The following is a 115052-nucleotide window of genomic DNA, read 5'->3' as shown; positions in this document are numbered from 1 at the left end:
GCGGACGACACGTCGTCGCTGTTGGCGACGGCCTTACCACCCGCGGCGCGGATCTCCTTCGCGACCTGCTCTGCGAGACCGGCCTCGGACCCGGACCCGTCCGACGCCCCGCCGAGGTCGTTCACAACGACCGCGGCGCCTTCGGCAGCCAGCAGCAGCGCGTGCTCGCGGCCGATTCCGCGGCCGGCTCCCGTCACCACAGCGACCAGGTTGTCCAGACTGCCCATGCGCACTCCTCGTACGGTCGTCCCGGCCGGAGGCGAGGAGGCCACCGAGGTAGGCGGCTCTGTCGCTGCCGGACCCGGGTTCGCGCCCCGTGGGGCACGGAAACTCGTTGCCCTGACGTGGCCCCTGGACCTTCCTGCACCGTCCCACACAGGTGTGTGCGGTCGATGCCGCGCGCGGAAGGTGTGCGGACGGTCTTTTCGGAGCCACTTCCCGGAGATACTCTAATCCTCTACCATCCAGCCGTCGAGTGTCAGCCTGCCCACTCCTTGCGAATCGGAAGCGACCAGCTCGAGCTTCTGCTCGACCGGAGCTCGGCCCTTGGCCGCGATCGGTCGACGGCGCGGATCCGGCGCCGCCGAACGCCACGACGCCGGATGTTGAGCCCACTACTCCTCGATCACGTCGTCCGACCCGCCTCGACGCCGGCGATGCACTGCAGCCTGCCGTGACCGTTCTTGGCGACCCCTCCACACAGCGGTGTCGACCATCCAGCATGGGTTCGGCACTGACGACCGGTACCCGCGCTCGACGGCCGGCGGCACATCGTCGGGCCGCCGGATCCGCAGACGAGCCTCGCCGTCGGGACCAGCATCCGGCACCCCTGTCGTCCCGAGCCCGCGCATCGACGTCACCAGGACGAGCGACACACACCCTTTCGGCAAGATACTCTATGCATCTACCATTCAGTCGGCGAGTGTCGTCTCCTGCGGCACTCGAAAGCGAGGCGCCGAACGGGCGTCGCAGGAAGATCGGACGGGCAAGGATGGCGAAACAAGTCCCCGTCGTCGACTATCTCGAGCTCGGCGACACGCCGCACCTGACCAGCCACGAGTGCAAGTCTTGTGGGGCCCTGTACTTCGACCGACGCAACGCCTGTGCGAAGTGCTTCGGCCGCGAGTTCGGCCGGACGAACCTGGCGAATACCGGAACGGTGCGGGCCTTCACGTTCGTCGGCCGGGTCAAGCGGCCCTTCGTCTCCGTGATCGTCGATCTCGACGACGGTGGCGTGGTCAAGTCCAATCTGCTCGGTGTGGACGACCCGGAGAAGGTGACCCCGAGGCTGCCGGTGGTGTTGGACACCTATGTCGCCGGCACGGACGACGAGGGGACCGAGGCCGTCGCGTTCGGCTACCGGCCCCGAGGAGGAGCGTGACCCATGGCAACTGGTGATGTCTGGATCATCGGTACGTCGATGACCCCGTTCGGTCGCTTCGCGGACAAGGACCTTCTGGACCTGGCGGCGGACGCGACCCTGGACGCGCTCGACGACGCGTCGATGACGATGGCCGACATGGGCATCCTGGCCGTGGGCAACGTCTACGAGGCCAACTCGCACAACGGCCAGCGTCTGCAGAAGCAGATCGGACAGACCGGCATCCCGGTCTTCAACGTGGTCAACGCCTGCGCGACCGGTGCCAGCGCGGTGCGCGTCGCGATGATGGCGATCAAGGCGGGCGAGACCGACACCGGGCTCGCCGTCGGCGTCGAGAAGATGGGCAAGATGGGCATGATCGGCGGGGCGGCCAAGCCGCGCGCCGACAAGAAGGTCTTCGAGCCCAAGGGCCGCTACGGTTCCGTTCTCAAGACCGAGGGTGTGCTCGGCACAGGGCTCATGCCCGGCGTGTTCGCCCAGGCCGGCACCGAGTACGCCCTGGCCAACGGAGCAACCGCCACCCAGTTCGCCAAGGTCGCGCAGAAGAACCACGCGCACTCGGTGCTCAACCCGCTCGCCCAGTACCGCAAGGAATTCTCCCTCGAGGAGATCACCGGGGCCGAGATGATCTCCTACCCGAACACGCTTCCGATGTGCTGCCCCACCGGCGACGGCGGGGCAGCTGTGGTCCTGGTCAGCGACGAGAAGCTCAAGACCCTGGATCCTGACGTCCGGCGGCGCGCCGTCAAGATCTCGGCCTCTGTGCTGACCTCGGACCCGTGGACCGATTCCGACCAGGTCCAACCGGACGTCAACACCCTCACCCGGATGGCCGCGGACGAGGCGTACGAGAAGGCTGGCATCGGACCAGACGACCTCGACCTGGTCGAGCTGCACGACTGCTTCGCCACTGCGGAACTCTTACACTACGACAACCTGCGGCTCTGCGAGCCGGGCGGGGCGGGTGACTTCATCGACTCCGGCGCCCCGTGGCGGGACGGCAAACTGCCCGTCAATGTCTCCGGCGGGCTGCTGTCCAAGGGGCACCCGCTCGGTGCTACGGGTGTGGCGAACCTGTTCGAGGTCGTCACCCACCTACGCGGCGAGGCCGGCGACCGACAGGTGGACGGTGCTCGGGTCGGATTGACCCACGTCATCGGCCTGGCCTCGGCCTGCGGAGTGCACATCCTGGAGGCCGCGGCACGTTGAGCGCCTCCTGACCACGGGGAGGGGCGCGGGACCTCCGGCGGCCCTCCCCGGTCTCGAGGCCGGCTCCCCGCACGTACCGGTGCGCCTCGTATTCGGAAGTTCGGTCGGCGGCATCGCCGGCCCGACCTCCCGGGGTTGACGAGCCGAGGCGATTTGCGGCTGCCGGGCCCCCCATCTAGTCTACGGCTCGACTATCGAGGAATGAGCTGCAGCTTGAGCCGATAGGTGACGCCGCGGTAGCGCCGCACGGCGCATCGGAGGGGCGATTGAGACGCGCTGGGCCGGGACCGTGCCGACTCGACGGCTGGAACCAGCTCGCCCGATGACGGCGTTCGTGAAGAACCAGCCGGGAGTCTGGAGCGGACCATGACAGCGCCTGCAAAGGCCCTCACCGAGATCTGGGGCGACGCACCAGTCGAGTCGACCTATGCCGGACACGCGGGCCTGGTGCTGGACCCGCGCCCCGGCTCACTCGGCGAGATGCTGGCCGGCGTCTCGCGCTGGTCCGAACGCACCTATCTCGTGCAGGGCGAGCGCCGCATCTCCTTCGCCCAGTTCGTCGCGGCCGTCCCCCGAGCCGCCCGGATCCTCTCCGAGCAGGGCGTTGCAGCGAGGGACCACGTCCTCGTCGTCGGCTACAACGGCCCGGACTGGGTGTTGGCGCTGTGGGGATCCTGGTACCTCGGCGCCGTCCCGATCCTCGGCAACCGTTGGTGGGGAGACGGGGAGAACCGCCACGCAGCGGAGCTGTCGGCGCCGAGCGTCGTGCTCACCGACTTCCCCGACCCGGCTGCACGCGGGCTACCGGGCGCCGCACCGATCTCCTCTCTGGCGGAGGCCTACGAGGGGAGACCCGCGGCGGATCTCGAGGCCGTGCTTCGTGGGTTCCCTGCGCCTCCCGAGGATGCGCCCGCCGTCGTCATCTTCACCTCGGGGAGCTCCGGCGCGCCCAAGGGCGTCGTGCTCTCCCACCGGTCGGTGATCGCCAACCAGCACAACCTGCTGTCCCGCTCCGGGCGCCTACCGCGCGAGTTCGACGGCGAAGCCCCCAGACCGGTCACGCTGATCTGCACCCCGTTGTTCCACATCGGCGGTTTGTCGAACCTGCTGACGAACTTGATCATTGGCGGTCAACTCGTGTTCAACCAGGGAAGGTTCGACGCGGCGCAGGTCCTGCAGCTGATCCAGACCGAGAAGGTCCAGAGCTTCGGGGGCGTGCCGACGATGGCGATCCGCGTGCTCGAGCACCCGGACTTCGAGGCCTACGACCTCTCGAGCCTGCGTTCGTGGCCGCTCGGCGGGGCGCCGGTGTCGTCGGCGCTCCTGGAGCGGATGAAGCGGCAGCTCCCACAGCTCGAACACCGCGGACTGGGCAACACCTGGGGCATGAGCGAGTCCGGCGGATTCCTCACCGTGGCGGGCAACCGCGACCTGGTCCAACGGCCCGGCACGGTCGGCCGTCCCTATCCGGTCGCCGAGTTGCGGATCGCGAACCCGGACGCGCAGGGTACCGGCGAGATCCTGGTCCGCTCCCCTACCGTGATGCTGGGGTACCTCGGCCTGCCGGAGGACCACACCGTGGACGCGGAGGGCTGGCTGCACACCGGCGACCTCGGTCATGTCGACGAGGACGGGTACCTCTACCTGGACGGGCGCAGCAAGGAGATTGTGATCCGTGGCGGTGAGAACATCTCCGTCGCCCACGTGGAGCTCGCGATCGCCCAACATCCGGAGGTCGTCGAGGTCGCCGCATTCGGAGTGCCGCACGAGGAGCTGGGCGAGGAGCTGGTGGCCGTCGTGGTGCACCGCGAGGCCACCAACCCCACGAGCGAGGAGCTGCGGGACTTCCTCCGGGGCACCCTCGCGTACTTCTCCATCCCGACGCAGTGGTCGATCCGCATCGAGCGCCTCCCCACGCTGGCCGGCGAGAAGATCGACAAGAAGACGCTGAAGGCCGAGTTCGTGGCCGGGTCGTCGCAGAGCCGATGAGATCGTCGAGCCGACCTGCCCGGACACGAGCAAGCGTGCCAGAGATGGCCGCCAGACACCGTATCGACGAACGCGACCCGCCCTGACAACCACCTGCTGGCGCGACCGTCTGCAGATGCGCACGCTGCTGCGACAACGTCCCGTCCCGTCGTCGAGCCGACTCGACGACGGGACGTCGAGAGCCCACAGCGACGCCCGCGAATGCCCGTGCTCTCCTGCGCTGTCCGCCTTCGCGCTCGGCCGGACGATGCCGATCCGACGGTCAGGAGCGCTCCCCGGCCGGTGACGGTTCCTTCGGCAGGCCCAGCACCCGCTCCGCGACGATGTTGCGCTGGATCTCGTCCGTGCCGCCGCCGAGCCGGAAACCGGGGACCCCCAGGATGAACTCCGACCATGCGAAGGTGCCCCACTCGCCCGTGTCCGCCAACAGTTTCGGGCCGAGCACGACCCCGACGAGGTGCGCGAGGGCGGCGAGGTTCTCGGTGAGCGCCAGCTTGGAGAGCGACATCTCGGCACCGACCTGTCCCGCCTTGGCCGCCGCCTCCGCGCGGGCGCGCATCTGCTTGGCTGCCACGACGCCGCAGTGCACCTTGGCGTAGGCCTGGCGCACCTCCGGGTCCTTCGACCGGCCGAGCTGATGCAGCATCGCGACGATCCGCTCCAGCTTGAACAACCCGTTGCCACCGCCCGCCGATCCGCCGATCGCGCCGCGCTCGGCCATCAGGGTGGCGAGGGCGACCTTCCAGCCGCCGTCGACGTCCCCGAGGCGGAACGCGTCGGGCACCCGGACCTCATCCAGGTAGACCTCATTGAAGTCTGCGCCGCCGGTCATCTGCCGTAGCGGCCGGACGTCCACCCCGGGGGAATGCATGTCGATCACGAAAGCGGTCAGGTTGCGGTGTCGTGGTTCCGGCGAGGTACGTGTCATCAGCAGGCCGACGTCTGAGTAGTGTGCTCCCGAGGTCCACACCTTCTGTCCGCTGACCACCCATTCGTCACCGTCCCGCGCCGCCCTAGTACTCACCGCGGCGAGGTCGGAGCCCGCTCCCGGCTCGCTGAAGAGCTGGCACCCCACCGAGTCGCCCCGGTAGAGCGCCTTCAGCCACCGCGTCTTCGCCTCGTCCGAGCCGAACGCGTTCAGCGTCGGCCCGACCATTCCCAGGCTCACTCCGAGCGGCGAGCGCGACGGCACCTCGTAGGCACGCTCGAGCGCCAGGTAGGCCTTCTCGTAGCGACCGGGCAGCCCACGGCCACCCCACTCGACGGGGCCGGTGATCCAGCCGAATCCGGCGTCGAAGGTCTGCCGGCGCCAGGCGCGGGCCTGCTCGGCCTCTGCCGCCGTCGCGCCGCGGAACAGCGAGACGCGGTCATCACCCTCACCCCACGGAGGCACGCCTCCGCCGGCGCGGGGCCGGGCCGTGGCCTCGAGGAAGGCCTTCGCCTCGGTGCAGAACTCCTCCAAGCTGGGGACGCTCGAGCCCTCGGCGCTCGGACGCACCAGAACATCCTCGGTCATGATCGACCTCCCGGTCGGACGGCCGGTCGTCGCCGACTCGATATTTCAGTTCTAGACAATATAGCCGTCCCCGTGGTGCAGTGCAGCGAAGCATCGACGATCTCGACCGAGCGCGGGCACATGGAGCAGTCGAGGGTTCCCGGCAGACGGCGATCCCGGCTGGGCCCGCCGGCGCGACCGACCGGAAGGGTGCATCCGGGCCGCCGTAGCCCTCGAGTCCGCGAGCCACCTCCAAGGGTGTCCGCGCGAACGTCATAGGACCCCCTCATCGACCGTCGACCCTGCCGAACCGACCCTACTACTCTATTCCTAAACTATACAGACCACAACGAGCTGCGGGACATGACCCCGGACGCCGAGCAGGGGAGCCGTCGGACGCAGTCGTCCGGTGAGCCCTTTCCAGCCTGATGGAGAGCGGGCGTGTGCTACTGGGGCGTGGCGTCACCGGCGTGAGTGGTCGGGTGGCCCGGAGGAGTTGCACCTTCGGGCTCCCACAGATCCCGGGGTGACAGTCTCCCGTCACCGGGCTCTTCTCGATCTCGCCGTCAGAACTCCGGGACCCACTGCCAGTGAGGCCTTTCCACTTGGCGTCAGCCGGCGTGAATGAGGACCAGGACGGCCTTGACGAGGTCGGTGACCCGGCGCGGGCAGCAGCGGATCCTGCGCAGGATGCGCCAGGTCTTGAGCTGGGCGTTGGCCCGCTCGCCGGGTCCGCGCTGGCGGGCGTGTGCGGAGTTCACGTCGCGCTGGTTGCGGGAGAGATTCCTTCGCTTGCCGGTCTCCGGGTCCTTCGGCCGTCGTCGTTGGGGGACCTCGAACCCGGAGCCGCAGTAGGCGCTGTCGGCGATCACCTTCACCTGCGCGTCGCGGAGAGCGTCGAGGATTCCGTGATCGCGGCGGCGCCCATGTCGTGTCGAGCGCCGGGCAGCGCGGGCGAGGTCCACACCTCCTCAAGGCACTCCAGCTCGAACCTGGTGGATGCAGTGCATCCCCGCCGAATACTCGCCTACACGTCGCCTCCCGCATCACGCGCGGTCAGCGGCGGACCTGGGTCCGGATCCAGCAGTCCTGGATGCGGTCACGGTGATGCCGACCGAGGCCATCAACGGCCGCCTCGAAGCCCTCCGCCGCAACGCCCTCGGCTTCCGCAACCTCATCAACTACCGCATCCGCTCACTCCTGCACTGCGGATCCCTCGCACCCTGAATCCGGAAGAGCCCTTTTAACTTCCCGGTTTTGATGTCAGCTACTTGTTTCGACACGTCGTCGGCGGCTCGGTTCCGCTCGTCTTCCCGGTCCCCACCTCACGCCTCTCGGACACCTTTTCCTCAACGCTCACCACGACGGTCTTCAGTCATCAAGAGGCCAAGTGGAAAGCGCTCGTTGAAGTCTGCGAGGGAACGGATGGACATCATTTCGACCTATCGGAAGGTGGGGAGATATCGCGGCGCGGCGGCGATCTGCGCCACGACAGCGAAACCGTGCGCAGAGTCATCGAGCGCCATGAGGCGGGCGGTGTTGCCCGCAACGCAATCCACGGTCGCGGACCTACGAGTCGGTCGCCGAGCTCGTCGAAACCCGGGTGGAGAAGACCAAGGGCAAGAACTCGGCGAAGCGACTGTTCCCCGAGGCGCGGGCCGCGGGTTAAGGAGGGTTCGGCGCGCAACTTCCGCCGCCTGGTCACGCAGCTGAAGGACGAGTGGCGTCGCGAGCATCACCGCGGCCGCCGTCCGGCGGAAGTCCAGGGGCATCGTGGAGAACCTCCTCGGCTACGCCAAACAGGATCTGATCACCGGATGCGACCTCGACACTGGAGAGGCGGGGCGTCCGGTGGATCTGCCACGGCGAACGACGCCGCCCGGCGTCGGTGCGCCGGTGAACGCCGCCACGCACTCGGAGATCGCCGCCGTTCTGGCCCGGCGCCTCGCCGAGGGCGAGCTCGGCGTCTTGCGCGGGCTGCCGTCGCTGCGGCCGAGGGTCACCGGACCGGCGGTGCGGCGCAAGGTCGACGCGGTAGGCCGCGCGACGCCGGAGACGACCCGTGATGCAAGACGGGTGGGCGGGTTGTCGTCGAGCCACTCGTGGCACGAACGGACACGACCGCGCTCCGACCGCAGCCAAACAAGGCTCCCAGAGCGCCACATATGTCCATAAGTAACTCTTCGGGAGCTCAGTGGTTGACAACACGACCAATGTGCTCTTAAGTTTCTCGGCGGCGCTTGTGGCGCACATCACGATGCCGCTTTCCGCCGGGAACCTGCCCATTCGCGGCTGTACCTTGCGCGAGCGCTGTGATGAGGACACGTCAGGACGATGTGGAGGAGAAAAATGGACTTTGCCCTGCTCTATGAGATTGCAGTGAGAAACTCGGCGAATGAGATCGATATGCCATGGGAGGAGATCGTTGCGAGGCCTTACAGCCGTAAGGCATCGCAGGAAGTCTTCAAGGGACTCGTCGACCAGGTGAAAATCGCCGACGAGGTCGGATTCCACAGCGTGTGGCACGTCGAGCACCATTTCCTGCACGGAATCTCCGAGTCCAGCAATAGCGACGCACTGCTCGGCGCCTACGCGGCGGCGACCAAGAACATTCGACTCGGCTATGGGGTGAAGCTCCTTCCCTTCGCATACAGCCACCCGGTCAAGGCTGCGGCGGCCGTCGGCGTTCTTGATCAGCTGTCGGGCGGACGGGTCGAGTTCGGCGCCGGACGCAGTTACACCATGGAGGAGATGCAAGGCTTTCAGATTCCGCCCGGGCAGACGAGGCCGCAGCTGGAGGAGTCACTCCGGCTGATCATGACCGCTTGGGAGAACGACAAGTTCTCGTGGGACAGCCCGAACTTCAAGATTCCGGAGCGCACTCTCGTTCCGAAGCCGCTGCAGGAACCGCACCCGCCGCTGTGGTATGCAGCATCTAGTAGTGAGAGTCACGAGTACGCCGGCGAGAACGGGATGGGCCTGCTCTCCTTTGCGTTGTTCGTCCAGCTCGAGGAGATCTCTCGCAGGCTCGGGGTGTATCGCGATGCGCTGAAGCGAGCGTCGCCCATCGGAAAGTTCGTCAACAACCGAGCAGCCTGTTTCACCGTGGTCCACTGCGCGGAGACGGACGAGCAGGCCCAACAAGAAGCCGCGGCTCGAACGACCGACTACATCAAGTTGGCCCTGACCCTGAGCTGGAAAACCGCGAAGTGGATCGAGGAAACCAAGGACTCGGAGAGCTACAACTACATCAGGAAGACGACGAACGTGGACCTCTCCGAGGTCACGTTCGAGAATCTCTCTGATCAGGCCATGGTCATCGTCGGGAGCCCCGACACCTGCATCAGGCAGCTCAAGAGGTACGAGGAGCTCGGAATCGACCTCTTCATGGGGGTGTTCCAGCATGCCGGCATGCCAATGGAGCAGGTGTCGAAGTCCATCGAGCTGTTCGGGAGAGAGGTGATTCCGGCATTTAAGTAGGCCGCCTATCGGATTCGACCTCGATACACATCTGACCGCGGCCGAGGCCCTCGCCTGCGGACGGCCACGCCGCAGAACGCCTGGACCTCTGCCGGCGAGGCCTCGGCCGCCGCCTCGGATTGGGACATCAGATGCCGTTCATTGACCTCGTGGACCCGCAAATTGCGGAGATCCTGAAGCCGTATCCAGACGAACTCAGCTGGGAACACATCGCATTCGATGCTATCCCGTCCTTCAGGGACCGCCTGGCCGAAATGATTCCAGCGCCACCCTCGACCGACGTCGAACACCACGACCACCTCGTAGAGGACCAGGGCCCTGTTCGCCTCTACGTGCCACCGAACAGACTGGCAGTGGCCCGCTTCCCTGCATCTTCTGGATCCACCCTGGTGGCACATGGTCGGCTCACCGACGCTGGACGAGCCGGAGAGCAACCGATTGGCGGAAACATTGTCGTGTGTCGTCATCGCACCCACGTATCCCCGAGAACCCGTACCCGGCGGCCATCGACGATTGCTATGCAGCGTTGGCATGGACCTTCCGTCACTCCGAGCAACTCAACATCGATCCCGCACACGTGATTGTGGCCGGCGCAAGTACAGGTGGCGGCCTGGTCGCCGCATCGAGTCTCCTGCTCGGGATCGACAGGAGTTCACAATAGCGGCTCAGGTAATGCTTTGCCCGATGCTCGACAATCTGTATGAGCGGTTCGATTCAAGTCGTGTCGCGAATCCGGTATGGGGCCGAACGCGAATGCGTTGGGCTGGCGGGCCCACCTCGGTGAGGAAGCCAGCTCACCTGACGTGTCGCCGTACGCGTCGACGCCTCGCGCTCGATTCACAGTGCTCGGTCACACGCAGCGGGGGCCAGTACCGTGATCGTGCTCTGGCCCGATGATCGTGTGGGCCCGGCCCGGGGTAGTTGCAGGCTGAGTGGCTGGAGGAGCAATGCGGGCATCAGCTAGCGCAGGGGGTGCATTCGACGCGTTCGCAGCGGGGCGCGTCATACTCCTGGTGGACGACGGCGTCAGCGGCGGCGCCGGTTACCTGACGGTGGCAGCCGAGCACGCCTGGCCGAAGTCGGTGGCCTTCATCGTGCGGCACACTTCCGGGTTCATATGCGTCGCAATGACGGAATCCCGGGCCGATGAACTGAGGATCCCGCCGATGTGCTGGCCGGACAGCAGAAACGCGGGCGCGTCGCACAGCGGCGGCGCCCGTCCGGGTTATCGCGTTACTGTGGATGCGAAGGAGAACGTCAGCACCGGAATCTCTGCCGCGGACCGAGCCACGACGATCCGCAAGCTCGCGAGTCCGAATGCCCGAGTCGGCGATCTCAGTCTTCCGGGCCATGTCGTTCCTGCATGTGCAGCCTCGGGAGGGCTCGCCGCCCGCGCGGGCCCCACCGAGGCATTGGTCGAACTTTCGACGCTCGTTGGCGTGCAGCCAGTCGCCGCCTTTGCGGAGATCGTCAGCAAAGACGACCCGACGAGGATGGTGCGAGGACACGAGCTCTTGTCGTTCGCGGTGAAGCACGACGTTGCCCTACTTACGATTGGATCGCTTACACCTCGGACGTGTCAGCGCGGAGGTCTCGCAGCGATAGTTGCGAGCGGCGAGTCCGAGTGGCCGGACACCCATGCCAATCAGCCCGACGTCTCTGGCTCTACGCAGCGAACCTGGGAGCGCGGGTTCTGATTCGTGTCGGCGAGTGATCTTGGTGGATGCGGCCGTGGTTGAGCAACAGTCGCAGCCGGTAGTGGTCGAAGTTGCGGTAGCCGCGGGCGGTCCGCTTCGCGTTTTTGATCTTCAGGTTGAGGTTCTCGGTGGGCCCGTTCGACACATCGGCGTGGTCGAAGTGCGCGCACAGCTCGACCCGCCAGGCGTGCAGCGTCCGCCCCAGCCGGGCGAGCTCGCCGATCGGGCACTCACGCAGGTCGATGATCAGGGCCGCGGCGCGGGTGCGGGCGAGATCGGGATCGTCGAGCCGGTAGAGGTTCATCAGGTCCTGGGCGACGGTCCAGGTCAGGGTGACCTCCCCGTCGGGGTCGCCGGCGATCAGCCCGGCTTGCAGCCGGGCGCGGGCCTTGGTCGAGAGGCGGTCGCGGCCGCCGCAGGACCCGGCGGATGCCGAACAGCGGGTCCCGGCTGCGGCCGCGGTGGCCCGTGGTGGCGTGCGGCACGCGGCGGCGGACGTCGTCCACGGCGGCCAGCCCGAGACGCACGACGTGGAAAGGGTTGAGAAACCCGGACCGCGTCGGGAAGCTGGATGGTCAGCGCGGTGGTGTAGCTGCGGAACGGGTCCAACGAGGCGGCCGTGACCGCCGCCCGCCAGGCCGGGTCCCGCTCGTGGCGCCAGTCGGCCAGCACGGTGCCCGGGCGGCCCTCGACGACCTCGAGCAGCCGGGCCGGCCGCCCGGGCGACAGGTCGACGATCCCGGTGGCAAACGTCGTGGCATGAGTCGCGGTCGCCCGCAGGTACGCCGTCTCACCGACCCCACCACTGTCACCGGATGATCGGCGGGGGCATAGGGAACCCTCCACGATCTCGCGGGAACCACAAGTTCCCCGACGAACACCTCGGGCTGCCGCGCCACACCCACCACCTCCTGCGCAGAGCGTCCTGCGCCCGACCAGAACGGATCAAGCCAACCCGAGTACGTCCCGAACGCTTCTGGACGTGGCACTGGTCACCGCTATGCTGTTGTGGACGCCGACGCTCGTTCGGCGACGACCATGCAGACATGCAGCCCGAGGAGATGTCGGCCTCACGATCGAGCACATCGGAGCTGCCATCGACGATCTCGACGGGCTGGGGGCCGCTCTCGGCGCGCTGCGCTGCGCGACCAACCCCGACAGTACGGCCTACCCATCAGCGCGACGGACAGACACCCGCAGCGACAGAGGAGGTGGTCGTCGATGATGACGACCCGGGTCGACAACTCAGCTCGTCCAGACGAGCCGTTGCGCTTCCTCGACGACCTACTGGTTCGGCACCCTACCCTGCATCGCGCGATCGCGGAGTTCGCCCGCTATACCGGCCGTACCGTGGCGATAAAGGTGGTCGGGACGCGTGTCATCGTCGTCGATCCCGACGGTGTGACTGCGCAGGGATGGCCGTCCGGCCCCGCTGCCTCGGGCACCTTCCGCGATGTGACCGTCGCGCTTGGAGGTCCCCGGACGCCGCGCGACGCGGCGCTGCTCGAACGCCTGGCCGTCCTGACGATCGTCCTTCGCGACCGAGAGACCCTCGTTGCTCCACAGCAGTCGCGCGCCGCCATGGTGGCGCAGTTGATGGATCCGACCACCAACTCGGCGCTGCGCAACCAGATCCTGATCGGTCTCGGTCTCCGGGCCTCGACACCGGTTCGTGCGTTTACCGTCGCCGGCGCGGACTCAATCATCGACGCCTTCGCGCGGATCCTGTCGCCCGACCGGCGATGCATCCTCCCCGCTACCCGCTCGCGGACGACCTTACTGCTGCGCATCGGCGACCAGGAGGATCTCGATCGCATCCCGGTGCCGCGAGGCCTGCAGGTTGGCGCGAGCCGGGTGCATCGTGCTGGAGCCGCGCCGTCCGCCTGCATGGAAGCGGACAACGCTTTCCGGTTCAGCCAACCGAGTCCGCGCGACTGCGGTCCGTACCGGATCGAGGAGGGTGTTCTCGTCCCTGCGGAAGGTCTCAGTGGTTACGAAGCACTTGCCGCAGCCCTCACCCCAGAGCAGATTTCGCGGATCGACGATGTTCAGGCGGTGGACCAGATACTGATGCTGGGCGGCCAAGAGATGCTGGCAACACTCGACGCAGTCGCAGTCGGATCGATCCGCTACGCTGCCCGCGCGTTGCACGTGCACCACAACTCGGTGCGAAGTCGGGTGGCGCAGGCTGAGCGGCTACTCGGATTTGAACTGTCAGATGCGTACGGCCGAAACCGTCTCTTCCTGGCTCTGACACTTCGCCGCATTCAGAAGACCCACGGGATGGTCGGGTAGGTCGGCAAGGATTTGCCGGGTGTTGCCCACCGGCGGAGGAGGGGACCCCGGGCGCGGGGGCGGGTCATCCCTGAAGTCGCCATCGGCTTCTCGGTCCACCCGTGGCCGGTGGACAAAGCTGTGGGGTGCGCTCGCAACGACGCCGGCCGCCCTCAGGGATCGCCAAAGTCAGTTGATCTTGAGTAGTTGGAGTGGTCGGAGGGCGTCTCGGCTGTGCTGGCGCAGCGCCGCGGCGATGTTGTTGAGTTCAGCGGTGATCCTGGGCCGCCCGCAGGTGCGGTCGTCGGCGTGCACGGCGCGGATCCGCTCGGCGAGTTCGGCGTCGGCTGCTGCGCGTGCGGCCCGTATCGGGGCGGCGGCGCGCCAGGCGTAGAACGAGGAACGCTGCTGCCCCCGACGCGTGACCGACATGGTCAAAGCCATCCTGGTCCCATCCATGCCGGCTGACGACAAGTGTGAAGCGCTCACTGGCCGAGCTGTGCGACCACCTCACCTCCTGTGGAGTGGGCCGGCGTACGTCCCCGAGAAGCTGGTGATCGTCGACGAGGGGCCCAGTCGGCGGCGGGCGGCAAGATCGCGAAGGGTCAACTCAGGACCCTGCTGGCGACACAGCCGGACCCAGGCGACTGAGTTGCAGGCGGTCGCTCGCCCCGTCCGCAGCCGGTCCTTCGAGGTCGCAGACGAGGGCAGGTGCCGTGCCGCCCCTCTGTCAGCGCACCCCCCCGATGTCCACTGCGGGGTCGACGCGGAGGTCGACGACGAGAGGCATGTCCCCCTCCGCGACCCTGCGGCCCACCTCGTCCAGCTCCGCCTCCGTACGCACGGTGAGCCCGGAGACCCCCATCCCGCGAGCGACCTCCGCGAACGACGGCCAAGGGGTCAAGGAGAGCTTCGGATCCAGCCCCCGTCTCTCCAATGACGACCATTCGGCACCGTAACAGTTGTCGTTCACGACGACGATCACCATGGGCAGCCTCAGCCGCGCAACGGTGGCGAGCTCGGCAATCGCCATCATCGCTCCGCCGTCGCCGGCCACGGCGACCGTGACCCGTGAGCTGTCCGACGCCGATGCTCCTATCGCTGCGGGTAGGCCGAGGCCGATCGAGCCGAAGTTCGCAGTGTGGGTGAACGCCTGCGGTGAACTCGCATGCAGGTACTTCCAGGGGGCCGCTGCGAACCTGGCCACATCCGTGACGACGATCCGATCCGACGGCAAGACCTCGTCGAGTCGGATCATCGCGAGTCGCGCGTCGACGAACCCGTTGGCACTGGTGTCGAGGAAGTCGCATCGAGGATCCCGCGCGGCGAGGCGCTCACCGAGCGCCGGCGAGCGGAAGGACGAGGCCTTGTGCCCGCTCTCGGCGAGCGCCTGTGCCATCTGCGTGGCGACGATCTCGGCGTCACCGAGAACGTCGGCGGTCACGGCGCCGAAGCGTCCGAGCTGTCCGGGATCGATGTCGACGTGGACGACCGCCCGCTGATCACGAAGCCATCCGCGGTCGGTGGTGTAGTGGTTCAGGCTGGCCCCGAAGGCGATCACGCAGTCCGAACTCGACACCACGTCGAGCGCCGTCGCGTCACTCAGAGTTCCGATGACTCCGAGGTCCCATCGCTCGCCGCGGAACAGATCCCGGCCCAACAGAGTCGTACCGAGCGGTGCGCCCAACGCGTCTGCCAAGCGCAGCAGCGCTGTGCGCGCACCGTCCGACGAGGCTCCGCGCCCCGCCAGGACGACGGGACGCTGAGCGGAGGCGAGCACACCCAACGCCTCGTCGACGACGTCGGGGTCCGGACTCACCCGCTGCCGCTGCCGGGCAGGGGAGGGTCCGAGGACGAGCGGCCCCGCGTCCTGATCCAACAGTGCGAAGGGGATGTCGAGCACCACAGGTCGACGCTCCCCCTCGGCCAACCGGAATGCGGCGCGGACGTCCGCGCCGACGTGTGTCGGATCGAGTACTCGACGATAGAGAGCGCCGGTGGCGAGCACCAGAGGAGCGATCTCGATTGCTTGGACGTAGTCGTGCACCGGAGGAGTCTCGCCGGTGAGCAGAACCAGAGGTGTGCGACCGCGGACCGCCTCCACCAGGGAGGTCACCGTGTTCGTCAGACCCGGGCCGTGGGTGACGGTGGCGCAGCCGACATCATCCGCCGTCTGTGCCGACCCGACGGCCATCATCAACGCGGCGCGTTCGTCGACCGCGCCGATGTAAGTGCCCCCGGAGCCGACGAAACCGTGCATGTAGACCATGTTGGCGTCGCCGAGCACACCGAAGACGATGCGCGGCCCGAACCTGAGAAGTGCCTCTGCCACACAAGTGTTTACGCTGGCCACGAAATCCACACCCGTCCTGAACTGCTCGCTCGAAGCGGACCCGAGATCGTCCCGGCTCAGACCTCGACAACGACCTTGAGCTGGCCCGCCGCCGGAACGGTGCCAGTATCGAAAGCATCCTGAATCTTGTCGATGGGGTAGATGTTCGTGATGTAGCGGTCGACGAGACCAGGATGCTTCACCATGTACTCGCCCGCGGCAGCCAGGGACTGTCGGCGGACGGATTCAGGCGTCGCGCCTGCACGCATCTGCAAGTTCTTGTACAAGAACTCCCGCATCGGGATCGGATAGACGGCCTCGTCCGGGACTCCGAAATAGTAGATCTCTCCGCCATAGGCCGTGGCGTCCACCGCCACCGCCAAACTCGCCGACTGATGGCCGATGGCCTCGACGACCAGCGTGGGACGGGTGGCCGGGGTCAGTCCGTGCGCCCAACGGTCGACGCTCGCGTGGACGGCCTGGTCGATCAGGAACGAGCGTGCCACGTCCGCTCGGTTCACCCGGTCGACGCCGACGACACGGCGCGCGCCGGTCGTCTTCAGAACGTGGGCGAAGAGCACCCCGATGGGCCCGAGGCCGAGGACCGCCGCGTCGGCGTCCTCCACGGTCGACATCTGGCTGACCGCGTAGACGACGCACGCGAGAGGTTGCATCATGACGGCCGTACTCGCCGAGAGCGACGGATCGTGAACCGCGAGGCTCGTGCCGTCGGTGACGACGAACTCCGAGATCGCGTTCATGCCGGTCGCCCAGCCGACCACGGACGAGCCGACCGTGAGTGACGCGTCTCGGGACGCGACCACCTCCCCCGCGACCTCGTGCATCGATGCCCCGTGGGGACAGCACGTGTAGTCCGACTCGTCCGCCACCGGAACAGCCGGGTTCATTCCGCCGCGGAAGAACGTGAAGTCGCTGCCACAGAGGCCCCCGGCCGCCAGCCTGAGGAGGACCTGGCCATCGGCGAGGTCGGCCGGGTCGGGGGCCGGCGCCTGACATCTCTCGAACGTGCCCGGCGCCGAAAGTCTGTAGGTCCACATGTCTGCGTGCAGTGAGATCACCTCGATGGTCGTAGAAGGGGCTGCGCAGAGTCGCAGCGGAGTCCTGCCTCCGCCGAGAAGGCCGAGCGGTCACCGCTCCTACGCGGCGTCAGTCCACAGGTCCGAGCACCCGCCATGCCGAGCACGCCGGCTCACCCGTGACGGGATCCGGGCGCGCGGCCTCGGGGCTGATCTCCACCAGGATCGCCTCAGGCTCGCCCGGCCGGCCTCCCGATGCCTCTGCTGCGGTTCGCCAGGTGGCGATCGCCAGCGACCGGTACTCCGCCAGCTCCTCGGAGGACACCACGTCCCGAGGAACCTGTAGTTCGTACTGCCACATGGGCATGGTGACCTCCGCGCCGGGTTCTGGGGTCGTGCGAGTGTTCTCAGTCGTGAACGCGACGCTCGCCCGGCGTCCCCACCTCGGAGGCGGCGACGAGGTCAGTCGGCGGGAGGGGATGACGATAGATCCGGCTCGCGTTCTCGAAGCAGATCTTGCGCACCTTGTCGTGTCCGAGGCCCGCCATCTCCCCGCGGATCATGTCCTGGCAGGCGGGCCATGTGCTGTCGAAGTGGGGGTAGTCGGTCTCGACCATGACGTTGTCCTCGCCGATGACGTCGAGCATCCGGAAGGCCGACGGGTCCTCGATCGAGGTGAAGAAGAAGTTCCGCCGGACCAGGTCCATCGGCGAGATCTCTCCGTCCGGCCAGCCCCTGCCGACCCCGGCCTTCTGGCGGAACGCGCGGCCCAGCCGCTCCAACGCCATCGGGACCCACGACACCCCTGCCTCGGAGAGCGCGATCTTCAGCCTGGGGAAGCGGAGGCAGACACCTGAGTAGACCCAGTCCATGAGCGCTTCCAGCCCGCTCACCGGGAAGAGTGCCACCGTCACCTCCTCAGCGGAGTCGGCCGTGGGAACGCTGGTCTTGCCGGATGAGCCGACATGCAGGTTGACCACCGTCTCCGTCTCCTCGCACGCCCTGAAGAAGGGGTCCCACCGTCTGTCGTAGATGTTCGGGAAGCCCAGGCCCTCGGGGTTCTCGGAGAAGCTGACCGCCCGGAAACCCCGTTCGGCGTTGGCGTAGATCTGTTCGGCGGCGACTTCGGCGTCAGCGAGCCACGGCAGTTGGCACGGGATGTAGCGCTCAGGTGCCGCACCGCACCACTCTTCGAGCATCCAGTCGTTGTAGGCCTTCAGACACGCCAACCCGACGTCGGGATCCTTCATCGTGGAGAAGCGCTTGCCTGCGAAGCCCCACACGAGCGACCCGAAGCAGAGCTGGGCCCACACCCCGGTGAGGTCCATGTCATTCAGTCTGGCCGCGGAGTCCCAGACACCCCGCCGGAATTCGTCGTAGCGGCAGGCGGTCAGCGCCCACTCGGACATCGGCCTTCCGGACGCCCCGTTCGACATGACGATCGGGACGAGACTGCCATCGATGTTCCACCATGGAGCACCGTCGTCCTGGACCTGACAGGTCGGCACACTTGCGGCGAAGCGCTGCGGCACCCGGCCCTCGAAGAGGTTCGGGGGCTCGAGTGCGTGGTCGTCGACCGAGATGATCGGGCAGAACAGTCGCTCAGCAGCGGGTTCATCGATGAACGTGATCGGTCCCCCGCGCCCGTACTCTCTGACCTTGGTGGCGAGGTAGTCATCGAGGCTCACTGCGCACTCCTTCACTCGAAGCTCGTTGATGGTCGGTCGTCGAGGGGCCGCGAGTGCCTCCCCCGACGCGATGGCCCGACGCACGGCCCGCTGACATGCGATGGCAGCGGGATACAGGCACTCCCCTACGACTGCCCCGACATCTCGGCTTGCTCGTCGGCGGTCGTCGTGAGCCGGGTCCCGCGCGTCTCCCGCATGCGCACGGTCACGACGGCGGCGATCAGGACGACCGCCGCGATGGTGATACTGAGCCACGTGTGACGGGGCGCACCGCCGGCTGCTGCGACCAGCGAGGCGGCCACCAGCGGCGTCAGCCCTCCGAAGACCGACGCGATCGAGAAGCCGACCGACACGCCGGTGAAGCGGACGTCGGTGGTGAAGAGCTCGGGCAGGGTCGCGCCGACGACTCCGCTCAGGAAGCTGTTCGCGATCGTCGCGACGACGAACCCGGCGAACAGGAACGCGGTCGACCCGGTGTTGATCATACTGAAGAACAGAAAACTCATCACCAGCTGCATCAAGTAGCCGATGAGCAGAATCGGTCGCCGACCGAATCTGTCCGACAGAGCGGCGCAGACCGGCGTCAGGAACACCTGGACCGCTTGCGCAACGACCAGAGCCGCCAGGGCCTCACTGCGGCTGAATCCCACCTGAATCGCGTAGCTGACGCCGAAGACGTGCACACAGATCCCGAACACCACGAGCCCGGCAGCCAGGACGATGCTCGTGACGAACGGACCCGGCTGGGACCGCACGACCGTGGCGATCGGGGCACGGCCGGTGCGGTGGCCCTCAGCGGCCTGTTGGAAGACGGGACTCTCCGCCACTCCGAGTCGGATCCACACGCCGACCCCGACGATCAGGATGCTGAGCAGGAACGGGATCCGCCACCCCCATCCGAGGAAGTCGCCCGTCGGCAGCAAGGTCACCACGGCGAAGGCCGCGGTGGCGACGAGCGATCCGATGGGTTGTGCCACCGTCGCGGCACTGCTCGCGAACCCTCGCCACCGCTTGTGGGCCGAATGCTCGACGGCCATCAGGAGAGCACCACCGAACTCACCGCCCGCCGACAGTCCCTGGATCAGGCGAAGGACGACCAGCGCGATCGGCGCAAGGACGCCGGCGGTCGCATACGTCGGCAGGAGACCGATGAGGAAGGACGCGGCCCCGATGATCATAAGAGTCGCGATCAGCACGTTCTTCCGGCCGAACCGATCGCCGAAGTGACTGAATATCACGGCACCCAGTGGCCTCGCCACGTACCCGACGGCGAGAACGCCGAACGAGGCCAGCACCCCGGCGACGGGATCCTCCGCCGTGAAGAACAGCACGTTGAACACGACTGCCGAGGCGGTCGCGTAGATGTAGAAGTCGTACCACTCCAAGACACCACCGAAGAAGGTGGAGAGCAGCACTCGCCGCAGTGGCCGCGACGCCCTGTTCGCGACGGACGTCGATGGCGCGTCGGCCAGCTCACTACTGTCAGACATGGCTTGCTCTCCACTCCTCACGCACCACGACCGCTTCGCCACGTCGACGGAAGTCGAGACGCTTGATCACGAACTGGATCGAGAAATCGATCGCGCGACCTCGGGCTGCACCCGGCCTGCACACTGCGCGTTGCCCGAGAGGACTCGAGGAGGTCTCACGCACGGGTTTCCCGCAGGTATTCGGCGGCACGCCCGTCCGAGCATTGCGCACGGCGCAGCCGGCCGAGGACCATGATCGGTGTCGCGCGCAGTCGAGGAGGATGTCGCGGAGGGAGGAGAACCATCGCATTTCGATGTCTCCTCCTCGCCCCCTGGGAGGCTACGGCGACCTACCCGAGGATCAACTCACCCCAGGTCGTAGTCGACACACGGAGGAGTCTGCGGACTGGGTCTGATCCCGGTGGTTCGAGGCATCGTGTTGCACCAGCACCTCTCATCTGACGCCCTTGTACAGATGTCGACATTGAAGGTGAGCCGGTCCACCACCTGGCCGGACCTCGACGTAGACCTCGACCGAGGATTGCCCGCCACGGAGACTCGACCAATGTAGTTTTGCACTAGATGGACGATGCGTCAACTACTTGTCACACGACTAGCTTGGCGCAGGGAAAAACCCTCTAGCCCACCTCGGAGGAGTCGAATGACGCAGACACCGACCGGGCCCGCCATCTGGCGGGCAACGACCGCCGGCCGTCCGGTTACGTCGCCCCGTCGACGCTGACACGATCTCGGCACACGTCGCAACAAGGAGGTTGACGATGACCCAGACCACGGGCCACTCCACGGGAGCGGTGGGCGAGGTCGGCCCTCCCCCGCCCTTCGACGCCGAGTGCGCCGCACTTCTCGCAGCAATGGCTCCGATGATCCCCGACCCGGCACAGGCCGACTGGCTCGAGCGGACGCGCGAGATGGCCCTCGACCCCAGCTTGTGCCTGGACGACGAGGCACTCGCCCGCGACGGCGCGTACGTCGTGGAGGAGCGGCGGGTTCCTGGTGCCCCCGGTGGGCCGGAGATCACGCTCGTGATCTGTACCCCCGCCGACGTGCAGCCCGGGGCACCCGCGCTCTACTACACGCACGGAGGCGGCATGGTCGCGGGGAGCAGTCGGATGCTTCTCGACCGCATGCTCGACCTCGGCCGACCTCACCGAGCTGTGGTGGTCGCCGTCGAGTACCGGCTAGCCCCCGAGCATCCCGATCCGGCCCCCATCGAGGACTGTTATGCAGGCCTCCTGTGGACTGCGCAGCACGCCGCGGAACTGCGCGTCGATCCGGGGCGGATCGTGCTCGCAGGCACCAGTGCCGGTGGCGGACTCGCCGCCGGACTGGCGCTGTTGGCCCGCGATCGCGGCGGGCCCGTTCCGCTCGGCCAGATGCTCGGCTGCCCGATGCTCGATGACCGCAACGACAGCTACTCCAGCCGCCAGATGGCGGCGGTCGGCCTGTGGGACCGTGACACCAACGCCGCCGGGTGGCAGGCACTGCTGGGGGAACGCCAAGGCGGCGACGCGGTCTCGCCCTACTCCGCGCCCGCACGGGCGACCGACCTCAGCGGTCTGCCTCCGGCGATCATCGACGCCTGCTCCACCGAGACGTTCCGCGACGAGGCCGTCACCTACGCGACCCGCATCTGGCAGGCGGGCGGGCGCGCAGAGCTGCACATCTGGCCCGGCGGGTTTCACGGCTACGAATACACGAGCAACACGGCCTTGGCTCACGCCACCGTGCAGGCCAGACAGGACTGGCTCAGTCGGCTGTTGCTGAGCTGACGGGCATGGGCGGACACTGCGAAACATGCAGCAGCTCGTCGGCAAGCTCGCAGCACTGGACCCGGACGCGGGTGCCGCCCTCAAGGTGATCGCATACTTCGACAACCTCCTCGAGATGCGGGCCGGGCTGGAGAGCATGGTTCGAGGCGCGGCCCTGTTGTCGGGACTCCCCGCGTTCCTCGTCGCCGCGGACCGCGGGATCCAGATCAGGGTCGACCCCGACGGCCTCCGCACCCCCGTCGCGCTCATCGAGCCGACATGGAGCCAGATCAGGATCGGGCCGACGACGAGGATCGGAGTCGAGCATCCAGAGCCTGCTGGCGCCGTCTGCGCACTCGTCCTCGAACGCGCTGCGGTCGCCATCCGAGCCGTTCTCGATCGGGCGCCACGGACACCCGCAGTAGGTCGACCTGACGCCGCGCTGGTCGAGATCGTCCTGGACTGCGACGCCCTCGAGGCGGATCGACTGCACGCGGCCCGACGTCTCGACGTCGGCAGGGATGATGTGCTCCAGGTGGTCGCGTCGTTGAGCGGGCGACTGGCGCTCGCGTGTCCAGGCGACCGGATCGTCGGGGAGATCGACCTCTCGCCTGCGGCCCGGGAACAGGTCGGGATCGGTCCTCCCGCCGGCACGCTCGATCTCCCGGCGACGGTCGGATGGGCCAGGGCTGCAGCCCTCTTCACAGCCGCAGGCGACGACCGAGACCCCGGGCCGCGGGTCGTCTCTGCCGTCGATCTCGGAGGGCTCATCCTGCTCGCGAAGACGCCCGCCGCCGAGCGGGACAGCGTGCCGGACGTCCATGCCATCGAGGCCGCGTCCTCAGCCGCACCCTGGATGCTCGCGACCCTCGACGCCGTCGCGGCCGGCGGCAGCCTGCGAGCGATCGCAGCTCGGATGACCGTCCACCACTCGACTCTCCAGGAGAGGGTGGCCATGGCCGAGCGTCTGCTGGGTTGGCCGATCAAGGACGGCGGCGGACGGGTCCGGTTGCAGGTCGCCCTCATGGTGCGCCGACTGAACCGCAACGCCGCCCGGCCGTAGGACGGCGTGCCCGTGGTGGTCCCGACGGGCGAGCCGGAGACAGTGACTTTCGCGACTATTGATTGATAGACTACTGACCTCGTCATGGAGCGGCCGACCGCGGCGGTTTCCAGTGGGGCCCGGCGACATGATCCGCACCGCACACCACTCGCGGGCAACTGCGGAAGACATCGTCCGCTCGGGTGGTCGACCTGGCCGCGGCCCGCACCCCGCACAGGTACGGACGACACAACCAGATGGGAAGGTCTTCGATGCCCAAGAACACCACGGTCGAGGCTCCGGTCGACGTCGACGCGGTTGTCGTCGGCGCCGGTTTCGCCGGCCTCTACATGCTCCGCAAGTTGGATCAGCTCGGTCTCACGTCACGAGGTTTCGAAGCCGGTGACGGTGTCGGAGGCACCTGGTTCTGGAACCGCTACCCCGGAGCGCGATGCGACGTCGAGTCGGTGGGGTACTCGTACTCCTTCGATCCGGAGCTCGAGCAGGAGTGGGTGTGGTCGGAGCGCTACCCGGCGCAGCCGGAGATCGAGTCGTACCTGAACCACGTCGCGGACCGGTTCCATCTCCGCGATCGAATCGCGATGGAGACAAAGGTGACGTCGGCCGTGTTCGACGAGGACACGACGAGGTGGACGGTGGCGACGGACCGCGGCGACCAGGTCACGTGTCGCTGGTTCATCACCGCCGTCGGCTGCCTGTCGGAGCCGAAGACCGTGGACATCCCGGGAGTGGACACGTTCGCCGGCGAGCACTATGACACCAGCCGTTGGCCGAAGGGCGAGGTCGACCTCGCGGGCAAGCGTGTGGCCGTCATCGGCACGGGCTCTTCGGGCGTCCAGGCCATTCCGAAGCTGGCCGAGGTGGCCGACCAGCTGTACGTCTTCCAACGGACGCCGAACTTCTCCGTGCCGGCCTGGAACCGACCGCTCTCCGCCACCGAGCTCGACGAGGTCAAGTCTCGCTACCGGAACTATCGGGCCGACCAGCTCGACTCGTTCTTCGGGCAGGCTCTGCCACCCGGCAAGCCGTCGGCCGTCGCCGCGACCGAAGCCGAGCGCCACGAGGTGTACCAGGCGGCATGGGACCTCGGGTCCATCTCGGCCTTCCTCGTCGCGTACGACGACCTGCTGATCTCCCAGGAGTCGAACGACACTGCGGCCCAGTTCATCCGGGACAAGATCGCCCAGATCGTCGCCGACCCGGAGGTGGCCGAGGACCTGTCGCCGACCGAGTATCCAATGGGCACGAAGCGCCCATGCATGGACACCGGCTACTACGAGACGTACAACCGTCCGAACGTCAAGCTCATCAACATCAAGAAGACGCCGATCGTACGGGTGGTGCCGAACGGGATCGAGACGTCGGAGGGCGTGATCGAAACCGACGTCATCGTCTTCGCCACGGGATTCGACGCGATGGTCGGAGCGCTGAACGCGATCGAGATCCGGGGGCGAGACGGGCGAGTGCTGCGGGATGAGTGGTCGAAGGGACCGCGCACCTACCTCGGCCTCGCAGTCCACGGCTACCCGAACATGTTCGTCATCACCGGGCCGCAGAGCCCCTCGGTGCTGTCGAACATGGTGGTCTCCATCGAGCAGCACGTCAACTGGATCGGCGACTGCATCCAGTACGTCACCGACAGGTCGGCACAGAGGATCGAGGCTGCCCAGAACGCCCAGGACGAGTGGGTCGAGCACGTCGCCACGCTCGCCGACACGACCCTGTTCCCCAAGGCCAAGTCCTGGTACATCGGCGCCAACGTCCCGGGCAAGCCTCGCGTCTTCATGCCCTACGTCGGCGGGATCAAGCCGTATCGAGAACTCTGCGACTCCGTCGCAGCGAAGGCGTACGAGGGGTTCGACGTGTCCGACTGAGCAGTCCCCGTTCCCGCATCCACGACCTCCAGGAGGATCACCATGTCCGTCATCGTCATCTCCCACTTCTCGACGCAGCCTGGTGAACGCGACAACGTTCTCATCGACGTCTCCGCCATGGTCGAGATGACGCGCACCATGCCCGGCTTCCTCGCCCTCGACGTGGCCGCGGACCAGGACGACCCCAACGCCGTGATCGCCGTGGAGAGGTGGGAGACGCGCAGGCATCACGAGGAGTACCTCGCGCTCCGGGCTGGAGACGGCTCGATGGCCGACTTCGCGAAGCGCCTCAGTGGCGCCCCCACGTTCACCTACGCGGACGTGCGGAGCCCCTGACGGACGACCCGGCTACGAGCACGCCGCACAGGGGATCTCGGCGGGTGCGAGCGAGCCGAACGGGCTCGCACCCGCCAAGATTCGGGTCCTACGGGCAGCACCGCCTCCTCGGACGCCGCCGTCAGGTCAGGCGATCGGCCCGAGCGTGACGACCGCCTCGGCGTGGGGCTCAGCTGTTCGCAGCGCAGCACGAACCGTGATCTCGCTCTGCCCGGCAGACGCTGGGCGAACGTCGCCCACCACGCTCAATGCGTCGCCGGGATGGGCGGGAGCGCGCAACCGGGTACGCAGGCCAGTCATCCGACCTCCTGGAATGCAGTCCCGGGCGATGCGCGCGAGGAGTCCATTCGTCGTGAGTATGTGGACGACGATGTCCTCGTTGCCGTGCGCACGGACGTAGTCGCGGTCGTGGCGGACCGGATGGAAGCCCCTCCTAGCGAACGCACCCGCAATGACGAGGGTGGGGAGTTCTTCAGGTCGGCGATGACCTGCTCGATGATGGCGTGGTCGCGCTCGGCGGCCTCGGCGCGCAGCAGCGGCTGCGGGCTGTCGGTGAACACGGCGTGGTAGCGGTAGACCGTGAACATCTCGGCTTGGCCGGCCGGCACGTGTTTCGGGTTGAGCCGGCGGACCCGGCGCACGATCAGCCGGGCGGATCAGCCGGGCGGTCACGTGTTCGGCCTTTGCGGCGGGCGGTGAACGCGGTGAACGGTATCTCGGCGACCTCGGCGACCTGGCCGTCGGAGACCCAGCGCTGCTCGGCTTCGTCGAAGATCGCGTTCGGGTAGCGGATCGGCACCCACGCCGCCTCCGGGATCGTGGTGATCGCCCGGAGCACCGTCGGGGTCTGTCGCGCGGTGATGGAGAACCGGGCCCCGGCGCGGCGGCAGGCTGATGAGGTCCTAGCCGTAGATCGCCGAGTCCGCGCGCACGATCACCAGCCCGGTCGCACCGGCGCGGCGCGCGGTCGCCCGCGCGTCGGCCAGCAGTTTCACCGCGCCCCGCACCGAGTTGGTCGCGCCCTTGCCCAGTCGGCTGGCCGCGATCAGCGGGGCCGAGCGCGGCGTGCCGATCGTGGCCAGCAGCGCGTTGAGTCCGTTCCCCCCGGTGCAGCCGCGCCCGGCGCCCTGCTTGGCATACGCCCTGCTTGGCATCGCCGGAGGTGGCGCGCACCGTGTCGTCCAGATCCGCCGAACCCGACCCGCTCGGCACCGGACAGGACCGGGGTCGTGCGCGTGAGCCCGGGCCAGCAGCCGCGCGACCACGGCATCGAGTTGGCGGACGTGGCCGAAGGTGAACAGGCGCAGGAACACCCCAGCATCGACGGCGCCCCCACCTCGATCAACAGCCGGGGCATGCCGCCGTGGCGCACCAGGTCCACGTCGCTGACCGAGTCCGCGCCGCAGATCATCCCGGCGACCAGGACGAGGGCCTTCCCGGTGGCGTGCGCCGCCCTCCGCGGCGATCCGCAGCCGCCCGGTCAGCAGCGACGCCAGCCCGCAGCGGGCGGCCAGCGCCCACACCGCGGCCAGGCCCGCACACGACACCAGATTGGGATCATCGAACCACACCGACACCGCGGCGGGCGTGAGCTAGTCGCATCCGGCGGACGCCCTTCAGTGCGGCGACCAATGCGACCGTGGTAAGCCACATTCTCCGAGCTCAGAGGGGCCATTCGTGTGTCACGACCCGCCGTCAGGCGCCCATTTCGCGGTGGATCCAGGCTCAGTCGGCGAATCGCATCCCGCTAGCTGGCCACCAGCCCGTCCTCCTGCTCGTAGTCGAACCTCCCGGGATAGCGAGCAGGGTCGACGGATTGTCCCGCCGCCGGCACACGGACTCGGCGAGCGCGTCGCGGGCAGTCACCGCGTCCGAGTAGCCGAGCTCGACCCGCGCCTTCTCCGCATCGACCAGCGCGTGCGGGTGTGCGTCCGGCGCCAGGAGCTCCGACAGCGCCGACGGCGCGATCTCCGACGGCACCCCGACCAGCTCCATCGCCTCGTCACCCGCGAACTCGCTGACGATCTCCGCCCACAGAGGGACCGTGCGGTGATCGTCGTCCGCACAGTTGTAAGCCTGTCCCCCGGCCGCATCGGGCCGATCTGCCGCGCGAAGGACCACCTCGACGGCATTGCGCGTCCCGCAGAGCGAGACGATCCAGAGCCCGTCGTCGGGGAGGATCATGCGGCGCCGTCCGCCGAGCACCCGTGTGACGATGGCCCAGCCCGGACCAGCACCTTGCGGGGGCCGTGGATCTGGGGATAACGGATGCTGGTGAAGACGTGACCACGCTCGGCCGACCGCTCCATGACGGCACGCTCCGCCGCGGACGAGCGTCGGGAACCTGGGCGAGCCGGAGTCGGGTCGGCGAGTGGTCCGTCCTCGCGAGTCATGAGCGTCATGCCGCTGGGAGGCGCCGAGCGGCGGCCGAGGTAGCCGCGGTACGGCGAAAGGCCGCTCCCGAAGACCAGGTGCCCGCATCTGCCCGCCGTCGCCTCGCGACCGCCGTCAGCCGGCCGTACGTCACGATCGCGAGGTCGAAGACTCCGACCCACAGCCTCGCGCACGGTCTCGACGAAGTGCGGGTCTGCGTGTCGGTGGGGGGAACCACAGGCCGATCGGGCGGCTCGTGTACCCCGACCCCACCGACGCCGACTCCTCGTCCCTTGTCCGCAAGGACCGATCCAGCCCGCGTCGCCTCCGCAGGCGACGGGCACCATGCCGGCGGAGGCGACGAAGGGCGGCGAGTCGTCGGGTGAGCACAGGCGATCGTGACCCACCGTGTCGCTAGACCTTGCCCCAGAGCTTCGCGAACTGGTCTCTGATGTCCACGACCTGCGGGAAGTACACCGTCCCGCTCGGAACATCGCCGACGTTGTCCTTCGTGAGGAGCCATGCGTCAGGAGTGAAAGCGGGCTGGACCTGGTCTCCGACGATCGTGCGGGCGATGGCGTCGAGTGCGCCGTAGTAGTACTCGTAGAGCGGGAAGTTGATCACGCCCGCCTCGGTGCCGGCGGCGATCTCGTCGAGGGTCGTGGCGCCCGGTGCCGCCCCGGTCACGAAGATGTCGGTCAGCCCCGCCGCCTTGATGGCCGCGGTGAGCCCGGCATCGGTCGCGTTCGTGCTGCCCTGCACCACGTACTTGACCTTGGGGTGCGAGCGCAGGTAGCTCACGACGGCCTGCGGGGTCTTGGAGAGCTCTGTGAGCTGGACCGGAAGCATGTCGCCGGAACACTCGGCACACGCCGCCTCGAGCTGCTGGATGAAGACCTCGCCCGTGTGCTTCGTGGTCGCGTAGTCGGGATACACGTAGACGACGTCGGCCGGGGCGGTACCGGCCGCGGCCAGGATCTGGCTGATCCACACCGGTGTCCGTACCTCGGCCTGGTTCGACCCGATGTTGTAGACCAGGCCCGCTCCCGGGGGCACCGACACACCCTTGTCGTCGACCACACAGCACGCCGCGACCGGGATTCCCTTGGCGGCCGCCTCCTCGACGTATTTGCCGATCATGGTGGGTGGTGTGGCCGTATAGATGATCCCATCGGGCGCATTCCTCAGCACCGTCTCCCAGGCGTTGCGCACCTTGTCCGCAGTGCCGTCCGTGGGATACGTCTCGACGGTCCAGCCCAGGACGGAGGCGGCCTCACCGGCGACCTGGCCGATGGCGCTGCAGATCGCCGCCGTCCCGCAGCTGATGTAGGCGATCTTCTTGCCTGTCGGGATCGGCTTGCTGACCGGGGTGGTGAGCGGGATCGTGGTGGGACGCTTCGTGTACTCGGCAAGATCCGCCTTCGCCGCGTCCGGCGTCACGCTGTTCGCGGAGGATGCGGCCACGGGGGCATCGGACGAGGTACCGCCCCCACAGCCGCTGATCACCCCCAGCCCCAGCGCGGCGATGACAGCGACCGTACGGATCGCCCTACGACTCGACATGCGGCCCCTCCTTTGGGGTGGTGACACGTGAAGTGGGTGTGCGTCGGCCGGACCGGGGTCTGACCTCCCGACCAGGACCGTCAACCGGTCCGGTCGGCCGGCCGCTCCGGACCCTTTCCGACCAGCCTGCGCAGCAGGCGGACCGGAACGACGTCCTCGGATGCGCCGGATCGACGTTCGAAGGCTGTCACCGCCAGCGCGACGATCAGGACCAGGCCGGTGAAAAGCGACTGGGTCCACCCCTCGCCGCCGCTGAGACCCAGGCCGACCGTGCCGACACCGAGGAGCACGATCGCGAGAAGCGTGCCCCAGGCGTTGAAGCGGCCCTGCTTGAACTGGGTGGCTCCGACGAAAGCGGCGGCGAAGGCGGGAAGCAGGTACGGGTCACCCGCCGAGGGCGAGCCTGAGTTGATCGACGACGCGAGCACGATCCCGGCGAACCCGGCCAGCGTCGACGAGAAGATCAACGTGCCGAGCCGGACCCGATCGGCACGGACGCCGGCGAGACGGGCGGCCTCGGCGTTGAAGCCGACGGCATAGATGCGTCGACCGACCGCCGTACGTTCCTGGACGTGCCAGATGACCAGGCTGATCACGATGACGTACACGATCGGCAGGGTGAACCCGGCGACCTCGGTCTGGGCGATCGCGTCGAAGCCGCCCTGCAGCTCGCTGCCACTGATCGCCGTCGAGTCCGACACGGCGATCACCGCGGCCTGGAGCAACGACCCCGTGGCGAGTGTCGCGATGAAAGAGTTGATCTTGAGGCCGACCACGACGAAGGCGTTGACGACTCCGACCATCGCCGAGACAACGAGGGCGATGACCACGCTGAGGGCCACCGGCAACCCGCCGATCACGATCAGATAGGTCGACACGACCCCGCTCAGGGTCACGACATAGGCCACGGAGAGATCGAAGACCCCTGCCGACATAGGCAGGACCAGCGCCAGGGCGACGAGCGCGGTCACCGTGTTGCCGTTGAGGATCTGCTTGAGGGTCGCCCACTCGCCGAACAGGGGTTCGGCGGCGAGGAAGTACACGATGAGCGCGATGAGGATGTAGCTCGCGCCCACGTTCTTGAAGGAGAACCAGGCCGCAGCCCGCTTCGCCAGCGGCTCGACATCGTCGTCGAGATCGGTCAAGACCGCTTCCCGCTGGGGACCGCGCGGATCGCCGCTCGCGCTGTCGAGGCGGTGGTCACTGTCTGCGCTCGTCATCAGTCCCCCAGACCTTCCATCGCTCGCATGAGGTTCGGCTCGTCGATCCGTGGCCCCTCCAGCTGGCCGGCCACGCGGCCACCCTGGAGCACGAGCACCCGGTCACAGAGGGCGATCAAGTCGTCGACATCGGTCGAGGTCACCACGATCGACAGGCCGGCGGCCGCCCGCTCGGCGAGCAACGCGAAGATCTTCAGCCGGGTTCCGATGTCGACACCTGCGGTGGGCTCGGACATCACCAACAACGTGGGCTCCTTGGCGAGGGCTCGACCGATCACCGCCTTCTGCTGGTTCCCGCCGCTGAGGTTGTCCAGGTGCTCCGACAGCCGGCGTCGGGCGATCCCCACGCGCGTCGCCCAGGTCGCGGCGAAGTCACGCTCCGCGCGCGGTGTCAGCAGCCACCGGCTGCCGATCGACCGCAGGGCGCTGAGGGTGAGGTTCTCCTGCACCGTCATGGTGGGAAAGGCGCCTTCTCGGGCACGGTCTCCGGTCACGTACCCCACGCCGGTGCGACGCCACGACCGCACCGACATCCAGGGACCGACCCCACCGACCCGTACCGCTCCCGACGAGGCCGCGGCACCGGCCCCGAGGACACGCGGCAGCTCCTCGCGCCCGTCGTCGGGGAGTCCGGCGAACCCGACGATCTCTCCCCGCCGCACGTCGAAGGACGCGCCCCGCAGGTATCGGCCACGAAGGTCGCGCACTTCGATCGCCGCGACCTCCGAACCCGACCGCGCGACCCGCTCGGTGGGCCCGTCGTTCTCCCCGAGCATCAGGCGGACGAGCTCCGACCTCGTGATCTCCGTCGTCGGGGCCGTCGCCACGCGACGACCCTCGCGAAGGACGGTGATCGTGTCGGAGATCTCGAAGATCTCACCGAGCCGGTGCGAGACGTAGAGGATCGCGTTGCCGGCGGCACGCAGCCGCGCGATCGTCGCGAACAGGGTGCGCGCATCCTTGGCCGGCAGCACGGCCGTCGGCTCGTCGAGGATCAGGACACCTTCACCGGGCGCACACCCGCGCAGCGCGATGGCGATCGCGACCAGGGTCTGCTGCACCTGGGTGAGCCGCCCCACCGGAACGTCCAGATCGAGCCGCACCCCGAAGGGCGCGATGGCCTCCTTGGCGGCGTGCCGCTCCGCCCGCCAGTCGATCCCGCCACGGCGGCGCGGCTGGAAGCCTCCGTTGAGGGCGAAGTTGTCGACGGCGCTGAGACCGTCGACCAGACCGAGGTTCTGGTGGACGACGCGGATCGGCGAGCCGACCTCACCGGCCGCGGCCGACCTGCGCCAGGCCCCGGCCGCATCACGCCATTCGAAGAGGGCCCCGGGATCCGGCCGGTGAAATCCCGAGAGACTCTTGATCAAGGTCGACTTGCCGGACCCGTTGTGCCCGACCAGTGCGTGCACCGTCCCGGACCGCAGCTCGAGATCGACGCCATCGAGGGCCCGGACTCCAGGGAACGTCTTGGACAGTCCGGTGACCCGGAGCAGGACATCCTGGTCGGGTCGCGCCAGGGTCGTCACGACGCCCCCGCAAGGCTGTGCTCACGGCCTTCGCACGGGTGTCCGTGTGAAGGTTCGACGCCATCCGGCGTCTCGGCTCGCATCCCAGCCGTCTGGCGGGGAGCCGTGGGCCTACGCATCATGGCGTGGCGGTCAGGCATGAGACTCTCCGTGGTCTCGCCCGGGTTCTCCCGGTGGGTGGAGGATCACCAACAACGACTATCCAACGCTAAATAGTCTATGACTCAACCTTCGCCGAACCCTGACAGGCCGAGGCGCTCAAGTCAAGGCTCGGTAAACGGGTGGGTGCACTCGGTGCGATGGTCGGCAACCTATCGGGCCGCGACGCCTACGGCTACGCCCCGGCGGGCGCATCCAGTACTCGTCGCGCAGCAGTCGCTCGTATAGCTTCCCCGTCGCCTGGCGCGGCAGCTCGGCCCGGAAGTCGACCGACCGCGGTCACTTGAGGTCGGACGGGGACGCGCGGCAGAACACGATGCACTCCTCGGCGAGCGCCTGCGCGTCCGTCGGGTCCGCGCGCATGTTCGCGGGCTGGACGACGGCCTTCACCTCCTCGCCGAAGTCGGCGTTCGGCACCCCGAACACGGCCACGTCGACCACCGCCGGGCGCGTATCAGGACGCCAACCGGCGCGCCCGCTGCCCGGTCACCGCCCTGCGGACCTGGCTCGACGCTGGTGGCATCACCGACGGGCCGGTGCTGCGGAAGGTCGGCCGGGGCAACCGCGTGCTCGACCGTGGCCTGCGGCCCGAGTCGACCAACGACCTTGTGCACGCCGCGACCGCACACGCCGAGCTCGCTGCGGGCCGTACTCCCGCGCACTCGCTGCGGGCCGGGTTCGTGACCTACTCACACCTGCGCGCGGCCTCCGACCGGGCGATCGCCCACCAGACCCGTCACCGCTCGCTGGCCACCCTCGGCGCCTACGTCCGAAGTGAAGATGTTCGGGCTGCGGCGGGTGAAGAACGACGAGCGCGACGCTGCGGACCTGGCCGATCTGCTACGGAGGGACGGTCGGTCCCGAGATGGTCCATGGCCGACCACCGCGTCCGCGGGCTCCGGCAGCGTGAGGCCTCGCCACGGCGCAGGATTCTCCGTGCCCGAGCAGCTCGGGTGTCACCCGTTGGACGCCGGGAGGCTGTCGGACGACCTCACGCCACATCCGTTTCGAGGTACCGTCGCTATTGACCAGGAGGACAGGTGCGCCGGTGCCGCCGCCTTCGTCGGCGACGGACCCGAGCTCCGAGCCGAACGTCCCCGCCGACTGCGATCACGGCGAGCGAGCGGGTCGCCGCCCCGGGCGGGGAGAGCCCGGCGAAGCCACCGACACGATGACCGACGTCCGGGCACCCAGGGGATCCGGGCCGGTCGATGGTGGTTCACGTCTGCCTGCCCGGTGCACCGACGAACCGTCGGAGATAGCTGATCCGAGCAGCAGGCGTCTGCGGCGCGTTCGCCAGGACCTGCTCGGGCAGATCCCGAATTCCGCAGTAGAGGTACAGCGCGTCGTACATCGGGATGCTCATCTCGATGTTGCGGAGGTCGGGTGTGTGGAGCGCCGCCCCCGATCCGAGTCTGTCGAGCGTCGCGCCGATCGCGGACTCCTCGGCCGTCTCGGCCGGAGCCGGTGGAAGACCGAGCGCATGCCGGACTCCGGCGGCGACGATCCTGCCCACCGCGTCGAGGACGGGATCCGTCAGCTCGTAGTAGCGGACCGTCTTCTCGAACGCCGTCCCGGCAGCGTCGTGAGCGCCGATCCCGACTCCGGGGATGCCGAAGGCCGTCGTGCCCTCGGAGAGGGTCGGGACGCTCCCGAACGGCACGAAGTCGAACTCCGCCGCCGGGTCCACGAATCTGAGGATCAGCCACGGTGTCGCCACCCGGTCCAGGTGAACGTGGTCGTAGGTGGTCCAGCGCATCCCGACAGCTCCTCTCGATCGTCTGTCTCACGCCCGGGCCTGGCCCGCTCACACCCCGGCGACGACCGGGTTCGTCAGCGGCTGGATGCCGTCGATGTCGATCGTGACCTCGTCCCCGGGCCGGAGCAGTACCGGCGGGGTCCGGAGGACGCCCACGCCCGCCGGGGTGCCGGTGGCGATCAGGTCGCCGGGCTCGAGGGTGATCGTCCGGCTGAGGTAGGCGATGATCTCGGCGACCGGGAAGATCTGGTCGGAGGTGTTGCCGTCCTGCAGCACCCGACCGTTCACCAGGGTGCGGATCCGCAGGCTCTGGGGGTTCGGCAGCTCGGAGGCCGGGGTCATCACGCCTACTGGGTCGAAGGTGTCCAGTGACTTGCCCATCGTCTGCTGGCCACCGCCGGCGTCGCGCTGCAGTCCGCGCGCGCTGACATCGTTGAACGCGCAGTACCCGGCCACGACGCCGAGCGCGTCTGCCGGCGCGATCGCCTTCGCCCGCTCCCCGATCACGACGGCGAGCTCGGCCTCGTAGTCGATCTGGTCATCGAGCTCCGGGTCGGGAAGGACGATCGGGTCGCCGGGCCCGATGAGTGCGTTCGGCCAGTGTCCGAACAGCATCGGCACGTCAGGCACCGGGACCCCCCCTTCGGTCGCGTGGTCGCGGTAGTTCAGCCCGACTGCGATGATCTTGCCGGGTACGGGGATGGCCAGTGGCACGGTCTAGCCCTTCGACGGTGAGAGGGTGGGAGGGATGCGAGCGCCGGAGACGAGGGTGCGGTCGAGATCGGCCACCGTCGCGGCGCCGAGCAGCGCCATCGCCCGGTCGAGCTCCGCGCGCAGCAGCTCGATCACCCGGTACACCCCGTCCTCGCCGCCCACGGCGAGTCCGTAGAGGTAGGGCCGGCCGACGAACACACCGGAGGCGCCCAGGCAGAGTGCCTTCACCACGTCGTTGCCTCGGCGGACGCCGCCGTCGAGGAACACCGCGAGCCGACCGGCTGCTGCGTCGACCACCTCGGGGAGCACGTCCACCGTGGCGGGCACACCGTCGAGCTGACGGCCGCCGTGGTTCGACACGACGACCCCGTCGACTCCGGCGTCCGCCAGCCGGGCGCACTCGTCGCCACGCATCAGGCCCTTGACCATCAACGGCCCCTTCCAGACGGACCTGACGTGGTCGAGGTCCTCCCACGTCACCGAGTAGGACGAGTTCATGATGGTGCTGCGGGTCTGCCCGAGAGTCAGACGCTGCTTGCCCCCCGGGCGCCGGGGGCCGAAGTTGCCGCGCACGAAGTCGAGGGCCCAGGCCGGCCTGGCGATTCCGTGGGCCAGCATCTGCGGGTGCCACGGCGCGCGGCTGAGTAGACGGCTGCGGGCGTCCCGCTCCCGGTTGCCGAAGACAGGTGCGTCGATGGTGACCGACAAGGCCCGGTAACCCGCCGACTCGATCCGGCGCAGCAGATCTGCGGTCTCGTCCCGGGCACGAGGCAGGTACAGCTGAAACCACAGCTTGCCGGTCGAGGCCTCGGCGACCTGCTCGGGCGGGAATGCGGCCACTGTGCTCTGCATGTAGACCGCATCCGCCCGGGCCGCGGCCCGGGCCACCGCCAGCTCGGCGGACGAGTGCGCGAGGCGGCCTGCACCGGTCGGTGCCAGCATGATCGGCAGGGCGTGCTTCTCCCCGAACACGCTCGTGGACAGGTCCCGTTTGCTCACGTCGGCGAGCGGGCGGGGACGGAACTCGATGTGGTCGAAGGCCGAGCGGTTGCCGCGCAGCGAGTACTCGTCGCCTGCGCCACCCTCGAGGGTGTCGAAGACGGGGCGTGGCAGGCGCCTGCGCGCGATCCGTCGGAAGTCGTCGACGTTGACTGCGTCCTGCATCCGCACGAAACGGACCTCCGTCGTCGGTCGGTACCGGGACCGCCACGGCCCGGAGCACCTCGCATCGTCCGACCGTGGAGCAGACCACGACTACTGGTCTGCCCACGATCATTCGGGGCCCGAACTTGTCGATGTCGACAGGCACGACCCGTGGCAGGGCCTTCGACGTCTCGACTTGTCGACGTCGACAACGTCGCTACGCTCGGCTTGTGGCTTCCCGCCGTAGTGCATGGTTCGAAGCAGGGTCAAGCTGGCCTCATGACCGAAGCCGCTGTGCGTCCGTTCGCCGACATCACCGGCCCGGTGGGTCTCACGCTCGTCGACGCCGACGTCCACAACATCTCCTACCCCGCTGCACTCATCCCTTACCTGCCGAGGCGCTGGGTTGATCATCTCGAGACGTATGGCGTCCGTACTCGCCACGAGGCCGACTCCTCCCCCGCGCTGCGGCCGCAGGCACAGCGCCACGACGCCGTACCGCCGTGTGGCGTCGCAGGCGGCGATCCCGACTTCGCCCGGAGACAGCACCTCGACGCGTTCGGCGTCGACATCGCCATCCTGAACAACATCCCCGGCCAGATCTCCCACTCCGGCGGGAACGACCCGGTGGTGTTCTCCGCGGCGCTGGAGACGGCCAACAACGACTGGACGATGGACCAGTGGTTCGGCGGCGACCCCCGCTGGCGGGGCTCGATCGCGATCCAGTACGACAACCCGGCCTTCGCGGTCAAGGAGATCGAGCGCTGCCGCGAGCTCGACGACCGGTGGGTCCAGGCGATCGCCTCCACACGCACGGAGCGCCCGTTCGGACACGAGAAGTACTGGCCGCTGTTCGAGATCCTCACCCACTACGACATGCCGCTGGCCTTCCATCCCGGCGGCTCGGGCATGGGTCAGCTCACGGGCGCGGGCTGGCCGTCGTACTACTTCGAGAACCATGCGGGCTACCAGTACGGCGCCCTCTCGCACGTCTCGAGCCTCGTCTTCGAGGGGGTGTTCGACCGATGGCCCACCTTGAAGATCGTGATCGTCGAGGGCGGCTGGTCGTGGGTCGCCCCGTTCGCGTGGCGGCTCGAACGCAACGTCGACGTGCTCGGTGGCGAGGTGTCGCACCTGCAGCGCAGGCCGTCGGAGTACCTCGCCGACCACTTCTGGTTCACCACGCAACCGATGGAGGAGCCGACCCGACCGGAGTGGTTCCACGACGCGTTCGCGCAGTTCAGCTCGCTCGGCCTCGGCGAACGGCTGATGTTCTCCAGCGACTACCCGCACTGGGACTACGACTCGCCCGCCGAGGCGCTGCCCCGCGCCCTGCCCGAGTCCGTCCGCCGCTCGATCATGGTCGAGTCGGCGGCGGCCCTCTACCGCTTCGGCGCCTAGCCGGTCGGAGGAACCCGAAACGATGAGCCTCACGACATCATCCCTCGCCGAGGCCGGCCCGCTGGGTGGCTGGACCGGCCCCACGGTCGACGTGGACGTCCACGCCCGGTTCGCGGGCCTGCGCACGATCTGGGGGCACCTGACCCCGATGTGGCGGGACTTCATCACCGAACGCGGGTACCCGGGGCCCTTCTCGGTCGACACCGTGTACCCGCCCAACGCACCCAGCACGGTGGCCACCCGGTGGCGACGGGAAAGCGGACCACAGGCAGGTGGCGAACTCGCTGTGGTGACGGAGGACCTGCTGGACGCGTGGCCCGTCCAGCAGGCGATACTCAACTGCTACGCCGGGCTGGACTCGGTCCGGCACCCGGATCTCGCCGCGGCGATCGCGCGAGCGGTGAACGACTGGCTGGTCGCCGAGTGGCTCGAGCGCGACCCGAGGCTCAAGGCCTCCTTGGTCATCCCGATGCACACCTACGACGACATGGTTCGCGAGATCCGGCGGGTCGGCGGGCACCCGGGCTTCGTTCAGGTGCTGCTGCCGGTCCGCAGCCCCGCACTCTACGGCAAGCGCAACTGGTACCCGGTCTACGAGGCGATGCTCGAGCACGACCTGGTGGCGGGGCTGCACCACGGCGGGACCAGTGACGGCGCCCCCACCCCGTGCGGCTGGCCGTCGTGGTACATCGAGGAGCGTGCGGGCGAGCAGCAGATCTGGATGTCCCAACTGACGAACATCGTGGCCGAGGGCCTGTTCCAGAAGTTCCCGACGCTGCGGATGGCAGCGCTCGAGAGCGGCTTCACGTGGGTTCCGTCGCTGATGTGGCGCCTGGACAAGGAGTGGAAGGGCCTGCGCCGCACCGTGCCATGGATGAGGACGGCGCCGAGCGAGGTCATCCGCAGGCACATGCGGTTCTCGACCGCGCCCATCCACGCCGGTCCCCCGGCGGAGATGGCTCGCATCATCGATTGGCTCGGCCCCGAGATGCTCATGTTCGCGAGCGACTACCCGCACGAGCACGCCGATGATGTCGCCGGCCTCCTCGCAGTCCTCCCGACCGACCGCCGCGAGGACGTCATGGCCGACAACGCGCGAACGTTCTACCGTCTCGACTAGAGGACAGTCCGGGCCCGGACGGGACTGCGGGCCCGGATCGGCCGGTCACAGCGACGTCGACCCCGAGAAGCGGGCCCGACCGTACTGCAGGGCCCACCAGACGGCGACGAGGTCCTCGGTCCTCCTCAGCGAGCAGCCGGTCAGCCTTTCGAAGCGATTGATCCGATAGCGGATCGTGTTCACGTGCAGCCACAGCTCCTCGGCGGTGAGGTCGAGCCGCTGCCTGTTCTCCAGGTACCGCCGGACCGTGTCCACTATTGCGGCGCCGGCGTCTCCCTGCTGCTCGAACGGAGCGACGAAACGCTCGAAGAGCTCGACGCCCACATCGTGGTCCGCGGTGACCGCAGCCCGCACTCCGAGAGCCGCGACGCTGTACGTCCCCGCGGGCATGTCGAACGCCAGCGCCGTGCGCATCGCGCGGCCGGCGTGCTCGAACGCACGCGGCAGTTCGAGGAACGGGACGCAGGTGCTCAGCCCGATGACGGTCGGCGGCACGGAACTCGGTGGGCCCGCCACGAAGCCGCACAGGTCGCGGTCGATGAGGGCGACGAGACCGTTGCGTTGCCCGTCGTCGCCCTGCTGGAGGAAGCGGCGCAGCAGATCGAGGTTGGTCCCCGGCTCCGGCCTGGCCCGCACGGCGTAGAAGGAGCGCGTCCAGTCGATGCCGAACGACTCCAGGTCGTTGCGCAGGCTGGAGCTCGAGTCCCCGTCGATGAGCACCTTCCGCACCACGGTGCTGTGGTGGTGGTGGTCCCGCCAACGCATCTCGAGCTCCGCCGAGCGGTGCCCCTCCGCGGTGACGACCATTGCCGCATCCACGAACGCGATGCTGCGCTCGAAGAGTTCGAGGAGCAGTTCCTCGCGCAGCGGGTCGTCCGCGAGCAGTTCGCGAGCACGGCGCCTCAGCTCCTGATGGGCGAGCCGGTAAGACTGCAGCATCTCGCCCGCCGGCACACCCTGCCGGGCGCGGATCTGCCCCGCCGCCAAGAACCGCTCGACCGCCTCCGGCTCGACGAAGGATCGACGCTCGGCGTTCATCTCCGCCCACTGCAGCGCTGGTATCGCCCTGAACTGTTCCGCCGTGAGATCTCCGTATGCGGAGAGCTCCTCCCGCATCCGCGCTTCGAGACGGGCGCCGAAGGTCGGGTCGATCAAGATCGACTCGACGAGCTCCTGACACACCGCGGCGAGGCCGCCGGAGGGCATGCGGGAACTCACATCGGGGCCGGCCACATCGCCCTCCCGGGGTCGGAAACCTCCAGACGTTGGGTCTGTGGGAGCGGATGTTACAGATCGAGCGTGAGGCTGGCCGAGAACGCGCGCGAGCAACAGATCATCATCGTCTGGTTGTCGGCCTTCTCCGCCTCGGTGAGGAAGGAGTCCCGGTGGTCGGGCACGCCGCCGACGACGGACGTCTCGCACGTCCCGCAAGTGCCCTCACGACACGAGGTCGGTACGTCGACGCCGATACGGGACAGCGCATCCACTATCGCCTCGTCGGCCCCGACCCGCACGGTCTGCCCCGTCTGGTCCAGCACGACGTCGAACTCGGTCGACGGGCCGCCGTCCAGGACGCCCGCGCGCGGGTGGAACCGCTCGACGTGCAGTGTGCCGGCAGGCCAGGCAGCGCAGCGTTCCTCCACCGCGACCAGCAGCTTCTCCGGACCGCAGCAGTAGATCACGGTGTCCGGTCGCGGCTCTCCGAGATGAGCGTCGAGGTCCAGCAACCCGTGCCGGTCCTCCGGGCGGACCAGGACCCTCTCGCCGTAGCGCGCGAGCCGGTCCAGGAAGGCCATCGTCTCCAGAGACCGGCCACCGTAGAGCAAGCTCCATTCACGACCGGCGGCGTCCGCCTCCGCGATCATCGGGAGCATCGGGGTGATCCCGATCCCGCCCGCCACGAACAGCACCTGCGGGCTCGGCACCAGCGCGAAGTGGTTGCGCGGCCCCCGCACGCCGAGGGTGGCTCCGACCTCGAGCCCCGCGTGCAGGAACTCCGAGCCGCCACGACTCTCCGGCTCGCGGAGCACGCCGATGGCCCAGACGGACCGATCGGAGGGATCGCCGCACAGCGAGTACTGGCGCACCAGGCCGCCCGGCAGATGGAGGTCGACGTGGGCACCTGGGGACCAGGCAGGGAGCGCGGCGCCACTCGGGGAACGCAGCACGATGCCGCGGACCCCCGTCGCGAGCTGAGAGATCTCCGTGACCACGAGGTCGAGCGACACCTCGTTCTCCACACCACCGACCGGCCTGTTCCTCATCCACGGGACACTAGGACGCCCGTCGTCCAGTGCCGATGTCGCTGTGCACAAGCTTCGCGCACTGGGTTTGGTGGTGGACATCGGACTCGACATGGGCTTGTCTCCATCGACAAAGCCCACGAGTCGATTATCGGCTGTGCAACTATAGGTGTGATCACGCTCTCCTGAGAGGGTTCAGCGACACACCAGCGGCCTGTGCGCGACACTCCGTCGTCCCCCGCGAGGCCAGCCGAAGGAGTCTGGGATGAGGAAGCACGTCGTCGCACGGGTGAGCGACGTCCCAGAGGGCGGCCACCTGATCGTCGACGTCAACGGGCGGTCGATCGGGATCTACAACGTGGGAGGCACATTCCGCGCGTTGCTCAACCGTTGCCCCCACCAGGGTGCGGCGCTCTGCGCCGGCGCAGTCGTCAGCCGGCTCGAGTCCGACGAACCGGGTCGGTTCCGGTTCGACCCCGACCACAAGTTCGTCGTGTGCCCGTGGCACGGCTGGGAGTTCGAGCTCGAGACCGGCCAGTCCTGGTTCGACGCGGAGCGCACGCGGGTGCGGCGTTTCGACGTCGCCGTGGAGCTCGGTGCGGAGATCGAGAAGGCCGTCGGTGCGGGCGGGCGGGTGAAGGGGCCGTATGTCGCCGAGGTGGTCGAGGTCGAGACCGATGACGAGTACGTGGTCGTTACCACGCCCCGCTGACACCCACCACCATCCACCGCAACGGGCGACGCGGCCCGCCGAGCGACAGGTGCGTTCATGAGCAGAACCCGTAACCGGGACCGCCGCCGCGGCATCGGACCCGCCGCTTCCTTCGCCCCGCGCGGAGCGGGCACATGAGTGAACTGCTGGTCTCAGAGGTGAGCCTGCACTTCGGCGGCATCAGGGCCTTGGACTCCGTGACGGTCACCGTCGAGCCGGGCTCGCTGTGCGCCCTCGTCGGCCCGAACGGCGCGGGGAAGAGCAGCTTGTTCAACTGCGTCAGCGGGCTGTACCGCCCGACGTCGGGGTCGATCCGGTTCCGCGACCACGAGCTGACCGGACGGCGTCCTCACTCGATCGCGGCTCTGGGCATCGGCCGCACCTTTCAGAACCTCGCCGTCCTCGAGAAGCTCTCCGTTCTGGACAACGTGCTGCTGGGCGGGCACCTGACCGACCGGCCCAGAGGCTGGGTCGTGGCAGACGTCCTGCACCTCCCCTGGTCCACCCGCGCCGAGAGACGGCTGCGGACCCGGGCGCACGTGCTCCTGGAGCGACTCGGGCTGACGGAGGTCGCCGGTGAGCGCGCCTCGGACCTGTCCTTCGGCACCCTCAAGCGTGTCGAGCTCGCTCGGGCACTGATGAACGACCCGACGCTCCTGCTCGTCGACGAGCCCGCCGGAGGGCTCACCGAGACCGAGGTCGACACGCTGGGCGCACTGATCCGCTCCATCGTGGGCGACCTGGGACTCACCGCTTTGCTCGTGGAACATCACATGGGCCTCGTCTCCAACATCTCCGACCGGGTCGTGGTGCTCGACGCGGGCAGGCTGATCGCCGACGGCGACCCTGACGCCGTTCTGCAGGACCCCGCCGTCGTCACCGCATACCTCGGAGGTGTCGCGTGAGCGAGGCGATCCTCACCGTGACGGACCTGGTCGCGGGCTACGGCGCCGCGGAGGTTCTGCACGGGATCTCGCTGCACGTGCTCCCTGGCGAGATCGTGTCGGTGCTCGGCGCCAACGGGGCGGGGAAGACCACGACCCTCGGGGCACTCAGCGGAACGGTCCGTTCCGAGGGCGCCATCGTGTTCGCGGGTGAGCAGATCGGTTCGCTCAGCCCGGACGCTCGCGCCCGGCGCGGACTGGGCCATGCTCCGCAGGGACGAGGCACGTTCGTCGACCTCTCAGTCGAGGACAACCTCCGCATCGGCGGGATGCGGCTGCGCCGCGCCGAGCTCGCTGAACGACTGGACGACTGGTATCGAACGTTCCCCGTTCTCGGTGAGCGACGGACGCAGCGGGCGGGCAACCTCTCCGGTGGTGAGCAGCAGATGCTGGCGATCGCGCGCAGCCTCATCGACCGGCCGGCCCTCTTGATGCTCGACGAGCCGTCGTTGGGGCTCTCGCCGCGGCTCACCGACCAGGTCATCGGCGACCTGCGCAGGATCTGCGACGACACCGGCACGGCGATGCTGCTCGTCGAGCAGAACGCCACCAAGGCGCTCGAGATCGCCGATCGCGCCTACGTACTGCAGGCAGGCTCGTTCGTCGCGGAGGGCTCGGCGCACGAGCTCACCGCGGACGAGACCGTTCGACGCGCCTACCTGGGAGCGTGAGATGACCCTCTTTTTCCAGCGTCTGGTCGACGGGCTCGCGGACGGCTCGGTCTACGGGTTCACCGCCCTCGCCCTGGTGCTCGTGTTCCGCGCCAGCAAACTGATCAACTTCGCTCAGGGCGAGATGGCCATGTTCAGCGCGTTCATCGTCTGGTACCTGGCGAACTCGCCCAACGGACCCGGTCTCGCCATCGGCTGGGCGATCGTCGGCGGCATCGTGTTCGGGGCGCTGCTGGGGGCCGGGCTGTCGCGGTTCGTGATGCGCCCGTTCCAAGGTGGGGACCACCTACGCGAGGTCATGGTCACCATGGGCCTGTTCCTGGTGATCAGCACTGTCGCCGCCTGGATCTTCACCACCAACCCGCAGAGACTGGACTCCCCGTTCCCCCCCGGCGGGCTGCAGCTCGGGGCGGTCGTCGTCTCGTACCACAGGCTCGGGACCTTCCTGTCACTGCTGGTGGTCACCGGCCTGCTCGCCTTGCTGCTGAGCCGCACCCGGACCGGACTCGCACTGCGCGCCGCGGCCAGCAACCCGGAGAGCGCGCGGTTGCTGGGCATCAACGTCGGCCGCACGCAGGTCATCGGTTGGGCCATCGCCGCCGGCCTCGGCGCACTGGCGGGCGCGCTGCTCGCCCCTTCCCTGTTCGTGAGCACCTCGATGATGAGCACCGTGCTGCTGTACGGCTTCGCCGCCGCCGCGCTCGGCGGGTTCGACAGTATCGGTGGCGCCCTGCTCGGCGGCATGATCATCGGCCTCGTCCAACAGATGGCGGGCGGTTACCTGCCCTTCGTCGGAACCGAGCTCCAGCTCGCCGTCGCACTCGTCCTGATCGTCGTGGTCCTGCTCGTCCGACCGCAGGGCCTGTTCGGCTCCTCGCGCGTGGAAAGGGTCTGATCCCCGATGCGGAGAATCCTCGCCGCCGTCGCCGGCGGCGTCATCGCCCTGGCATTGGTCGCCGGGCCGTTCTGGCTGCCCCCGGTGGCGCTCATCCAGCTCCAGCACGTCTTCTACCTGGGCGTGGCCATCGCCGGTCTGAACCTGCTCACCGGGCTGACCGGACAGATCTCGGTCGGGCACGGAGCATTCATGGGCATCGGGGCCTACGTCACCGTGCTGAGCGCGAACGCCGGGCTCGGTCACTTCACAGGACTGGTGCTGGGCGTGGTGCTGGCCGGTGTGACCGGGCTGCTCTGCGGGCTTCCTGCGCTCCGGATTCGGGGCATGTACCTCGCGATGGTCACGATCGGCCTCGGAATCGTGTTTCCGCAGGTCATCGTGAGGTACACCGAGGTGACCGGCGGCACGGCGGGGCTGCGGATGAACCAGAAGCCGCCGGCGCTCATCTCCGGCTCGACGATCGCGTCGTCCTACTGGATCCTGCTGATCATCACGCTGGTCGTCGGGCTGCTCATGTGGCAGGTGCTGGGTAGCAGGCTCGGCCGCTCGCTACTCGCCGTCCGCGACAACGAGACGGCCGCGGGCACCCTCGGCGTTCCCGTGGCCCGGACGAAGGTGCTCGTCTACGGCGTGTCGGCCGCCCTGGCGGGTCTCGCCGGCTGGATGTTCGCCACGGTCAACCAGTACGTGAGCCCGGCCGACTTCTCGGTGTTCCTGTCGATCAACCTGCTCCTGGCCATGGTCCTCGGAGGCCCCGGCACCCTGCTGGGCCCGCTGCTCGGAGGCGTCTACCTGGCCTACTCCGAGGAGTGGATCGGCGAGATCGGGCTGAACCCGCAGCTCACCCCGGCCATCAACGGGCTGTTGCTGATCCTCGTCCTGTTCTTCCTGCCCGGCGGCATCGCAGGCTCGCTCGGGAACCTGCTGTCGCGGCGTCCGCCCCGACGCGACCGCTCGACCGACACCGATCCTGACGAACCCACCCCGTCTCCCCGCACCGAGGGCGCCGAGCCCCCGGTGCCCAGTGGAGCCCACGCTCGAGGAGAGTTCTCGTGACCAGATCACCCCGATCCCTGGCGATCGCGCTCTGCGCAGGCACTGTCCTGCTTCTGTCGGCCTGCGGCGGCGGCACGCTCGGCGGCGGCGCCGCCGCGTCCGGCGGGGGCAACTGCCCCACCGACGGCACGCAGGGTGTCACCGACACCACCATCACGGTCGGCACCAGCCTGCCGCTGTCCGGCCCCGTGGCCGCGTCCGGCATCGGCATCCGCGGTGGGCTGCAGAGCTACGTCGACTACGTCAACTCCCAGGGTGGCGTCCCCGGGCCGGACGGCAAGAAGCGCACCCTCAACCTGATCGCCTACGACGACGCGGCGACCCCGTCGCGCACCAAGACCAACATCGACAAGCTCATCGGCGAGGACAAGGTCTTCTCGATCGTCGGCCTCTACGGCACCGCGAACAACCTCGCCGTCCGGACCAGCGTGGACCAGGCCTGCATGCCCAGCATCTGGCCCCTGACGGGTGCACCGGAGATCGGCAACCCCCAGTTCCCCTGGCAGGGCACCGGCGGCCTGCTGCTGAGCTACCTGGCCGAGGGTCCCGCCCTCGCCAAGTACCTCGAGGACGAGTTCGGCACCGCCTCCGTCGCCATCCTGGCACAGAACGACGACGTGGGCCGCAGCCTCTCCTACGGCTTCGACGAGGCCATCAAGGGCACCTCGATCACCGTCGCGAAGTCGGTGACGTTCGAGACCACCACGACCGATCTGACCTCGCAGGCCACGACACTGGCCGCGACGAACGCCGACGTGTTCATCTACTTCGGATCGGGCGGCACCTACCAGACCCAGGCCTTCCAGCGCGTGGGCGAGACCGGATGGACGCCGAAGCTGCGCTACAGCGCCAACCTGGCCCCCGCCTACATCAAGCCGCTGCCGCCGGAGCTCCAGGACGGCATCTACTACCACGCCCCCTACCAGGACCCCGACAGCACGACCCCCGCCGTGACCCTCTACCGGACGTGGATCGACAAGATGCCCGAGGTCACCAAGCAGGCCGGGCAGGCCATCCCCCAGGCCGGGTGGCTTCAGATGCAGATGGCGGTCGAGACGATCGAGGCGGCCAAGACGCTCACCCAGCAGGGCCTGATCGACTCTGCGCACCACTTCACCGAGCAGCCGGGTGTGCCCAGCATGTTCCGGGAGGGCATCACCCTGAAGATCGACTTCCCCGACTACCCGTACCCGGTCTCCTCGTTGAGCCTCACCCGCTGGGACGCCGCAGCGGGCAAGGGCACGTTCATCAAGGTCATCGATCCGGCCGGGCCCGTGAAGTACGTCGACGTCAACGCGCCGCGTTAGGCCGGGAGGACTCGCGCACATGACCACCTCGACCGAGCGGCCGGCCGAAGTCGGACCGGGCACTGCAGACTCGAAGCAGCCCGCGGTGACCAGGATCGACAGCGACTGCCATCCGTACATGTTCGAAGCCGACCTCATGCCGTACGTGTCGGAGCGGTGGCGGCGGTACGTCGACCGGATCGGGCTGCGCCAGCAGGCCGCCTTCGGCCTCACGATCGGCGCTCATCCGCTCGCAGCGCGAACCGATGCCTGGGGGCCGAACGGTGAGCTGCCCGGTACCGACCCGGCCTTCTTCGCCTCCCAGCTGATGGACCAGCACGGGATCGACATCGCGATACTGAACAGTCAGGTGATGCAGTCGCAGGCCTTCATGGGCCCGGGGATCCCGCGTGAGCTGGTCACGGAGCTGATGCGGGCCACCAACCGGCAGGAGAGCGAGGTCTGGCTGGACGCAGACGCGCGTTACCGCGGCGCGATATGCCTGCCCTTCGAGAACCCGGAGGCCTGCGTCGAGGAGATCGAGCGATGCGCCGCGGACCGGCGCTTCGTGCAGATCCTGCTGCCCTTCCGCACCCTCGACCCGTTCGGCAGCCAGAAGTACTGGCCCATCTTCGAGGCCGCGGTGGCGCACGACCTGCCGATCTCGCTGCACCCCGCGGCGCAGCACGTGATCACCGGCTCGGGATGGCAGTCCTTCTACTACGAACACCACACCGCACTACCGACCGTTCTGCTCCCGCAGATGGCGAGTCTGGTCTTCGAGGGCACCTTCGACCGCTTCCCGACCCTCCAGATCCTGTTCCAGGAGGGTGGCTGGTCCTGGGTGCCTGCCTTCCTCTGGCGCCTCGACCACACGTACGGGCTGCTTCGCGAGGAGATCCCGAGCCTGCAGCGCCGCCCCTCCGACTACGTGCGCGACCACTTCTGGTTCACCACACAGCCCATGGAGGAACCCGACCGTCCCGACCAGTTCACCGAGATGCACCAGCAGTGGGAGGAGGCCGGCCTCGGCTCCCGCCTGATGTTCTCCAGCGACTACCCGCACTGGGACTTCGACGCGCCCGACATCGCGGTCCCCCGCTCCCTGAGCGACGACGCCCGCCGCAGGCTGTTCCTCACCAATGCCGCCACCTGCTACCGGCGGCTCGACCTGACACCGGAGGGGTTGTCCCGGTGAGCGTGTCCACACCGTCCCCGAGCCTCGACGAGCAGGCCGTCTCACAGTGGCCGGGTGCGACGGTCGACGTCGACGTCCACGTCGGTCTCGGCACCGTCGAGCGGCTGTATCCCTACCTCGGCCGCGGCTGGGCCGCCTACATCGAGGCGACCGCCTTCCGTGCGCCACCCGTCGGCATGGTCTACCCGCCCAAGGTGGAAACCACCGTGGCCGCCCGCTGGCGACCCGAGGACGGTTCGGTGCCCGCGGGCACCCTGGCCCGGCTCGACGCGGACCTGCTGACCCCCCGGAGCACCGACATCGCGGTCCTGCACCCCTATTGGGGCCTCGACTCGGTGCGCCACCCCGAGGTCACTGCCGTGCTCGCGCGGGCCATCAACGACCTGCTGGTCGAGGAGTTCCTCGACCAGGACCCCCGCCTGCGCGGCACGATCACGGTGCCACACCACGATCCCGGGGCCGCGATCGCCGAGATCGAACGGGTCGGTGGGCACCCGGGCTTCGTCCAGGTGGCGCTTCCCGTGTGGTCGCAGATGCTCTGGGGGAAGCGGATCTGGCATCCGCTGTTCCGGGCGATCGCCGAGCACGACCTCGTCGCCGCTGTCCACTACGGAGGTATGCCCGACGCCACCCCCACCGCCACGGGGTGGCCCGCCTACCACGTCGAGTTCCTCGCGGCGGCGCCGCAGATGTTCCAGGCCCAGCTCGTCAACATCATCGCCGAGGGTCTCTTCGCCGCCGTGCCCACGCTGCGGATGACCTTCCTGGAGAGCGGGTTCACCTGGCTCCCCGGGATGATGTGGCGGATGAACAAGGAGTGGAAGGGTCTGCGGCGCGACATCCCGTGGGTGACCCGTCCGCCCGCCGAGATCATCCGCGAGCACATCAAGGTGTCCGTGCAGCCGACGGACGGCACCCCGGCTGCCGAGATGGCCAGGATCGTCGGCTGGCTCGGCAGCGACGAGATGCTCCTCTACGCGTCGGACTACCCGCACGGACACGGCGACGGCGGGACCGCGGAGCTGCTCGGGGTGCTCTCTCCCGAGGCCCGGACGAAGCTCATGGCGGACAACGCGCGAGCGCACTACCGGCTATGAGCGCCCAGGCGACAGGAGGATTCCGATGACCACGCCACCAACGCGCTCCACGCGGTCACCCGGGCGCGCCCGCAGGCACGTCGTCGCGAAGGTCGACGACATCCCGGACGGTGAGCGGCTGATCGTGGAGGTCGGTGGCCGCTCGATCGGTGTCTTCAACATCCGCGGCACGTTCCACGCCCTGCTCAACCGCTGTCCACACAATGGCGCCGCCCTCTGCGAAGGGCCGCTGACCGACGTCGTCCGGGCCGAGCGGCCCGGGCAGACCACCTTCGACGAGAGCCGCGTCCTCGTCCAGTGTCCCTGGCACGGCTGGGAGTTCGACATCGAGACGGGCCGGTCCTACACCGATCCGGAGCGCTCTCGGGTGCGACGCTACGGGTCGGTCGTCGCCCCCGGCCCCGACGTCCGCGAGCTGGTGGCGATCGGCGAGGTCGGCGACGCCGTCACTCCCCAGCCGACGGTACCGGGACCGATCCACCGCACGCTGGTTCGCGAGCGGAGCGCCCGCCCGCCGGCGGCGGAGCGGATCGACGTCGCGGTGGACGACGACTACGTCGTGGTCACGCTGCGCTGAGGGCCCGGTATGCCCAGCGACCTCGGCTCCGCGGAGACGGCGGACCTCGAAGGGCGGGTGCGGGCGGCGCTGGACGGGATTCCTCACGCCGCACGGGTCACTTGCCTGCGTCGGCTCGCCGGTGGGAGCTCGGGTCTGACCTACCTCGCCTCGCTGGCAGGCGGGGACCGTACGCGGGCCGTGGTGCGGGTGGCGCCCGCCGGGCTGCGGCCCGTGCGCAACCGTGACGTGCTGCGCCAAGCCTGGGTCATGCGGCACGTCGCCGGCACGGTCCCGGTCCCGGTCGTCCTCACCGAGGACCCGAGCCGCCCCATCGAGGTGCCCCCCTTCGTCGTCATGGAGTTCGTCGAGGGTGAGGCCTACGAGCCACAGCTCGACGGGCCCGCCACCGGTCCAGAGCCGACGCGCAGGTCATCGCGGCGCGCGCCGTGGCCGCGGCCCGGCTCCTCGCCCGCCTGCACGGGCTCCCGGTCGCGCCCCTGACCGACGCCGGCAAACAGGCGGCGGACGCGGCCGCCGAGCTGGAGAGGTGGACGGCGGCGTTCCGCACCGTCCCACCGGATCTCTCGCACGGCGCCGCCGAGGTGCGGGAGCTCCTCCTGGCGTGTCTGCCCGCTCCGGTCGGCCCGTCACTGCTGCACGGTGACTGGCGCTCGGTAACATCCTTTTCCGGGATCGCGTGCCCGCCGCGGTCGTCGACTGGGAGACGTGGTCGCTCGGTGACCCGAGGGTCGACCTCGCGTGGTTCCTCATGTTCCTCGAACCCGGCCACGCCCATGCCCGCCCGGGGGGACCCGCGCTGCCCGGACGCGAGGCCCTCGTGCGCGCCTACCGGGAGGCGTCCGACGCCGAGGTCGTCGCGCTGCCCTGGTTCGCCGCACTCGTGCGGTACAAGCAGGCGGCGGCGTGCGCGCTGATCGTCCAGAACTGCAGGCTGAGGCCGCAGCCGGGGGTCGACTCCGCCTTCCTCGCCGCGTCGGTGCCTGCCCTCCTGCGGGCGGCCCGGGCGGCCCTCGACCCGATCGCTCCCTCCGAGAGGAACCACTGATGATCACGCCGTGGGACGACTACTTCATCCATTAGACACCCCGGCCGCTGCTCCAGCCCTTCACGACCGACCCCGACTGGATCGACCGCTTCTGGTGGGGCGCCGTCACGGAGGACGCATCCGTGTACATCGCCGTCTCGCTCGGCCAGTATCGCTCCACCATGCGGATGGACGCCGTCGTCTACGGCATCCAGGCCGACTCGCACCGGATCCTCAAGCTCGCCAAGGACATCACCCCGGAGGCCTTCACCTCGCCCGGCATCGGCCCCCTGCACTTCGACATCGTCGAACCCATGCAGCGGTGGAAGTGGTCGCTGGGCCGACAACCCGACCGGTATCACCTGGGACCTGGACTTCCGGTGTGGCCGGGCGCTGTGCGACTACGCCCAGTTCCGGTTCGGCACCGACCCCGCCACGTCCTCGGACTACCACCACATCGTCCAGACGGGGACGAGCGTCGGGACGCTGGCCGTGCGATCGGCCACGGCGGAGCCCGCGCGGCTGCGGACGGTACGCGACCGGGGCGTCCGGCGGGCGCGGGAGCGGCTCGGCATGTTCATCTGGATCAACCACGAGTTCTGGTCGCGGAATCTGCAGCTCATCTACAACGAGCGCCGTGACGGCTCGGTGTCCTATCTGGACGGCGTGGTGACCGACAGCGACGGGCAGTTCCGGATCGTCGAGGTTGGCCACGACCTCGACCTCGGACCGGGCAAGGACACCCGGGGTGGCACCGTGCAGGTCCGCGACGAGCGCGGAGTCGTACACCGGGTCGACCACGAGCGCGCCCTGGTTCCGCGGGCCGACGACCACTGGGTCCGGGTGGTCGATGTCGCTCCGGGGCTACCAGGACTGCGTGTGCTCCTCGTGGAGGACACCCACGTCGACGCCGCCCGTGCCCACCTCTCCGGGGTCCACGTGGTCGGGATCGAGACCGCACTCGCCGCCGCCGACGACACGGACCCCGACATCGCGATCCGGCCGGAGGATCCGAGCGCGATCATCTTCACCTCGGGCACGACCGGGCCCTCCAAAGCGATCCTGCGCAGCCAGCAGGCCGACATCGTGTATGCGGCTGCTGCGGTGCGGGGGCTCGCGTACACCCCGGACGACGTTCAGTACCTCGCGTTCCCCCTGTTCCACGCGTTCGCGCGCTACAACGGGATCCTTCCCATGGCGATGGTCGGGGGGACGGTCGTGCTGCTCCCCCGGTTCAGCGTTTCCGGGTTCTGGCCGACCTGCCGCGAACACGGCGTGACCACGTTCAACTTCCTGGGCGCCACGATCCAGGTGCTTCTCAACCAGCCGCCGTCCGCCGCCGATCGCGCCCACTCCGTCGTCAAGGGTCACGGAGCACCGGCGCCACCCGCGCTGGCCCGTACCTTCAGGGACCGGTTCGGGCCGCGGCTCGTCGAGAGCTACGGGTGCTCCGAGGCCGGCATCGTGGCCATCAACCCGCAAACTCGACCCCGCGTCAGCGGCCAGGTGCCCGGCTACTACGACATCGAGATCCGCGACGAAGCCGACGAGCCGGTCGACTGCGGGACGACCGGCGAGAGCGTGGTGCGCCCTCGCCCGGCGAGCCCCCTCTTCGAGCGGTACGTGGGGCAACCCGACGCGACCGGGGAGGCGCTGCGCGGGCGGCTGGTTCCACACCGGCGACCTGGGTTCGCTGACCGACGACGGGTGGCTGCGGTTCGTGGACCGCAAGAAGGACGCGATCCGCCGCCGCGGGGAGAACATCTCGTCGTGGGAGGTCGAGCAGGCCGCGGTCGCGCACCCGGCGGTGACCGAGGCCGCCGCCTACCCGGTCCCCACCGAGCTGACCGAGGACGACGTCGCGATCGCGCTGGTCCTCGTCCCCGGAGCGACCCTCGACGAGCAGGACTTCGCCCGCCACTGCGCCGACCTGCTGCCCGGCTACGCCCTCCCCCGCTACCTCACCGTCCTGCCCGAGCTGGCGGAGACGCCCACGGGGAAGGTCGAGAAGTTCCGGCTTCGGCACCGGGTCCTTCGCCGCCGCCGACGGGTTCAGCCCACTCACTTCTGGTGAAGACGATGATCCCGCCCTTTCGTGTCACGTCCGGGTGGACGGTCGAGCTGCGGTGGGCGGTCTCCGCCTCGTACTTGTCGAACATCGCGCGCGCCGCGGCGGTGCGCTTGACCGTGAGCTCCTCCTGGTGTGCCGTGACCCATCGGGAGGAGGCTTGACGCGGCGCGTTGTACCCCTCGAAGCGCGGGATCACGTAGCGCGCGTAGAGCTCGTAGGACCGCTTCGTGTCCTCCCAGGTCGCCCACTCGTGGGCGGCCGGCAACACCGCCCCGAACGTGGCGAACGACGCGGGCCACCACCGGTCGTCTCCACGGCCGGCGTTCTGACCACGGCCGGACGCACCGGCGGCCGCTGTCCTGTAACGCGACAACCAGCACTCCCGCCCGGCTCGTAGCCTGCGGTCGTGCTGCTGGACCTGGACGACGACCGCAGGGCGTTCCGCGGCTCCGCGAGGTCCTGGGTGGACAAGGACTTCCCGCCGGAGCGGGCGCTCGAGCTCGAGAAGCAGGAGTACCTCCCCCGGCTCACCGCAGGCGAGATCCGGTTCTCGATCGCGGTGACCGAGCCGGACGGGGGCATCGACCTTCTGGGCGCCCTGTCCACCCGGGCCCGCAAGGTCGACGGCGGCTGGCGGGTCAGCGGCCAGAAGATGAGCTCGACCGGCGCCGAGGAGGCCACCTACCTCCTGCTGCTCGCGCGCAGCGGCGACCCGGACCGTCCGGGCGGGCGTCCGCAGCGGGACCTGCGCCGGTTCCGCATCGCTCCGATCAGCAACGAGATGGCCCGCAACAACCTCGCCGAGTCCTTCGGCCCGCCCCGTTCGTACTGACCCCGGAAGGCTCGGCGATGAACATCCTCACCTCGATCGAGCGCGCCGCCCGCGGGCGGGCCGACGAGACGGCACTGCGGGCGGGCGACCACTCGACGAGCTACGCCGAGCTGCTGGACCAGGCGGCCCGGTTCAGTGAGTTCCTGCGGCGCCACGGTCTCGCCCCGGGTGACCGCGTGGCGATCTACCTGCACAACGAGCCCGAGTGGATCCCGGTCCTGCTCGGCATCTGGAAAGCGGGCGGTGTCGCGGTCCCGCTGAACTACCTCTTCCCGCCCGCGGCGCTACGCCATGCCTGCCTCGACAGCGGGGCGAAGCGGGTCGTCGCCCTGACCGCGGACCTCGATCGCGTCCGTGAGGCACTCGCGGGCACCCCGCAGGTGGACGCAGTGATCACCCTGACTCCCGCCGACGGTGCCGTGGCGTCGTGGGCGGAGGCCCTGGAGAGCGAGCCGCTGGCACGGACCGTGCCCCGCATGGACGCCGACGACGCGTTGATCATGTACACGAGCGGCTCGACCGGCGTGCCGAAGGGTGTGCGTCAGACTCACCGCAACACCGCGGCCGAGTGCGAGGCCGTGCTGGACGCCTGGGACATCGGAGCCACCGACCACGCACTGGTCTGCACCCCGCTCTTCCACGTCGGCGGCCTGCAGCTGATCACCCTGCCGCTGCTCCTCGCGGGCGGCACCGTCACCCTTCGGCGGTGGTCGGCCGCGGAGTTCCTGGCCGACGTCGAACGGCTGCGTCCCACCGTGCTCGCCCTGGTGCCCGCCATGATGATCGACATCGTGAACCTGCTCGGCGAGTCGGCCCGCCCCCTCGACTCGGTGCGGGTGTGCATGATCGGCGGTTCCGCACTCCCCGAGAGCAGGCTGAAGCAGTTCACCATCCTTACCGGGATCGTCCCGGTGAACATCTACGGACAGACCGAGCAGAGTGGTCTCGCCATCACCGAGCCGATCGACCAGGACCGCCGCCCCGGTTCGCTCGGCAAGCCGTTGGAGCAGATCGTCCAGTGGCGCATCGTGCCCCCGGGCAGCAGCGAGCCGCTTCCTCCCGGCGCCGACCAGGTCGGCGAGCTGTGGGTCCGCGGCGACGCGGTGACCCCGGGGTACTGGCGCCTGCCCGAGGTCGACGCGGAGAAGTTCCAGGACGGATGGTTCCGCACCACCGACCTGGTCCGCGAGGCCGTCGACGGGTACCTGTACTACGTCGAGCGGGCGGACGACATGATCATCAGTGGCGGCGAGAACATCTATCCGCAGATGGTCGAGGGCCATCTGTCGGCGTGTCCGCTGATCGCCGAGGTCACCGTGATCGGCACCCCGCACGAGCGCTTCTCCGAGCAGGTGACGGCGATCGTCGTGCCCGCACGTCCGGACGTGACCGCCGACGACGTCGCCGAGTACTGCGCGACCCGACCGGACCTGCGGGGCCTGATGCGGCCGCGGCGGATCGAGATCGTGGAGGCGCTCCCGCGCACCGCGACGAACAAGATCGACAAGCCCGCGCTGCGGGCTCGCTTCGCCCAGTAGCCGGTGGTCAACGGGGGAAGACGACGGCGGCCGTGCCGTCGAGGGCGCGGACGCCGTCGCCGCGGTCCGCCCAGGCATCACAGTCGACCCCGCCCTGGTTGACCTCGGGGTCCCCGAGGTCCGCGGCCGCGACCGCGTCGAGGTCGAAGTCGATCGGGTTGGGGTCGTGCAGCACCAGTGCCATCGTCCTGGGTGACGACGCCGACCGGCCCGTCCGGGCCGCCGGTGTCGACGACGGTCACGGTGACCGGGTGTGGCCTACGGCCGCTGCGCGGCGAGCGCGGACAGCTCGTCGACGGTGATCCCCATGCCGGCAGGGCCGACACCAGCAGCCACCTCGCGGCCATCGCCACGGCGCTCTTGGGCACGGACTGGACCACGGACAGGGTGCCGCGCTCTCACGGTCTGCCCTGCTCGACGTCGGCGTACGGTGGATCACCGCGACGGAGGCGCCGGGGTCACCCCGCTCGGCCATGTACCTCGAACTCCTCGCGGACCGCGGCGAGCCGCGGCGCGCGGGTGGTGAGGCCGGCCCGCCGAGGGGCCGCGCGGTCCGCCTGCGGTCCCGGCCTCGGCGGGTGGCTGGCGGCGACGTTGAGCAGACGTGTCCCGGGCCGCAACCGCCTCGTACTCGCCACGGCGCCGGGAGGCCCGCCCGACACCCGTCGTGAGCTGCGACATCGTCGGGTGGCGCCGGCGACGGCTCCGCGACCGAGTCCTGCTTTGCGACAGTGGTGTGCCGGTCGCGGTCGGGGGTCGAGCCCCCGATGTCCCGGAATGCGACATGTTCCACGGTGGGCCCCGCTCCATGATGACGCGGACCGACAGGGCGCGCATCGTCGGTCGTCTCCCACCCTCGCGCACGCATTCAACGACGAACCCGCTTCGCAGAGGAGAGTCCCATGCTCCGATTCCGGTCGGTCGTCGCCGCGGCGATGGTCGCGGCCGCCTCGATCGCCCTCGCCGGGTGCGGCTCCGACGCCGCGACCGGTGACGGCGGAGGTGACACCGTCAAGGTGGGGATGCTGGTGTCGTTCACCGGCAACTTCGCGACGCAGGCCAAGGACTTCGACAACTCGTTCACCGCCGGTCTGCAGACCCTGACCAACGGCACGATGGAGGTGGCGGGCCACAAGATCGAGGTGATCCGCGAGGACGACACCGGCGATCCCGCGATCGGCACCACGAAGGCGAAGGACCTCATCGGGCAGGGTGTGCAGATCCTGACCGGGCCGACGAACTCGAACGTCGCCATCGCCGCCGCACAGCAGGCGATCCAGAACAAGGTGCTCTACGTCGGCGGCACCTCCGGCACCTCCGAACTGGTCGGGATGGACGACCTCGTCTTCGCCACCAGCGGTGCGTCCCCGGCGGGAAACCAGCTCTACAAGTCCCTGTTCGGGGACCCGAAGGGCAAGCGCATCGCGGCGATCGGCCAGGACTACGCCTACGGCCAGGACCAGGTCGCCCAGCTCAAGTCCCTCGTCGAGCCACTCGGGGGCGAGGTCGTGCCGTACCTGCTGCCCCAGAGCACCACGGACTTCGGCCCGCTGATGCTCCAGCTCAAGCAGAACCCGCCGGACTTCGTCACCTCCTTCTGGGCCGGCGCGGGCCAGGACCAGCTGTGGAACGCGATCGCGGCCCAGCGGATCCCGGACGAGAGCACGGTGTTCACCGTGCTGCTGCTGCGCTCGAGCTGGCCCGCCACGGCCGACGCCCTCGGCCCGGACCTGCTGGCGAAGTCGGTGTTCGGCCTGTCCTACTTCCCCGGCATGACGGGGAACGACGCGGACAAGGCGCTGCAGGCCTACTCGGCCCAGCACGACCACCAGCTCGAGTACGACGACGCCGTCGGCTGGAACGCCGCGGCGATGGTCGTCCGCGCGGTCTCCGAGGGCGGGACCGACACCGCGAAGATGGCCGCCGCGCTCAAGGGATGGACGTTCGACGGTCCGAGCGGACCGGTGTCGATCCGCGCCGAGGACAACCAGGTGACCGTCCCGATGGCCACGGTCCGTCTGGAGTCCGACGGCACGGGCGGCTACACGCCGCAGCTGATCAAGCTGTTCGACGACAAGGAGCTCACCCCCCCGGTCGTCAAGCCGATCGCGAGCTGACCACGTCGCCCCGGTGCCCCGGCGGGGTACCGGGCACGTCCGCTCGTCATCACACCCGAGGAACCACACCGAGGAACCGCATGAACGCCGCCCCCAGTCCGCCGTCCCGGGCCGCCGTCCGGACCGAGAGTCTCGGGCTCGCCATCGGCGGCGCCCGCATCGTCAGCCGGGTCGACATGGAGATCGCCGAGGGCGAGTTCATCGGGGTGATCGGCCCCAACGGCGCCGGCAAGACCAGCCTGCTGAACCTGCTGACCGGCACCACGCGCGCCACCGAGGGCGCCATCCACCTGCTCGGCCGCGACGTCACCCGACTCGCCCCGCACCGCAGGGCGCGCCTGGGCGTCGGACGCACCTTCCAGACCTCCTACCTGCTGCTCGGCCTCACCGTGCGGGAGAACGTGCGGCTGATGGTCCAGTCCCGCACCGTCCGCGGCCCGGGCCTGCTGCGCTTCGTGACCGCGGGGGACGACACGTCGCAGCGGGCCGAGGAGGCGCTCGCCAGGGTCGGCCTCGCCGACAAGGCGGACCTCACCGTGGCCGAGCTCTCCCACGGCGACCGGCGCAAGGTCGAGATCGCCGTGGTGCTGGCCGCGGACGCACGGCTGGTGCTCTTCGACGAACCGATGGCGGGCGTGAACTCCGCGGACGTCGACGGTCTCGTCGAGCTGATCCGCGAAGTCCACCGAGGCGGCACCAGCGTGATCATGGTCGAGCACCACATGCACGTCGTCCTCGGGCTGGCAGACCGGGTCGCGGTGATGCACAACGGCGAGCTCCTCGCCCTCGACCGCCCCGACGCCGTGATGGCCGACGACCGAGTGCAGACCGCCTACCTCGGAGAACCGCTGTGAACGCACCCGCGCCCGTCGAGCCCACCGGCGACACCACCTCGGACTGGGCACTCGAGCTCACCGACGTCCACGCGACGATCGGCGTCTCGCACATCCTGCAGGGCGTGACCCTGCGTGTCCCGCGCAACACCGTGACCGCGATGCTGGGCCGCAACGGGGTCGGCAAGACGACGACCCTGCGCGCCGTCCTCGGCCTCGTCCCGCGGACCGGCTCGATCCTGCTCGACGGAGTGCCGATCGAACGGGAGACGACACCCCGGATCGTCCGGCGAGGGATCGGCTACGTGCCCGAGGACCGCGACGTCTTCGGTGGCCTGACCGTGCAGGAGAACCTGCGCCTGGCCGAGCGGAAGGGCGGAGAGCACCACTACGACCGGGTCTTCGAGCTCTTCCCCGAGCTCAGGAAGCGGGCCCGACAGCATGCCGGGACGCTGTCCGGCGGCCAGCAGCAGATGGTCTCGCTGGGGCGGGGGCTGCTCAACGACAACCGCGTCCTGCTCATCGACGAGCCGACCAAGGGCCTCGCCCCGAAGCTCGTCTCCGAGGTGGTCGAGGTGCTCGAGCGGGTGCGCTCCGTCGCCACGATCCTGCTGGTCGAGCAGAACATTGCCGCGGCGCACCGGCTCGCGGGCCACGTCGTCGCCATGACCGAGGGCCGGGTCGAGGCCCAGGGCCCCGCCGACGAGTTGTTGGCCGATGACCAGCGGGTCCGTGAGCTGCTCGGCGTGACCGACTCCCACCGGGAGGAGAGGCACTGATGTCCACAGTGGTGTTCCTGCTGATCGGGGGTGTGAGCATCGGTGCGCTCTACTTCCTGCTCGCCTCCGGCCTGGGACTGATCTTCGGCCTGATGCGGGTGCTCAGCTTCGCCCACGGCGCCCTGCTCGCCGCGTGCGGCTACGCGAGCTGGCTCGTCGTGCGGTCGGCCGACCTGACGACCGGCTCCACGACCGGCGCCTTCGTGCTGTCGGTCGTCGTGGCCGTCGTCGTCGGTGCCGTCCTCGCCTTCCTGGTCGAGTACCTCCTCATCCGCCCGCTGTACGACCGCTCCCACCTCGACCAGATCCTGGTCACCATGGGGTTCGGGTTCCTGCTCGTCGCCCTGGTCCGCGGCATCTGGGGTCCCGACGAGAAGTCGGTCCCGCTGCCCGAGTGGCTCCGCGCGACCACCGACGTCGGTGGCGCGCTCATCCCGAACGACCGCTGGCTGCTGATCATCGCGGCGGTGCTGCTGCTGGTGGCGATCCAGCTGTTCCTGCGACACACGCGGCACGGCCTGATCGTGCGCGCCGGGGTCGAGAACCGCGAGATGGTGCGGGCGCTCGGCATCGAGGTCCGGCACTCCTTCACCCTGGTGTTCGTCATCGGCGGCGCAGCCGCCGGGCTCGGCGGAGTGCTCGCCGGCGCCTACGCCCGTGCCATCAACCCCGGCATCGGCGACACCTTCCTGCTGTTCGCCTTCATCGTGCTGATCGTCGGCGGCCTCGGCTCGCTGACGGGCGCGGCGATCGCCGCGGTGGTGATCGGGGTGCTGCAGCAGTTCGCCAACTTCTACGTCGACCCCGGCGCGGGGGACATCCTCGCGGTGGTGCTGATGGCCGTCACCCTTCTCGTCCGCCCACAGGGCATCGCCGGTCGCAAGGAGCGCACGATATGAGGAGTCTCGACCTCCGACACCGGATCGCGGCGGTCGTCCTGGCGGTGCTGCTGGTCCTGGCGGCCTGTGTCCCGCTCATGCGCGGCGTCCCCACCGGCGGGGCCCTGCCGGGGACGCTGTCCAGCCCGGGCAGCCTGCAGGTGCTCGCCGTCGCGCTCTGCGTCGCCGCCCTGGCCACGACCTACGACCTCCTCCTCGGGTACACGGGCCTGTTCTCCCTGGGCCACGCGCTGTTCTTCGCCACCGGCTCGTACGGCTTCGCCATGACCCTCGCCCTCACCGACGCCGGCTTCGGGGTGTCGGTACTGGTCGGGCTCGGGGTCACGCTGGTCATGGCGGTGCTCGTGAACGCCGTGGCGCTGCGGACCACGGCGATCGCCTACTCGATGGTCACCCTGGCGATCGCCCAGCTCGCGTCCATCGTGGTGGGACGCAACTACTGGGGCACCGGCGGCGAGGAGGGGATCACGCTGCCGTTCGAGAAGCTCCCCTCCGGGTTCCACGGCGTCGTGAACACGCGCAACGTGTACTGGACCGCGCTGGCGCTGTTCGTCGTCGTCGTCACCGTCGTCGCGCTGTTGACCCGGACCCGGGTGGGCAGGCTGTGGCAGGCCATCCGGGAGAACGAGCTCCGGGTGTCGGTCATGGGCGTCGACGTCTACCTGCACAAGCTGGGCGTCGCCGTGATCAGCTCGCTCCTGGCCGGCGCCTGCGGGATCGTGTACTGCATCGTCCTCGGGACCGCCGAGCCGAGCGTGACGACGCTGTTCTTCTCCCTCGGCCTCGTGGTCATGGTGATCCTCGGCGGCAAGGGCAGGGTCTGGGGCGCGGCCCTCGGGGGCGTGCTCTACGTGCTGTTGGAGCAGCGGCTGCCCTCGCTGGCCTCGTCGGAGTCGGTGCAGGGGCTCCCGGCCTGGCTGCGGATCCCGCTGTCCGAGCCGGAGCTGCTGCTGGGCGTGGTGTTCGTGCTGTTCATCTTCTTCGTTCCCGGAGGGCTCGCCTCCCTGATCGTCCGTCTGTTCGAGCGCCCGAAGACGCGGCCCGTTCCCCGGTCGGCCACCGCGTCCACCGCCTCCCGCGAGCCGGTGGCCGGTGGGGAACGGTCGCGGTGACGCCCGCGAGCCGAGAGAGTGGCGTACTCACCAGGCGGGCGGTCCAACGGCCGCGCATCGCCCGCGGCAGGCCGACGTCGAGCCCGCCGACCCGATAATGTCGTTGACACCCTGCCACCGATCGGCACCGGATCCGATTCCGGTGCTCGACCGGCGGGGCGAAGGAGGACGAGCCACGATGACGTCGCCGACACCGCCGATCGCGGTCCTGATCGACGCCGGGCGCCCCGTCGCGCTCCGCGGCGCATAGGGCGCGGCCATGAGATGGGTCAGCTACACCGCGGCGGACGGCGGGCCTCGCGCCGGCCTCGTGCACGGCGACGAGATCCACGGACTCCCGGCCCCGACCCGGGTCCTCGATCTCCTCGGCGACGACGGGACCCGCATGGCGGAGGCCGCGGAGCGTGCCCTCGCCGACCCGGTCGAGGTGCTCCCGTATGCGGGCGCCGTGCTGCTGCCGCCAGTCGCGCCGCCCGCGGTCCGCGACTTCCTGACGTTCCTGGACCACATGCGTGTGGTCCAGGACGCCACCGGCGTGACGATGAGCGAGGTCTGGGAGCAGATCCCGTTCTTCTACTTCTCCAACCCGGCGGCCGTCGTGGGGCCCCACGACCCCGTGGCGATCTCCCCCGGCTGCTCCTGGTTCGACTTCGAGCTGGAGGTGGCGGCGATCATCGGGCGTGCAGGGCGAGACCTCGACCCCGAGACGGCGACGGAGCACATCGCCGGGTTCACGGTCTTCAACGACTGGAGTGCCCGCGACCTGCAGCTGCACGAGATGAAGCTGAACAGCGGCCCCGCCAAGGGGAAGGACGGCGCGAACACGCTCGGCCCCATGCTCGTCACTCCCGACGAGCTCGAGCCCCACAGGAGCGGCGGCTCCTACCGGCTGCGGATGTCGGCGCACGTCAACGGCGAGTACGTCGGCGGCGGATTGCTCGACCAGATGGACTGGACCTGGGGGGAGATGCTCGCCTACGCCTCGCGCGGGACCACCCTGCGGCCGGGGGACGCCCTCGGCTCGGGCACCGTGCCCACCGGTTGCCTGATCGAGCACTTCGCGACCGCGCCGGACACCTTCCGCGGCTGGCTACGGCCCGGGGACGTCGTCCGGCTCGAGGTGGAGCAGCTCGGCGCCATCGAGCAGCGGGTGCTGCCCGCCCCACCGGTGCACCGGCTGCGCACCGGGTTCTGAGCCGCGGACTCAGGACCGGTGGCGGTCCCGGATCCGTCCCTTCGCGAGCGTGCCCACCTCCGTGCGGGGCAGCTCGGGATCGAAGTCGACGGAGCGCGGGCACCGGTCCTCCTCAGGTCACAGCCCGAGGCCCGCGAGCACCCGTTCCCGGTGCCGGCCCGCGGACCCCATGTGGTGTGCGGTGAACCGGGCCCGACGGTAGTACAGGTGGGCGTCGTGTTCCCATGTGAACCCGATGCCCCCGTGCACCTGTATGGTGTCGGCCGCGACCCGGGTGTAGGCGTCGGCCGTGTGCGCGCGGGCCAGGCTCGCCGCGATCGTCGCGTCGGGGGCGTCCGTCGCGACGCACCACGCCGCGTACCAGGCGGCGGAGAGCGCGGTCTCCGCGGCGACGTACATGTCGGCGCAGAGGTGCTTGACCGCCTGGAACCCGCCGATCGGCCTGCCGAACTGCGTCCGGGTGCTCGCGTACGCCACGGACATCTCCAGACAACGGGCGATACCACCCGCCGCCTCGGCGGCGAGCGCGGCGTTCGCGGCGTTCCTCGTGCGCGCCAGGACGTGCTCGGCCTCCCCCGGGTCTCCCAGCGGCTCGGCCCAGGCATCGTCGAACTCCACAGTGGCCATCCGCCGGGTGCGGTCCAGCACCGGCAGCTCGAGAGGACGCACGCCCGGCTCCGCGCCCCGGACGACGTAGAGCCCGAGGCCCTCCGCTCCGCGCGCCGCGACGACCAGCAGGTCCGCGAGGCCACCGTCGAGCACGTGGCCGCTGGTGCCCGAGAGCCGGATCCCGTCCGCGGTGGTGCGGGCCGTGACGCCGCTCCCCCAGTGGTTCGGTTCCCAGCCGCCGTCGGGGTCCGCGACGGCGAGCGTGGCGATCGTGGAGCCGTCCGCGACGCCCGCGAGGTGTTCCTCCGCACCGGCGTAGGCCAGGCAGGACCCCGCCAGCACCGCGGAGGCGAGGAAGGGCCCCGTCAGCAGCACCCGGCCCGCCTCGTGCACGGCGACCGTCAGCTCGAAGAACGAGGAGCCCTGTCCGCCCAGGTGCTCGGGCACGGCGAGCCCGTGCAGGCCCAGCTCACCCGCCATCCGCCGCCACAGCACCGGATCGTGACCGTCCGGCGAGTCGATGAGCTCCCTGCGGCGGAACCCGTCCAGGGTCGTGTCGAAGAAGGATCGGACGGTGTCGCGCAGCAGGGTCTGCGACTCGTCGAGTCCGAAGTGCATCGTACTCCTCCTGGTCGGGCCGGCTCAGCGCTTCGCGGGCACGGCGACCCGCGGCTCGCGGGGCAGACCGAGGATCTGCTCGGCGATCGTCGACCGCTGGATCTGGCTGGAGCCGCCGTAGATCGTGGCGGCCCGGGCAAGCATGGCGACGGTCGACCACGAGCTCGCAGAGAGCGGGTCCGAGCCCAGCGGGTCCGCCCCGAGCGTGTTCGACGCCGGCTCGCCGGTGGGCGCCAGGCCCGCCGGGCCGAGGACGTCGAGCGCGAGCTCGGTGACCTCGTTGTGGTACTCGGCGCCGTAGAGCTTGAGGATGGACGACTCCGGGCCGGGCGGGTTCCCGCTGATGCCGGCCGACAGCGCGCGGAGCCCGAGGTGTCGCAGGATCTGCACCTTCGTGTAACACCGCGCGAGCCGGTCCCGGACGAGCGGATCGTCGGCCAGTCCCCGGTGCCGCACGAGCTCGACCAGCCGCCGCAGCTCGATCTCGTAGGCGGCGGCCGTGGCGACCCCGCCCGCTCCCCGCTCGTAGCCGAGCAGGGTCAGCGCGACCTTCGCCCCGTTGTGCACCCCTCCGACGAGGTTCGACGCCGCTGTCCGGGCGCCGTCGATCACGAACCCGGAGAAGTCCTCGCGCCCCGCCATGTTGCGGATGGGGCTGCGCCGCACCCCCGGCTGGTCGATCGGGACCAGCAGGAAGGACAGTCCCTTGGCCTTCGGTGCGTCCGGGTCGGTCCGGGCCAGGACGAAGATCCAGTTCGCCGTCATGCCCTCGGACTGCCAGACCTTCTCGCCCCGCAGCACCCACTCGTCGCCGTCCCGGACCGCGGTGGTCCGCAGGCCGAACAGGTCCGATCCCGCCTCCGGCTCGGAGTAGCCCTGCGCCCAGCGGATCTCCCCGGACACGGTGCGCGGCAGGAAGTACTCGCGCTGCTCGGCCGTCCCCCAGCTCAGCAGGGTCGGGCCGAGCAGGCCGACGCCGTACGCGTCGTTGGGCAGCGGGCTCGCGGGAGCGCCCGCGCGCACCAGCTCCTCCGCCAGGATCGACTGCTCGGCCACGCTGAGCCCGCCGCCGCCGTACTCGACCGGCCACGCCGGCGCGAGCCACCCCTGGTCGACGAGGACCCGTCGCCAGTCCGCCGCGAAGGCGTCGTACTCGTCGCGGTCCAGGGCACCCCAGCCGGTCCAGCCCGCGGGCAGCCGCTCGGCGAGGAAGCCCCGCACGCGCTCCCGGAAGCGGACGTCGGCGTCCGCGTACGTCAGATCCATGCCGCTCAGACCCCCAACAGCGCGAGGAGGCGCTCGCCGTGGCTGCCGGGGGAACCCAGCAGGTACTCGCTCGCCTTGGCCCGGCGGAAGTACAGGTGGGCGGGGTGCTCCCAGGTGAACCCGATGCCGCCGTGCACCTGCACGGTCTCCGCCGCGACCCGGAAGAACGCCTCCGAGCAGTACTTCGCGGCAAGCTCGGCGGCGACGGCGAGCTCGGCCGGATCGTCCGCGACCGTCGCCGCGTGCCGGACGGCCGCGTGCATCCGCTCGACGTCGAACGCCATCTCGGCGAGCTTGTGCTTGATCGCCTGGAAGGAGCCGATCGCCCGGCCGAACTGGTAGCGGATCTTCGCGTACTCGACCGCCATCGCCATGAGGTGCTCGGCGCCGCCGGTCTGCTCGGCGGCCAGCGCGACCGCGGCCACGGTCAGCGCGCGGTCGAGCGCGTCCGCCACCCGGTCCGCCGGACCGACCGGCTCGGCCGGGGTGTCGTCGAACACGATGTCCGCTTCGCGGCGGGTCAGGTCCAGGGTGGCCAGCGGAGTCAGGCCGAGCTCGATCTCGCGGGGGCGGACCGCGAACACCCGCGGGCCCTCCGCCGTGGCGGCCACGACCAACAGCAGGTCGGCCAGAGCGCCGTCCAGGACGTGGGAGGCCGAACCGGTCAGCCGCCACCCGTCCGCGGTGGGCTCCGCTCGGACGGTCGGCGGGGATGTGGGTTCATAGGCGCCGCCCGGCAGGGCGACGGCGGCGATCAGCTCGCCCGCGGCGATGTCGGTCAGCCACTGCTTGCAGGCCCCACCGTCGCCGAGTGCGAGCAGGAGCGGAGCGGCGAGGCCCACGGTGGACAGCAGCGGGGACGGGACGAGCGCCCGGCCGGTCTCCTCGAAGAGGATCACGGTCTCGAGGAGGCCGCCGTCCGCGCCACCGAACTCCTCTGGGAGGGCGAGGCCCTGCAGCCCCAGCTGGGCGCCCATCCGGCTCCAGACCGCGCGGTCGAGACCCTCCGGGTCGTCGATGGTCCGCCGGACGTCGGCCTCCGTGACCTGCTGCTCCACGAATCGCCGCACGGTGCGCCGCAGCTCGAGGTGTTCCTCGCTGTCGACGTCGGGGATGTACATGGTGTGGTCCTCTTCGGATCAGGCGTTGCGCGAGGTCTCGGAGAACGGGATGTCCCGGTCGACCTGTGGCTCGCGCGGCAACCCGAGCAGGCGCTCTGCGACAATGTTCTTCTGGATCTCGGTGGTCCCGCCCGCGATCCCGGTCATGGGGAAGTACAGCAGCGAGCGTGCGCGTTCGGCGGCTCCGCGGTCGTCCTCCCGCCACGCCAGCGTCGAGGGGCCGCCGATGAGCACACCCGCCTCCGCCGAGGCCCGTGCGGACCGGGCGATGCCGATCTTCCCGAGGGACCCGACGGGGCCCATCGCGAGGCCGGCCTGCGTGGCCTCCCGCATCCGCCGCCCGACGTCGTCGAGGAGGCGCTGCTGCACGTACAGGTCCACAAGGGCGGCGCGGACCTCCGGATCGCCGTCGACGCCGCGGTCACGGGCCAGCTCGGCGAACTCAGCGAAGGTGTCCCGGTCCATCCGCGCGCCGGTCGTCCCGGCGGACAACGCGATCCGCTCGTGGGTGAGCATGCCGCTCAGCACGGCCCACCCGCCGTTGAACTCGCCCACGAGATTGTCCGCGGGGACCAGCGCGTCGTCGAAGAAGACCTCGTTGAATGCGGCCTCCCCGGTCATCTCGCGCAGCGGCCTGATGTCGACCCCGGGGGTGGTGAGATCGACGATGAGCATGCTGACGCCCTTGTGCTTGGGCAGCTCCGGATCGGTCCGGACGAAGGCCAGCGCGAAGTCCGCCCCGATCGCCGCGGAGGTCCACACCTTCTGCCCGTCCAGCCGGTAGGCTTCGCCGTCTCGCCGGGCCCGGGTGGTGACGCCGGCCAGGTCCGAGCCCGCTCCGGGCTCGGACAGCAGTTGGGTCCACTGCTCGTCACCGCGCAGCATGCGCGGGAGATGCCGCTTCTTCTGCTCCTCGGTGCCGAAGTCGAGCAGGGTCGCGGCGCAGATCCCGACCGTCACCGATGCGACCAGGGTCGCGCCCGGGTAGGACGCCAGCTCCTCGTTGTAGACGGTCTGGTAGTCGGCCGAGTAGCCGCGGCCGCCGTACTCGACCGGCCAGGTGGTGTTGAGGTAGCCCGCGTCGTACAGCGCGCGCGAATTCTTCTGGCGCTGGTCCTCGGTGAGGGTCGACAGTGCGGTGCGGTCGAGGTGTTCCGTCAGCCAGGCCCGGAGACCGGCGCGGAACTCGGCGAGGGTCGGACGGTCGGTCATGGGGTCGCCTTCACCGAGTCCTTCCGGGCCGGCACCACGGGCCCGGCGGTCCGCCAGTCCCCGCCGCCCAGCTCCTCGGTCTGCGCCAGCGACGTGCCGCCGGAGGCGACCGCCCAGTGCGCGTGGTTGAGCTCGTGCAGGCTGAAAGCCGCCTTGAGGGAGTTGTAGAAGCCCTGGTTGTCCTGCGTCTGGTTGACGGCTTCCTTGATCATCAGCGAGCCCGCCGACGGGATCTCCGCGATCCGCTGGGCGTATTCCTCCGTGCGCTCCTGCAGCGTGCCGGTCGGGAAGACCCGGCTGACCATACCGAACCGGTACGCCTCCTCTGCGCTCACCGAGTCACCGGTGAGCAGGAGCTCCTTGGCCCGGCGCACGCCGAACTCCCACGGGTGGGCGAAGTACTCGACGCCGCACATGCCGAGCCGAGTCGCCACGACGTCGGCGAAGACGGCGGTCTCGTCCGTGACGATGAGGTCGCACGCCCAGGCGAGCATCAGGCCCGCCGAGAACACCTGGCCCTGGCAGGACGCGATCGTGATCTTGCGCAGGTTCCGCCAGGCGAGGGTGTTCGAGAAGAAGAAGTGCCACTCCTGCATCAACAGCTTCTCGACCCCGGGGCCGAGTGACCCGCCGTGCGAGCGGTAGGTCTCGTGCTGCTGCGGGCCGTCGGCGCGCTCGGCACGGTCGTCCGAGGACCCGAGGTCGTGCCCGGACGAGAACGTCTCGCCCTCGGCCCGCAGCACGACGACCCGCACGGCATCGTCTCGCTGGGCCTCCTCGAACGCGAGGCCGAGCTCGACGAGGAGGCCGCGGCTCTGCGCGTTGCGTTGCTTCGGCCGGTTCAGCGAGATCGTCGCCACCCTACCGTTCGGGGACGTCTCGTAGCGTACGAAACGGAACTCGTCCACCGCGCTCACGGCGCCACCACCTCGGTCTTGCTCGTGGGGCGGATCGGGCCCGCCTCCTGCCAGTCACGACCACCGAGCTCCGGGGTCGCGATCAGGGACTCACCGCCGGAGAGCACACCCCACTGAGCGTGGTTCAGCTCGTGCAGAGTGAACGAGCCCTGCAGCGCGTTGTGGAAGCCCATGTTGTCCTGCGCCTGGTTCACCGCTTCCTTGATCATCAGGCTGGCGGCCGTGGGTACGGCACAGATCCGCCGGGCGAAGGCGACGGTGTTGTCCTCGAGCGTGCCCGCGGGGAAGACCTTGTTCACGGCGCCGATCTCGTACGCCTCGTCGACGCCCATCGCGTCGCCCGTCATGAGGAGGTCCTTGGCCCGCCTGCTCCCCCACTCCCAGGGATGGGCGAAGTACTCGACGCCGGACACTCCGAGCCGGGGCGCCACCGGGTCGGCGAAGTAGGCGGTCTCGTCCGCGACGATCAGGTCGCAGGCCCACATCAACATCAGCCCGGCCGCGATGACGCCGCCGTGCACCGAGGCGATCGTGATCTTGCGAAGCTCCCGCCAGCGACGGGTGTTGGACAGGTAGAAGTGGTACTCCTGCAGCCAGTTCTGCTCGATGCCGTCGCGGGCGCCGCCGTGGCCGTCGAAGGTGGGATGCCGCTCGGGCCCCGTGCCGCGTTCCGCCACGGCCTCGGTCGAACCCAGGTCGTGACCGGACGAGAACATGGTGCCGATCCCGTGCAGGACCACCACCTTGACCCGGTCGTCCCGCTCGGCGCGCTGGAACGCGTCGTTCAGCTCCACGAGCAGACCGCGGTGCTGCGCGTTCCGTTGACGGGGTCGGTTCAAACCGATCCGGACGATCTGCGCGTCGTCGATCTCCTCGTAGCGCAGGAAACGGTAGTCGCTCACGATGACAGCTTCACCTCGGTCTTGGACGTGGGGACGACGGGGCCGTGCTCGTTCCACGGCTTGCCCCCGAGCTCGGGTCCGTACAGCACCGACTCGCCGCGGGTGAGGACCGCGTACTGCGAGTGGTTGAGCTCGTGCAGGTTGAACGATGTCTGCAGCGAGTTGTGGAAGCCGGCGTGGTCTTGCGCCTGGTTGACGCTCTCCTTGATCATGAGCGAGGTCGCCGAGGGCAGACCCGCGATCCGCCGGGCGTAGTGGAGGGTCTTGTCCTCGAGCTCGCCCGCCTCGAACACCCGGCTGACCATGCCCAGCCGGTAGGCCTCCTGCACCGTCAGGGAGTCCCCGGTGAGCAGCAGGTCCTTGGCGCGCCGACGCCCGAACTCCCAGGGGTGCGCGAAGTACTCCACGCCGCACATCCCGAGCCGGGCGCCGACGACGTCCGCGAACTCCGCGGTGGTGTCGGCGACGATCAGGTCACAGGCCCACATCAGCATCAGGCCCGCGGCGTAGACCGGCCCCTGGACGGAGGCGATCGTGACCTTGCGCAGATCCCGCCATCGGCGGGTGTTCTGCACGAAGTAGTGCCACTCCTGCAGCCACATCCGCTCGATGCCGTCGCGGGTCGCACCGTTTCCCTGGAAGCTGGGATGCTGGTCGGGTCCGGGCTCGCGTTCCACGACCGCGTCCCGCGAGCCGAGGTCGTGCCCCGACGAGAACGCGGTCCCCGCGCCTCGGAGGATCACCACTCGGACGGCGTCGTCGTACTGCGCGGCGGTGAACGCCTCGTCCAGCTCGACGAGCAGACCCCGGTGCTGGGCGTTGCGCTGGCGGGGACGGTTCAGGGTGACGACGGCGATCCGCCCGTCGTCGACGGTGTCGTAGGTCAACCACCGGTACTCGGTCATGCCCAACCTCTACGGTCTCGAAGCGATCGCACCACCACGACGAGGTCGAGATCGCGCGCGTCGGGCGAGGCGCCGGGGACAGCTCCGCCCCGGCGTTCGCGCCGAACTGAGAGTAATACGTACGATTGACGTCCGCAATGGGACGTCACCTGCTGCGTTCGTCAGTCGGGGCGTCCGGACGCGATGGCGCCCGTCCCCGCGACGATGATGTCCACGAGTCGCTCGGCGTGGGCCCGGAAGGTGCGGCGCATCTCCGGGAGCGACGACTCCTTCGTGTACATCCAGTGGATCTGCATGGCGCCGACCAGCAGCTCGATCGCCGTGGCCGAGTGCAGGGTGTCGGCGACCTCACCCCGGTCGATGGCGCGGCGCGTGATCTCCCGCGCGGCCTCCGTGCGCGGCCTCACGATCAGCCGCTTGTGCACCTCGTTGAGCGGGGGGTTGCTGATCGTGTCGGCAGCCAGCCGCAGCGCGGCCAGGCCGCGGGACTGGTCGGAGTACCACTCGACCCACTGGTAGGCGTAGTCGAGCAGGTCGGCTCGCAGCGAGCCGACGTCGATGGCCGTGGGCAGCCGCAGCGTGTCCATGGCCTGCACCAGTAGTTCCTCGCGCGACTCCCACCGCCGGTACAGTGCGGGCTTCCCGACCCCCGCTTCGCGGGCGACGGCCTCGAACGAGAACCCCGCCCATCCGTCACGCGCATACACCGTGACCGCGGCCGCGGTCACCAGGGGCTCGATCCGTGGATCGCGCTTCCGCCCGACCGAGGCGCCCGGCGAGCCGTCGACCTTCATGCGCGCTCCCTCACCCGGTGTGCTCGACGCCCGTTCGGCGCGGTGCACGCAGAGCAGGATATCCCCCTCCCGCTGCGCCGCCTCGGCGCCGACGGGGCTCAGAAGATCGTGTACCCGCCGTCGACCACGAGTGAGTCGCCGGTGTGGAAGGACGAGGCGTCCGAGGCCAGGTAGACGGCAAGGCCACCGAAGTCCGCAGGTGTCCCCCACCGTTTCATCGGCACCCGTGTGTCGATCAGCGACCCGAAACGCTCCTCGTCCATGATCGCCGTCTTCGTCCAGCCCGGCAGGATCGAGTTGGCCCGCACGCCGTACCGCGCGAACTCCACGGCCACGGCCTTCACCACGGAGATGACGCCGCCCTTCGCCGCCGCGTAGGACTGGCTCCGGTACGCCCCCTCGGTCGCCGCCGTGCTCGCCGTCACCACGACGGAACCGCCCGGGTCTCCCGCCTTCGCCCGGTCGACCATGTGCCGGACGGTCTCCCGCAGGGTCCAGACGGCTCCGTCGAGCGACGTACCGACCACCCTGCGGTAGTCCTCGGCCCGCAGCTCCAGGAACGGTGTGCGCCAGCCGAAGCCTGCGTTGGCGAAGACGGCGTCGAGCCGTCCGAACTCCTCGACGGTAGCCCGGGCGGCCTCGACGACGGCCTCCTCCATGCTGACGTCGACGGCGCGGACGGAGACCTTCCGGCCGCTGGGGGCGAGGCGGGCCCGGGCCTGCTCGGCCCGGGACTCGTCGCGGTCCCAGATGGCGATGTCGGCTCCCGCGGAGGCGAGGGCCTCCGCCATCCCCAGGCCGATCCCACTGCTGCCGCCGGTGACGAGGGCGACCTTCCCGGTGAGGTCGAAAGGGGCGTAGGGCATGTGCGGTCTCCGTTCGTACAGCGAGGGGAGGGCTGCCCCGGCATCCTGGGGCCGCCCGGGGGTCATGCTGCGGGTTCGGCGGCCCGGTCGAGCCGGAACCCCTTCAGGTCGTCGGCCAGGGCGGCCTCCGCGCGTTCCGCGTAGAGCGGGAACGGCCCGACGTAGGCCTGGATCTCGCGGGGCTTGCCGGGGATGTTGTCCCCCATCCACCAGCCCTGGGCGTGCGGGATGACGGTCGCGTTCCCGATCTCGTCGATGAAGGCCCCGTAGTCCCGCTCCGCCTCCACCGTGGGCTCGATCGCCCGGGCCCCCCGGGCGTCCATCTCCTGGATGAGTCGCAGGACGTGGCGGCTCTGCCAGTCCGCGAGCAGCGGCGGGGAGAAGAAGGCGGAGGGACTGCGGGCGCCGTTGAGCACGAACAGGTTCGGGAACCCGTCGGTCATGAGGCCCAGGTGGCTGACGACGCCGGACTTCCAGTGGTCGTTGAGGGACTCGCCGCCGCGACCGCGGATGTCGATCCGCAGGGCGCCGCCCGCGCCGCTGTCGAAGCCCGTGGCGAAGATCAGCACGTCGAGGGGGATCTCCCGGCCGCTCGCCATCCGGACGCCGGACTCGGTGATTCGGTCGATCGGATCCTCCAGCAGCGCCTCGAGCGAGACGTTGTCCCGGTTGAACATCTCGTAGTAGCCCGTCACACCGGGCGGCCTTTTCGCGTACGCCGGGTGGGCCGGGATCAACTTGCGGGCGACCTCCGGGTCCCGGACCGTCTCGAGGATCTTCTTGGTCAGGAACTCGCGGATGGTGGCGTTCGCGTCGAGGTCGAGGGAGATGTCGCCATAGCTGAAGGCCAGGTGAGGACCGCCCGCCTGGTAGATCTCCTCGTACGTCGCCTCGCGCTCCTCCGGGGTCGCGTCGAGGGCGCTGCCCACGTTGGGCAGCCGGATCTTCTTGTTCACCAAGATCATCCCCGCGATCCCGTCACGGTACTCTCGCTCCCGGATCTCGGCGTAGTTCTCCTTCACGAAGGCGTCGTACTCGTCGTCGATCGGCTCGTTGCGTATCGGGAAGCACCAGTTCGGGGTGCGCTGGAAGGCCGTGAGGTGCGCCGCCTCCTCCGCGATCACCGGCATCATCTGTACCGCCGACGCGCCGGCGCCGAGGACGCCGACCCGCTTGCCCGCCAGCTCGACGCCCTCGGTCGGCCAGGCCCCGCTGTGCACCAGCTTCCCCGCGAAGGTCTCGAGGCCCTCGATCTCGGGAAGGTTGACCGCGGAGAGGAACCCGACGGCCAGCACGACGAAACGAGCCGTGATCCGCTCGCCCCGAGCGGTCGTCATCGCCCAGGTCGCGGAGGGTTCGTCGAACTCCAGCGACGCGACGCGGGTGTCGAAGCGGATGTGTCGACGCAGGTCGAGCCGGTCGGCCACCCAGTTCAGGTACTCGATCACGGTCTCCCGGTAGGAGTAGCGCAGAGGCCAGCGCCACTCCTGCTGGATGTCCTCGTCGAACCCGTAGGAGTACTCGACGCTCTCGATGTCGACCCGGGCGCCGGGGTATCGGTTCCAGTACCAGGTCCCACCGAGGTCACCGGCCGTCTCGACGCCGAGGACGTCGAACCCCTCCTTGGTGAAGCGATGGATCGCGTTCAGTCCCGCGAACCCCGCTCCCACGACGATGACGTCGTGATCCGTGGTCGCCTGCGCTGGTTGCATCGGATTCCCTGTCCTCTCTGATACGGCGGTTCGACCCGCGGAACGGGGGTGTACCGCGAGCCGCCGAACGAAGGGCGCGGGGCGGTGGGCTCCACGCCCGAGAGCCTCACGAACCCGACGCGACCGACTCCGTCGGGTGCGGGACGACGTCCTGGCTGTAGAGGATCTCGCCGGTCCGCCTCGGCGTGGCGGGGTCGATCAGCACCGCGACCGCCTCGGCCATGACCTCCGGCGGCTCGAGCCGGTAGTCGTCCATGTCGAAGAACGCCTTGGCGCCGAAGGTGGCGACGACGTCCGTGGGGGCGAGGGCGACGACGTCGATCCCGTCCTCGAAGACCTCGGCCGCCAGTCCGGTCGAGAAGCGCTCGATGGCGGCCTTGCACATCCCGTAGACGGTGGTGCGGCTGACGTCCTCGCCGACCCCCTTCTCCAGCTGCGGGTGCCGCGCCCCGGGAGAGCTGATGTTGACGATCCAGCCCCTACCCTTGCGCCGCATGCCGGGCAGGACGCCTTGGCTGAGCTCGAGCGGAGCCCGGACCTGGACGTCGATCATGAGGTTGAAACGGCGCTCCGGGAACGTGGCCAGGGGCAGCATCGTGGACACCGCCGCGTTGTTGACGAGCACGTCGACGTCGCCGACCTCGTCGACGACCCGTCCGACCAGACCGAGCCGGTCCTCACGCACCGACAGGTCGCACTCGAACGGCGTGGCACGACCGCCCTGGGCTTCGATCATCGCGACCGTCTCGAGGATCGTGCCGGGGTAGCGGTCGTCCGTGCGGGCGGTCACGGCCACGTGCAGGCCAGCCCGGGCCAGGCGCAGGGCGATGGCCCGCCCGATGCCCCCGCTCGACCCCGTCACCAACGCGACTCTGTTGTCCGTCATGTCCACGCATTCCCCTTCTGTGGTGTGCTACTTGATGGCGAGGGGGTTCAGCGGAGATCCCACCGCGCCGGTGATGGTCAGCGGCGGCGCGGTGAGGAAGAACTCGTACACGCCGTCGGCGGCGCAGTCCTCGGCCAGCGCCTCCATGTCCCACATCTCACCGATGTAGATGCCCGCGTTGACCAGCAGGATGATGTGCAGCGGCGCCATGATCTCGGGCGCCTCGTAGGGCAGCGCCTCGATGCCCCAGGTGTCGGTGGCGACCGCGACCACGTTGCGGGGGCAGAGGAAGTCCGCGGCGCTGACCCCCAGCCCGGGCGCGGGCCCGCCCGCGTAGTCGCCCCAGTCGCCGGACGCCCGGCGCTGCGCGAGCTGCCCGGTGCGCACGAGCACGAAGTCGCCCTCCCCGACCTCGACACCCTGCTTGTCGGCGCAGCGCTCCAGGTCCTCGCCCTGGATGGCCTCGCCGGTCTCGAGCCAGTCCCGGCCCAGGAAGCGCGGGATGTCCAGGAGGACGCCGCGGCCGATGGCCCGCGTCTTGATGTTGGTGATGCTGTTGTAGACCGCGCCCTGGACGTTGTTGACGCTGTCGAGGTCGCGGTCGTTGTACGCCTTGCCGTCGTAGAGCAGGTGACACAGGGCGTCCCACTGGGTGGAGCACTGCAGCGGCATGTACACGGCGTCGTCGCTGAAGGCCTGCTTGCTCCCCTCGGGCATCAGCTGGTCGTGCGGGGTCACGAGCATGACGTGCTGCGGGTTGACCCTCGTGTTCCGCGCGAACATCGGGCCGTTCACGTCGAGGGGCAACGCCATCGAGAACACGCGACCGGAGCGGACGAGCGCGGCGGCCGCCGCGATCCGCTCGGGGGTGACGTGGTTGCCGGCTCCCAGCTCGTCGTCCGGTCCCCATCGCCCCCAGGTCCGGTACCCCTCCGCGATCTTCTCCACGGCGTCCCTGTCATAGGTGCGGCGGTTCAGCACCTTGTCGTCGAGCTCCACGCTGCGCTCCTCACTGCTGATGTGGATGAACCCCGGCCATGGCGGACCGGCCCGTCGACGCACGTCGCGAGGGACCCCGGCTGCGATGTGGGTCACAACGTAATTCGTCCGGTCTCCGTTCGCAATGGGTCGGGAGCAGGAGATTCCGAATTCCGAGCCGGCCACCGAGAGGCTATTGCATCCGGATTCCGTACGGAATACCGTCCTGCTCGTCGGCCCGCGACCGCCTCTCGGCCCGGGCAGGCCGTCCTGCCAAGAGCTGGACACCCCGGCTCGCATCCGAGGAGTACCGCGTGCACGCCCACCGGATCATCGAGGCTCCGGCAGCACCCGCTGCGAGCCCCCTCGTGCCCGCCGGACCTGCAGCCCACGATCCCCTGGACCTCGGGTTCCGGGCCACGATCGGCCAGGCGCTCCGCGAACGGGCCCGCGCCGACGGCGACACGCAGTTCGTCGTCTCCCTCGAGCGGCGGATGACCTACGCCGAGCTCGAGAAGGCCTCGGCCGACCTCGCCAGGCGCATGCTCGCCCGGGGCATCGGCAAGGGCACCCGCGTCGGGCTCTACTACTCCTACAGCCACGAGTGGGTCGTGGCGTGGCTCGCGGCCAGCCGGATCGGCGCGCTGGTCCTGCCGTTCAGCACCCTGTACGCGCCGCGCGAGCTCGGTCGCGTCCTGCGCTCGGGCGACGTGCACGTCCTCGTGACCGGACGCACCGTGGTCGGCCACGACACCGCGACGGTGCTGACCGAGGCCCTGCCCTCCCTCGCCGACGCCTGCGACACCGCGCTCGCCCTGCGCGAGGCGCCCTTCCTGCGGTCGGTGTGGATGTCCGGCGGCGAGACGCCGGCGTGGGCCGAGCCGGTGGACCTGTTCGCCGAGGCGGAGGACGACGCGGTCGGTGCCGACCTGCTGGCGGCGGCGGAGGACCTGGTCGTCCCGGCCGACCTCGCGGTGGTCGTGTACACCTCCGGGTCCAGCGCCGAGCCGAAGGGCATCGTGCACACCCACGCGTCCGTGCTCGGCCAGAGCACGCTGCTAGCCGCAGGGGTCCGTGAGACCGCGGCCGGCCGGCCTCCGAAGATCGTGTGCGGAATGCCGTTCTTCTGGGTCGGCGGCATTCTGACCCTCGCCGGTTCGCTCCTGGGCGCGATCCCACTGCTGATCATGGAGAGGTTCGACGCAGGTGTCGCCCTCGAGCTGATCGAGCGCGAGCGGGCCACCTATCTGATCGGCTGGCCGACCCTGGTCCAGCAACTGCGCGCCCACCCTGACTTCGCCGTGCGCGACCTGAGCTCGGCACCGTTCGTCACCGACGGCCCCGTCGACGTCGCAACCGTCGGCACGCCGGAGCCCGGCGTGCCCGCGCACCGCGGGATGACCGAGACGATGGGCACCTTCGTCGGGATCGATGCGAGGATCGTCGACCCCGAGACCGGCCGGACGGTACCGCCGGGCGCGGACGGCGAGCTCCACGTGCGCGGCCGCGGCGTGATGGCGGGCTACTACGGGCGGGAGCGGGCGGACGTCTTCGACCGGGACGGCTGGTACCACACCGGGGACAAGGTCTTCCAGGTTCCGGGCGACGGCAGGCTCTTCTACCGCGGCCGCTTCACCGACATGATCAAGACCGCAGGCGCGAACGTGGCCCCGCGGGAGGTCGAGCTCGCCGTCGAGGAGCTCCCGGAGGTGGCGCACTGCATCGTCTTCGGCCTCCCGGATCCGCAGCGCGGCGAGGAGGTCGTCGCGGTCGTCGCGCCCGCGCCGGGCCACGGTCTCGAGCCTTCCCGGCTCACCGTCCGCGCCCGCGAGCTGCTCTCCGCGTACAAGGTCCCCACCCGATGGATCGTGGTGGACGTCGGGGCCCTCCCCTGGCTCGGCTCCGGCAAACCGGACAAGCGGCGTCTCAAGGAGATGGTCGCGAACCTCAGCCCCGAAGGAAGTCGATGACGCCCCCGAAACCCGCGTACGAGACCCTGCTGCTGGACCGAGTGGGCACGGACGGGCGGGTCGCCCGGATCACGCTGAACCGCCCGGACAAGCTCAACGCCATCTCCCCCACCCTCGCGTTCGAGCTGCACGGGGCACTGCGGGCACTGGAGGCGGACCACGCCGTGCGCGCGGTGATCCTCCGTGGCGCCGGCCGCGCCTTCTGCACCGGCCACGACATCTCCGAACCGCAGCCGGAGTCGGCGCTGAGCCCCGGGGCCCGCTTCCGGACCGTCGACGACGAGGGCCGCCCGCTCAACGTCAACGTCGCGCTGATGCTCCGGCAGGTGGCGGACGTCCAGATGTACCTGTTCCGGATGGGCAAGGTGACCATCGTCCAGGCCCACGGCTACTGCATCGCGGGCGGGTTGGAGTTCGCGATGATGGCGGACCTCGTCACGGCGTCGACGGACTGCCGCTTCGGGCACCCGGGTCACCGGGGGCTCGGCGTCGCCCGCAACGGCATGCTCCTCCCGCTGGTGATCGGCATGCGCAAGGCCAAGGAGCTCTGGTACACCGGCGACGAGTTCGACGGCGAGGAGGCCGCCCGCCTCGGCCTGGTGAACCACGTGTGGCCGGAGGCCGAGCTGGAGGAGCGCACGATCGCGCTCGCCGACCGGGTGGCGAACCTCAGCAGCGACTATCTCGCCCTGCTCAAGGCCGGGGTCAACAAGTTCTACGAGAACATGGGCCTGTACTCCGACATCGAGTCCCTCACGGCGTACGACGCCCTGATGGCCGGGACCGAGTCCGCCTACGAATGGCGCGACCGCGTCGTACGAGACGGCGTCCGCGCCGCTCTCGCCTGGCGGGACGGCCCGTACGGCGACTACGGCGCCGCCCCGAAACAGCCCCCCGCACAGGCTTGACCGTGCTTCCCCTGAAGGAGAACCGTTCGTGACGACTGTCGATGAAGCACTCGCCGAGCTCAGCGCACCGGGCGCGCCCTACGAGATCCGTGAGCAGACGATCAACGGCCGGACGATGCGGGCCTTCGCCGTCGGTCCGCACAACTTCGCCGAGATGGTGCACCTGGGCCACACGTTCGGCGACCGTGAGTGGATCGTGTACCAGGACGAACGGTACACGTTCGAGCAGTGCTACCGGATCATCTCCGGACTCGCCCACGAGCTGCGCACCACCTACGGCATCCGGCCCGGCGACCGGGTCGCGATCGCCGCCCGCAATTACCCGGAGTTCCTGTTCTTCTTCTGGGCCGTACCGAGTATCGGCGCGGTCCTGGTGCCGTTGAACGCCTGGTGGAGCGTCGACGAGATGGTCTACGGCATCGAGGACAGCGGCGCGGTGGCCCTTGCCGTCGACGGAGATCGGCTCGCCCTGCTGCGCGACCGGCTGCCGGGTCTCGGGCTGCGCGGGGTCGTCTCCCTGAAGGCGGACGAGGACGTCGACGGCGTCGAGCGTTGGGAGGACGTCCGGGCACGGTTCGACCCGGCGGCGGAGCTCCCGGAGGTCGAGATCGAACCCGAGGACCTCGCCACGATCCTCTACACGTCCGGCACCACGGGTCGGGCCCGTGGGGTACCCCAGACCCACCGCAACCACCAGACCGACCTGCTGAACATGGTCATCCAGGCGGCCGCGCTCGGCCGGGCGGCGGGCGTCGAGCCGGATCCGGCGGCGCCGCAACCCGCGACGCTCGCCAACATGCCGTTCTTCCACATCAGTCAGATGATCTCGGTCGTGACCACGTGGAACACCGGTGGCAAGCTGGTCGCGACCTACAAGTGGGACCCCGAGCTGAGCCTCGAGCTGATCGAGCGCGAGCACATCACCGCGATGTCCGGCGTCCCGCTGATGGTGACCGCCCTCCTCAACTCGCCGTCGCTCAAGACGCGGGACCTGTCCAGCCTCGTCTCCTACGGTTTCGCAGCCACCGCCGCTCCGCCGGAGCGGGTGCTGCGGATCAGGTCGGAGTTCGGTGGCCGGGTCGCCGCCATGACCGGGTACGGGATGACCGAGGCGACGGGGGCGGTCACCCTCATCTCGGGCGAGGAGTACTGGGCGCACCCCGACAGCGTCGGCAAGCCGATGCCGGTGAACGTCATCAAGATCGTCGACGAGAAGGGCCGAGAGGTCCCGACCGGCGAGACCGGCGAGCTCCTCGTCAGCGGTCCGAACGTGGTCACCGGCTACTGGCACAAGCCGGAGGACTCCGCCAAGGCGTTCGTGGACGGCTGGCACCGAAGCGGCGACATCGCCCGGCTGGACGAGGAGGGCCGGGTCTACCTCGTCGACCGGATGAAGGACATCGTGATCCGGGCAGGCGAGAACGTCTACTGCGGCGAGGTCGAGGCCGTGCTCTACGAGCACCCGGCCGTGCACACCGCCGTCGTGATCGGGCTGCCGCACGAGCGGCTCGGCGAGGAGGTGGCGGCCGTCGTGCGGCTCCAGCCGGGTACGGAGGCGACCGCCGAGGACCTGCAGCAGCACGTGCGGGGCAGGCTCGCCGGGTTCAAGGTGCCGTCGACCGTCCTGATCGTCGACACCGACGTGCCGCGCACCGCGACCGGCAAGGTGCTCAAGCGGGAGCTGCGCGACCGCGTGGCGGCCGATCTCGGCCGCTGAGCCACCCGACGCCCCCGCGCCACGGCCCCCTGGCCCGCTCCGGCGAGTCACGCCCCCGTGGTGCGGGGGTCAGAAGGTGGTCGCGGACAGGTCCAGCCCGAGCGCCCGCACCTTGCGGTACAGCGTGGACCGGGCGATGCCGAGGGTCCGGGCCGCCTTGACCTTGTTGCCACCCGCCTCCTGCAGCGCCGCCAGGATCGCGCGGGTCTCGACCTCCTCGAGCCTGCTGAGCGTCCGGCGAGCCCCGGCGGCGCGCACGCTCGGGGGCAGGTCGGTCTGCTGGACGAGCCCGGTGGGCCTCGTCCGCAGAACGACCTCGACCAGCGCGGCGAGGGTGTGCAGGTTGGCCTGCCAGGGCTGCCTGCCCAGCACCTGGACCGCCTCGGAGGACCAGCGTGGGCGCGGCGCGGCATCCACGAACCGTCGGGTCAGCCCGTCCAGGAGCTCTGGGAGGTCCTCCGGCCGCTCACGCAGCGCGGGAGCGGCGACCACCGGACCCGGCCAGGCCGCCAGAGCGGCGGGCGGCGTACCCGCGGTGCTGCGCGCGGTCGCGACGACCGGGGCGCTGCGCTCCTCACCGACCCAACGCAGGGTCACGGCCGCATCGGGCTCGTCCAGCCCGTCGAGCCTGCGCAGGAGCAGGGGCCGCGGGTCGTCGTAGGCCGCGGCCAACCGCGCGGTCCAGCCACGACCGGCGAACTCGGCGTCGAGCTCGAGGGGGGCGGGCGCATCGAGGACCCGCCGCACCGCGGCGAGCTTGCCCGTGCCCGCCTCGCCGAGGACCAGCACCGCCCCCCCGGCCTTGAGGGCGCTCCGCAGGTCGTTCAGGAACGCGGGCCAGGCACGCCGCCTGCCCGCGGCCGGGGCCGTGCGTCCCGGCTGGACCGGCTGCAGTCCGACGAGGACCCCCACGTCGGATCCGGCGCGGCCGACCGGGGAGACCTCGACATCGACCTCCCGGCCACCGGCGAGGCGCATGCGGGTCACGCCCGGGGACCGACCGGCGAGACGGGCGGCACCGAGCTCCCACAGGGCCGCCTGGTCCTCGGCGTCGAGCATGCGAGCCGCCGGGGCGTTGGCGATCACGGTGCGCGCGTCGAGGCACAGCACCGGATGGCGCGAGTCCTGGTTGCTGCGGAGGAACGCGTCCAGCAGCACCCGCTCGCGGACGCTGACGGTCCGCAGCAGGTTCTCCTCGATCTCGTAGACCAGGTCGCGGATCCAGGACAGGAGCAGCGGGTGGGTGTCGCGTTCGGCACAGGTGACGTTGAGGGTCCCCACCATCCGCTGGGTCAACGGGTGCCGCACGGGCGCGCCCGCCGTGGTCATCGACACCGCCCCGGTCGAGAAGTGCTCGTGGCCCGCCACCATCACCGCCGCGCCGGTCTCGCACGACGTCCCGCTGCTGTTGGTCCCGACGACGGTCTCGGCGATGCACGCCCCCGGCCGCACGGAACGCGCGTCGAGGCGGCGGGCGAACGCGGGCTCCTCGACCCAGCGTTCGAGCACCCGGCCCTCCTGGTCGGTCAGCGTGAGGCCGGCCTGGAACCCGCTCAGCGCGTGCGCGCGGGCGGCGAGCACCGGACGCGACGCCCGCGCGACCTGGCAGTCGGTGTCGACCGGGAGGAGGCGCGGCACCGCGGTCGGCGACAGTCCGTGCATCACCGACCGCCGCCAGGACGCGACGATGTCCGGCCGCACGAGCTTCGGCCCCGGAAGCACACCCTCGGCCAGGAAGCGCTCCCTCGCGAGCGCGACCGTCCGCTGTTCGACCATGAACCTTCTCCGTCGCTCGGTCACCCGTCGTCGGGTTCTGACCCGCCTCCGTCCTACGGATCTACTGACACACTGTCAACACGTCCGAGTGAACCGTGACCGTTTCGGCACCCACGTGGCCGCGGGGCGTACCGACCGTGCGTTTGGTGGCGGAGCGTGCACTCCCCAGCCCCTTGACAAGGGAAGTACTCAGGCGCTGTGCTCTGCACAAACGAGCGGTTGGGCAATTACCTGATCAACGCTGATCCCCCGAGGAGCGCTATGCCATCCCGCACCACCCTCATCCGCACCCTGGCCGCAGTCGCCGCCGCCTGTTCGGTGGTGACGCTCGCCGGCTGCGGCTCCGGCGGCCAGAGCGGCACCGGGGAGATCGTCATCGGGGCCGCGGGCCCGCTGACGGGCCCCCAGGCCGCGCTCGCCGCGGTGTTCGACGGCATGCGAGCCCACTTCTCGGAGATCAACGACGCCGGCGGGATCAACGGCGCCAAGATCCGCTTCGAGGTGCGCGACGACCAGTTCAACCCGGCGTTGACCCCCGCGGTCACCCGAGAGCTGGTCGAGCAGCAGAACGTGGTCATGGCGTGCGGCACCACCGGTTCGGCCAACAACGCGGCCGTCAAGGACTATCTCGAGGCCCGGAAGGTGCCGACCGTCCCGACCTCCGGTTCGTCGGCGCTGCTGAACTCGGTGACCTACCAGGTCATCTCGGACTACGGCCCGCTCGGTGGCCGGATCACGGCGTTCGGCCACGACACGCTGGGGTCGAGCCGGATCGGCGTCCTGTACGGCGACGACCCGACCGGCACGCCGGTCCGAGACGGCGCCCTCGCCCAGCTCCGGCGCAGCGGGATCGAGCCGGTCGCGGTCGAGGGTTTCGACCCGGCCGCCACCACGTTCACCGCGCAGGTGGCGAAGCTCAAGGCCGCCGGAGCCGACTTCGTGGTCACCAACGGGGCACCGGCGCTGCTGGCGAAGCTGATCAACGCCGCCGAGCAGATCGGCTACCAGCCGCGGTGGGGCAGCACCTTCGCCTCCGCGAACGTCGCCCTCACCGGGCTGGTGAAGGCGAACCTGGACGACCGCGTGTACTTCAGCACCCCGTTCCCCCTCGACGGCGGACCGGACGCGGCCGCGTTCCGCGCCGCGATGCAGAAGTACTACCCGCAGGCCAACATCGCCGACCCGCTCGTCATGGAGGGCTACGTGATGGCGGTCGGGTGCGGCGAGGCCGTCAAGGCCGCCGCGCAGGGCGGCCCGGTCACCCGGGAGAAGCTGCTGTCGACCATGGCGAACCTGACCATCGAGAACGACTACGTCAAGGACGTCCGCTGGACCGCGACCGACCACACCGGCGCGAAGTCGGCTCAGGTCATCACCCTGCGCGGTGGCGCGTTCGCCTCCGTGGCGGACTTCGCACCACTGGCCGCAGGCGGGGCCTGAGCCGATGGAGCTGCTGCAGACGACCATCGTCGTCGGGGTGACGATCGGGCTGGTCTACGCCCTGTCCGGAGCGGGGCTGGTGGTCATCTACCGGACGTCCGGCTATGTGAGCTTCGCCCAAGGCGACATCGCCGCCGTCGCGCTGTTCTTCGGGCTCTGGCTCTACCGTTCGGGCCTGCCGTATCCGGTCGTCGCCGTCGCGGTCGTGGTGATGGGCGGCCTCGTCGGCGGGTTGATCGGTGGCCTCGTCGTGGTCCCGATGGAGCGCTTCGGCCTGATCTCCGCCGCCCTGGCGACGGTCGCGGTCAGCATCCTCATCCAGGGCGTCGAGAACGTGACCGTCGGCGCCGAGCAGCGCCCCTTCCCCTCCGCGGGTGACGACGTGGCCCTCCATCTGGGCGCGGTCGGGGTCTCCCGCTCGGTGCTGGTCTCGGCGATCGTCTGCGTGGTCGTCTTCGCCCTGCTCGGACTCGCGTTCTCGCGGACCCGGACCGGCGTGGCGATGCGGGCGGTCAACGACAACCGGACGGCCGCCGAGATCATGGGCATCCCCGCCGCGCGGCTCCGCAGGCTCAGCTGGGTGCTCGCGGGCGCCCTGGCCGGGATCGCGGGCCTGTTCGTGGCGGCGGCGTACGGGCTCTCCCCGACGAGCGTCACCGTCCTGCTGGTCTACAGCTTCGCCGCGATCGTCGTGGGCGGGTTCGAGAGCATCGTCGGGGCGTTGGTGGCCGGCATCGTGATCGGCGTCGGCAGCACCCTGGCCGCGGCGTACCTGAGCCAGAACCTGGTCAACACGGTAGTGCTCGTCGTCCTCGTCGCGGTGCTCCTCGTCCGTCCGCACGGCCTGTTCGGCCGCCGTCCGCTGCTCAGGGTGTGAGGCACATGAACGCCGCCCTCTCCTCGATGATCACCACCGGACGCGGGCTCGTCCGATGGCGGGCGCTGCTCACCTTGGTGGTGACCGCGGCGGTGGCCGTCGCCGCACTCACCGGGACGGCCTCGCTGGCGTACTCGCTCGGCATCGGGCTCGTCTACGCCGTGGCGATCGTCGGCAACAACTGGGTGACCGCCACCCTCGGCGAGATCAACCTCGGGGCGGGGGCCTGGCTCGCGGTCGGCGCCTACCTGATGGCGTTTCTCGTCCAGGCGGGCCTCCCGCTCGTCCCGGCCGCGCTGTGTGCGATCGCGGGGACCGCCGTCGTCGGCACGATCGTGGCCGTGCCGGTCGTCCGGCTGACCGGGATCTTCACCGCGCTGGTGACCTTCGCCGTCGCGTTCGCGGTCCCGACGCTGATCGTGGAGCTCCAGCCGTTCACGGGCGGGGCGGCCGGTGTCGCACTGCCGGTCGATCCCACGGTCCTCGGTGTCACCCTGGGCGGCTCGACGACCGGCATGCTGGTCCTGTCGTCGCTGGTCTACGTGCTCGTGGCGGTGGGGTCGGCGCTCGCGTTGCGCGGCTCCTGGGGCCGGGCGGCGCTCGTCGTCGGCGAGGCGGCGCCCGCGGCGGCCGTGTTCGGCTATCGCGTGCGACGGGTCCAGATCCTCTCCTGGGGTGTGTCGGCGGCGGTCTGCGGCCTGGCCGGGGTGCTGTTCGCTCTGACGGTCGGCTACCTCGGGCCCACCCAGTTCGATCCGTTCCTCAGCATCACGCTGCTGGTCGCCGGTCTCGTCGGCGGGGTGCGCAGCCCGTACGGCGCGCTGCTGGGCGGCCTGCTGGTGGGCACCCTCCCCCCGCAGCTGCAGTCGGTGGTCCCCGCGTCGGCCACCGGGATCGTCTTCGGCCTGGTCCTGCTCGTCGCGCTCGCCGCGGGCGGGAAGGGCCTTTCGGACGCCGTCGAGAGGTGCTGGCCCGCCCTGTCCCGCTCGCGTCGAGGAGCCCGCCCATGATCGACACCACCGCACGTGGCCTCGCCGCCGACGGGGTCGTGATGTCCTTCGGAGGCGTCGACGCGCTGAAGGAGGTGACCCTCGGCGCCCGGCCCGGCGACTGGCTGGGCCTGATCGGACCGAACGGCTCGGGCAAGACGACCATGCTCAACGTCCTGTCGGGTCTCTACCGGCCGCGCGCGGGCACGGTCCGGCTCGACGGCACCGACCTGACCCGTCTCGCGCCCGCGGCCCGCTCCGCGCTGGGCGTGGTGCGGACCTTCCAACACCCCCAGCTCGCCCGCTCGCTGACGCTGCGGGAGAACGTGCTGGTCGGGGCCCGGCTGGGCGGCGGCGGGCGCGCCGGGGCCGAGCGGAGAGCCGACGAGGTGCTCGACCGGTTCGCCTGCGCACGCTGGGCGCACACCCTCCCGGAGGAGGCACCCTACGGCGTCCGCAAGATCGTCGAGGTGGCGCGGGCCGCCGCCACCGGCCCGCGCGTCGTTCTGCTCGACGAGCCCGCCGCCGGGCTGAGCACCGAGGAACGCGTCGAGCTGTCAGCCGCCCTGCAGACCTTCCGGGCGACACACGCGGAGACGATCGTCTGTCTCGTCGAGCACGATGTGCCGTTCGTGACCCGGCTGTGCCCGACGCTCGCCGTGCTCAACGCGGGCAGCCTCGTGGCGCACGACGACTCGACGACGGTCCTCACCGATCCGGCCGTCCGAGAGGCGTACCTGGGGCCGGACCGCCACAGCGAGGGGAGCTCCACCCATGCTTGAGGTCACCGGGCTCGCCGCGGGCTACCGGGCGGGGACCACCGTGCTCACGGACGTCGGGCTCACCCTCGACGCCGGGTCCGCTCTGGGCGTGATGGGCCGCAACGGCGCCGGCAAGTCGTGTCTCGCGCTCACCCTCGCCGGGATGCTCGCTGCGACGGCGGGGACCGTGTCGCTGTCCGGACGCGAGCTCAGCCGCACGGGGGTCCGCGGGCGCGTCGCCGCGGGCCTGTCCCTCGTCCCGGAGGGCAGGCTGGTGTTCGGCCAGCTCACCGTGCGGGAGAACCTTCTGGCCGCGGCCCACGGTGCCCGCCGGAGGCTGCGCCGGGCGGACGTCGACGCCGTCGGGGACCGGTTCGCCGTACTGGCCCGCAAGATCGACGACCGCGCGGCGGGCCTCAGCGGCGGCGAGCAGCAGATGCTGGCCGTCGCCAGGGCCCTGGTCCAGCACCCCTCGGTGATCGTGCTCGACGAGCCGGCACTCGGTCTCGCCCCCGTGGCCGTCGGGACCCTCGCCGAGACCCTGCGCGCCATCATGACGGACGGGGTCGCGCTGCTGCTGATGGAACAGAACCGCGAGCTGCTCGGAGGAGTCTGTGAACGGACACTGCTACTCGACGAGGGACGCGTCGTGCGCGAGCTCTCCGCGGAGTCGCTACGTGACGACACCGCGATCGCCGGGACCTACCTGGGCCGCTGAGGACCGACCGTGCTGATCAGTGACATCGTCTTCCGGCAGGCGCGCCACTCGCCGGACCGGCTCGCCCTCGTGTGCGACGACACCGAGCTGACGTTCGCCCAGCTGGCGGACCGCGTCGGCAGGCTCGCGTCGTACCTGCGCGGCGTGACCCAGTCGGGCGACCGGGTGGCCCTGCTCGCCGAGAACTGCCCCGAGTACGTCGAGTGCTACTACGGCGTACCGCTGGCGGGTTGCGGCCTGACCTTCCTGAACTATCGGCTGGCCGACGAGGAGCTGCGCCATCTCGTGCGCACGACCGCGCCGACGGTCCTCCTCGTGCAGCACCGCTACCTCGGGATCGCCGAACAGCTGCAGGCCGACCGGCTCGCGGCGGGCGGAGACCTCCGGGTCGTCGTCCTCGACGGGATCCGCAGCACCGGCGCGCACGTCGGCTACGAGGACTGTCTGAGCCGGACGACCGGGACCGAGCCGGCGCGGCCGGTCGCGAGCGGGGACCTGGCCTGGCTGCTCTACACGAGCGGGACCACCGGGCTGCCGAAGGGCGCGATGCTGACCCACCGCTCGATCATGGGCGCGGTGTTCAACTCGGCCCTGAGCTGGGGTCACTCGCCCGACGGCGGGCTCCTCTTCCCCTGGCCGCTCTACCACGTCGCCGGGTACGCCGTGCTGGTCAGCCACCTGCGCGGGGATGCGGTGCACGTCCTGCGGCGGTTCGACGCGGGCCGGGTCCTGGAGCTGATCGGCAGCCGCAGGCTCACCGAGCTGACGATCGCGCCGACCATGCTGGCGATGCTCCTGGCCCACCCGGACGCCGCGGACGCCGACCTGAGCTCGCTGCGGACCGTCTACTACGGCTCGGCGCACATGCCGGTGGAGACGCTGCTGGCCGCGATGGACCGGTTGCCGACCGTCTCCTATCGGACCGGCTTCGGGATGACCGAGCTGTCGGGGCTCGCGGTGTACCTCAGCGACGACGACCACCGCCGGGCCGCGGACGGCGACGAGGACCTGCTGCGGTGCGTCGGGCGCCCGATGCCGACGACCGAGATCCGGGTGGTCGACGACGAGGGCACGGACGTGCGCGGCGACGACGTCGGCGAGGTCGTCGTGCGCGGCGACCAGGTGACCGAGCACTACTGGACCGCGGACGGGCCCGTCCCGGCCCGCGACGCCGAGGGCTGGTTCCACACCGGCGACCTGGGCCGGTGGCGCGGTGACGTGCTCCGCATCGTCGACCGCAGGAAGGACATGATCATCACCGGCGGTGAGAACGTGTACGCCCACGACGTCGAGGAGGTGCTATACACCCACCCCGCCGTCGCCGAGGCGGCCGTCATCGGCCTGCCGGACCCGCTGTGGGGCGAGGCCGTCACCGCCGTGGTCCAGCTCCGGCCCGGACTCGAAGCCGACGAGGACGAGCTGGTGGCCCACTGCCGCGCCCGGCTGGCCGGCTACAAACGCCCCCGCCGCGTCGTCTTCGCCGACCGGCTCCCCCTCAATCCCTCGGGGAAGATCCTCAAACGGGTCCTCCGCGAGCAGCTGTCCTCCGCGACCGACCCGAAAGGCCGCCCGTGATCACGAAGTGGGACGACTACTTCCTCCACCAGACGCCCCGGCCCCTGCTGGAGACCGTCGTCGACACCCCGGACTGGATCGACCGCTTCTACTGGAACATCCAGGCCCCGGACGGCGAGGTGATGTTCGGGGCGGGCCTCGGCCAGTACCGCACGACCAGCCGGATGGACTCGATCGTCTACCTCCTGCACCCCGGTGAGCAGCGCATCCTGCGCCTCGGCAGGCAGACCACCCCCGAGGACTTCGTCGACCCGGTGATCGGCCCGCTGCGGTTCGAGATCGTCGAGCCGATGCGGCGCTGGCGGCTGCGCCTCGACGAGGACAACCCCGCCGGCATCGGCTGGGACCTGACCTTCACGGCACCGCGCGAGCCCGTCGACTACCGCCAGTTCGAGTTCGGCAACGCCGAGGGCAAGGGCTCGGACTATCACCACATCGTTCAGCACGGGGTCTGCGAGGGCCGGGTGGCGCTCGACGGGACGTCGTTCTCGGCGGACCGCTTCCTGGTGTCGCGGGACCGCTCGTGGGGGGTGCGTCGGGCCCGCGAGGGCGAGGCGCTGCTGCTGTGGCTGCAGCACCAGTTCGACGACCGGGACGTCTGCCTGATCTACGTGGAGAGCCGCGACGGGACACCGTCCTACTTCGACGGTGCGGTGACCGATGCCGACGGCCGCCGCCCCCTCCTCGCCGTCGGCCACGACCTGAGGTTGGACCCGGCGACCCGCGACGTCCTCGGTGGTGTCGTCGAGGTCCGCGACGACCGCGGCCACACCTACCGGATGGAGTACCGGGACCGGCTGCTGCGCGGGTACGTCGGCGGCATCGGGTACGGGGGCTGGCAGGGGCGCGACCGCGGCTCGCACTTCATGGAGGCGCACCGCATCGACATGTCCCGGCCCACCGCCGACATCCTCGCCGAGCAGCCGATGCACCTGTTCGCGCACCTCATGCGGACCACGCTGAACGGCGGAGGCGAGCACGTCGCCGACCTCGAGGGCGGCATCACCCGCAGCCGCCGCTACACCTACCGCCCGCGGCCGCTGTCGGCCGTCGACGGGAACGGCTGACCGATGAGCGATTCCTCGCAGGGCTCCGCGCCGGACGAGGCGGAGCTCGGGGAACGGCTGTGCCGCTGGCTCGCCGAGCCTCTCCGGGGACCGGTGCGTGTCGACGGGCTGACGCGGCTGGCGGGCGGCTCGTCGAGGGACCTCTGGTCGTTCGACGCCACAGCCGCCGGGCGGGTCCATCGTCTCGTGTTGCGCCGGGACCCGCCGGCCGCCGACGACCAGGGAATGCGCCGCGAGGCGGCGGTCCTCGCGGCCGCCCGCGCGGCGGGGGTGCCGGTGCCCGCGGTCGTGGCCACCGCGTTCGACGCCCGCGCGGTCGGCGCGCCCGCGCTCGTCATGGAGCGGGTCGACGGCGAGACCCTGCCGCGCCAAATCCGTCGGGATCCCCGCCTCGCCGCCGCCCGAAGCCGCTTCGCGGCGCAGAGCGGCGAGATCCTGGCGGCGATCCACGCGATCCCCACCGAAGCCGTCCCGGGGCTCGGGGCCCAGGATCCCCTCGAATGGTGTGAGCAGACGCTGAGCTCCCTCGACGTCGGCAGGCCCGCGCTGGAGCTGGCCCTGGGCTGGCTCCGCGCCCACCGTCCCGGGCCGACGACCGCGCGGCCGGTCGTCCTGCACGGGGACTTCCGGCTGGGCAACCTGATGGTGGGTCCCGGCGGCATCGCCTCAGTCCTGGACTGGGAGCTCGTGCACGCCGGCGATCCGTTGGAGGACCTCACCTGGCTGTGCACCAAGGCCTGGCGGTTCGGCGGCACGGAGACGGTCGCGGGACTCGGCACCCGAGACCAGCTCTGTGCCGCCTACACCGCGGCCACCGGGACCGAGGTCGACCCGGAACGGTGGCACTGGTGGGAGGTGCTCAGCGCGCTGAAGTGGGCGGTGATGTGCGTGAACCAGTCGGCCCTGCACCTGAGCGGGCGGCGCCGCTCGGTCGAGCTCGTCGCGGTCGGGCGTCGCACCTGTGAGGCGGAGTGGGACCTGCTGCACCTCCTGTACGGGCCTGATCCCGGTCCCGTCCCGGTCCCTCGATGCCCGGGGGCGCCGCGGCTCCTCGATCCTCCGGCGGGCGGCTCGTTGATCGCGGCGGTGCGAGAGTTCCTGCTGGAGTCGGTGCTGCCGGCAACCGGCGACCGCCTGGGCTACGACGTCCGGGTCGCGGCCACGCTGCTGGGTATCGCCGAGCGGGAGGCGGACCACGGCGCGGCGGCCCGCCGCGCCGCCGCCACGCTGCTCGACGGGCTGGGCGTCGGGTCGACCGACGAGCTCGCCGAGGGGCTGCGAACCGGAACCATCTCCCCGACACCCGACGCGGTCAGCGCCGTCCGCGGCTGTGTCCGGCTCTCGCTGCAGGTCGCCAACCCCCGCTACCTGTCCGAGCCCTTCCTCGGCCCGGAGGTCACCGAACGCACCGCCTCCTGCGACGGTCAGTACTCGCCCCCGGGGTCCCCGGCGGCCCGGGGGGCGAGCCCGCCCACGGCGAGCCGGGTGAACCCCGCGGCGATCTGCCCGGCCGAGAGCGAGCCGCCGGGCCGGTACCACTCGTAGGTCCAGTTCAGCATGCCCAGGATGCCCATCGTCGCCAGCCGCACGTCCAGGTCTGACCGCACGAGTCCGGTCGCCTGACCCTCCTCGAGCAGGTCCCGCAGGTACCGCTCGACGAGGGTCCTGGCCGACACGACCCTGCTCCGCCGCTCCCCGTCGAGCGCCCGGAAGTCGTGCAGGAACACCGCGACCTTGACGTGGTCGGCCTCGTTGACCTCCAGCACGCCGAGGATCAGGTCCTGCAGCCGCTGTAGCGCGTCGCCCTCGGAGCGGCGACACCGCTCGACGACATCGAGGGCTCGCCCGTGCGTCTGCTCGATGATCGCGAGGAGGATGTCCTCCTTCGAGTCGATGTAGTGGTACAGGCTCCCCTTCAGCACGCCCTGCGCGTCCGCGATGTCCTGCATCGTGGTCGCGTCGAACCCGCGCTCGTAGAAGAGCCGGGCGGCGTGGTCGAGGAGAGCCCGCCCCCGTGCCGTCCCGGTGAGACTCCCCCGGCTGCGCTTACGACCCGGCCGCCGCGTCGCCCCCTGCTCCACGATCTCCACCGTAATGGGCCGGACGACCGCGTCGTGCGCGCTGTCCGGCTCTCAGAACACCGTGTCGCCGCCGTCGACGATGACCTCGTTGCCGGTGTGGATTGTCAGGGCAGCCGTGGCCTGATTCGACAGAGGTGTGAACACTCCCGGGAGCTCCGACAGTACTTCCCGAAGGGCACTGACATCTCGCGGCACGGTCCGCTGGAACTGGTCGCCGTCGCCCACGCCCTAAACTAAACACCCGACCGCGCAAGAAACTCGCATGGAGAACGCCTCACGAAGCGCTCGAGGACGTGCTATATTCGCGCCACTGAGTCGGTGTTGCGACGACCGGTTGAATCCGCCGTGCAACCCGGCATCGGAATGGTGAATCAAACCGTCGGTGGTGAACTCGCTGCTCGTTCGGCGAGGGTGGCGAGCGCCTGCGCCATACCCGCGGTGACGAGATCGACGGTCCGACTCGTCGACGCTTTCCAGCCCAGGCCCCGCCGGGAGTACACATCGGTCACGAACGACACGTAGCAGAACCCGGACGCCGTCCACATACGTGAAATCCGCGACCCAGACCGCATCCGGCCGGTTCGGCGCCTTCCAGTCGAGTTTGACCAGGTCAGGAAGCCGTGGCGCGGCCTGGTCGCGGGTCGTGGTCCGCACCTGATGCAGGCCGCGGCGCACCCCCTGGACCCCCGCAATCCGCATCGGCCGCCCGACCTGATCCCGCCCCACCGCCAGGCCCGCACGGCGGGCGGCGTGCCACATCTTCCGCACCCCGTACACGCACTTGTTGCGTCGATACAGGTCGACGACCGCATTCACCAGATAAGCCTCCTCCAGCTCCGCCGGGCGCACCGGACGGGCCAGCCATCGATAATAGGTCTGCGGGGCGATCTTCATGCCGTGCGCAGACCGCGCGGCACAGATCGGCTCGACCCCGAAACGCCGTCGATAGGCGTGGATGTGGCAGAGTTTTGAGTCGACGGTCCAGCTCCGCCTGGGCAAAAACGCGGACGCAGTCTTCAGAATCTCGTTCGCCCGCCGCACCTCCGCGACCTCGCGGCGAAGACGCTGCACCTCGGCCATGTCGACGGAATCACTGCTTCCGGCCGTCTTCGCCGGTGCGCCCGCTCGTTCCTCGGCCTCGATCCAGTTCCGCAGCGTCGCGGGGTTGATGTCCAGCAACTCGCCCACATGCCGGCGCGCAGCCAGCTTCGACTCCCCATGATCACGCACACGGTCCAGGTACAGCCGGACCGCTCGGGCACGAGTCTCCGCATCGAACTTCCGAGGTGCTCCCACGGCCCCGGTCTCCTTGCTAGATCAAGAGCCTCTCCGCCACCCAGGACGATTCACCATCGAGCCCACCCGACACCCGCTGGCCACGCTCGACGACCTCTACCACCTCGCCAGCACCGCAGGCATCACCCTCCCCACACGAACTACAACAGCGAGTTGATGATCTGCAGGCCCTAAGGTGCGGAGCGTGGAACTCATGGTCGACGTGGCCCCGGGCGTGCAGCTGTGGGCGGAGGACATCCCGGGCCCGACGCCGGACGCCGAGCCGCTGCTGCTGGTGATGGGGGCGAACGCGTCGGGGCTGGCGTGGCCGGACGCGCTGCTGGACCGCCTCGCCGAGCGGCACCGGGTGATCCGGTACGACCACCGCGACACCGGGCGCTCGACGCACGCCTTCGACGACGCGCCGTACGCCGTGCGCGACCTCGCCGACGACGCCGTCGCGGTGCTCGACGCGTTCGGCATCGAGCGGGCGCACGTCGCCGGGATGTCGCTGGGCGGCACGCTGGTGCAGCTGCTGCTGCTCGACCACCCCGACCGGCTGCTCACCGCGACGGTCCTGTGCACGGCCGCTCTGGGGGCCTACGGCGACCCGGAGCTCCCGGGCCCCGAACCCACGCTGCTGCGGATGTGGGGCGAGTTCACGGACGACCGCGACCTCGACGGCGAGCTGGCCTGGCGGGTGGAGCACTGGCGGCTGCTCAACGGCACCGGCACCCCCTTCGACGCCGCCGGGTTCCGCGCGCTGGAGGAGCGGATCGTGGCCCACTCCGGGCGGACGGACAACCCCGCCGCACACGCGGTCGCGGACACGGACGGGCTGGACCGCGGCGCCGAACTGGCCGACGTCAGCGTGCCGACCCTGGTCATCGAGGCACCCGAGGACCCGGTCAACCCGCCACCGCACGCCGGGCACCTCGCCCGCGCGCTGGGCGCCGGCCGCCTGGTCCGTGTGCCGGGCATGGGGCACGCGCTCAACCCGACCGTCGTCGAGCCGGTCGCGGCGGCCGTCCTCGCCCACACCCGCGAGTACGCGCCCCTCTAGGAGGTCTCCCCACGCGTCCAGCGGACCGCCGTTCCGTCGCCCCAGAGCCGGTCGAACCTTCGAGGAGCTCGTCCAGTACAACGACGGCTTCCGCACCCAGCTCATCGGCACGCCGGAGCAGATCACCGACCGCGCGATCGAGTACTAGCGGCGCGGGGCGAACCTGTTGCTCCTGGGCTTCCTGCACTTCCAGGAGGAGATCGAGTACTTCGGGCGGCACGTGCTCCCGATCGTGCGCGAGAAGGAGGCGGAGCTCGCCGTCCGCGAGCCCGCCCTCGTCGCGGGCTCCTGAGCCGGTGCCGCGCCGACCGCGGCGCGGTCCGGTCGGCGGCCGGGCGGGCCCACAGCTGGCTGTCCCGTCGCCGCCACATCGACCACGCCGCGCCGTCACCCAGTCCTGTCCGGGTGCCGCCCACCGATCCCCCACGCCGTTCGAACGCGTGAGGGAGCCATGACGCGTCTTCGAGACTCGTCTTCGCGCGTTATGCTTCCATAACGCGTCTTCGAACCTCGTTTTCGCACGTCATGGTTCCATGACGCGATTCCGGAGCGCCTTTCCGCGCCTTTCCGCGCGTGATGGACCTCTCCCGCGCACTCGTCCGCGTGCCCGGCAGCCCGCTCCTCGGTGCCCGCCCGCTGCGGTCGCCGGTGTCGCCGTGCCGGCCGCCGCATGCCCCGCACCAGCGGGCCGCCGCGGCACGCACTCCTTCGCACCCGACATGACCACGCTCGAGAACCGACCCTTTACCCGCTTCACCACCATCCCGACGACGCCCGACGAGTGGCTCGCCCGCGCCCGCGAGGTGCGCACGATCCTCGCCGCGGACGCCGGCGCCCGCGACCGCGCCGGGGCGTGGCCGTACGCCGAGGTCCAGCTGCTCAAGGACGCCGGCCTGGTCACCCTGCTCGGCCCGGCCGAGCACGGGGGCGGCGGCCAGGAGTGGCCGCTCGCCTACCGGGTGATCCGCGAGGTCGCCGCCGGCGACGGCTCCGTCGGCCAGCTGCTCGGCTACCACCTGCTGTGGTTCTGGGCCGCCCGGCTCGTCGACACCCGCGAGCAGATCGAGGCCGTCGAGGCCGAGGCCACCCGCAACCGCTGGTTCTTCGGCGGCGCAGTGAACCCGCGCGACGAGGACGTCGTGATCCGCGACGCCGGCCACCATCTCGTCTACGACGGCCGCAAGTCCTTCTCCACCGGCAGCAGGGTCTCGATGTCACGGTGCTGGAGGGCGTGCTCGACGGCACCGACACCCACATCTTCGCGATCGTGCCGAGCCGGCAGCCCGGCATCACTTCCACGACGACTGGGACGACATCGGCCAGCGGCTCACGGAGAGCGGCAGCGTCACGATCTCCGAGGTCCGGGTGCCGTGGGAGCAGGCCGCGGGCTTCCGCGACAAGGTGTTCGAGCCGCGGGTCTACAACACGCTCGACGTCCCGACGATCCAGCTCGTGTTCGTCAGCTTCCACCTGGGCATCGCGCGCGGCGCCCTCGATGAGGCCGCCGAATACACCCGCACCCGGACCCGGCCGTGACTGCACGGCGGGCAGGAGCGGGCCGTCGACGAGCCGTACCAGCTCGACCTGTACGGCGACCCGGCGCCGACGCTCTGGGCCGTCGAGGCGCTGGCCGACCGGGTCGCGGAGAGGGTCTCGCCCTCCACCGCCACGCCTGGGAGGTCACGTCGCAGGAGCGCGGCGAACACGAGGTCCGGGTGGCGGCCGTCGAGGCGCGCGTCACGGACGTCGCGCTCGAGGTGACCAGCCGGGTGTTCGAGGGCCTGGGCGCCCGGGCCACCACCACGGAACCGGGCTTCGACCGGGTCAGCCGACGCGTTCGCGGTCGTTCTCGGGCAGACCCGCGCGGCGCTCGGAATGTGGGCCGCGCACCCGCGGGAGGAACCGGCCGGTGCGGGACAGGTAGTTCGCGTACTCCTCGCCCAGGGCCCGGGTGAGGCCGGGCTCGCGGACCGCGCGGGCCTGGATCTGCACCGCGACGACGATCAGCACGGTGGCGAGCACGCCGAGCATGGTCGGCGCCATGACCAGCCCGCCCGCCGTGGCGACCACCATCCCGGTGAAGGCGGGGTTGCGGACCCGGGCGTAGAAGCCCGTGTTCGTCAGGGCCAGACGCTCCCCGCGGCGCCGCGCGGTCCCCATCTGCACCAGCGACGCCAGCACCACGGCCACGCCGAGCAGCAGCAGCCCGGCCCCGACCACGACCCGGCCGGGCGAGCTGAACACCGCGATCGGCTCGTTGACGTCGAACGCCACCAGCAGCGGGGCGCCCAGACCCAGCAGCAGGGCGAGCCCGAACAGCGCCTGCGACCACCAGGCCGGCGAGCCGAGCCCGGTGCGCATCGGAGAGCGGCGCGTACCGGCGCGGGCCCACAACCGCCCGACGCCCACGAGCACGCACGCCACCGCCCCGAGGCCGACGGCGAGCCACGCGGCCAGGTGGTGGTCCAGCGTCTCCGAGACGACCTCCCGGGCCCCCCGGCCGGTGAGCCGGCCGATCGCGTCGCCGAGGAGCACGACGGCGAACACGACGAACCCGGCGGCGGCGGCGTAGCGGATGGTCCGCTCCGGCAGTCGCCTGCCCAGCTGCCGGCCGACGACGATCGCGAGCGCGTCGGCCGCCACCATGCCGAGCGTCGACCCGACCCACACCCCGAACCAGCCGTGCTGCGTGGCCAGCGTGATCGTCGCCAGCATCGTCTTGTCGCCCAGCTCGGCCAGGAAGAACGCCACCGAGGCGGCGACGACGGCGGAACGGGCCTTGCGGTTGGCCTTGTCCTGCTCGTCCTCGGACAGCGAGTCGCCCCGCAGCGTCCAGGCCCCGAACGCGAGGAAGGCGACGGCCGCTGCGAGCGCGATCCAGTCGGTCGGGAGGGTGGTGCCGAGGCCGTACCCGACCGCGACGGACACGAGGTGCACGACCGACGTGGCGATCGTGATGCCCAGCAGGACGGGCCAGGTCCGGTAGCGGGTCGCGAACGTCAGGGCCATGAGCTGGGACTTGTCACCCAGCTCGGCCACGAAGATGACGCCGAAACTGATGAGGTACGCCGCGAGCACGTCCTGCACGACCACACCCCTCGATCTCGGGCCGGATCGAGGAAACGGGGTCTCTTCGATCCGGCGTGTACCGGATCGAAGGTCTCGCTCGCCTGGTGGTGGTCAGGCCCCGCAGCCGGGCGACGTGGATCGCCAGTATGTCGACCGCGACGTTGAGAGCTACTCCCCTTCGCTGCGGCCGAACCCTACCTCACCGATCCAGTCCGCTCGGCACCCGGTTGCGAGCCCGTGAGGTAGTTCACTCGGGTTCTCGACGGGCGCGCAGTGTCGTACGTTCGTTCAGATAGCTTTCGAGAGGACGCGGAGGAACCATGCCCGAGGCCGTCATCGTCGACGCGGTGCGCACCCCGATCGGAAAGCGCAACGGCTCGCTCGCCGACGTCCATCCCGCCGACCTGTCGGGGTACGTCCTGCGCGCGCTGCAGCAGCGCACCGGCATCGACCCCGAGGTGATCGACGACGTCGTCTGGGGATGCGTGAACCAGGTCGGCGACCAGGCCGCGCAGATCGGCCGGTACGCCGTGCTCGCGGCCGGCTGGCCGGAGACCGTCCCCGGCGTCACGATCAACCGGGCGTGCGGGTCCAGCCAGTCGTCGTTCGACTTCGCCGCCGGCATGGTGCTGGCCGGCCAGTACGACGTCGTGGTCGCCGGTGGTGTGGAGACCATGACCCGGGTGCCGCTGGGCGCGGGCCGTGACCTTGGCCGGCCCTACGGCCCGCTCGTGCGCGAGCGCTACGCGGCCGACCTGACCGGTGGCGAGTTCCCGGGCGACGACTTCAACCAGGGGGTCGGTGCCGAGCGCATCGCGAAGAAGTGGGGCTTGAGCCGGCAGCGCCTGGACGAGTACGCCTCCCGGTCGCACGAACTCGCGGCCGCGGCGATCGACGGCGGCGCGTTCGACGGTCAGCTCGTGTCCGTCCCAGGGAAGGCCGACTTCACCGCCGACGAGGGCCTGCGCCGCGGCACCACCCCCGAGAAGCTCGCGACGCTCAAGCCCTCCTTCCGGGAGGACGGGGTGATCCACGCGGGCAACGCCTCGCAGATCTCCGACGGCGCGTCGGCCACTCTGATCACCACCCCGGAGAAGGCGAAGGAGCTGGGGCTCACCCCCATCGCGCGCTACCACTCCGGCGCGGTCTCCGGGGCGGACCCGCTGATGATGCTCACCGGGCCCATCCCGGCCACGCAGAAGGTGCTCAAGAAGTCCGGCCTGTCGATCTCCGACATCGGCGCCTTCGAGGTCAACGAGGCCTTCGCCCCCGTCCCGCTGGCCTGGCAGGCCGAGCTGGGCGCGGACGACAAGGTGCTCAACCCGCTCGGCGGCGCCATCGCCGTCGGCCACCCGCTGGGCGCCTCCGGCACCATCCTCCTGACCCGCCTGCTGCACCACATGCGGGACACGGGGATCCGCTACGGCCTGCAGACGATGTGTGAAGGGGGCGGCACCGCCAACGCCACCATCGTCGAGCTGCTCTGAACCGGGCCCGGTGAGGGGCCCGCGGGCGCGCGCCGCGGGCTCCTCACCGGAAACCGCGCCGTACTGCACGGCCTTTCCCAGGGCGAGCACAGGCGGATCTCAGCTTCGGGGCGCACAGTCTGTGGCATGACCGACGAGCAGCGGGGTCACTCCCGGCCCGATGGGGACGTTGCGCAGAGCACCGGTGGCACCGACGGCACCGCGACCGCCTCCGCCGGGGACTCCCCCACCCAGCAAACCGACGCCGGCGCGGTGACCACGCGGTCCGGCACGGGCACCGACGGCGCCACCCAGCCGACGAACCCGTACCCGCGACCCGGGTCCGGCACCCCGGACCAGGGTGCGACCCGCTCCTACGGCTCCCCCTACGCCTACGGCCGGGGCTCCGTGTACGGCACCCCCGGTTACGCGCAGACCGGCGGGCACGGCGCCGACCAGGGCACCCGCCCCTACGGCAGCCCCGCGTACGGCCCGTACGCGCAGCACGGCCCCACCGACCCGCACGGCCCGGCCGCGGCCGCGGGCGGTCCGGTTGATCCACCGCCCGGCGGGAACACCGGGCTCGTGCAGGACGACCGGCCCCGCAGGAACGCCCGGCCGTGGGTGGGCATCGTGGCGGCCGCGCTGATCGCCGGCCTCGTCGGTGGCGGCGCCGGCTTCGGCGGGGCGTACGCCCTCCTCGACCGCGGTTCGTCGAACGGGGTGACCCTGTCCGGCCAGCCCTCGTCGAGCACGTCCTCGGTGCAGACGGACGGCTCGGTGCAGGCGGCGGCGGCCAAGGCCAGCCCCAGCACGGTCGACATCCGGGTGTCCACGGGCCAGGGGTCCGCCGAGGGGTCCGGCGTGATCCTCACCTCGGACGGCGAGGTCCTCACCAACAACCACGTCGTCTCGGGCGCGAGCGGGCAGATCCAGGTCACCCTCAACGACGGGTCCCAGCACGCCGCCTCGGTCGTGGGCACCTCGCCGAGCTACGACCTGGCCGTCCTCAAGCTCGACGGCGTGTCCGGGCTGACCGCGGCCGAGCTCGGCCGGACCTCGGACCTCGCGGTGGGCCAGCAGGTCGTCGCGATCGGCTCGCCGCAGGGCCTCGAGGGCACGGTCACGACCGGCATCGTCAGCGCCCTCAACCGCACGGTGCAGGTGGAGGGCGAGGACGGCTCCGCCGTGGTCTACAACGGCCTGCAGACCGACGCCCCGATCAACCAGGGCAACTCCGGCGGCCCGCTGGTGAACCTCGACGGCCAGGTCGTCGGCATCAACTCCGCGATCGCCACCGCGGGACAGAGCACCGGCAGCGTCGGCCTGGGCTTCGCGATCCCGGTCGACCAGGCCCGCCGGGTCGCACAGGAGATCATCGACTCCGGCAGCGCCACCAAGCCGGTCCTCGGGGTGCAGGGCAGCACGCGGTCGAACAGCACCGAGAGCGGCGCCACGATCGTCGCCGTCACCGAGGGCGGGCCGGCGGCGGGTGCCGGCGTCAAGGCCGGCGACGTCGTCACCAAGGTCGGCGACGCAGCCGTCAGCGACTTCTCCGACCTCGTCGCCCGGATCGGCTCCTACGCCCCGGGCGACACGGTCACGCTCACCATCGGCAGCGGCTCCTCCGCGCGCACGGTCGACGTGACGCTCGGCAGCACCAAGGACACCGGGGCCACCACCAGCAGCGGCGGCACCAGCGAGGGCGGCGGCAGCAGCAACCCGTTCGGCCAGCTCAACCCCTTCGGCGGCGGGTCGCCCTTCGGCGGCAACGGCGGCGGCTGAGGCCGACGCCGCACCTATGACCCCGGTCGCGCGCGACCGGACCGGCGCGGGCCGGGCGGGGACCCCCTCCCCCGCCCGGCCCGTCCCGTTCCCAGCGGCGGGCCTCACCGGACCCGGCGGTCGGACCCCTGCGCTCAGTCCGCGAGCCAGGCCTTGACGGCCTCGGTGTCCGCGCCCAGCGCCGGCGGCCTGCGCCGGTAGTCCGGCGGGGTCGCGGAGTAGTCGACCGGGTTGCGGACCGCGCCGGGCCCGCCGCCCGGGTGCACGACGGGAGCGAGGCCGAGGCTCTCGGCCAGCTCGATCCCCTGGTCCACGGTGTTGATCGGGCCGCAGGGCACCCCGGCCGCGCTGAGCACGTCGAACCACTCCTGCGCGCCCTTCGCCGCCAGCTTGTCCAGCAGCAGCGGACGCAGCTCGTCGCGGTGCCGGGTGCGCTCGACCATCGAGGCGAAGCGCGGGTCCTCGAGCAGCTCCGGGGCGTCGATCGCGCCGCAGAGCCGGCGGAACTGGTGGTCGTTGGCCGCGATCACGATCAGCTCGCCGTCGCCCGTGGGCAGCGGCTCGTAGGGGAACAGCGAGAGGTGCGCGTTGCCCATCCGCTCGGGCACGACGCCGCCGGCGACGTAGGCCGAGGTCTGGTTGACCAGGCTCGACAGTGCCGCGGACAGCAGGTTCGTCTTCACGTGCTGGCCCTCGCCGGTGGCCTCGCGGTGCCGCAGCGCCGCGAGGATCGCGACGGCGGCGTGCAGCCCGGTCATCACGTCGAACACCGCGACACCCGCCCGGTACGGCGTGCCCGCCGGGTCCCCGGTCAGGCTCATCAGCCCGGACGTGGCCTGGACGAGCAGGTCGTAGCCGCCGAGCTTCGCCCCGCCCTCGTCACCGAAGCCGCTGATGGAGCAGTAGATCACCGACGGGTTGGTCTCCCGCACCGAGTCGACGTCCAGGCCCCACTTCGCGGTGGAGCCGGGCATGAAGTTCTCGATCAGCACGTCCGCCCGCGCGGCGAGCCGCTGCGCGACCGCCCGGTCCTCGGGGTCCTTCAGGTCGAGGACCACGGAGTGCTTGTTGCGGTTGATCGAGAGGTAGTACGTGGCGACCGGGCCACCCGGACCGTCGACCGTGGGCGGCTGCCACGTGCGGGTGTCGTCGCCGGCCGGGCCCTCGACCTTGACCACGGTCGCGCCGAGGTCGCCGAGCAGCATGGTCGCGTAGGGGCCGGCGAGGACCCGGGAGAAGTCGGCGACCACCAGCCCGGCGAGCGGGCCGGACGGGCCGGGTTCCTCGGGGTCGAGCGGGGGGAGGTCAGCCACGCCCCCCTGTATAGCCGCCGTGCGCGGTACGTGGTGCCCTGGCACCACCGACCACGCACAGCGCGTCACAGGACGGCCAGGACGACCAGCGCCAGGCCGGCGAGGGTGAGGCCGGCGCCGACCCACGCCCAGATCCGCTGGCCCTTGCGGGCGGAGTCGGTGAGCTCCTCCTCGGTCCGGGCCGACATCACGAACGGCGACCCGTCGCGCGGCGGGCGGACGACCAGCGGCCCGTCCCGGTCGTCGACCTCCCCGAGCACGTACATCCGCGTGCCGGGCCGCAGCACCCACTCGGTGTGCTGGTAGCCGACGGTCTCGTCGCGGTCGCCGCCGGCCAGCGCGCCGAGCACCGACAGCGCGCCGGCGAGCGCACCCTGCGGCCGGTGGTCGTGCGCGGGCTCGAACCGGTCGACGACGGTCTCGACGCCGTCGGGCCGCCGTCCGCCGGGGTCGACGCCGATGGTGTGCCCGTCGCGCAGCAGCGCCCAGCCGTGCGGTGAGCTGAGCTCGGCGACGGTCTCGGTGCGGGTGGTCACCCGGGTGTCGCCGTCCGAGTCGCGGTCATAGTGCTTGTAGCGGCGCTGGACGCGGTGCGCGTGCCACACGCAGTCGACGCCGGCGAGCTCGGAGCGCAGCAGCCCCACCGGTGCCGGCACCGTCTCGCCGACGACCTCGCACACCTTGCGGAACTGCCCGGACCCGATGAGCTCGGCCGAGATGCCCCGCAGTTCCAGCAGCTCCGGCACGGACAGCGTCTCCGCCGCCATCATGGCGTGGGCCGTGCGCTGCGACCGGGCCGCGGCCCACAGGCAGCCGCAGGCCGCCAGCAGCAGGATGATTCCGAACCAGAGCATCGACGTCCCCCTCGTGAAGCGGTGAGCGAAACGCTAGGCCGCACCCCGCGCCGGAACAGGTGTGCTGGCACCACACCGGGTGTGCGGCCTACCGGTGCCTCCGCACGGGGTCCAGCCACCGCCGCGGCCGATCACGAACGAGCGGCGGGCGACGCGGGCAGCTGCCGCCCGCCCAGGACTCCAGGGCGAGCGGCGTCGGGCCCCGGCGAGATCCGGTTGCGCACGACCACCCGGATGTGCGCGCCCGCGGGGGGGGAGGTCGGTAGGGTCCCGGCAAGCTACCCGCCCGTAAACCCGGAGTCGACGATGACGAACCTGGCCGCGAACCTCGTCGCGACCGCGCGCGAGCACGGTGACCGCCCCGCCGTGAAGCTCGACGAGTACGTGTTGACCTATCGACAGCTGCACGAGGCGGCGGCCGCCGTCGCCGGGGACCTGGCCGAGCGCGGGATCACCCCGGGCGACCGGGTCGGTCTGGTGCTGCCCAACGTCCCCGCCTACCCGGTGCTGTTCTACGGCGCGCTGCTCGCCGGTGCCGTCGTGGTCCCGATGAACCCGCTGCTCAAGGCCCGCGAGGTGGAGTACTACCTGCGCGACTCGGGCATGTCGCTGGTCTACGGCTGGGACGGCGCCGGTGACGTGGTACCCGAGGCCGCGAAGGCCGTCGGCATCCCCGGCATCGTCGTCCCGGCGACGGGCCCCACCGGCCTGGGTGGCACGCCCGCACCGGAGCCCGTCGAGCGCGCCGACGACGACACCGCCGTCATCCTCTACACCTCCGGCACCACCGGCCAGCCCAAGGGCGCCGAGCTGACTCACCACAACCTCGACTCCAACGCCCGCACCACCGTCGAGACCCTGATCGAGATCACCAGCGACGACGTGATCATGGGGTGCCTGCCGCTGTTCCACGTCTTCGGGCTGACCTGCGGACTCAACGCCGCCGTCGCGGCCGGCGCCACGCTGACCCTGATCCCGCGGTTCGACCCGTCGAAGGCCCTGCAGGTGGTCGCGCGGGACAAGGTGACCGTGTTCGAGGGCGTGCCCACGATGTACGCCGCGATGCTGCACAGCCCCGACGCCGAGGGCGCGGACATGGCCTCGCTGCGCACCTGCATCACCGGCGGCTCGGCGATGCCGGTGGAGGTCCTCAAGGCCTTCGAGAAGCAGTTCGGCTGCGAGATCTTCGAAGGCTACGGGCTGTCGGAGACCGCGCCGGTCGCCTCGTTCAACCAGCCCGGCCGCCCGCGCAAGCCCGGCACCATCGGCTTCCCGGTGCGCGGCTGCGAGATGCGGGTGGTCGATGACGGGGGCCGCGACGTGCCGGACGGGCAGCCCGGCGAGATCGCCATCCGCGGCGAGAACGTGATGAAGGGCTACTGGAACCGCCCGGAGGCCACCGAGGCGGCCATCCCGGACGGCTGGTTCCGCTCCGGGGACATCGCCACCCGCGACGCCGACGGCTACTACACGATCGTCGACCGCAAGAAGGACCTGATCATCCGCGGCGGCTACAACGTCTACCCGCGCGAGGTCGAGGAGACCCTCTACGAGCACCCGGCCGTGGCCGAGGCCGCCGTCGTCGGGATCAAGCACGCCGAGCTCGGCGAGGAGATCGGCGCCGCCGTCGCGCTCAAGCCCGGCGCGGAGGCCGACCCGGAGGAGCTGAAGAACTTCGTCCGCGACCGGCTCGCCGCCTACAAGTACCCGCGCGCGGTCTGGCTGGTCGACGCCCTGCCCAAGGGCCCGACGGGCAAGATCCTCCGCCGCGAGGTCGAGCCGCCGGCGGAGGGGTAGCTCCCGGGGCCGTCCACAGAGCGCCCTGGGCGGGCGCAGTACGGAACCACAATGCGCCCAGGCAGGCGCGCTGAGCGCAGTATGGAACCACAATGCGCCCAGGCAGGCCGATTGAGCGCAGTATGGAACCATGTTGCGCATCCCGTGGGCGCCTCGAGCGCGTGGGGGAACCAGAGTGCGCGTCAGGCGAGGAGGGCGGCAACCGTGCCCTCGGGATCGGTGACCATCGCGTCGTGCCCCGTGGGCAGGTCCCGCCACTCCCAGCCCATGGCCTTCACCACCTGGTGCCCGGACGCGATGGCCGGGTAGGCGGGCCGGGAGCAGGAGACGTAGGTGACCGGCAGGCCGGCGCCGAGCGGTCCGTCGAGGACGAGCGGCTCGCGGTAGCTGCGCAGCGGGTGCGGGGTCAGGTGCCGCTCGACCCAGGCGACGTCGGCCGGGTCGGTGACCCCGAAGACCGTGGCGGGCGGGGGCGGCATCACGAGGCCGTCGCCCCGCAGCTCGGCGTCGAGCTCCCGCTGCACCACGACGTCCTCGGGCAGTCCGTCGAACGCCCGCCGCCCCGCCTCGACCACCAGCCCGTCGAGCAGCACGATGCGCGCGAGGCGGTCCCGCGCCCGGTCGGCCGCCCCGAGTACGGGCAGCGCGCCGAAGCTGTGCCCGACCAGCAGGACGTCGGTGAGCTCCTCGGTCTCGAGGACCGCCGCCACGTCGCGGATCATGGTGGCGAGCCCCACCTCCGGGGTGAGCAGGTGCGCGCGCTCCCCCAGGCCGGTCAGGGTCGGGGTGAACACCTCATGGCCCTTCTGCCGCAGCAGCCGCGCCGCCTTCCGCCAGCACCACCCGCCGTGGGCGAACCCGTGGACCAGCACGACCGTGCGTCCCATCGCGCCTCCCGCCCCCTCGCGGACCCTGCGACCCCCACCCTGCCATCCGGTTCTCCCGCCGGGAAGCGTGATCACGCCCGGCGCCCGCTCGGCCCGAGATCGCTGCGGTGATCAGTGCGAGCGGTACAGCAGCGCTCTCCCGACATCACCCCCGTCACGCTCGGACCGATCACGCTTCGAGGAGCGCGACAGTCACCGCAGCGCCCTCCCGCCAGCGCTCCCGTCCCGCTCGGACCGATCACGCTTCGAGGAGCGCGACAGTCACAGCAGCGCTCTCCCGGCAGCACCCCCGTCACCCTCACCACGATCACCGCCGCTGCAACGAGCGCGAGCGTCACCGCACCGCCCTCCCGCCAGCGCTCCCGTCCCGCTCGGACCGATCACGCTCCAAGGACCACGACAGTCACAGCAGCGCTCCCCCGGCAGCGCTCCCGTCACCCTCACCACGATCACCGCCGCTGCAACGAGCGCGAGCGTCACCGCGCCTTCGCCGCTTCGCCCTCCTCCACCATGTCGGCCGGTCGCGGCGCCGGGCGGTCGGCTGTCGGTTCGGGGTGGCCGAGGTCGCTGAGCCACCCCCGGAACACCCGGTGCAGGTGCTCGGCGCCCACGATCTCCCCGGGGTCGGCCAGCTGGGTCGGGGCGAGCAGGAAGCCGCGGCTCTGCGGGCCGCCCATCCCGCCGTGCGAGCCGACGTGCGGCTCGAAGGGCGAGGCGTCGTCGGTCGCGGGGTCGTAGCGGCTGTTGATCATGAGGTCCGGGCAGTGCGGGAAGGTGTCCACCCGGCGGATCAGGTCGGGGGCGTGCCCGCCGTAGTCGGCCAGCGGGTCCGCGCCGATCACGATGCCGGTGGCGAGCCGGTGCACGCCGTCCCGGCCGAGCACGACCGCCCCGTGCTCCCGGCTGCGGAGCAGGACGAAACCGACCCCGGGGTGGTCGACGAGCGCGGGCAGCAGGTCCGGGAACTCGCGCTCGATCGTCTCGAGCTCGACCCGGCCCTCGTGCTCGGTGAACGACACCATCGCCACGTGGCCCGACGCGCACACCACGACCCCCGGCGCGGCGCGTGCCACCTCACCGGGCTGCCCCGACTCGGTGCGGTGCTTCGTGGGCGAGGCACCCGCCTTCTCCACGCGGGCGCGCAGCCGCCGGGCCACGGCCCCTCCGCCCGACGACGCCTCGGCCAGCGCCGCCCCGACCTGCCAGCCCTCCGCGGCGCGGCGGCTGGAGCGCTCGGCGGGGGTCCGGCCGAACAGCCGGCGCCGCGGGCGCGGCGGCGGGCCGCCGCACAGCCTGCCGACGTACTGCTCGATCGTCTCGCCGAAGCGGTCGGCGAAGGCCTGGCCCTGCGTCTGCCCGTGGTCGGACAGGCACACGAGGAGGTACGGCCGCGGGGCGAGCTGCGCGGCCCGGTGCAGCCGGCCGATCTGCTGGTCGATCGAGCGCAGCACCGCGAGGCTGTCGAAGCGCTCGACACCCGAGTGGTGGGCGACCTCGTCGTAGCCGAGGAAGTCCGCATAGGCCACCGGCCGCCCCGCGAGCATGTCCTCGATCAGCGCGGACACCACGACGTCCCGGGCGATCACGGTGGTGCCCGGCCTGGCCAGCGGGTAGATCCCGCCGCGGTGCGTGCGTGGCCGGACGTCCGCGCGCCGCTGGTTCGCGGCGGCGACGACCTCCCGCACGGCGTCGACCAGCGCACCGGCGAAGGTGCGGATGCCGTTGACCGGGTTGGCGAAGTAGGCCCAGTACCCGCCGCCGACGTGGTCGCGCCGACGGGCGGAGCGCGTGCCGCCGAGCACGGCCACCGTGCTCATCGTGAGGCTGTAGTGCGGGGCGTCGCCGGTGAAGAGGTTGCCGCGGCTGGCGCCGTCGACGGCGAGCAGGCCGCGCCCGTCCGAGTGCCGGCGCTCGATCTCCGCGGCGTCCGCGGGGTGCGCGCAGGCCATGACGTGGTCGCGGTCCTTCTCGTACCAGCGGAACCCGAGGATGTCGTGGTTGTCGCCGTGCAGGATGCCGCAGACGCTCGCGCCGGTCTGCGAGCTCCAGTCGGTGGTCCAGTACGTCAGCGTGTGGCTGCCCTCGGCGAGCCAGCGGGCCAGTGTGGGCATGGTCCCGTCGCGGACCGCGCGGCGGGCGGTCTCGTGGCCCAGGCCGTCGATCTGCAGGAACAGCACGCCGGGCGGCTGTTCGACGGCCGCGCCGGGCCCCTCGGTCCCGGTGGCGACCCGGTGGCGCCGGCGCCGCGCCGCGCGGCGGAAGAACAGCTCGTCCTCGTCGATGGCCAGCAGGCTGGTGGCGACGGCGTTCACGACCGTCATCGCGACGACCACCACGAACGCGGTGCGGATGTTGGTCAGTTCGACCCCCGGGACGAGCCAGAAGATCGCGAGCACCGCCGCGGCGAGCAGCACGAAACTGCCCAGGCCGAGGGTGAACAGGGCGATTGGCAGCGCGATCCGCAGCACCAGCGGCCACACGACGGCGGTGAGCAGGCCGAGCAGCAGCGCGCAGATCGTGGGCTGCCACCAGCCGCTCATGGCGAACCCGGTGAGCCAGACGTCGAGCAGGTGCAGTGCCGCCGTGACCAGCGCCCACACCAGCACGACGCGGGCCACCACGCGCCCGCCCCGCAGCAGCGGGCCGCGCTCGACGGGCGTCGCGCGGTAGTCCCGGACGATCGGGCTCGGCGGACTCACGGGCGCTCCTGGTCGGTCGGCGGGGTGGGGCCGCCCCGCGCCGGGCCGGCCGCGGGATCGATCATCTCCCGCGGTTCCGCACCGCCGCCGTCCGGGGCGCGCCGGCCGCGCCGTCGTCGCACCAGGGAGCCGACGCCGCCCGCCAGCGCGCCCACCGCGAGCACCAGCGCGGCGGCGACGAGCGTGGCCACCAGCGGATCGTCGAAGAGGCCGCCGGAGAGGATGCCGAGCAGCGCGTAGGCGATCGCCCAGAGCAGGCACGCCACCAGGGCCGTCGGCACCAGGCGCCGCCACGGGTAGCCCAACGTGCCCGCGGCCACCAGGGCCGGGATGCGCCCGGCCGGCACCAGCCGCCCGACGACGATCAGCTGCCAACCGTGGCGGGTGAACCGGACCCGGGCGCGGGCCAGCTGTTCCGGGGTCTGGCCGCGGGAGACGAACCGGAGCGCCGCCTCGCCGCCCAGCCGCGCCAGCGCGTAGGTCACGACGTCGCCGACGAGAGCGGCCAGGGTCGAGGCCAGCAGCACCAGCGGCAGCGCCAGGTGGGTGGTGGTCATCGCGACGGCAGCGGCCACACCGACGACGGCACCCGTCGGCACCACCGGCACGATCGACCCGAGCAGGACACCGCCGATCAGCACCGGGTAGCCGATGGTCTGCGGGTTCGTCCAGTCCGCGGCGAGGGTGCCCGTCACGCGATCATTCTTCCCGGTGCCCCGTGTCCGAACCGCCCGTACCCCGCACGAACGGCCCGTTCGTGCGGTAGGTCCGCACGAACGGCCCGTTCGTGCGATCCGGGCGGGGGCCGAGGGCCGGGTCGGGCGCGAGGGCCGGGTCGGGGGCGAGGTCGGGGACGGGGGCGAGGTCGGGGACGGGGGCCGCGCCGTCGAGCGGCACGTCCTGCCCCGGCCGGGCGATCGTGATCGCGGTGCTGCTCCCCCGCCGCCGTGCCGCTGCGGCGAACCAGTGCGGCGGGTCGTGCAACAGCGCCCGCATCCGCGCGCCGTGCCCGGCCGGTGCCCGGGTCAGCCCGGCGACCGCCAGCGTCCCCCAGTGCACGGGCACGGCGAGCCGCGGGCGCAGCAGGTCGACCGCCTCGGCGGCCCGCTCCGGGTCGAGGTGCCCGGGCCCGAGGCTCGGGCCCCAGCCCCACACCGGGAGCAGGGCGACGTCCAGGCCGAGCGACCCCAGGTCCGCCATCCCGTCGAACAGGTCGGTGTCGCCCGCGGCGTAGATGCGCAGGCCGTCGGCCTCCAGGACGTGCCCGAGCGCCGGCGACTGCGGCCCCCGGGTGGACCGCGGCCCCCACCGGTGCCCGCTGTGTGCGGCCGGGACCGCGGTGATCCGCAGCCCGCCGTCCCGGATCTCCTGGCCGACGTCGATCTCCTCCACCCGGCGCACCCCGCGCCTGCGTACCCACTCCCCCGCCCCGCGCGGCACGACGACCCGGGTGTCCGGGCGGAGCAGCCGCAGCGAGGGCAGGTGCAGGTGGTCGCCGTGCAGGTGGGAGATCAGCACGAGGTCGACGTCGGCCCAGTCGGCGGGGCACAGCGGCGCCACCACGCGGCGCAGCAGCGACACCCGCGGGGTGAGCACGGGGTCGGTGAGGACGACGCGCCCGCCGAGCTCGAGGCGGGTGGTCGAGTGGCCGAGGAAGCGCAGGGCCGGGTGGGGCACGCCCGCCAGTATGCGGGCTCCCGACGCCTCAGGCGCCGAAGCGGACGGGCTGCCCGGTGGACTCGAGCACCGCCTGCCAGAGGTCGCCGTGCGGGTCGACCTGGTTGCGCTTGCTCACCGCGAGCGCCATCGGGATGTGCACGAAGCGGCGCCGCACCCGCCCGACGACCATCGCCGTGCGCCCGGACATGGCCGCGTGCACGGCCGCCTGGGACAGCCGGACCGTGTAGACGCTGTCGTACGGGTTGGCCGGCACCGAGCGGATCGCGTAGCTGGGGTCGATGTAGCGCACCGACGTCTCGATCCCGGCCTCGTCGAAGTGGTCCTCGATGCGCTCCCGCAGGTAGCGGCCGACGTCGCCGAGCCTGCGGTTGCCCGAGGCGTCCGTGCGGGCGGCCTGGGCCTCCAGCAGCTCCTGCCCCGCCCCCTCGGCGACGACGACCACGGCGTGGCCGCGCTGCTCCACCCGCCGGCGCAGGTGGGCCAGCAGACCTGTGTCGCCCTCCAGCGCGAACGGGACCTCCGGGATCAGCACGACGTCCGCGTCGCTGCGGGCGAGCGCGGCGTAGCAGGCGATGAAGCCCGAGTGCCGGCCCATGAGCTTGACCAGGCCGATGCCGTTGGCCGTGGACTTGGCCTCGACGGTCACCGCCCGGATCGAGTCCGACGCCCGGGAGAAGGCCGTCTGGAAGCCGAAGCTCTGGTCGATGTAGGGGATGTCGTTGTCGATGGTCTTGGGCACCCCGACGACGGCGATCTTGAGGTTGCGTTCGGCGATGACCCGCTCGATCCCCATGGCACCGCGCATGGAGCCGTCGCCGCCGATCACGAACAGGATGTTGATGTGCATCCGCTCGAGGCAGTCGACGATCTCCTCGGGGTCCTGGTGGCCGCGGGAGGTGCCGAGCACGGTGCCGCCGTCGACCGCGATGTCGCGGACGAACTCGGGGGTGAGCTCCACCTCGTCGTAGCCGTAGCGGGAGATGAAGCCCTGGTAGCCGTTGCGGAAACCGACGATCCGGCGGACCCCGTAGTGGTAGGTCAGGGTGCGGACCAGGCCGGCGATGACGTCGTTGAGTCCCGGGCAGAGCCCGCCGCAGGTGACGATGCCGACCCGGGTCTTCGACGGGTCGAAGTAGATCTTGCGCCGCGGCCCGCACGGCTCCAGGCCGGGCAGCTGGTCGACGGGCACGCCCCGGGCGGTGACCCGGCCGACGGTGTCGTCGAGCAGCACGCGGTCGTCCTCGTCGACGTAGTGCTCGGTCGTCTGCCGCGCGTCGAGCAGGCCGAGCATCGGGGAGTCGATGCGGCCGGTGCCGAGCGTGCGGATCTCCAGGTCCGCCGGCGCGACGGCCTGCGGCCGCGCGAGGTGCACGACGTTGTCCGGCGCGTCCGCCGTCCCGTCGGCCCTGGGCACGGTCGCGCCGTCGCCGGTCGCATCGGCCGTGCCCGCGGCCCGGGCCGCTTCGTGTGCGCTGCTCACCGTATCCCTCGGTCCCTGCTCGTGTGGCGTCGTTCTGCTCGGGCGTCGTGCCCGGTGGAACCCGTGGCCCCGGACGGGCCGGCCCGCGACGGTGGGGACGGTGACCCTGGAAGTGCGTCCAGCGTGCCCGATCCGGGCGCGATCCGACAGGCCGCGTCACGGGATCGGTTCAGAGCCTACCGACTCAGACCAGACCCAGGACGCGGTCGACGCGGATCTCGATGACCACGCGCTCGGGGTTCACGCGGGGGACGCGGAAGCGGGCGGCGTAGCGCCGCTCGGCGTCGCGCACCGACTCCGGGTCGTCCCGGATCACGGCGACGCCCTCGAGCGTCGACCACCGCCGACCGTCGGCCTGCGAGACCGCGACCCGGGCGCCCCCGGCCCCGGCGGCGGCCACGTTGCGCGCCTTCTGGGAGCCGCCGCGGCAGATCACTCGGGCGACGCCCTTCTCGAGGTCGATCGTGACCCCGACCGGGACGACGTGCGGCGACCCGTCCGTGCGCAGGGTCACCAGGGTCCCGAGGTGCCGCTCGGTCCAGAAGGCGCGGAAGTCCTCGGAGACGACGTCGGGGGCGAGCCGGGTGCGCAGGGGGCGTGCGGTCACACCCGCATCATGCCTGTCGTCGTGTCGTCGTCGTGTCGTCGTCGTGTCCTCGTCGTGTCGTCGTCGTCGCGCCCCGGCTGTGGGTGGGGCCCCCGCACGAGGTCACGGGTGCGGCGAGCCGGGGGGTGAGGTCGGAGAGCCAGGATCCGTCGCGCCTCCGTATTCCCGGACGTCGTTCGGCGTGAGTTAGTTGGCAAAGGCAAGTTTCGTCTTGCCACGGGCTCGGCCCCGTGGTCACCTGGACGGGCACCCTCTCGTGGACGGAGACCACACTTCGTGAGCGCCGATCTGGCCGAATCGCCCGCATCCGCCGCAACCGCGGGTACCGCTCGCCCCACGGTGGCGATCCTGGTGCTCGCCTCGTGCGGTCTGTTGGTCTCGCTCATCCAGACCATGGTCGTGCCCCTGCTGCCGCAGTTCCCGCGGCTCATGTCGGTCTCCCCCTCGACGGCGGCCTGGCTGGTCACCGCCACCCTGGTCGCCGGCGCGGTGTCCGCACCCGTGCTCGGGCGGCTCGGCGACATGTACGGCAAGCGCCGGATGCTTCTGCTGTCGATCGCGCTCATCCTCATCGGGTCGGTCGTCGGTGCGCTGGCGCCGAACATCGTGCTGCTGATCGTGGGACGGGCGCTGCAGGGCGTGTCCTTCGGCGTCATCGCGCTGGGGATGAGCCTGATGCGCGACGTCCTCCCGCCCGAGCGGGTCGGTGCCGGCGTCGCCCTGATGAGCTCCTCGCTCGGCGTCGGCGGCGCGATCGGGCTGCCGATCACCGGGCTCGTCGCGCAGTGGGCCTCCTGGCGCTGGCTCTTCGCCGGGGCGGCCGTCGTCGCGGCGCTCCAGATCGCGCTCGTGTGGCGGCTGGTCGCGGAGTCCCGGGTGCGGACCGGGGGTCGGTTCGACGCCGTCGGTGCCGTGGGCATCGCCGCCGCGCTGATCTGCCTGCTGCTGGCCGTCTCCAAGGGCACGGAATGGGGCTGGGCGAGCCCGACCGTGCTCGGCCTGTTCGGTGCGGCCGTGGTGCTGCTCACGGTCTGGGCACGGTGGGAGCTGCGCCGCCGCGCCCCGCTGGTCGACCTGCGCGTCTTCGCACGCCCCGCCGTGCTCATGACGAACGGCGCCACCGTGCTCATCGGCTTCTCGATGTTCGCCACCTTCATGCTCGCGACCCAGATCCTGCAGGCGCCCGTCGAGACCGGTTACGGCTTCGGGCTGTCGCTGCTGGTCGCCGGCGTGGCGCTGCTGCCGATCGGCGGGTCGATGGTCGTGTTCTCCTCCGCATCGGCGATCATCTCCCGGATCCGCGGGCCGCGGACCACCCTGATCCTCGGCACCGGGCTGCTGGCGGTGGGCAACGTCGGGTTCGCCCTGCTGCCGACGTCGGAGCTGCTGCTGATCGGTACCGCGACCGTCGGCGCGATCGGGGCCACCCTCGCCTACTCCGCGCTGCCGCTGCTCATCATGCGGGCAGTTCCCGAGACCGAGACGGCCGCGGCGAACAGCCTGAACACGCTCATGCGCCAGCTGGGCACCTCGACCTGCACGGCGGTGGTCGCGGCCGTGAGCACGGCGTTGGTGATGGACGCCGGCGGCGAGACGCGGCCCGCCGGCACGGCGTACACCGTGGTCTTCCTGGCCGCGGCGGTCGCCGGCCTCCTCGCGATGGGGATCGCCGCCGCCACCCCCGCTCCCGACGCCGTCGCGGACTCGCGAGACGAGCTCGCCCTGGTCCGCCGGGCCGCCGCCTGAGGGTTTCTGGCAGCAACCCAGCCGCGGGGCTACTACCCTGGCGCGCATGCCGTCCGCGTCGTCCACCCCGCCGCCCGGGTCGGCCTGGACGGAGTTCGACAGCGCCAGCTGTTCCGTCGCCCGCACGGCCGCGCTGATCGGCGACGCCTGGACCGTGCTCGTGCTGCGAGACATGTTCAACGGCGTCCGCCGGTTCGACGACCTCGCCGGGCACCTCGGGATCGCCCGCAACGTGCTCGCCCGCCGGCTCGCAGGCCTGGTCGAGGCGGGCCTGGCGGAGAAGGTGCCCTACCGCGAGCCCGGCCGCCGGGAGCGCCAGGAGTATCGACTCACCCCGGCCGGGAAGGACCTGCGCACGGTGATGACGGCGCTGCGGGACTGGGGCGACCGGCACCTGGCGGGCGAGGCGGGGCAGCCGGTGGTGATCCGGCACGCCGAGTGCGGCGCCGAGGTGCACGCGGAACTGCGCTGCGAGGCGGGACACCTCATCGGACCGCGGGCGAAGCTGACCTCCGACCCGGGGCCGGGCGCCCGCCTACGCGAGGGCGCCTGAGTAGCCCTGTGTCAAGCCGCCCGGTGTTGGTGGGCGTGGGCGGCGCGGTGTCTTGTGCGTCTTGAGGGGTGTTGGTCTGCCGGCATTTCCAGATCACGCCCAGCCAGGATGGGCGTCGGTCAGGCGCCGGTGCAGGGTCTCGGGGCTGGTGTGGCCGCTGTAGCCCACGCCGTTCAGCCAGGCGTGCCGGCGTTTGGTCGAGAGCCAGTCGGCGCGGTGCTGGTCGGGGAAGCGGCGCAGGAACCTCAGGCTGATCTTCGAGTCGAGGTCGGCGAAGAGTCCGACCGCGCCGGGGAAGGCCACGGCGAGGTGGGCGCGCAGCCGGTTGGCCAGCGCCGTCGGCGGCCACGACCGCGACGGCGTGCTCGGTACTGGCCCAGTCGACCCCGCCGGTCGGCGGGATGGTGTCGGGTTGAGCTCGCTCAGCGGGTCGCGAAGGAGAGTGGTGCATCCGAACCCTCCCGGCCGGCCCGGACACAGCAAAGGTGCACCAGTGCGCGCCCGTCAGTCGCCGCGGGTGTCGCGGCGCAGCGGGTGCTCCGGGGGGATCTCGACGACGCCGATCCGCACGCCGTCGGGATCGCACACCCACATCTCGTCGAGCCCCCAGGGCTCGCGCCGCGGCTCGCGCAGGATCGTGGCGCCCCGGTCCGCCAGCTCCTTGTGCGCGGCGGCGATGTCCCGCACCTGCATCCATAGGGCGACGCCGGTGCGTTCGACGGGTTCCCCGCCCTGCCCCGACACCTCGAGGAAGCCGCCGCCGAGGAAGAACACGGTGCCGCCGGGGAACTCCCGGTGGACGGCCAGCCCGAGCACGTCCCGGTAGAAGGCGGTGGTCACGTCCGGGTCGGACGGCCGCAGCAGCACCCGTCCGGCGAGGATCTCCATCCCGCCGAGCCTACCCAGCGCCGGGCCGATCCACCCGGTCCGCGGGCAAAGACCGCTCCGGCCCGGCCCGCCGCGTCGGGGTCGGTCCCGCAGCACGGCTGGATGCGACCGGGGGCGAGGTAATGCGCCGCGGTGAGCGCGATCACCTTTTTCCCGTTCCGACGAACTCCGCCGCGAGGGCGGCATCGTGGTCGTCAAACACGTGACCGTCGCGCACGAGTGCGGCCGAGATTTCCCCACGCCGCCCGCGTGCCAGGGTCGAAAGTCCCGAACTCGCCCGGGTCGAGGGCTCGATCCGCCCCGGCGGCACCCCCGGTGGCGAGGGCCGTCGGTCCGTGCCGCTCCCCTGCGCGGCGTGCGGCGAGCCGTCCGGCCCGGAGGATCACCCGCTCGCGGCGGAGCGGATCGCTCGCGAGGTCGGGCACGTGACGCGGGCCGTGCCCGCCAACCCCGGGGTGGATCGGCACCCGGTGCCACAACCCGCCAACCAGTCCACATCAGACAGTGTCCACAACGGACGAAGACACGTGCTTGCTCTGCACCGATCCGTGCCCCTCCTGCCGAACCCGCAGGTAGAACCATTGAGTAGAACTCGCCGGTAACATTTCCTCGGATATCCAACAATGGGCATCCGCGTACGAGTGAAGAGCCAGGTCACGTTCCGATCTCCGGCTTATTCCCGCTACGATTCTCTTACCGCCGAAGCACGAAACCATCCGGGTCGTCGCGCCGCCGTCCGCCGCACCGACCTGTGTTTCCTACTTGTTCGGCCCACGTTTCGACCAGCGTCCGAATCTGGAGGCCCCCGTATGAAGCCGTTCGTGGTCAACCGCCACGGCCGCCTCGTGTTCCCCGCGAACTTTTCGCCGGATCTCGATTTCTCGGTGCTCGACACGCTCGAGGGCGCGGCCGCCGTCATCGGCCGCGACTTCGAGTCCAAAGCACCTACCGGGACCGAGATCGCCGAGCGGATCGCCCGCGGCGCCTACTCCCGCCGGTTCGATCTGCTCCGTGACCTGGGCCAGAACCTCTTCTGGGTCAACCGCTGGGCGCTGACCATGTACGAGAAGCGCCCCACGCGCTGGCGCGACCTGCCGCGCACCCGTGACGACGTGTTCCTGCCCGTCGTCACCCCGTGGGTCGACGGCGAGCGCAAGGCCGCCGCCGTCGTCGAGGCCTGGCAGGGGCTGCCGGAGGGCCGGTACCCGGAGGTCGAGGAGCGGCTGTTCGGCCTGCTCAACGACGTGTACGGCAACCGCAAGCACCACGCGACGGACCTCGAGCCCGTCAAGCCGACCGTCGCGGAGTTCCTCGCGCAGCCCGGCGCCCTGACCTTCGTCCTGCCCGACCTGGAGCCGGACTACCCGACCTTCTCCCCGACCGAGATCCTCGACGCCCACGAGGAGGCCCCCGAGCTGGAGGCGCTGTCCCGCTGGGCGATGGTGCTGCACAACCAGTACCCGTGGACCCGGTCGCGGACCGAGCTGCGGGAGGCGTCGGCGATCGGCGACGACGAGGTCGTCATCGCGTTCCACCCGCGCACCCGGGAGGTGGCGGCGTTCCTGGACCGGGTCCGCAACGGAGCGCCCGTCCGGACCCGCCCCTCCCGGCCCGCCGTCACGCCCGTCGCGCCGGCCACGCCGCTCGAGCCGGTGAAGGTCGCCGAGACGTTCGCGGTCAAGCCGACGATCGAGTCGCTGGCGGTCGTGCGCGGCGAGCACGTCTGCGAGAACACGGACGTCGTGCGCAACACCAGCTTCTCGTGGTCGCCGATGAGCGCCGCGGAGATCACCGCGAAGACCGGGATCGAGCGGCGGCGCTACTCCGAACACGACATCGGTGACCTCGCGCTCGCGGCGGCCGACGCCGCCCTCGCCCACTCCGGCCGCACGCCGGAGGAGATCGGCGCGGTCCTCGTGGCGACCTGCACCAGCGACCGGCTCATCCCGTCGCTGGCCACCTGGCTCTCCGGCGAGCTCGGCCTCCTGCAGACCCACTGCTCGGCGGACATCGTGGCGGCCTGTGCGGGCCTCCCGTACGGCCTCGCCGAGGCGGTGCGCCAGCTG

101 protein-coding genes, 10 pseudogenes and 1 other annotated feature (2 of these 112 cut by a window edge) are annotated in these 115052 nt (G+C 70.7%); of the genes and pseudogenes, 59 read left to right on the top strand and 52 right to left on the bottom strand.

Features of this window, described 5'->3' with window-relative positions; all coding sequences use genetic code 11:
• Nucleotides 1–227, bottom strand: the 5' end (the start) of a protein-coding gene (locus ACL02T_RS17820; RefSeq protein WP_412831843.1) for an SDR family NAD(P)-dependent oxidoreductase. It extends 694 nt beyond the left edge of the window; only the first 227 of its 921 coding nucleotides appear in the window; its start codon is at nt 225–227; the stop codon falls past the left edge of the window.
• A gap of 764 nt (nt 228–991) precedes the next feature.
• On the opposite strand from ACL02T_RS17820, the gene ACL02T_RS17815 reads away from it, so the two are divergent.
• The 3 genes from ACL02T_RS17815 (at nt 992) to ACL02T_RS17805 (ending at nt 4579) form a co-directional block, all read left to right on the top strand.
• Complete coding sequence (locus ACL02T_RS17815; RefSeq protein WP_412831842.1) at nt 992–1381, top strand: Zn-ribbon domain-containing OB-fold protein; 390 nt, start codon at nt 992–994, stop codon at nt 1379–1381.
• A 3-nt stretch (nt 1382–1384) separates the two neighbouring features.
• The gene (locus ACL02T_RS17810; protein WP_412831841.1) at nt 1385–2590 is read left to right on the top strand and encodes a thiolase family protein; all 1206 of its coding nucleotides are present in this window, start codon (nt 1385–1387) and stop codon (nt 2588–2590) included.
• Nucleotides 2591–2956: 366 nt separating this feature from the next.
• Nucleotides 2957–4579 (top strand): class I adenylate-forming enzyme family protein, encoded by a 1623-nt coding sequence (locus ACL02T_RS17805; RefSeq protein WP_412831840.1) that lies wholly within the window; start codon nt 2957–2959, stop codon nt 4577–4579.
• A 262-nt stretch (nt 4580–4841) separates the two neighbouring features.
• On the opposite strand, the gene ACL02T_RS17800 is transcribed toward ACL02T_RS17805, so the two are convergent.
• Together ACL02T_RS17800 and ACL02T_RS17795 are read right to left on the bottom strand one after the other, a co-directional pair.
• Nucleotides 4842–6095, bottom strand: a complete 1254-nt coding sequence (locus ACL02T_RS17800; RefSeq protein WP_412831839.1) for an acyl-CoA dehydrogenase family protein — start codon at nt 6093–6095, stop codon at nt 4842–4844.
• Nucleotides 6096–6685: 590 nt separating this feature from the next.
• Nucleotides 6686–6946, bottom strand: coding sequence for a transposase family protein (locus tag ACL02T_RS17795; RefSeq protein ID WP_412831838.1), 261 nt, complete (start codon nt 6944–6946; stop codon nt 6686–6688).
• A 238-nt stretch (nt 6947–7184) separates the two neighbouring features.
• On the opposite strand from ACL02T_RS17795, the pseudogene ACL02T_RS17790 reads away from it, so the two are divergent.
• The 6 genes and pseudogenes from ACL02T_RS17790 to ACL02T_RS17765 form a co-directional block, all read left to right on the top strand.
• Nucleotides 7185–7301: pseudogene (locus ACL02T_RS17790) on the top strand (transposase); the annotation flags it as partial.
• A gap of 177 nt (nt 7302–7478) precedes the next feature.
• Nucleotides 7479–7831 (top strand): annotated as a pseudogene (locus ACL02T_RS17785) (IS21 family transposase); the annotation flags it as partial.
• Between the two features lie 16 nt (nt 7832–7847).
• On the top strand, nt 7848–8249 hold the full coding sequence (locus tag ACL02T_RS17780; RefSeq protein ID WP_412831864.1) for a hypothetical protein: 402 nt from the start codon (nt 7848–7850) through the stop codon (nt 8247–8249).
• Between the two features lie 174 nt (nt 8250–8423).
• Complete coding sequence (locus ACL02T_RS17775) at nt 8424–9554, top strand: LLM class flavin-dependent oxidoreductase (protein ID WP_412831837.1); 1131 nt, start codon at nt 8424–8426, stop codon at nt 9552–9554.
• A 199-nt stretch (nt 9555–9753) separates the two neighbouring features.
• The gene (locus tag ACL02T_RS17770; protein WP_412831861.1) at nt 9754–10215 is read left to right on the top strand and encodes an alpha/beta hydrolase; all 462 of its coding nucleotides are present in this window, start codon (nt 9754–9756) and stop codon (nt 10213–10215) included.
• Between the two features lie 286 nt (nt 10216–10501).
• Nucleotides 10502–11251: a 3,4-dihydroxy-2-butanone-4-phosphate synthase gene (locus ACL02T_RS17765; protein WP_412831836.1), complete on the top strand. Its 750-nt coding sequence runs from the start codon at nt 10502–10504 to the stop codon at nt 11249–11251.
• Here ACL02T_RS17765 and ACL02T_RS17760 read toward each other — a convergent pair.
• Nucleotides 11220–11888, bottom strand: coding sequence for a transposase (locus ACL02T_RS17760; RefSeq protein WP_412831860.1), 669 nt, complete (start codon nt 11886–11888; stop codon nt 11220–11222). The two genes, ACL02T_RS17765 and ACL02T_RS17760, sit on opposite strands and share 32 nt — an antisense overlap.
• Nucleotides 11798–12097, bottom strand: a pseudogene (locus ACL02T_RS17755) (transposase); the annotation flags it as partial. The pseudogene ACL02T_RS17755 and the gene ACL02T_RS17760, both read right to left, overlap by 91 nt.
• Nucleotides 12098–12472: 375 nt before the next feature.
• Between ACL02T_RS17755 and ACL02T_RS17750 the strand changes: the two are divergent.
• Entirely contained in the window at nt 12473–13546 is a 1074-nt protein-coding gene (locus tag ACL02T_RS17750; RefSeq protein ID WP_412831835.1) for a helix-turn-helix domain-containing protein, read from the top strand.
• A gap of 237 nt (nt 13547–13783) precedes the next feature.
• Here ACL02T_RS17750 and ACL02T_RS17745 read toward each other — a convergent pair.
• The 6 genes and pseudogenes from ACL02T_RS17745 to ACL02T_RS17720 all read right to left on the bottom strand — a co-directional run.
• Nucleotides 13784–13933, bottom strand: a pseudogene (locus ACL02T_RS17745) (IS3-like element ISTesp3 family transposase); the annotation flags it as partial.
• 322 nt (nt 13934–14255) lie between these two features.
• Nucleotides 14256–15887: a thiamine pyrophosphate-binding protein gene (locus ACL02T_RS17740; protein WP_412831834.1), complete on the bottom strand. Its 1632-nt coding sequence runs from the start codon at nt 15885–15887 to the stop codon at nt 14256–14258.
• A gap of 47 nt (nt 15888–15934) precedes the next feature.
• A complete protein-coding gene (locus ACL02T_RS17735; RefSeq protein ID WP_412831833.1) occupies nt 15935–16936 on the bottom strand; it encodes a zinc-binding dehydrogenase in 1002 nt (333 codons plus the stop codon).
• An 88-nt stretch (nt 16937–17024) separates the two neighbouring features.
• Nucleotides 17025–17261: a hypothetical protein gene (locus ACL02T_RS17730; protein WP_412831832.1), complete on the bottom strand. Its 237-nt coding sequence runs from the start codon at nt 17259–17261 to the stop codon at nt 17025–17027.
• A 40-nt stretch (nt 17262–17301) separates the two neighbouring features.
• A complete protein-coding gene (locus ACL02T_RS17725) occupies nt 17302–18582 on the bottom strand; it encodes an amidohydrolase family protein (protein WP_412831831.1) in 1281 nt (426 codons plus the stop codon).
• A gap of 125 nt (nt 18583–18707) precedes the next feature.
• Nucleotides 18708–19997, bottom strand: a complete 1290-nt coding sequence (locus tag ACL02T_RS17720) for an MFS transporter (protein WP_412831830.1) — start codon at nt 19995–19997, stop codon at nt 18708–18710.
• Between the two features lie 833 nt (nt 19998–20830).
• Here ACL02T_RS17720 and ACL02T_RS17715 point away from each other — a divergent pair.
• From ACL02T_RS17715 to ACL02T_RS17700, 4 genes are all read left to right on the top strand, one after another.
• Nucleotides 20831–21841, top strand: a complete 1011-nt coding sequence (locus ACL02T_RS17715; protein ID WP_412831829.1) for an alpha/beta hydrolase — start codon at nt 20831–20833, stop codon at nt 21839–21841.
• Nucleotides 21842–21866: 25 nt separating this feature from the next.
• Nucleotides 21867–22883: a PucR family transcriptional regulator gene (locus tag ACL02T_RS17710; RefSeq protein WP_412831828.1), complete on the top strand. Its 1017-nt coding sequence runs from the start codon at nt 21867–21869 to the stop codon at nt 22881–22883.
• 251 nt (nt 22884–23134) lie between these two features.
• Nucleotides 23135–24757 (top strand): flavin-containing monooxygenase, encoded by a 1623-nt coding sequence (locus ACL02T_RS17705; RefSeq protein WP_412831827.1) that lies wholly within the window; start codon nt 23135–23137, stop codon nt 24755–24757.
• 42 nt (nt 24758–24799) lie between these two features.
• Nucleotides 24800–25093, top strand: coding sequence for a putative quinol monooxygenase (locus ACL02T_RS17700; protein ID WP_412831826.1), 294 nt, complete (start codon nt 24800–24802; stop codon nt 25091–25093).
• 296 nt (nt 25094–25389) lie between these two features.
• Here the strand turns inward: ACL02T_RS17700 and ACL02T_RS17695 are convergent, their stop codons facing one another.
• The 11 genes from ACL02T_RS17695 to ACL02T_RS17645 form a co-directional block, all read right to left on the bottom strand.
• The gene (locus ACL02T_RS17695; RefSeq protein WP_412831825.1) at nt 25390–25680 is read right to left on the bottom strand and encodes a hypothetical protein; all 291 of its coding nucleotides are present in this window, start codon (nt 25678–25680) and stop codon (nt 25390–25392) included.
• Between the two features lie 56 nt (nt 25681–25736).
• Nucleotides 25737–25892, bottom strand: a complete 156-nt coding sequence (locus tag ACL02T_RS17690; RefSeq protein WP_412831824.1) for a hypothetical protein — start codon at nt 25890–25892, stop codon at nt 25737–25739.
• Nucleotides 25893–25995: 103 nt separating this feature from the next.
• Nucleotides 25996–26247 (bottom strand): hypothetical protein, encoded by a 252-nt coding sequence (locus ACL02T_RS17685; RefSeq protein WP_412831823.1) that lies wholly within the window; start codon nt 26245–26247, stop codon nt 25996–25998.
• Between the two features lie 571 nt (nt 26248–26818).
• Nucleotides 26819–27277: an NAD-dependent epimerase/dehydratase family protein gene (locus ACL02T_RS17680; RefSeq protein ID WP_412831822.1), complete on the bottom strand. Its 459-nt coding sequence runs from the start codon at nt 27275–27277 to the stop codon at nt 26819–26821.
• 603 nt (nt 27278–27880) lie between these two features.
• Nucleotides 27881–29029, bottom strand: coding sequence for a sugar ABC transporter substrate-binding protein (locus ACL02T_RS17675; protein WP_412831821.1), 1149 nt, complete (start codon nt 29027–29029; stop codon nt 27881–27883).
• 80 nt (nt 29030–29109) lie between these two features.
• Entirely contained in the window at nt 29110–30174 is a 1065-nt protein-coding gene (locus tag ACL02T_RS17670; RefSeq protein ID WP_412831820.1) for an ABC transporter permease, read from the bottom strand.
• A gap of 74 nt (nt 30175–30248) precedes the next feature.
• Complete coding sequence (locus ACL02T_RS17665) at nt 30249–31778, bottom strand: sugar ABC transporter ATP-binding protein (protein WP_412831819.1); 1530 nt, start codon at nt 31776–31778, stop codon at nt 30249–30251.
• Nucleotides 31779–32216: 438 nt separating this feature from the next.
• On the bottom strand, nt 32217–32378 hold the full coding sequence (locus ACL02T_RS17660) for a hypothetical protein (protein ID WP_412831818.1): 162 nt from the start codon (nt 32376–32378) through the stop codon (nt 32217–32219).
• A 778-nt stretch (nt 32379–33156) separates the two neighbouring features.
• On the bottom strand, nt 33157–33696 hold the full coding sequence (locus tag ACL02T_RS17655; RefSeq protein ID WP_412831817.1) for a chromate resistance protein ChrB domain-containing protein: 540 nt from the start codon (nt 33694–33696) through the stop codon (nt 33157–33159).
• 48 nt (nt 33697–33744) lie between these two features.
• Complete coding sequence (locus ACL02T_RS17650; RefSeq protein ID WP_412831816.1) at nt 33745–34410, bottom strand: fumarylacetoacetate hydrolase family protein; 666 nt, start codon at nt 34408–34410, stop codon at nt 33745–33747.
• Between the two features lie 3 nt (nt 34411–34413).
• On the bottom strand, nt 34414–35574 hold the full coding sequence (locus tag ACL02T_RS17645) for an alpha-hydroxy acid oxidase (protein ID WP_412831815.1): 1161 nt from the start codon (nt 35572–35574) through the stop codon (nt 34414–34416).
• Nucleotides 35575–35832: 258 nt separating this feature from the next.
• Here ACL02T_RS17645 and ACL02T_RS17640 point away from each other — a divergent pair, with 258 nt between their 5' ends.
• Complete coding sequence (locus ACL02T_RS17640) at nt 35833–36954, top strand: amidohydrolase family protein (RefSeq protein WP_412831814.1); 1122 nt, start codon at nt 35833–35835, stop codon at nt 36952–36954.
• A gap of 22 nt (nt 36955–36976) precedes the next feature.
• Complete coding sequence (locus tag ACL02T_RS17635) at nt 36977–38074, top strand: amidohydrolase family protein (RefSeq protein ID WP_412831813.1); 1098 nt, start codon at nt 36977–36979, stop codon at nt 38072–38074.
• 45 nt (nt 38075–38119) lie between these two features.
• On the opposite strand, the gene ACL02T_RS17630 is transcribed toward ACL02T_RS17635, so the two are convergent.
• Nucleotides 38120–39280 carry a PucR family transcriptional regulator gene (locus ACL02T_RS17630; protein ID WP_412831812.1) on the bottom strand — a complete coding sequence of 387 codons (1161 nt, stop codon included), beginning with the start codon at nt 39278–39280 and terminating at the stop codon, nt 38120–38122.
• Between the two features lie 80 nt (nt 39281–39360).
• Nucleotides 39361–40338 (bottom strand): PDR/VanB family oxidoreductase, encoded by a 978-nt coding sequence (locus ACL02T_RS17625; RefSeq protein ID WP_412831811.1) that lies wholly within the window; start codon nt 40336–40338, stop codon nt 39361–39363.
• 244 nt (nt 40339–40582) lie between these two features.
• Here ACL02T_RS17625 and ACL02T_RS17620 point away from each other — a divergent pair, with 244 nt between their 5' ends.
• The 16 genes and pseudogenes from ACL02T_RS17620 (at nt 40583) to ACL02T_RS17550 (ending at nt 54224) form a co-directional block, all read left to right on the top strand.
• On the top strand, nt 40583–41029 hold the full coding sequence (locus tag ACL02T_RS17620) for a Rieske (2Fe-2S) protein (RefSeq protein WP_412831810.1): 447 nt from the start codon (nt 40583–40585) through the stop codon (nt 41027–41029).
• Between the two features lie 134 nt (nt 41030–41163).
• The gene (locus ACL02T_RS17615; RefSeq protein ID WP_412831809.1) at nt 41164–41934 is read left to right on the top strand and encodes an ABC transporter ATP-binding protein; all 771 of its coding nucleotides are present in this window, start codon (nt 41164–41166) and stop codon (nt 41932–41934) included.
• On the top strand, nt 41931–42644 hold the full coding sequence (locus ACL02T_RS17610; protein WP_412831808.1) for an ABC transporter ATP-binding protein: 714 nt from the start codon (nt 41931–41933) through the stop codon (nt 42642–42644). Before ACL02T_RS17615 ends, ACL02T_RS17610 begins: the two co-directional genes overlap by 4 nt.
• A gap of 1 nt (nt 42645) precedes the next feature.
• Nucleotides 42646–43539 carry a branched-chain amino acid ABC transporter permease gene (locus ACL02T_RS17605; protein WP_412831807.1) on the top strand — a complete coding sequence of 298 codons (894 nt, stop codon included), beginning with the start codon at nt 42646–42648 and terminating at the stop codon, nt 43537–43539.
• Between the two features lie 6 nt (nt 43540–43545).
• The gene (locus ACL02T_RS17600) at nt 43546–44598 is read left to right on the top strand and encodes a branched-chain amino acid ABC transporter permease (RefSeq protein WP_412831806.1); all 1053 of its coding nucleotides are present in this window, start codon (nt 43546–43548) and stop codon (nt 44596–44598) included.
• Nucleotides 44595–45905, top strand: coding sequence for an ABC transporter substrate-binding protein (locus ACL02T_RS17595; RefSeq protein ID WP_412831805.1), 1311 nt, complete (start codon nt 44595–44597; stop codon nt 45903–45905). The genes ACL02T_RS17600 and ACL02T_RS17595 overlap by 4 nt, the downstream gene beginning before the upstream one ends.
• A gap of 19 nt (nt 45906–45924) precedes the next feature.
• Nucleotides 45925–47082, top strand: a complete 1158-nt coding sequence (locus ACL02T_RS17590; RefSeq protein ID WP_412831804.1) for an amidohydrolase family protein — start codon at nt 45925–45927, stop codon at nt 47080–47082.
• Complete coding sequence (locus tag ACL02T_RS17585) at nt 47079–48179, top strand: amidohydrolase family protein (RefSeq protein WP_412831803.1); 1101 nt, start codon at nt 47079–47081, stop codon at nt 48177–48179. The genes ACL02T_RS17590 and ACL02T_RS17585 overlap by 4 nt, the downstream gene beginning before the upstream one ends.
• A gap of 25 nt (nt 48180–48204) precedes the next feature.
• Nucleotides 48205–48756 carry a Rieske (2Fe-2S) protein gene (locus ACL02T_RS17580; protein ID WP_412831802.1) on the top strand — a complete coding sequence of 184 codons (552 nt, stop codon included), beginning with the start codon at nt 48205–48207 and terminating at the stop codon, nt 48754–48756.
• Nucleotides 48757–48765: 9 nt separating this feature from the next.
• Nucleotides 48766–49239 carry a phosphotransferase gene (locus ACL02T_RS17575; RefSeq protein ID WP_412831801.1) on the top strand — a complete coding sequence of 158 codons (474 nt, stop codon included), beginning with the start codon at nt 48766–48768 and terminating at the stop codon, nt 49237–49239.
• Nucleotides 49185–49804: pseudogene (locus ACL02T_RS17570) on the top strand (phosphotransferase). Before ACL02T_RS17575 ends, ACL02T_RS17570 begins: the two are co-directional and overlap by 55 nt.
• A gap of 47 nt (nt 49805–49851) precedes the next feature.
• Nucleotides 49852–50424, top strand: a complete 573-nt coding sequence (locus tag ACL02T_RS35175; RefSeq protein WP_503129093.1) for an Rv3169 family protein — start codon at nt 49852–49854, stop codon at nt 50422–50424.
• Nucleotides 50357–51361 (top strand): annotated as a pseudogene (locus ACL02T_RS17565) (AMP-binding protein); the annotation flags it as partial. The gene ACL02T_RS35175 and the pseudogene ACL02T_RS17565, both read left to right, overlap by 68 nt.
• Before the next feature lie 142 nt (nt 51362–51503).
• Nucleotides 51504–51857, top strand: a complete 354-nt coding sequence (locus ACL02T_RS17560; protein WP_412831800.1) for an AMP-binding enzyme — start codon at nt 51504–51506, stop codon at nt 51855–51857.
• Nucleotides 51858–52260: 403 nt separating this feature from the next.
• Nucleotides 52261–52686 (top strand): acyl-CoA dehydrogenase family protein, encoded by a 426-nt coding sequence (locus tag ACL02T_RS17555; RefSeq protein ID WP_412831799.1) that lies wholly within the window; start codon nt 52261–52263, stop codon nt 52684–52686.
• A gap of 17 nt (nt 52687–52703) precedes the next feature.
• Nucleotides 52704–54224: a class I adenylate-forming enzyme family protein gene (locus ACL02T_RS17550; protein ID WP_412831798.1), complete on the top strand. Its 1521-nt coding sequence runs from the start codon at nt 52704–52706 to the stop codon at nt 54222–54224.
• Between the two features lie 7 nt (nt 54225–54231).
• On the opposite strand, the gene ACL02T_RS17545 is transcribed toward ACL02T_RS17550, so the two are convergent.
• A complete protein-coding gene (locus ACL02T_RS17545; protein ID WP_412831797.1) occupies nt 54232–54399 on the bottom strand; it encodes a hypothetical protein in 168 nt (55 codons plus the stop codon).
• 727 nt (nt 54400–55126) lie between these two features.
• On the opposite strand from ACL02T_RS17545, the gene ACL02T_RS17540 reads away from it, so the two are divergent.
• From ACL02T_RS17540 to ACL02T_RS17515, 6 genes are all read left to right on the top strand, one after another.
• Entirely contained in the window at nt 55127–56341 is a 1215-nt protein-coding gene (locus tag ACL02T_RS17540; protein ID WP_412831796.1) for an ABC transporter substrate-binding protein, read from the top strand.
• A gap of 80 nt (nt 56342–56421) precedes the next feature.
• A complete protein-coding gene (locus ACL02T_RS17535; protein ID WP_412831795.1) occupies nt 56422–57195 on the top strand; it encodes an ABC transporter ATP-binding protein in 774 nt (257 codons plus the stop codon).
• Nucleotides 57192–57953 (top strand): ABC transporter ATP-binding protein, encoded by a 762-nt coding sequence (locus ACL02T_RS17530; protein ID WP_412831794.1) that lies wholly within the window; start codon nt 57192–57194, stop codon nt 57951–57953. Before ACL02T_RS17535 ends, ACL02T_RS17530 begins: the two co-directional genes overlap by 4 nt.
• Complete coding sequence (locus ACL02T_RS17525; protein ID WP_412831793.1) at nt 57953–58852, top strand: branched-chain amino acid ABC transporter permease; 900 nt, start codon at nt 57953–57955, stop codon at nt 58850–58852. The genes ACL02T_RS17530 and ACL02T_RS17525 overlap by 1 nt, the downstream gene beginning before the upstream one ends.
• Nucleotides 58849–59964, top strand: a complete 1116-nt coding sequence (locus tag ACL02T_RS17520; RefSeq protein ID WP_412831792.1) for a branched-chain amino acid ABC transporter permease — start codon at nt 58849–58851, stop codon at nt 59962–59964. The genes ACL02T_RS17525 and ACL02T_RS17520 overlap by 4 nt, the downstream gene beginning before the upstream one ends.
• 259 nt (nt 59965–60223) lie before the next feature.
• Entirely contained in the window at nt 60224–61159 is a 936-nt protein-coding gene (locus ACL02T_RS17515) for a fumarylacetoacetate hydrolase family protein (protein WP_412831791.1), read from the top strand.
• A gap of 117 nt (nt 61160–61276) precedes the next feature.
• Here the strand turns inward: ACL02T_RS17515 and ACL02T_RS17510 are convergent, their stop codons facing one another.
• The 12 genes from ACL02T_RS17510 to ACL02T_RS17455 form a co-directional block, all read right to left on the bottom strand.
• Complete coding sequence (locus tag ACL02T_RS17510; RefSeq protein WP_412831790.1) at nt 61277–62386, bottom strand: acyl-CoA dehydrogenase family protein; 1110 nt, start codon at nt 62384–62386, stop codon at nt 61277–61279.
• Nucleotides 62387–62410: 24 nt separating this feature from the next.
• Nucleotides 62411–63652 (bottom strand): acyl-CoA dehydrogenase family protein, encoded by a 1242-nt coding sequence (locus tag ACL02T_RS17505; protein WP_412831789.1) that lies wholly within the window; start codon nt 63650–63652, stop codon nt 62411–62413.
• A 5-nt stretch (nt 63653–63657) separates the two neighbouring features.
• The gene (locus ACL02T_RS17500) at nt 63658–64773 is read right to left on the bottom strand and encodes an acyl-CoA dehydrogenase family protein (protein ID WP_412831788.1); all 1116 of its coding nucleotides are present in this window, start codon (nt 64771–64773) and stop codon (nt 63658–63660) included.
• An 18-nt stretch (nt 64774–64791) separates the two neighbouring features.
• The gene (locus ACL02T_RS17495) at nt 64792–65985 is read right to left on the bottom strand and encodes an acyl-CoA dehydrogenase family protein (RefSeq protein ID WP_412831787.1); all 1194 of its coding nucleotides are present in this window, start codon (nt 65983–65985) and stop codon (nt 64792–64794) included.
• Entirely contained in the window at nt 65982–66902 is a 921-nt protein-coding gene (locus ACL02T_RS17490) for an enoyl-CoA hydratase (protein WP_412831786.1), read from the bottom strand. The genes ACL02T_RS17495 and ACL02T_RS17490 overlap by 4 nt, the downstream gene beginning before the upstream one ends.
• Nucleotides 66899–67804, bottom strand: coding sequence for an enoyl-CoA hydratase (locus tag ACL02T_RS17485; RefSeq protein ID WP_412831785.1), 906 nt, complete (start codon nt 67802–67804; stop codon nt 66899–66901). Before ACL02T_RS17485 ends, ACL02T_RS17490 begins: the two co-directional genes overlap by 4 nt.
• The gene (locus tag ACL02T_RS17480) at nt 67801–68709 is read right to left on the bottom strand and encodes an enoyl-CoA hydratase (RefSeq protein WP_412831784.1); all 909 of its coding nucleotides are present in this window, start codon (nt 68707–68709) and stop codon (nt 67801–67803) included. The genes ACL02T_RS17485 and ACL02T_RS17480 overlap by 4 nt, the downstream gene beginning before the upstream one ends.
• Before the next feature lie 161 nt (nt 68710–68870).
• Nucleotides 68871–69503 (bottom strand): TetR/AcrR family transcriptional regulator, encoded by a 633-nt coding sequence (locus tag ACL02T_RS17475; protein ID WP_412831783.1) that lies wholly within the window; start codon nt 69501–69503, stop codon nt 68871–68873.
• Nucleotides 69504–69601: 98 nt separating this feature from the next.
• A complete protein-coding gene (locus ACL02T_RS17470; protein ID WP_412831782.1) occupies nt 69602–70369 on the bottom strand; it encodes an SDR family NAD(P)-dependent oxidoreductase in 768 nt (255 codons plus the stop codon).
• Between the two features lie 62 nt (nt 70370–70431).
• The gene (locus ACL02T_RS17465; protein ID WP_412831781.1) at nt 70432–72081 is read right to left on the bottom strand and encodes a flavin-containing monooxygenase; all 1650 of its coding nucleotides are present in this window, start codon (nt 72079–72081) and stop codon (nt 70432–70434) included.
• A 106-nt stretch (nt 72082–72187) separates the two neighbouring features.
• Nucleotides 72188–72967, bottom strand: coding sequence for an SDR family NAD(P)-dependent oxidoreductase (locus ACL02T_RS17460; RefSeq protein ID WP_412831780.1), 780 nt, complete (start codon nt 72965–72967; stop codon nt 72188–72190).
• A gap of 27 nt (nt 72968–72994) precedes the next feature.
• Nucleotides 72995–73966, bottom strand: coding sequence for a cyclase family protein (locus ACL02T_RS17455; protein ID WP_412831779.1), 972 nt, complete (start codon nt 73964–73966; stop codon nt 72995–72997).
• 293 nt (nt 73967–74259) lie between these two features.
• Here ACL02T_RS17455 and ACL02T_RS17450 point away from each other — a divergent pair, with 293 nt between their 5' ends.
• From ACL02T_RS17450 to ACL02T_RS17440, 3 genes are read left to right on the top strand one after another with little or no spacing between them, the layout of a single operon-like run.
• On the top strand, nt 74260–75915 hold the full coding sequence (locus ACL02T_RS17450; RefSeq protein WP_412831778.1) for a class I adenylate-forming enzyme family protein: 1656 nt from the start codon (nt 74260–74262) through the stop codon (nt 75913–75915).
• Nucleotides 75912–76823: an enoyl-CoA hydratase-related protein gene (locus ACL02T_RS17445; protein ID WP_412831777.1), complete on the top strand. Its 912-nt coding sequence runs from the start codon at nt 75912–75914 to the stop codon at nt 76821–76823. The genes ACL02T_RS17450 and ACL02T_RS17445 overlap by 4 nt, the downstream gene beginning before the upstream one ends.
• A 28-nt stretch (nt 76824–76851) precedes the next feature.
• Nucleotides 76852–78540, top strand: a complete 1689-nt coding sequence (locus tag ACL02T_RS17440) for a class I adenylate-forming enzyme family protein (protein WP_412831776.1) — start codon at nt 76852–76854, stop codon at nt 78538–78540.
• Between the two features lie 69 nt (nt 78541–78609).
• Here ACL02T_RS17440 and ACL02T_RS17435 read toward each other — a convergent pair whose 3' ends face one another.
• A complete protein-coding gene (locus ACL02T_RS17435; protein WP_412831775.1) occupies nt 78610–80316 on the bottom strand; it encodes a sigma-54-dependent Fis family transcriptional regulator in 1707 nt (568 codons plus the stop codon).
• Between the two features lie 261 nt (nt 80317–80577).
• Between ACL02T_RS17435 and ACL02T_RS17430 the strand changes: the two genes are divergently transcribed.
• The 8 genes from ACL02T_RS17430 to ACL02T_RS17395 are packed head-to-tail and all read left to right on the top strand — an operon-like array spanning nt 80578 to nt 89288.
• Nucleotides 80578–81756, top strand: a complete 1179-nt coding sequence (locus tag ACL02T_RS17430) for an ABC transporter substrate-binding protein (protein WP_412831774.1) — start codon at nt 80578–80580, stop codon at nt 81754–81756.
• 4 nt (nt 81757–81760) lie between these two features.
• Nucleotides 81761–82633, top strand: coding sequence for a branched-chain amino acid ABC transporter permease (locus ACL02T_RS17425; RefSeq protein WP_412831773.1), 873 nt, complete (start codon nt 81761–81763; stop codon nt 82631–82633).
• A gap of 5 nt (nt 82634–82638) precedes the next feature.
• Nucleotides 82639–83643, top strand: a complete 1005-nt coding sequence (locus ACL02T_RS17420; RefSeq protein WP_412831772.1) for a branched-chain amino acid ABC transporter permease — start codon at nt 82639–82641, stop codon at nt 83641–83643.
• Nucleotides 83640–84404, top strand: coding sequence for an ABC transporter ATP-binding protein (locus ACL02T_RS17415; RefSeq protein ID WP_412831771.1), 765 nt, complete (start codon nt 83640–83642; stop codon nt 84402–84404). Before ACL02T_RS17420 ends, ACL02T_RS17415 begins: the two co-directional genes overlap by 4 nt.
• Complete coding sequence (locus ACL02T_RS17410) at nt 84397–85101, top strand: ABC transporter ATP-binding protein (RefSeq protein ID WP_412831770.1); 705 nt, start codon at nt 84397–84399, stop codon at nt 85099–85101. Before ACL02T_RS17415 ends, ACL02T_RS17410 begins: the two co-directional genes overlap by 8 nt.
• 9 nt (nt 85102–85110) lie before the next feature.
• Complete coding sequence (locus ACL02T_RS17405) at nt 85111–86676, top strand: AMP-binding protein (protein ID WP_412831769.1); 1566 nt, start codon at nt 85111–85113, stop codon at nt 86674–86676.
• Complete coding sequence (locus ACL02T_RS17400) at nt 86673–87743, top strand: Rv3169 family protein (protein WP_412831768.1); 1071 nt, start codon at nt 86673–86675, stop codon at nt 87741–87743. The genes ACL02T_RS17405 and ACL02T_RS17400 overlap by 4 nt, the downstream gene beginning before the upstream one ends.
• A 3-nt stretch (nt 87744–87746) precedes the next feature.
• On the top strand, nt 87747–89288 hold the full coding sequence (locus tag ACL02T_RS17395; RefSeq protein ID WP_412831767.1) for a phosphotransferase: 1542 nt from the start codon (nt 87747–87749) through the stop codon (nt 89286–89288).
• Here the strand turns inward: ACL02T_RS17395 and ACL02T_RS17390 are convergent.
• Nucleotides 89267–89824 (bottom strand): annotated as a pseudogene (locus ACL02T_RS17390) (TetR/AcrR family transcriptional regulator); the annotation flags it as partial. The gene ACL02T_RS17395 and the pseudogene ACL02T_RS17390 overlap by 22 nt on opposite strands.
• Nucleotides 89825–89875: 51 nt before the next feature.
• A complete protein-coding gene (locus tag ACL02T_RS17385) occupies nt 89876–90049 on the bottom strand; it encodes a hypothetical protein (RefSeq protein WP_412831863.1) in 174 nt (57 codons plus the stop codon).
• Here ACL02T_RS17385 and ACL02T_RS17380 point away from each other — a divergent pair.
• Nucleotides 89978–90138, top strand: a pseudogene (locus ACL02T_RS17380) (IS30 family transposase); the annotation flags it as partial. The gene ACL02T_RS17385 and the pseudogene ACL02T_RS17380 sit on opposite strands and share 72 nt — an antisense overlap.
• A 364-nt stretch (nt 90139–90502) precedes the next feature.
• Here ACL02T_RS17380 and ACL02T_RS17375 read toward each other — a convergent pair.
• Nucleotides 90503–91120 (bottom strand): annotated as a pseudogene (locus ACL02T_RS17375) (IS3 family transposase); the annotation flags it as partial.
• Nucleotides 90704–90830 (bottom strand) — a sequence feature (AL1L pseudoknot). It overlaps the preceding pseudogene by 127 nt.
• 193 nt (nt 91121–91313) lie before the next feature.
• On the opposite strand from ACL02T_RS17375, the gene ACL02T_RS17370 reads away from it, so the two are divergent.
• From ACL02T_RS17370 to ACL02T_RS17360, 3 genes and pseudogenes are all read left to right on the top strand, one after another.
• Nucleotides 91314–92162, top strand: a complete 849-nt coding sequence (locus ACL02T_RS17370; RefSeq protein ID WP_412831859.1) for an alpha/beta fold hydrolase — start codon at nt 91314–91316, stop codon at nt 92160–92162.
• A 58-nt stretch (nt 92163–92220) separates the two neighbouring features.
• A pseudogene (locus tag ACL02T_RS17365) lies at nt 92221–92454 on the top strand (dimethylsulfone monooxygenase SfnG); the annotation flags it as partial.
• 427 nt (nt 92455–92881) lie between these two features.
• Nucleotides 92882–93661 carry an acyl-CoA dehydrogenase family protein gene (locus ACL02T_RS17360; RefSeq protein ID WP_412831766.1) on the top strand — a complete coding sequence of 260 codons (780 nt, stop codon included), beginning with the start codon at nt 92882–92884 and terminating at the stop codon, nt 93659–93661.
• A 325-nt stretch (nt 93662–93986) separates the two neighbouring features.
• Here ACL02T_RS17360 and ACL02T_RS17355 read toward each other — a convergent pair whose 3' ends face one another.
• Nucleotides 93987–95249, bottom strand: coding sequence for a TMEM165/GDT1 family protein (locus ACL02T_RS17355; protein WP_412831765.1), 1263 nt, complete (start codon nt 95247–95249; stop codon nt 93987–93989).
• A gap of 302 nt (nt 95250–95551) precedes the next feature.
• On the opposite strand from ACL02T_RS17355, the gene ACL02T_RS17350 reads away from it, so the two are divergent.
• Nucleotides 95552–96718 carry a thiolase family protein gene (locus tag ACL02T_RS17350; RefSeq protein WP_412831764.1) on the top strand — a complete coding sequence of 389 codons (1167 nt, stop codon included), beginning with the start codon at nt 95552–95554 and terminating at the stop codon, nt 96716–96718.
• 126 nt (nt 96719–96844) lie between these two features.
• Nucleotides 96845–98482, top strand: coding sequence for a S1C family serine protease (locus ACL02T_RS17345; RefSeq protein ID WP_412831763.1), 1638 nt, complete (start codon nt 96845–96847; stop codon nt 98480–98482).
• Between the two features lie 134 nt (nt 98483–98616).
• Here ACL02T_RS17345 and ACL02T_RS17340 read toward each other — a convergent pair whose 3' ends face one another.
• Nucleotides 98617–99795, bottom strand: coding sequence for a CaiB/BaiF CoA transferase family protein (locus ACL02T_RS17340; RefSeq protein WP_412831762.1), 1179 nt, complete (start codon nt 99793–99795; stop codon nt 98617–98619).
• Between the two features lie 65 nt (nt 99796–99860).
• Nucleotides 99861–100649, bottom strand: a complete 789-nt coding sequence (locus tag ACL02T_RS17335; protein WP_412831761.1) for an E3 ubiquitin ligase family protein — start codon at nt 100647–100649, stop codon at nt 99861–99863.
• Nucleotides 100650–100955: 306 nt separating this feature from the next.
• Between ACL02T_RS17335 and ACL02T_RS17330 the strand changes: the two genes are divergently transcribed.
• Entirely contained in the window at nt 100956–102446 is a 1491-nt protein-coding gene (locus ACL02T_RS17330) for a long-chain-fatty-acid--CoA ligase (RefSeq protein ID WP_412831760.1), read from the top strand.
• Between the two features lie 182 nt (nt 102447–102628).
• Here the strand turns inward: ACL02T_RS17330 and ACL02T_RS17325 are convergent, their stop codons facing one another.
• The 6 genes from ACL02T_RS17325 to ACL02T_RS17300 all read right to left on the bottom strand — a co-directional run bounded on the left by ACL02T_RS17325 (nt 102629) and on the right by ACL02T_RS17300 (nt 109799).
• Nucleotides 102629–103333: an alpha/beta fold hydrolase gene (locus tag ACL02T_RS17325; protein WP_412831759.1), complete on the bottom strand. Its 705-nt coding sequence runs from the start codon at nt 103331–103333 to the stop codon at nt 102629–102631.
• A 476-nt stretch (nt 103334–103809) separates the two neighbouring features.
• Nucleotides 103810–106032: a phage holin family protein gene (locus tag ACL02T_RS17320; protein ID WP_412831758.1), complete on the bottom strand. Its 2223-nt coding sequence runs from the start codon at nt 106030–106032 to the stop codon at nt 103810–103812.
• A complete protein-coding gene (locus tag ACL02T_RS17315; protein WP_412831757.1) occupies nt 106029–106727 on the bottom strand; it encodes a DedA family protein in 699 nt (232 codons plus the stop codon). The genes ACL02T_RS17320 and ACL02T_RS17315 overlap by 4 nt, the downstream gene beginning before the upstream one ends.
• A 4-nt stretch (nt 106728–106731) precedes the next feature.
• Nucleotides 106732–107709 carry an MBL fold metallo-hydrolase gene (locus ACL02T_RS17310; protein ID WP_412831756.1) on the bottom strand — a complete coding sequence of 326 codons (978 nt, stop codon included), beginning with the start codon at nt 107707–107709 and terminating at the stop codon, nt 106732–106734.
• Nucleotides 107710–107737: 28 nt separating this feature from the next.
• Nucleotides 107738–109084, bottom strand: coding sequence for an ATP-dependent 6-phosphofructokinase (locus ACL02T_RS17305; protein ID WP_412831858.1), 1347 nt, complete (start codon nt 109082–109084; stop codon nt 107738–107740).
• Nucleotides 109085–109376: 292 nt separating this feature from the next.
• Nucleotides 109377–109799, bottom strand: coding sequence for a TIGR03618 family F420-dependent PPOX class oxidoreductase (locus ACL02T_RS17300; RefSeq protein ID WP_412831755.1), 423 nt, complete (start codon nt 109797–109799; stop codon nt 109377–109379).
• 276 nt (nt 109800–110075) lie between these two features.
• On the opposite strand from ACL02T_RS17300, the gene ACL02T_RS17295 reads away from it, so the two are divergent.
• Both ACL02T_RS17295 and ACL02T_RS17290 read left to right on the top strand, forming a co-directional pair.
• Entirely contained in the window at nt 110076–111545 is a 1470-nt protein-coding gene (locus tag ACL02T_RS17295; protein ID WP_412831754.1) for an MFS transporter, read from the top strand.
• A gap of 46 nt (nt 111546–111591) precedes the next feature.
• On the top strand, nt 111592–112098 hold the full coding sequence (locus ACL02T_RS17290; RefSeq protein ID WP_412831753.1) for a winged helix-turn-helix transcriptional regulator: 507 nt from the start codon (nt 111592–111594) through the stop codon (nt 112096–112098).
• A gap of 93 nt (nt 112099–112191) precedes the next feature.
• Here the strand turns inward: ACL02T_RS17290 and ACL02T_RS17285 are convergent, their stop codons facing one another.
• The gene (locus ACL02T_RS17285; protein WP_412831752.1) at nt 112192–112401 is read right to left on the bottom strand and encodes a hypothetical protein; all 210 of its coding nucleotides are present in this window, start codon (nt 112399–112401) and stop codon (nt 112192–112194) included.
• Nucleotides 112402–112602: 201 nt separating this feature from the next.
• Nucleotides 112603–112986, bottom strand: coding sequence for a VOC family protein (locus ACL02T_RS17280; RefSeq protein WP_412831751.1), 384 nt, complete (start codon nt 112984–112986; stop codon nt 112603–112605).
• 809 nt (nt 112987–113795) lie between these two features.
• Between ACL02T_RS17280 and ACL02T_RS17275 the strand changes: the two genes are divergently transcribed.
• Nucleotides 113796–115052: the 5' portion of a 3-oxoacyl-[acyl-carrier-protein] synthase III C-terminal domain-containing protein gene (locus tag ACL02T_RS17275; RefSeq protein WP_412831750.1), read on the top strand. It continues 708 nt past the right edge of the window; only the first 1257 of its 1965 coding nucleotides appear in the window; it begins with the start codon at nt 113796–113798; its stop codon lies beyond the right edge, outside the window.

It is taken from the genome of Pseudonocardia oceanicola, from assembly GCF_047200735.1.
Classification (GTDB): domain Bacteria; phylum Actinomycetota; class Actinomycetes; order Mycobacteriales; family Pseudonocardiaceae; genus Pseudonocardia.
This window is presented reverse-complemented; position numbering and strand designations above follow the sequence as displayed.

Excerpts from the sequence above, each read along its gene's own strand:
- ACL02T_RS17325 (WP_412831759.1), bottom strand. The coding sequence starts at position 103,333 with ATGGGACGCACGGTCGTGCTGGTCCACGGGTTCGCCCACGGCGGGTGG.
- ACL02T_RS17640 (WP_412831814.1), top strand. The coding sequence starts at position 35,833 with ATGACCGAAGCCGCTGTGCGTCCGTTCGCCGACATCACCGGCCCGGTG.
- ACL02T_RS17435 (WP_412831775.1), bottom strand. The coding sequence starts at position 80,316 with ATGGTCGAACAGCGGACGGTCGCGCTCGCGAGGGAGCGCTTCCTGGCC.
- ACL02T_RS17360 (WP_412831766.1), top strand. The coding sequence starts at position 92,882 with ATGACCACGCTCGAGAACCGACCCTTTACCCGCTTCACCACCATCCCG.
- ACL02T_RS17505 (WP_412831789.1), bottom strand. The coding sequence starts at position 63,652 with ATGGATCTGACGTACGCGGACGCCGACGTCCGCTTCCGGGAGCGCGTG.
- ACL02T_RS17710 (WP_412831828.1), top strand. The coding sequence starts at position 21,867 with ATGCAGCAGCTCGTCGGCAAGCTCGCAGCACTGGACCCGGACGCGGGT.
- ACL02T_RS17520 (WP_412831792.1), top strand. The coding sequence starts at position 58,849 with ATGAGGAGTCTCGACCTCCGACACCGGATCGCGGCGGTCGTCCTGGCG.
- ACL02T_RS17370 (WP_412831859.1), top strand. The coding sequence starts at position 91,314 with ATGGTCGACGTGGCCCCGGGCGTGCAGCTGTGGGCGGAGGACATCCCG.
- ACL02T_RS17705 (WP_412831827.1), top strand. The coding sequence starts at position 23,135 with ATGCCCAAGAACACCACGGTCGAGGCTCCGGTCGACGTCGACGCGGTT.
- ACL02T_RS17445 (WP_412831777.1), top strand. The coding sequence starts at position 75,912 with ATGACGCCCCCGAAACCCGCGTACGAGACCCTGCTGCTGGACCGAGTG.
- ACL02T_RS17475 (WP_412831783.1), bottom strand. The coding sequence starts at position 69,503 with ATGAAGGTCGACGGCTCGCCGGGCGCCTCGGTCGGGCGGAAGCGCGAT.
- ACL02T_RS17695 (WP_412831825.1), bottom strand. The coding sequence starts at position 25,680 with ATGTTCACGGTCTACCGCTACCACGCCGTGTTCACCGACAGCCCGCAG.
- ACL02T_RS17750 (WP_412831835.1), top strand. The coding sequence starts at position 12,473 with ATGATGACGACCCGGGTCGACAACTCAGCTCGTCCAGACGAGCCGTTG.
- ACL02T_RS17715 (WP_412831829.1), top strand. The coding sequence starts at position 20,831 with ATGACCCAGACCACGGGCCACTCCACGGGAGCGGTGGGCGAGGTCGGC.
- ACL02T_RS17515 (WP_412831791.1), top strand. The coding sequence starts at position 60,224 with ATGAGATGGGTCAGCTACACCGCGGCGGACGGCGGGCCTCGCGCCGGC.
- ACL02T_RS17810 (WP_412831841.1), top strand. The coding sequence starts at position 1,385 with ATGGCAACTGGTGATGTCTGGATCATCGGTACGTCGATGACCCCGTTC.
- ACL02T_RS17550 (WP_412831798.1), top strand. The coding sequence starts at position 52,704 with ATGAACATCCTCACCTCGATCGAGCGCGCCGCCCGCGGGCGGGCCGAC.
- ACL02T_RS17480 (WP_412831784.1), bottom strand. The coding sequence starts at position 68,709 with ATGACCGAGTACCGGTGGTTGACCTACGACACCGTCGACGACGGGCGG.
- ACL02T_RS17420 (WP_412831772.1), top strand. The coding sequence starts at position 82,639 with ATGAACGCCGCCCTCTCCTCGATGATCACCACCGGACGCGGGCTCGTC.
- ACL02T_RS17335 (WP_412831761.1), bottom strand. The coding sequence starts at position 100,649 with ATGCTCTGGTTCGGAATCATCCTGCTGCTGGCGGCCTGCGGCTGCCTG.
- ACL02T_RS17800 (WP_412831839.1), bottom strand. The coding sequence starts at position 6,095 with ATGACCGAGGATGTTCTGGTGCGTCCGAGCGCCGAGGGCTCGAGCGTC.
- ACL02T_RS17625 (WP_412831811.1), bottom strand. The coding sequence starts at position 40,338 with ATGAGGAACAGGCCGGTCGGTGGTGTGGAGAACGAGGTGTCGCTCGAC.
- ACL02T_RS17685 (WP_412831823.1), bottom strand. The coding sequence starts at position 26,247 with ATGCCAAGCAGGGCGTATGCCAAGCAGGGCGCCGGGCGCGGCTGCACC.
- ACL02T_RS17540 (WP_412831796.1), top strand. The coding sequence starts at position 55,127 with ATGCTCCGATTCCGGTCGGTCGTCGCCGCGGCGATGGTCGCGGCCGCC.
- ACL02T_RS17525 (WP_412831793.1), top strand. The coding sequence starts at position 57,953 with ATGTCCACAGTGGTGTTCCTGCTGATCGGGGGTGTGAGCATCGGTGCG.
- ACL02T_RS17680 (WP_412831822.1), bottom strand. The coding sequence starts at position 27,277 with ATGATCCTCCCCGACGACGGGCTCTGGATCGTCTCGCTCTGCGGGACG.
- ACL02T_RS17460 (WP_412831780.1), bottom strand. The coding sequence starts at position 72,967 with ATGACGGACAACAGAGTCGCGTTGGTGACGGGGTCGAGCGGGGGCATC.
- ACL02T_RS17330 (WP_412831760.1), top strand. The coding sequence starts at position 100,956 with ATGACGAACCTGGCCGCGAACCTCGTCGCGACCGCGCGCGAGCACGGT.
- ACL02T_RS17350 (WP_412831764.1), top strand. The coding sequence starts at position 95,552 with ATGCCCGAGGCCGTCATCGTCGACGCGGTGCGCACCCCGATCGGAAAG.
- ACL02T_RS17600 (WP_412831806.1), top strand. The coding sequence starts at position 43,546 with ATGCGGAGAATCCTCGCCGCCGTCGCCGGCGGCGTCATCGCCCTGGCA.
- ACL02T_RS17580 (WP_412831802.1), top strand. The coding sequence starts at position 48,205 with ATGACCACGCCACCAACGCGCTCCACGCGGTCACCCGGGCGCGCCCGC.
- ACL02T_RS17290 (WP_412831753.1), top strand. The coding sequence starts at position 111,592 with ATGCCGTCCGCGTCGTCCACCCCGCCGCCCGGGTCGGCCTGGACGGAG.
- ACL02T_RS17280 (WP_412831751.1), bottom strand. The coding sequence starts at position 112,986 with ATGGAGATCCTCGCCGGACGGGTGCTGCTGCGGCCGTCCGACCCGGAC.
- ACL02T_RS17635 (WP_412831813.1), top strand. The coding sequence starts at position 36,977 with ATGAGCCTCACGACATCATCCCTCGCCGAGGCCGGCCCGCTGGGTGGC.
- ACL02T_RS17535 (WP_412831795.1), top strand. The coding sequence starts at position 56,422 with ATGAACGCCGCCCCCAGTCCGCCGTCCCGGGCCGCCGTCCGGACCGAG.
- ACL02T_RS17730 (WP_412831832.1), bottom strand. The coding sequence starts at position 17,261 with ATGCCCATGTGGCAGTACGAACTACAGGTTCCTCGGGACGTGGTGTCC.
- ACL02T_RS17510 (WP_412831790.1), bottom strand. The coding sequence starts at position 62,386 with ATGCACTTCGGACTCGACGAGTCGCAGACCCTGCTGCGCGACACCGTC.
- ACL02T_RS17765 (WP_412831836.1), top strand. The coding sequence starts at position 10,502 with ATGCGGGCATCAGCTAGCGCAGGGGGTGCATTCGACGCGTTCGCAGCG.
- ACL02T_RS17630 (WP_412831812.1), bottom strand. The coding sequence starts at position 39,280 with ATGCCCTCCGGCGGCCTCGCCGCGGTGTGTCAGGAGCTCGTCGAGTCG.
- ACL02T_RS17395 (WP_412831767.1), top strand. The coding sequence starts at position 87,747 with ATGAGCGATTCCTCGCAGGGCTCCGCGCCGGACGAGGCGGAGCTCGGG.
- ACL02T_RS17605 (WP_412831807.1), top strand. The coding sequence starts at position 42,646 with ATGACCCTCTTTTTCCAGCGTCTGGTCGACGGGCTCGCGGACGGCTCG.
- ACL02T_RS17655 (WP_412831817.1), bottom strand. The coding sequence starts at position 33,696 with ATGCGCTGGACCACCTACGACCACGTTCACCTGGACCGGGTGGCGACA.
- ACL02T_RS17500 (WP_412831788.1), bottom strand. The coding sequence starts at position 64,773 with ATGTACATCCCCGACGTCGACAGCGAGGAACACCTCGAGCTGCGGCGC.
- ACL02T_RS17410 (WP_412831770.1), top strand. The coding sequence starts at position 84,397 with ATGCTTGAGGTCACCGGGCTCGCCGCGGGCTACCGGGCGGGGACCACC.
- ACL02T_RS17495 (WP_412831787.1), bottom strand. The coding sequence starts at position 65,985 with ATGACCGACCGTCCGACCCTCGCCGAGTTCCGCGCCGGTCTCCGGGCC.
- ACL02T_RS17345 (WP_412831763.1), top strand. The coding sequence starts at position 96,845 with ATGACCGACGAGCAGCGGGGTCACTCCCGGCCCGATGGGGACGTTGCG.
- ACL02T_RS17815 (WP_412831842.1), top strand. The coding sequence starts at position 992 with ATGGCGAAACAAGTCCCCGTCGTCGACTATCTCGAGCTCGGCGACACG.
- ACL02T_RS17470 (WP_412831782.1), bottom strand. The coding sequence starts at position 70,369 with ATGCCCTACGCCCCTTTCGACCTCACCGGGAAGGTCGCCCTCGTCACC.
- ACL02T_RS17615 (WP_412831809.1), top strand. The coding sequence starts at position 41,164 with ATGAGTGAACTGCTGGTCTCAGAGGTGAGCCTGCACTTCGGCGGCATC.
- ACL02T_RS17620 (WP_412831810.1), top strand. The coding sequence starts at position 40,583 with ATGAGGAAGCACGTCGTCGCACGGGTGAGCGACGTCCCAGAGGGCGGC.
- ACL02T_RS17415 (WP_412831771.1), top strand. The coding sequence starts at position 83,640 with ATGATCGACACCACCGCACGTGGCCTCGCCGCCGACGGGGTCGTGATG.
- ACL02T_RS17805 (WP_412831840.1), top strand. The coding sequence starts at position 2,957 with ATGACAGCGCCTGCAAAGGCCCTCACCGAGATCTGGGGCGACGCACCA.
- ACL02T_RS17465 (WP_412831781.1), bottom strand. The coding sequence starts at position 72,081 with ATGCAACCAGCGCAGGCGACCACGGATCACGACGTCATCGTCGTGGGA.
- ACL02T_RS17575 (WP_412831801.1), top strand. The coding sequence starts at position 48,766 with ATGCCCAGCGACCTCGGCTCCGCGGAGACGGCGGACCTCGAAGGGCGG.
- ACL02T_RS17700 (WP_412831826.1), top strand. The coding sequence starts at position 24,800 with ATGTCCGTCATCGTCATCTCCCACTTCTCGACGCAGCCTGGTGAACGC.
- ACL02T_RS17590 (WP_412831804.1), top strand. The coding sequence starts at position 45,925 with ATGACCACCTCGACCGAGCGGCCGGCCGAAGTCGGACCGGGCACTGCA.
- ACL02T_RS17675 (WP_412831821.1), bottom strand. The coding sequence starts at position 29,029 with ATGTCGAGTCGTAGGGCGATCCGTACGGTCGCTGTCATCGCCGCGCTG.
- ACL02T_RS17425 (WP_412831773.1), top strand. The coding sequence starts at position 81,761 with ATGGAGCTGCTGCAGACGACCATCGTCGTCGGGGTGACGATCGGGCTG.
- ACL02T_RS17430 (WP_412831774.1), top strand. The coding sequence starts at position 80,578 with ATGCCATCCCGCACCACCCTCATCCGCACCCTGGCCGCAGTCGCCGCC.
- ACL02T_RS17645 (WP_412831815.1), bottom strand. The coding sequence starts at position 35,574 with ATGCAGGACGCAGTCAACGTCGACGACTTCCGACGGATCGCGCGCAGG.
- ACL02T_RS17775 (WP_412831837.1), top strand. The coding sequence starts at position 8,424 with ATGGACTTTGCCCTGCTCTATGAGATTGCAGTGAGAAACTCGGCGAAT.